The sequence below is a fragment of the Parabacteroides hominis genome (genome assembly GCF_014287585.1).
In the GTDB taxonomy this organism is placed as follows: Bacteria; Bacteroidota; Bacteroidia; order Bacteroidales; family Tannerellaceae; genus Parabacteroides; species Parabacteroides hominis.
Genome location: NZ_JACOOJ010000008.1, coordinates 1 through 115343 on the forward strand (window position 1 = coordinate 1; position 115343 = coordinate 115343).

The 115343-nt window shown below is 46.4% G+C and carries 91 protein-coding genes and 1 pseudogene (1 of these 92 running past the window's edge); 41 read left to right on the forward strand and 51 right to left on the reverse strand.

What is annotated here, in order from left to right:
* From H8S65_RS21385 to H8S65_RS06370, 4 genes and pseudogenes are all read left to right on the forward strand, one after another.
* Positions 1-172 (forward strand): annotated as a pseudogene (locus H8S65_RS21385) (IS5/IS1182 family transposase); the annotation flags it as partial.
* 148 nt (positions 173-320) lie between these two features.
* Entirely contained in the window at positions 321-653 is a 333-nt protein-coding gene (locus H8S65_RS06360; protein ID WP_186929162.1) for a helix-turn-helix domain-containing protein, read from the forward strand.
* Positions 654-937: 284 nt separating this feature from the next.
* The gene (locus H8S65_RS06365; protein ID WP_186929163.1) at positions 938-1522 is read left to right on the forward strand and encodes a BfmA/BtgA family mobilization protein; all 585 of its coding nucleotides are present in this window, start codon (positions 938-940) and stop codon (positions 1520-1522) included.
* A 4-nt stretch (positions 1523-1526) separates the two neighbouring features.
* The gene (locus tag H8S65_RS06370) at positions 1527-2447 is read left to right on the forward strand and encodes a DUF5712 family protein (RefSeq protein WP_186929164.1); all 921 of its coding nucleotides are present in this window, start codon (positions 1527-1529) and stop codon (positions 2445-2447) included.
* 116 nt (positions 2448-2563) lie between these two features.
* On the opposite strand, the gene H8S65_RS06375 is transcribed toward H8S65_RS06370, so the two are convergent.
* The 3 genes from H8S65_RS06375 to H8S65_RS06385 all read right to left on the reverse strand — a co-directional run bounded on the left by H8S65_RS06375 (position 2564) and on the right by H8S65_RS06385 (position 5272).
* A complete protein-coding gene (locus H8S65_RS06375) occupies positions 2564-3457 on the reverse strand; it encodes a hypothetical protein (RefSeq protein WP_186929165.1) in 894 nt (297 codons plus the stop codon).
* 3 nt (positions 3458-3460) lie between these two features.
* On the reverse strand, positions 3461-3682 hold the full coding sequence (locus tag H8S65_RS06380; protein ID WP_182114903.1) for a DUF2188 domain-containing protein: 222 nt from the start codon (positions 3680-3682) through the stop codon (positions 3461-3463).
* Between the two features lie 240 nt (positions 3683-3922).
* A complete protein-coding gene (locus H8S65_RS06385) occupies positions 3923-5272 on the reverse strand; it encodes an AAA family ATPase (protein WP_186929166.1) in 1350 nt (449 codons plus the stop codon).
* Positions 5273-5998: 726 nt separating this feature from the next.
* Here H8S65_RS06385 and H8S65_RS06390 point away from each other — a divergent pair.
* The gene (locus H8S65_RS06390; RefSeq protein WP_255489052.1) at positions 5999-6340 is read left to right on the forward strand and encodes a hypothetical protein; all 342 of its coding nucleotides are present in this window, start codon (positions 5999-6001) and stop codon (positions 6338-6340) included.
* Positions 6341-6467: 127 nt separating this feature from the next.
* Here the strand turns inward: H8S65_RS06390 and H8S65_RS06395 are convergent, their stop codons facing one another.
* Positions 6468-7757, reverse strand: coding sequence for an O-acetylhomoserine aminocarboxypropyltransferase/cysteine synthase family protein (locus H8S65_RS06395; protein WP_186929167.1), 1290 nt, complete (start codon positions 7755-7757; stop codon positions 6468-6470).
* A 175-nt stretch (positions 7758-7932) separates the two neighbouring features.
* On the opposite strand from H8S65_RS06395, the gene H8S65_RS06400 reads away from it, so the two are divergent.
* On the forward strand, positions 7933-8403 hold the full coding sequence (locus H8S65_RS06400; RefSeq protein ID WP_148479333.1) for an Lrp/AsnC family transcriptional regulator: 471 nt from the start codon (positions 7933-7935) through the stop codon (positions 8401-8403).
* Between the two features lie 26 nt (positions 8404-8429).
* Here H8S65_RS06400 and H8S65_RS06405 read toward each other — a convergent pair whose 3' ends face one another.
* The 15 genes from H8S65_RS06405 to H8S65_RS06475 all read right to left on the reverse strand — a co-directional run bounded on the left by H8S65_RS06405 (position 8430) and on the right by H8S65_RS06475 (position 32910).
* Entirely contained in the window at positions 8430-9449 is a 1020-nt protein-coding gene (locus tag H8S65_RS06405; protein WP_186929168.1) for a Gfo/Idh/MocA family protein, read from the reverse strand.
* 2 nt (positions 9450-9451) lie between these two features.
* Positions 9452-10582 (reverse strand): DegT/DnrJ/EryC1/StrS family aminotransferase, encoded by a 1131-nt coding sequence (locus H8S65_RS06410; RefSeq protein WP_186929169.1) that lies wholly within the window; start codon positions 10580-10582, stop codon positions 9452-9454.
* An 8-nt stretch (positions 10583-10590) separates the two neighbouring features.
* The gene (gene metG / locus H8S65_RS06415) at positions 10591-12630 is read right to left on the reverse strand and encodes a methionine--tRNA ligase (protein WP_186929170.1); all 2040 of its coding nucleotides are present in this window, start codon (positions 12628-12630) and stop codon (positions 10591-10593) included.
* Positions 12631-14137: 1507 nt separating this feature from the next.
* Complete coding sequence (locus tag H8S65_RS06420; protein WP_186929171.1) at positions 14138-15787, reverse strand: PCMD domain-containing protein; 1650 nt, start codon at positions 15785-15787, stop codon at positions 14138-14140.
* Between the two features lie 4 nt (positions 15788-15791).
* Positions 15792-16520 carry a hypothetical protein gene (locus H8S65_RS06425; protein ID WP_186929172.1) on the reverse strand — a complete coding sequence of 243 codons (729 nt, stop codon included), beginning with the start codon at positions 16518-16520 and terminating at the stop codon, positions 15792-15794.
* Positions 16521-16611: 91 nt separating this feature from the next.
* Positions 16612-18864 carry a DUF4493 domain-containing protein gene (locus tag H8S65_RS06430; protein ID WP_186929173.1) on the reverse strand — a complete coding sequence of 751 codons (2253 nt, stop codon included), beginning with the start codon at positions 18862-18864 and terminating at the stop codon, positions 16612-16614.
* A 4-nt stretch (positions 18865-18868) separates the two neighbouring features.
* Positions 18869-20179 (reverse strand): DUF4493 domain-containing protein, encoded by a 1311-nt coding sequence (locus tag H8S65_RS06435; RefSeq protein WP_186929174.1) that lies wholly within the window; start codon positions 20177-20179, stop codon positions 18869-18871.
* An 11-nt stretch (positions 20180-20190) separates the two neighbouring features.
* Positions 20191-20943, reverse strand: coding sequence for a DUF4493 domain-containing protein (locus H8S65_RS06440; RefSeq protein WP_186929175.1), 753 nt, complete (start codon positions 20941-20943; stop codon positions 20191-20193).
* A gap of 3 nt (positions 20944-20946) precedes the next feature.
* Positions 20947-23538 (reverse strand): DUF4493 domain-containing protein, encoded by a 2592-nt coding sequence (locus tag H8S65_RS06445; RefSeq protein ID WP_186929176.1) that lies wholly within the window; start codon positions 23536-23538, stop codon positions 20947-20949.
* Between the two features lie 256 nt (positions 23539-23794).
* Entirely contained in the window at positions 23795-25447 is a 1653-nt protein-coding gene (locus H8S65_RS06450; protein WP_255489053.1) for a PCMD domain-containing protein, read from the reverse strand.
* 6 nt (positions 25448-25453) lie between these two features.
* Entirely contained in the window at positions 25454-26188 is a 735-nt protein-coding gene (locus tag H8S65_RS06455; RefSeq protein ID WP_186929177.1) for a hypothetical protein, read from the reverse strand.
* Positions 26189-26195: 7 nt separating this feature from the next.
* The gene (locus tag H8S65_RS06460; protein WP_186929178.1) at positions 26196-28283 is read right to left on the reverse strand and encodes a DUF4493 domain-containing protein; all 2088 of its coding nucleotides are present in this window, start codon (positions 28281-28283) and stop codon (positions 26196-26198) included.
* An 8-nt stretch (positions 28284-28291) separates the two neighbouring features.
* Positions 28292-29479, reverse strand: coding sequence for a DUF4493 domain-containing protein (locus tag H8S65_RS06465; protein ID WP_186929179.1), 1188 nt, complete (start codon positions 29477-29479; stop codon positions 28292-28294).
* 62 nt (positions 29480-29541) lie between these two features.
* Positions 29542-30270: a DUF4493 domain-containing protein gene (locus H8S65_RS06470; protein ID WP_186929180.1), complete on the reverse strand. Its 729-nt coding sequence runs from the start codon at positions 30268-30270 to the stop codon at positions 29542-29544.
* 3 nt (positions 30271-30273) lie between these two features.
* Positions 30274-32910: a DUF4493 domain-containing protein gene (locus tag H8S65_RS06475; protein ID WP_186929181.1), complete on the reverse strand. Its 2637-nt coding sequence runs from the start codon at positions 32908-32910 to the stop codon at positions 30274-30276.
* A 248-nt stretch (positions 32911-33158) separates the two neighbouring features.
* Here H8S65_RS06475 and H8S65_RS06480 point away from each other — a divergent pair, with 248 nt between their 5' ends.
* A complete protein-coding gene (locus H8S65_RS06480) occupies positions 33159-34007 on the forward strand; it encodes an AraC family transcriptional regulator (protein WP_186929182.1) in 849 nt (282 codons plus the stop codon).
* A gap of 281 nt (positions 34008-34288) precedes the next feature.
* On the opposite strand, the gene H8S65_RS06485 is transcribed toward H8S65_RS06480, so the two are convergent.
* From H8S65_RS06485 to H8S65_RS06525, 9 genes are all read right to left on the reverse strand, one after another.
* On the reverse strand, positions 34289-35827 hold the full coding sequence (locus tag H8S65_RS06485) for a YifB family Mg chelatase-like AAA ATPase (RefSeq protein ID WP_186929183.1): 1539 nt from the start codon (positions 35825-35827) through the stop codon (positions 34289-34291).
* Between the two features lie 95 nt (positions 35828-35922).
* Positions 35923-37032 (reverse strand): TlpA disulfide reductase family protein, encoded by a 1110-nt coding sequence (locus H8S65_RS06490; protein WP_255489054.1) that lies wholly within the window; start codon positions 37030-37032, stop codon positions 35923-35925.
* Between the two features lie 153 nt (positions 37033-37185).
* Positions 37186-38793, reverse strand: coding sequence for a phosphoenolpyruvate carboxykinase (ATP) (pckA, locus tag H8S65_RS06495; RefSeq protein WP_186929185.1), 1608 nt, complete (start codon positions 38791-38793; stop codon positions 37186-37188).
* 245 nt (positions 38794-39038) lie between these two features.
* Entirely contained in the window at positions 39039-39443 is a 405-nt protein-coding gene (locus tag H8S65_RS06500) for a HepT-like ribonuclease domain-containing protein (protein WP_186929186.1), read from the reverse strand.
* A complete protein-coding gene (locus tag H8S65_RS06505; RefSeq protein ID WP_186929187.1) occupies positions 39427-39720 on the reverse strand; it encodes a nucleotidyltransferase family protein in 294 nt (97 codons plus the stop codon). The genes H8S65_RS06500 and H8S65_RS06505 overlap by 17 nt, the downstream gene beginning before the upstream one ends.
* Before the next feature lie 111 nt (positions 39721-39831).
* A complete protein-coding gene (locus H8S65_RS06510; protein WP_186929188.1) occupies positions 39832-40848 on the reverse strand; it encodes a 2-oxoacid:ferredoxin oxidoreductase subunit beta in 1017 nt (338 codons plus the stop codon).
* A 3-nt stretch (positions 40849-40851) separates the two neighbouring features.
* Entirely contained in the window at positions 40852-42708 is a 1857-nt protein-coding gene (locus H8S65_RS06515; RefSeq protein WP_186929189.1) for a 2-oxoacid:acceptor oxidoreductase subunit alpha, read from the reverse strand.
* Between the two features lie 89 nt (positions 42709-42797).
* Positions 42798-43997 (reverse strand): alanine dehydrogenase, encoded by a 1200-nt coding sequence (locus H8S65_RS06520; RefSeq protein WP_186929190.1) that lies wholly within the window; start codon positions 43995-43997, stop codon positions 42798-42800.
* Entirely contained in the window at positions 43952-44521 is a 570-nt protein-coding gene (locus H8S65_RS06525; RefSeq protein WP_186929191.1) for a shikimate kinase, read from the reverse strand. The genes H8S65_RS06520 and H8S65_RS06525 overlap by 46 nt, the downstream gene beginning before the upstream one ends.
* Before the next feature lie 323 nt (positions 44522-44844).
* Between H8S65_RS06525 and H8S65_RS06530 the strand changes: the two genes are divergently transcribed.
* Positions 44845-45480: a ribonuclease H1 domain-containing protein gene (locus H8S65_RS06530; protein WP_186929270.1), complete on the forward strand. Its 636-nt coding sequence runs from the start codon at positions 44845-44847 to the stop codon at positions 45478-45480.
* A 25-nt stretch (positions 45481-45505) separates the two neighbouring features.
* Here the strand turns inward: H8S65_RS06530 and H8S65_RS06535 are convergent, their stop codons facing one another.
* The 10 genes from H8S65_RS06535 to H8S65_RS06580 all read right to left on the reverse strand — a co-directional run bounded on the left by H8S65_RS06535 (position 45506) and on the right by H8S65_RS06580 (position 55645).
* The gene (locus tag H8S65_RS06535) at positions 45506-46795 is read right to left on the reverse strand and encodes a nucleotide sugar dehydrogenase (RefSeq protein ID WP_186929192.1); all 1290 of its coding nucleotides are present in this window, start codon (positions 46793-46795) and stop codon (positions 45506-45508) included.
* A 38-nt stretch (positions 46796-46833) separates the two neighbouring features.
* Positions 46834-47922: a glycosyltransferase family 4 protein gene (locus tag H8S65_RS06540; protein WP_186929193.1), complete on the reverse strand. Its 1089-nt coding sequence runs from the start codon at positions 47920-47922 to the stop codon at positions 46834-46836.
* Positions 47919-48749, reverse strand: a complete 831-nt coding sequence (locus H8S65_RS06545) for a glycosyltransferase family 2 protein (protein WP_186929194.1) — start codon at positions 48747-48749, stop codon at positions 47919-47921. The genes H8S65_RS06540 and H8S65_RS06545 overlap by 4 nt, the downstream gene beginning before the upstream one ends.
* A gap of 8 nt (positions 48750-48757) precedes the next feature.
* Positions 48758-50224 (reverse strand): glycosyltransferase, encoded by a 1467-nt coding sequence (locus H8S65_RS06550; RefSeq protein WP_186929195.1) that lies wholly within the window; start codon positions 50222-50224, stop codon positions 48758-48760.
* Positions 50225-50232: 8 nt separating this feature from the next.
* Positions 50233-50949, reverse strand: coding sequence for a glycosyltransferase family A protein (locus tag H8S65_RS06555; protein ID WP_186929196.1), 717 nt, complete (start codon positions 50947-50949; stop codon positions 50233-50235).
* Positions 50950-50986: 37 nt separating this feature from the next.
* On the reverse strand, positions 50987-52030 hold the full coding sequence (locus H8S65_RS06560; RefSeq protein WP_186929197.1) for a glycosyltransferase family 9 protein: 1044 nt from the start codon (positions 52028-52030) through the stop codon (positions 50987-50989).
* Positions 52031-52606, reverse strand: a complete 576-nt coding sequence (locus tag H8S65_RS06565; protein ID WP_186929198.1) for a DUF4254 domain-containing protein — start codon at positions 52604-52606, stop codon at positions 52031-52033.
* A gap of 50 nt (positions 52607-52656) precedes the next feature.
* On the reverse strand, positions 52657-53340 hold the full coding sequence (locus H8S65_RS06570) for a response regulator transcription factor (protein ID WP_186929199.1): 684 nt from the start codon (positions 53338-53340) through the stop codon (positions 52657-52659).
* Positions 53341-53346: 6 nt separating this feature from the next.
* Positions 53347-54720, reverse strand: coding sequence for a sensor histidine kinase (locus H8S65_RS06575; protein ID WP_255489055.1), 1374 nt, complete (start codon positions 54718-54720; stop codon positions 53347-53349).
* A gap of 325 nt (positions 54721-55045) precedes the next feature.
* Positions 55046-55645 carry a DUF3267 domain-containing protein gene (locus H8S65_RS06580; RefSeq protein ID WP_186929201.1) on the reverse strand — a complete coding sequence of 200 codons (600 nt, stop codon included), beginning with the start codon at positions 55643-55645 and terminating at the stop codon, positions 55046-55048.
* 151 nt (positions 55646-55796) lie between these two features.
* Between H8S65_RS06580 and H8S65_RS06585 the strand changes: the two genes are divergently transcribed.
* Complete coding sequence (locus tag H8S65_RS06585) at positions 55797-57005, forward strand: sensor histidine kinase (protein ID WP_186929202.1); 1209 nt, start codon at positions 55797-55799, stop codon at positions 57003-57005.
* Positions 57002-57697, forward strand: coding sequence for a response regulator transcription factor (locus H8S65_RS06590; protein ID WP_186929203.1), 696 nt, complete (start codon positions 57002-57004; stop codon positions 57695-57697). The genes H8S65_RS06585 and H8S65_RS06590 overlap by 4 nt, the downstream gene beginning before the upstream one ends.
* Positions 57698-57845: 148 nt before the next feature.
* On the opposite strand, the gene H8S65_RS06595 is transcribed toward H8S65_RS06590, so the two are convergent.
* Both H8S65_RS06595 and H8S65_RS06600 read right to left on the reverse strand, forming a co-directional pair.
* Positions 57846-61469, reverse strand: coding sequence for a glycosyl hydrolase 2 galactose-binding domain-containing protein (locus tag H8S65_RS06595; RefSeq protein WP_186929204.1), 3624 nt, complete (start codon positions 61467-61469; stop codon positions 57846-57848).
* Between the two features lie 206 nt (positions 61470-61675).
* The gene (locus H8S65_RS06600) at positions 61676-62488 is read right to left on the reverse strand and encodes a KilA-N domain-containing protein (RefSeq protein WP_186929205.1); all 813 of its coding nucleotides are present in this window, start codon (positions 62486-62488) and stop codon (positions 61676-61678) included.
* A 202-nt stretch (positions 62489-62690) separates the two neighbouring features.
* Here H8S65_RS06600 and H8S65_RS06605 point away from each other — a divergent pair, with 202 nt between their 5' ends.
* From H8S65_RS06605 to H8S65_RS06615, 3 genes are read left to right on the forward strand one after another with little or no spacing between them, the layout of a single operon-like run.
* The gene (locus H8S65_RS06605; RefSeq protein ID WP_005645382.1) at positions 62691-63548 is read left to right on the forward strand and encodes a GLPGLI family protein; all 858 of its coding nucleotides are present in this window, start codon (positions 62691-62693) and stop codon (positions 63546-63548) included.
* A gap of 19 nt (positions 63549-63567) precedes the next feature.
* Positions 63568-66060, forward strand: a complete 2493-nt coding sequence (locus tag H8S65_RS06610) for a carboxypeptidase regulatory-like domain-containing protein (protein ID WP_186929206.1) — start codon at positions 63568-63570, stop codon at positions 66058-66060.
* A gap of 45 nt (positions 66061-66105) precedes the next feature.
* Complete coding sequence (locus H8S65_RS06615) at positions 66106-67707, forward strand: MutS-related protein (RefSeq protein ID WP_186929207.1); 1602 nt, start codon at positions 66106-66108, stop codon at positions 67705-67707.
* Here H8S65_RS06615 and H8S65_RS06620 read toward each other — a convergent pair.
* Together H8S65_RS06620 and H8S65_RS06625 are read right to left on the reverse strand one after the other, a co-directional pair.
* Positions 67673-68368: a response regulator transcription factor gene (locus H8S65_RS06620; protein WP_186929208.1), complete on the reverse strand. Its 696-nt coding sequence runs from the start codon at positions 68366-68368 to the stop codon at positions 67673-67675. The genes H8S65_RS06615 and H8S65_RS06620 overlap by 35 nt on opposite strands.
* Positions 68365-69312, reverse strand: coding sequence for a sensor histidine kinase (locus H8S65_RS06625; RefSeq protein WP_229093388.1), 948 nt, complete (start codon positions 69310-69312; stop codon positions 68365-68367). The genes H8S65_RS06620 and H8S65_RS06625 overlap by 4 nt, the downstream gene beginning before the upstream one ends.
* 1213 nt (positions 69313-70525) lie before the next feature.
* Here H8S65_RS06625 and H8S65_RS06630 point away from each other — a divergent pair.
* Entirely contained in the window at positions 70526-70681 is a 156-nt protein-coding gene (locus H8S65_RS06630) for a hypothetical protein (RefSeq protein ID WP_186929209.1), read from the forward strand.
* Between the two features lie 649 nt (positions 70682-71330).
* Here the strand turns inward: H8S65_RS06630 and H8S65_RS06635 are convergent.
* A complete protein-coding gene (locus tag H8S65_RS06635) occupies positions 71331-71522 on the reverse strand; it encodes a hypothetical protein (RefSeq protein ID WP_186929277.1) in 192 nt (63 codons plus the stop codon).
* Between the two features lie 531 nt (positions 71523-72053).
* Here H8S65_RS06635 and H8S65_RS06640 point away from each other — a divergent pair.
* The 7 genes from H8S65_RS06640 (at position 72054) to H8S65_RS06670 (ending at position 76987) form a co-directional block, all read left to right on the forward strand.
* Complete coding sequence (locus H8S65_RS06640; RefSeq protein WP_186929210.1) at positions 72054-72548, forward strand: DUF3836 domain-containing protein; 495 nt, start codon at positions 72054-72056, stop codon at positions 72546-72548.
* Positions 72549-72569: 21 nt separating this feature from the next.
* Entirely contained in the window at positions 72570-72905 is a 336-nt protein-coding gene (locus tag H8S65_RS06645; protein ID WP_186929211.1) for an HTH domain-containing protein, read from the forward strand.
* Between the two features lie 118 nt (positions 72906-73023).
* Positions 73024-73218: a hypothetical protein gene (locus H8S65_RS06650; RefSeq protein WP_186929212.1), complete on the forward strand. Its 195-nt coding sequence runs from the start codon at positions 73024-73026 to the stop codon at positions 73216-73218.
* A 12-nt stretch (positions 73219-73230) separates the two neighbouring features.
* Positions 73231-73404, forward strand: coding sequence for a hypothetical protein (locus tag H8S65_RS06655; RefSeq protein ID WP_186929213.1), 174 nt, complete (start codon positions 73231-73233; stop codon positions 73402-73404).
* Between the two features lie 360 nt (positions 73405-73764).
* Positions 73765-74619, forward strand: coding sequence for an exodeoxyribonuclease X C-terminal domain-containing protein (locus H8S65_RS06660; protein ID WP_186929214.1), 855 nt, complete (start codon positions 73765-73767; stop codon positions 74617-74619).
* Between the two features lie 35 nt (positions 74620-74654).
* Positions 74655-75764, forward strand: coding sequence for a 4-phosphoerythronate dehydrogenase PdxB (gene pdxB / locus H8S65_RS06665; RefSeq protein WP_186929215.1), 1110 nt, complete (start codon positions 74655-74657; stop codon positions 75762-75764).
* Between the two features lie 23 nt (positions 75765-75787).
* The gene (locus tag H8S65_RS06670) at positions 75788-76987 is read left to right on the forward strand and encodes an MFS transporter (RefSeq protein ID WP_186929216.1); all 1200 of its coding nucleotides are present in this window, start codon (positions 75788-75790) and stop codon (positions 76985-76987) included.
* Positions 76988-76995: 8 nt separating this feature from the next.
* On the opposite strand, the gene H8S65_RS06675 is transcribed toward H8S65_RS06670, so the two are convergent.
* Complete coding sequence (locus tag H8S65_RS06675; RefSeq protein WP_186929217.1) at positions 76996-77847, reverse strand: helix-turn-helix domain-containing protein; 852 nt, start codon at positions 77845-77847, stop codon at positions 76996-76998.
* Positions 77848-78002: 155 nt separating this feature from the next.
* Here H8S65_RS06675 and H8S65_RS06680 point away from each other — a divergent pair, with 155 nt between their 5' ends.
* Both H8S65_RS06680 and H8S65_RS06685 read left to right on the forward strand, forming a co-directional pair.
* Positions 78003-79193, forward strand: a complete 1191-nt coding sequence (locus tag H8S65_RS06680; RefSeq protein ID WP_186929218.1) for a DUF4925 domain-containing protein — start codon at positions 78003-78005, stop codon at positions 79191-79193.
* An 11-nt stretch (positions 79194-79204) separates the two neighbouring features.
* A complete protein-coding gene (locus H8S65_RS06685) occupies positions 79205-81874 on the forward strand; it encodes a TonB-dependent receptor (RefSeq protein WP_186929219.1) in 2670 nt (889 codons plus the stop codon).
* A gap of 115 nt (positions 81875-81989) precedes the next feature.
* On the opposite strand, the gene purN is transcribed toward H8S65_RS06685, so the two are convergent.
* A complete protein-coding gene (gene purN, locus H8S65_RS06690; RefSeq protein ID WP_186929220.1) occupies positions 81990-82559 on the reverse strand; it encodes a phosphoribosylglycinamide formyltransferase in 570 nt (189 codons plus the stop codon).
* A 154-nt stretch (positions 82560-82713) separates the two neighbouring features.
* Here purN and H8S65_RS06695 point away from each other — a divergent pair, with 154 nt between their 5' ends.
* Genes H8S65_RS06695 through rnc form a run of 3 tightly spaced genes read left to right on the forward strand, consistent with a single transcriptional unit; the run spans position 82714 to position 85159 of the window.
* A complete protein-coding gene (locus H8S65_RS06695) occupies positions 82714-82950 on the forward strand; it encodes an acyl carrier protein (RefSeq protein ID WP_005639879.1) in 237 nt (78 codons plus the stop codon).
* Positions 82951-82971: 21 nt separating this feature from the next.
* Positions 82972-84237, forward strand: coding sequence for a beta-ketoacyl-ACP synthase II (gene fabF / locus H8S65_RS06700; RefSeq protein WP_186929221.1), 1266 nt, complete (start codon positions 82972-82974; stop codon positions 84235-84237).
* 1 nt (position 84238) lies between these two features.
* Positions 84239-85159 (forward strand): ribonuclease III, encoded by a 921-nt coding sequence (gene rnc, locus H8S65_RS06705; protein WP_186929222.1) that lies wholly within the window; start codon positions 84239-84241, stop codon positions 85157-85159.
* Positions 85160-85162: 3 nt separating this feature from the next.
* Here the strand turns inward: rnc and H8S65_RS06710 are convergent, their stop codons facing one another.
* Complete coding sequence (locus H8S65_RS06710; protein ID WP_186929223.1) at positions 85163-86176, reverse strand: ATP-dependent 6-phosphofructokinase; 1014 nt, start codon at positions 86174-86176, stop codon at positions 85163-85165.
* A 106-nt stretch (positions 86177-86282) separates the two neighbouring features.
* On the opposite strand from H8S65_RS06710, the gene H8S65_RS06715 reads away from it, so the two are divergent.
* On the forward strand, positions 86283-87179 hold the full coding sequence (locus tag H8S65_RS06715; RefSeq protein WP_186929224.1) for a sugar phosphate isomerase/epimerase family protein: 897 nt from the start codon (positions 86283-86285) through the stop codon (positions 87177-87179).
* A gap of 120 nt (positions 87180-87299) precedes the next feature.
* Positions 87300-88808: a GH3 auxin-responsive promoter family protein gene (locus tag H8S65_RS06720; protein ID WP_186929225.1), complete on the forward strand. Its 1509-nt coding sequence runs from the start codon at positions 87300-87302 to the stop codon at positions 88806-88808.
* Between the two features lie 67 nt (positions 88809-88875).
* On the opposite strand, the gene H8S65_RS06725 is transcribed toward H8S65_RS06720, so the two are convergent.
* The gene (locus tag H8S65_RS06725; protein ID WP_186929226.1) at positions 88876-89679 is read right to left on the reverse strand and encodes a phosphatase PAP2 family protein; all 804 of its coding nucleotides are present in this window, start codon (positions 89677-89679) and stop codon (positions 88876-88878) included.
* Positions 89680-89827: 148 nt separating this feature from the next.
* Positions 89828-92083: an inorganic phosphate transporter gene (locus H8S65_RS06730; RefSeq protein ID WP_186929227.1), complete on the reverse strand. Its 2256-nt coding sequence runs from the start codon at positions 92081-92083 to the stop codon at positions 89828-89830.
* Between the two features lie 219 nt (positions 92084-92302).
* On the opposite strand from H8S65_RS06730, the gene H8S65_RS06735 reads away from it, so the two are divergent.
* The 7 genes from H8S65_RS06735 to H8S65_RS06765 all read left to right on the forward strand — a co-directional run bounded on the left by H8S65_RS06735 (position 92303) and on the right by H8S65_RS06765 (position 106474).
* The gene (locus tag H8S65_RS06735; protein ID WP_186929272.1) at positions 92303-92842 is read left to right on the forward strand and encodes an RNA polymerase sigma-70 factor; all 540 of its coding nucleotides are present in this window, start codon (positions 92303-92305) and stop codon (positions 92840-92842) included.
* Positions 92843-93120: 278 nt separating this feature from the next.
* Entirely contained in the window at positions 93121-94134 is a 1014-nt protein-coding gene (locus H8S65_RS06740) for a FecR family protein (protein WP_186929228.1), read from the forward strand.
* Positions 94135-94221: 87 nt separating this feature from the next.
* Entirely contained in the window at positions 94222-97569 is a 3348-nt protein-coding gene (locus H8S65_RS06745; RefSeq protein WP_186929229.1) for a SusC/RagA family TonB-linked outer membrane protein, read from the forward strand.
* A 15-nt stretch (positions 97570-97584) separates the two neighbouring features.
* Positions 97585-99423, forward strand: coding sequence for a RagB/SusD family nutrient uptake outer membrane protein (locus tag H8S65_RS06750; protein ID WP_186929230.1), 1839 nt, complete (start codon positions 97585-97587; stop codon positions 99421-99423).
* A gap of 125 nt (positions 99424-99548) precedes the next feature.
* The gene (locus tag H8S65_RS06755) at positions 99549-101552 is read left to right on the forward strand and encodes an FAD-dependent oxidoreductase (protein ID WP_186929231.1); all 2004 of its coding nucleotides are present in this window, start codon (positions 99549-99551) and stop codon (positions 101550-101552) included.
* A gap of 50 nt (positions 101553-101602) precedes the next feature.
* The gene (locus H8S65_RS06760) at positions 101603-104605 is read left to right on the forward strand and encodes an FAD-dependent oxidoreductase (protein WP_186929232.1); all 3003 of its coding nucleotides are present in this window, start codon (positions 101603-101605) and stop codon (positions 104603-104605) included.
* 6 nt (positions 104606-104611) lie between these two features.
* Entirely contained in the window at positions 104612-106474 is a 1863-nt protein-coding gene (locus H8S65_RS06765) for an FAD-dependent oxidoreductase (protein ID WP_186929233.1), read from the forward strand.
* A gap of 88 nt (positions 106475-106562) precedes the next feature.
* Here the strand turns inward: H8S65_RS06765 and H8S65_RS06770 are convergent, their stop codons facing one another.
* A complete protein-coding gene (locus H8S65_RS06770; RefSeq protein ID WP_186929234.1) occupies positions 106563-108533 on the reverse strand; it encodes a beta-N-acetylhexosaminidase in 1971 nt (656 codons plus the stop codon).
* A gap of 144 nt (positions 108534-108677) precedes the next feature.
* Between H8S65_RS06770 and H8S65_RS06775 the strand changes: the two genes are divergently transcribed.
* From H8S65_RS06775 to H8S65_RS06800, 6 genes are all read left to right on the forward strand, one after another.
* Positions 108678-109403, forward strand: coding sequence for a tRNA threonylcarbamoyladenosine dehydratase (locus H8S65_RS06775; RefSeq protein ID WP_122115230.1), 726 nt, complete (start codon positions 108678-108680; stop codon positions 109401-109403).
* 63 nt (positions 109404-109466) lie between these two features.
* Positions 109467-110135: an ABC transporter ATP-binding protein gene (locus tag H8S65_RS06780; RefSeq protein WP_186929235.1), complete on the forward strand. Its 669-nt coding sequence runs from the start codon at positions 109467-109469 to the stop codon at positions 110133-110135.
* 56 nt (positions 110136-110191) lie between these two features.
* The gene (locus H8S65_RS06785; protein ID WP_186929236.1) at positions 110192-111559 is read left to right on the forward strand and encodes a sodium-dependent transporter; all 1368 of its coding nucleotides are present in this window, start codon (positions 110192-110194) and stop codon (positions 111557-111559) included.
* A gap of 80 nt (positions 111560-111639) precedes the next feature.
* Positions 111640-111903, forward strand: a complete 264-nt coding sequence (locus H8S65_RS06790; RefSeq protein WP_186929237.1) for a hypothetical protein — start codon at positions 111640-111642, stop codon at positions 111901-111903.
* The gene (locus H8S65_RS21305; RefSeq protein ID WP_186929238.1) at positions 111876-112211 is read left to right on the forward strand and encodes a type II toxin-antitoxin system RelE/ParE family toxin; all 336 of its coding nucleotides are present in this window, start codon (positions 111876-111878) and stop codon (positions 112209-112211) included. Before H8S65_RS06790 ends, H8S65_RS21305 begins: the two co-directional genes overlap by 28 nt.
* Positions 112212-112223: 12 nt before the next feature.
* Positions 112224-112994 carry a helix-hairpin-helix domain-containing protein gene (locus H8S65_RS06800; protein WP_186929239.1) on the forward strand — a complete coding sequence of 257 codons (771 nt, stop codon included), beginning with the start codon at positions 112224-112226 and terminating at the stop codon, positions 112992-112994.
* 3 nt (positions 112995-112997) lie between these two features.
* On the opposite strand, the gene H8S65_RS06805 is transcribed toward H8S65_RS06800, so the two are convergent.
* Both H8S65_RS06805 and H8S65_RS06810 read right to left on the reverse strand, forming a co-directional pair.
* Positions 112998-113876 carry an endonuclease/exonuclease/phosphatase family protein gene (locus H8S65_RS06805; RefSeq protein ID WP_186929240.1) on the reverse strand — a complete coding sequence of 293 codons (879 nt, stop codon included), beginning with the start codon at positions 113874-113876 and terminating at the stop codon, positions 112998-113000.
* Between the two features lie 26 nt (positions 113877-113902).
* Positions 113903-115343: the 3' portion of a RagB/SusD family nutrient uptake outer membrane protein gene (locus H8S65_RS06810; RefSeq protein ID WP_186929241.1), read on the reverse strand. It continues 314 nt past the right edge of the window; 1441 of the gene's 1755 nt are visible here — the last part of the coding sequence; its start codon lies beyond the right edge, outside the window; it ends in the stop codon at positions 113903-113905.

A 115343-nucleotide genomic window follows, 5' to 3' on the forward strand; every position in this document is an offset into this window, starting at 1 on the left:
CTTTGCCTTCTTCGCTATAGCCTTTAACATCAAGAAAATGTGTGCAAAACTCGCTAAAGAAGGTTATACAACCCTTTATAAGCTGATTTATACCCTATACAGCCGACGGAGAACCCATTGCAGAACGAAAATGGCAATTATTACTTATACAACTCGGAAAATTGCGGCATAGAAAAATACTATATCGGGAAAAGGAGGAAACGATATAAAAAGAGGATGTGTCGGTTTTGACACACCCTCAACGTATTTGCATTCATTTGCCGAACTTTGCTTCATCAATCGATTGAGAACAATAATGTTAAACTTAAAAATGAAGCAAAATGTATATAGACAACGAAAACTTCGACAAGTGGATGGAACGACTGTCGAAGAAACTAACTGAAATCGGGCAAGACCTCAAATCTCTTATCAATACTGACACAGTATTCGATAAAAATGAGAAACTGCTGGATAATCAAGACTTAGCCTTTCTGTTGAAAGCATCTTTCAGAACCTTGCAACGCTATCGGGCAAAAGGTGTACTTCCCTACTTTACCATTGGACGAAAAACGTACTATAGAGCCAGCGACATCCGGGCTTTTGTTCGTGAATATGCCGATTCTCAAACCTACAAACAGTTTGAAAAAGCCAATCAGTTGGCTAATCAGCCCTGATAGCAAAAAGTAGCAGAGGAAAGAAGCCTGTGTTCAGGCTATTCCTTTGTGCTACCACCCCGATTTAGCACAAACTGCTTCACCTATCGGTTCAGCCCGTTTCGCTAAATCGAGCAAGAGGGAACTGGACAAGTCCTGTTCTTCCCTCTTGCCCTGCGGGGCAAAGCCTTCGGCTTTAGCGTGTTACAAGAACACGCTGTAATGACACCTGTAATAAGCATTTTCTTTGTAATGCTTATTATCAGGTATTTATCTATTCATATTTCTATAAAAAAGTAATTATCATGCCAAATAGCAGTCGAAAAACGATATTCACTACCATTTCCATAGACAAGGAAACGGCAGCTTTGGTAGAGAAAATATGCAAACGCTATTCACTGAAAAAGAGTGAAGTTGTAAAGTTGGCGTTCGGGTATATTGATAAGGCACATATCAACCCATCCGAAGCGCCTGAATCTGCGAAATCAGAACTAGCGAAAATAAATAAGAGACAGGATGATATTATTCGCTTTATTCGTCACTACGAGGAAGAACAATTGAATCCCATGATACGGGCAACAAATTCTATCGCTTTGCGTTTCGACGCTATCGGCAAAACATTGGAAACTCTTATTCTCTCTCAACTGGAAGCCAGTCAGGAGAGACAAACAGCCGTGCTTAAAAAGTTAAGTGAACAGTTTGGTAATCATGCCGATGTTATAAACAATCAATCCAAACAGATTAATGCACTCTATCAGATACACCAGCGAGATTATAAGAAGCTACTTCACCTAATACAACTCTATTCGGAACTATCTGCTTGCGGTGTGATGGATAGCAAAAGGAAAGAGAATCTGAAAGCAGAAATCGGTAATCTGACAAATACATAGAGTTATGCACATAGATTTTGCCCCGCCATCAAATGGAACATATAATAATTCAGGAGGCTGCCGACAGTTAGCTAACTACATGGAGCATGAAGATTTAGAACGGATGGAGAAAGGTATCTATACCGAAGGTTTTTTCAATCTGACAGATGATAACATCTATAAATCAACCGTCATAAAAGATATAAATAGTAATATTGGACAACTGCTGAAAACGGATGCTAAGTTTTATGCTATTCATGTTAGCCCATCGGAAAAAGAACTCCGGGCTATGGGTAATACAGAGCAGGAACAAGCCGAAGCAATGAAAAGTTATATCCGGGAAGTGTTTATTCCTGCATATGCAAAGAACTTTAATAAAGAACTATCTGCATCGAATATAAAGTTCTATGGTAAAATTCATTTTAACCGTAGCCGTTCAGATAATGAATTGAATATGCATTGTCATTTGATTGTGAGCCGGAAAGACCAAACCAATAAGAAAAAGCTATCACCGCTTACCAATCATAAGAATACCAAGAAAGGGACGGTCATGGGCGGTTTTGACCGTGCAAATCTGTTCAAACAAGTGGAACAAGGCTTTGATAAACAGTTTGGCTACAACCGTCAACTAGTAGAATCATTTGACTATTGCAAAACTATGAAGAATGGTTCTATCTCCGAACAACTTGAATTACAGGAACAAGAAATCGCTGGCGAAAAGAAAAAAGAAACATTTCAATCCAGTGAAAAAGAAAACAAGATTTCTTGCAATCTTGATAGTAAGGGGGATAACAGTCACCCTTACTATCAACAAAATAGCAACGGTAGTGATTCTCTTTTGTCTATCTTTTCATTAGGAGATGGCAACAATTACAATACTACATTGGCAGAAGAATTACAAGCACAGAAACACAAGAAGAAAAAGAAAAAAGGGATAAGGCGATGATTGAATATGATGAAGTAAGACATGATATAGACTGCTACCTTATGGAGTAACCTTGAACCTCAATTATTAAATAAGTCCAAAGACTTTTTTTGCAATAAAGTCTTTGGACTCAATATTTAAGATAAAAGCCTTCTTATTTCAGCTTCCCATCCAGAACGATGTTCGATTCGTTTCTTAACAAGACTATTCTGAATTATCTCTGCTTTAGTTAGCTGAGAAAATTGTTCCCAATCATCCTCAAAAACATACGTCGCATTTCCATAAATTACATTCTCCATTATAAACAGATTTTTAGATGGAAACTTAAATACCAAATATCCTCTAAAGCCACCAGCTCCATAAACTAGCCCAGAAGGTCTAAACCGGAGAATCGTATCAATATTATGTTCTTGAACCTTTGCTTTTCCTGTTCTATTACTGGACAAGTCTCCAGCTAACTGAGCTAATCTAGTCCAAGGGTAGTCTCCTTCTGGAAGAATACGCCAATTAACCCTTGTGGTTGGAATTGACGATATCGCTGGAAGCAAATTTTCAGTAAGGATCTCACAAGAGCCAAATAATTCTAAAAACAAATTAATAACATGCTTAATTTTAGATACACTCAAATCATCTTTATGCAATAAAGGTGATGTAACATATAAGTCACCAGAAATATCTATGATTTTCAACTCTATTGAAGGGGCTGGAATATCTTCTCTCTGATACCTTTTATAAGGAACATCTACATAATGATAATCACCATGCCAGTCTTTTATACAAACTTCTCTATATTTAGTTTCCATAGGTAAGTCTCTCCTTTTTATGAAACTACCATTAGCATTTAGCCGAGAAACAGCACCTAAAGCACGAGGTAAAATCTGTTCTCCACTAATGAGAGGAATAGAAAATCCTAGAAGATTTAACTTATCGGCATTTATTTCACTTGCTTTTTTTGATACAAAAAAGTTATCATTGTCATGAATCCCAATCAGATAACTATCAATATTCCTAATACGTACTTTATCTATCATATTCTAACCTCTTGGAGGAAAAGGATCGTTACCATAACTATCTTTTTGTCTAATACGACCATCTTTTCCGTGAATTACTAACTCTGACTGCTCTTTCCGTGCAATCGTACGGGCAATTTCTATTGCTTCTTTTTGAGTTTGGGTAATTCTTGTCTTTTTACTATTACCCTCACCTCGCACGGCCCACTGATCACCAGAAGGCACGACATGTTGATTTTTATTCATAAAAATCAAATTAAAATTATTACTAAACAATAAATAAACGAGGGTTGTTATAGCATAAAAACATCAAAAGGACTTTGGATTTGCCGATTTTTGTTTTAGCTTTGCACGTGAAATAACGGGATTTCTTAAAAGTGACTACCTTCTAAGGAAGTTGCTACAACCCACAAAAACAATTTCTGAAATAGAGAGCAGCCGCCAAGTAGCTCTCTTTTCTTCTTTATAGTCGTTAACTACTATTTACTACACCATATTTTTATCTTTTAGTTTATTCCAGTTTAAAGTGTTCACATTAGCAAAGAAGGGTATTGCACCATATTTACCTTGCAAATAGCTCTTACGGATATCTACTCGCGGTTTAAAGTTTGCCAATGATGTTAGTTGAGTAGAGCCATCTCTTCCTTTTTCAACAAACCAAACCTCATCTGTACGAATCAAATCTATATCTAGTAAATGAGACTCATGTGTCGTACAAATTAGTTGAGTATTATTATCATTAGAAAGTTGTGAGAAATAATATTCAAATATTTTTTGAGACATTATTGGATGCATACTGCGATCTATTTCATCAATTAAATAGACTGCTGAATTGAATTGAAGGTCAATAAGCATTGGAATAAAATCTAACAATCGAATAGAGCCATCAGATTCTTCATCCATATCAAAAATGACATCCTCATCTTGACTATTTTTGTGTACAGTCATTTGCTTGTATATCTTAGTTTGTCCCTCTTTATCCGTTTCGAAAAAATATACAGATTGTTGATCAGAAGAAGCAACACAGCAGTTTTCATCCGGTTTAGCTTCTGATAGTATTTGTGATATTAGCTTTTTGGGTAAATCTGTTTCTTCCTTATTAGTTGCTACTTTTTTAAGGTCAGAAATGCCAGTATTAAAGAAACGCAATAATCTTTTGGTCACATTTGAAAACTCATCATCTTTTTCCAGTCGAAAGGACAAACCACGAAAACGAGTTTCTGGGAAAATAATCTTCAAATTATCATCAAACCAGTTATAAACGTTACTGATTGCAGTTACACCTTTCCCATTTCTTTTATGATATTCGGATAAAAAACTTTTATCTATCGGTGTTCCTTCTGATAGAAACTTCACAAATTGCTTAGATTCTTCGTTTCCTTCAATCTCTCCAAAGGAGTAATTAGCATAATCTACTTCTTGTATACGCTCAAATATTTTTTTCTTTGTCCTGCTACTAATTTGGTACAGCCATTCCTTCTTAATACCCTTAATGTTAAATATTACTCCATACGAGTAATACGAAGAATCTGCCTTAATCTCAATCTCCAATTTAGAATCCACTCTTTTTTCTGGTGCAAGCTTAAATACATCCCAGCTATTTTTAGGAAATCTTCCTAATGCAATATTCTTTAAAAGATTCACACAGCGAATCATGTTGGATTTACCAGAAGCATTAGCTCCATAAATAATAGATGATCTCAGAACCGATATATCATCTCTTTTTTCTGCTCTATATACATGTGCTGGAAGAGATGTACCTTTCCCTGCAATGAAACTAATTTCGGTTTCATTATTGAAAGATAGTATATTTTCAAATTTTGCTCTCAGTATCATAGCTGTCTTTATTTTCAATTTTAATGCAAACATACGACATTTTATGCAAATAAACAAGTATTTTCGTCTTTATTTAAAAAAAAACGCCAACAACTGATATTTAGCATAAAGTTTATTGAAAAAGTTGAAAAGATACAAGGAGGCTGTATAATACTTAAAAATATATGTTCTTTTCAATCTCTTGTTACAATAGTACTCAAATGGCAAGCAAAACTATGAGAAATTACTATAAAAAAATACCCTTATCAGCACTAAGAGTTATATAAAACAAGTTTATATCTTTGTAGATTCGAAAATAAAGAATTATCTTTGTATTCAGTATTCTCCATGAGCAAACTACCGCAAAAGCACGTAGAAAATTAGTGGGATAATTCATGGGATATGCTTGAAACTGAAAATATAAAGTTTTAAATATCAGCGTGATAACTCTCTTAGGAGAATCCCAGGCGGATCACTGAAAGACAAGTCAAAACAAGACTTTAAGAAGACAACTCCTACAATATCAAGGTATTGCAGGAGTTTTTTCTTTGTATAATGTCCGTGACTAAAGATACCAAAAGGTCACAAAAAGACATACTTTTATGACCAATTCGTGACCAATCCAATCTTTGGAAAAATAGGTCACGGGATGTCTGAAATTGGCTAAGTGTTGTCCCAATTTGTCCGTTCTGCAAATATCTCATTTTCAATCAATCAAAGTAATTTTGTAACTAAAAAAGTGAGATTATGAGAAGTACACGTAAAGTATTGTTCGACACAGGTTCAAGTCCTTTCCAGTTAATAACGACACAAGAAAGGGCTTGGAGCATATCGGACCTTACTATTACCGACTCTTTAAGTGGCCCTTTATGGTGGGGACAAGAAATAACATTTTATGGTTTTAATGTAAACAAGCCGATCAAGTTCGGAGGAAAAGCTCTAAACAATTCAAAAGTTTACTACGCCAAAGACGGGCTTTGGGATAGTATTTATAGTTCTTTTGATGTCTGGGGAATAACCGGAAATGCTTATTTCTTTGAGAATACCGTGATTATCGATTACAAGAACAAACTATTCAGGATAAAATAAAAAGACGCCCCATACTTCTTCATTTAGATGCAAGTGTAATTTGTTTCCAGCAATGTCGTATATATTCCCGACAATACAGAAAATAGATTACACTTGCATTTAAACAAAAACACATTGGCATCTCACATCAAACCTGTGCCAAAGCCTGATCCAGGTCATCAATGATATCATCGATGTATTCGGTTCCGACACTCAGGCGCACAGTGGAAGGAGTGATATGCTGTCCGGCCAACTCTTCCGGAGTCATTTGAGAATGGGTAGTCGTATACGGATGGATCACAAGACTCTTCACATCAGCCACATTGGCAAGAAGGGAGAATATTTCGAGCGAATCGATAAACTTCCAGGCCGCTTCCTGCCCGCCTTCGATCTCGAAAGTGAAAATACTTCCGGCGCCTTTCGGGAAATACTTTTTATAAAGTTCATGGTCCGGATGGTCCGGAAGAGCCGGATGGTTCACCTTGGTTACTTTCGGATGCTTGGATAAATAGTCGACGACTTTCAGAGCATTGGCAACATGACGCTCCACACGGAGAGACAACGTTTCCAGACCTTGCAACAGGATAAAAGCATTGAAAGGCGAGATCGCGGCCCCGGTATCACGCAGAATGACAGCCCGGATGCGAGTGACGAAAGCTGCCGGACCCGCCACGTCGGCAAAGACCGCCCCATGATAGCTTGGGTCCGGTTTGCCCAAAGTCGGGAACTTATCGGCATTTGCTTTCCAGTCGAAATTACCACTGTCAACAATCACCCCTCCCAAGCTCGATCCATGTCCGCCGATAAATTTGGTAGCCGAATGGACGACAATATCAGCTCCATGCTCGATCGGACGGATCAGGTACGGAGTACCGAACGTATTATCGACGATCAACGGGATATTATGACGGTGAGCCACCTCCGCCACAGCATCGATATTGGTAACATCAGAATTGGGATTGCCGAACGTTTCGACATACACCGCTTTCGTATTCTCCCGGATAGCAGCCTCCAACGCCTGCAAGTCATTGACATTTACAATCGTATGAGTAATGCCCTGAGCCGCTAACGTATGCGTAATCAGATTGAAAGAACCGCCATATAGATTGTCGGCAGCCACTATATGGTCGCCCACCCCAAATATATTTTGCAAGGCATACGTGACAGCCGCCGCACCGGAAGCCACCGCCAGACCAGCCACTCCCCCTTCGAGAGCGGCGACACGCGCTTCGAAAACACCCTGTGTCGAATTGGTAAGACGGCCATAAATATTCCCTGCATCACGAAGGCCAAAACGGTCTGCCGCATGTTGTGAATTATGAAATACATAAGATGTTGTCTGATAAATAGGGACGGCGCGTGCATCTGTTGCGGGATCGGCCTGTTCCTGCCCTACATGAACCTGTAATGTCTCGAAATGTAATTTCTTTGTTGCCATAGTCGTATTATTTTAAATTGTTCTTCTTGCTTATTTTCCAGCAAAACTATAACAGACAGAAATATCAAACAAGATATACGGAAAATACAGAAAATAACGCTATTTTTACAGCCAACAACAGAACGCATAAACTGTATTAAGATCAAAAAAAGGATTCCGATAGAATTTTATTCTTATGAACACACTTGAGAAATTAGACAAAGTAGACTTGCAGATCCTCCGTACCCTGCAAACGAATGCCCGGCTTACCACAAAAGAGCTCGCAGCAAGTGTCAACCTCTCGTCGACACCCGTATTCGAACGCCTGAAACGCCTCGAAAACGGAGGATATATAAAGAAGTATATTGCTGTGCTGGACGCCGAAAAGCTAAACCAGGGCTTCGTGGTCTTTTGCAGTGTCAAGTTGAGAAGATTGAACAAAGAGATTGCGGCGGAGTTCACAAGAATCATACAGGAGATTCCGCAAGTCACGGAATGCTACAACATATCGGGGAGTTACGACTACCTGCTGAAGATCCATGCACCAAATATGAAGTATTACCAGGAATTTATCCTGAACGTATTAGGCACGATCGACAGCCTCGGCTCGCTCGAAAGCACTTTTGTGATGGACGAGGTGAAGCATGAATACGGAATCCATATTTAACACGCCGCCCCGCCCATATCTTGCATTTATTTCTTCAAGGCATAAATCCGCTGGATGATGTCCACGACCTTCATGCCTTCCAGTACGTTGGTCGTGATACATTCCGAACTTGCACCGGAAAGGACACGAACCACATTACGGATCACGAAATTATGGTTCTGGGCGGACCCTTTATAAGGGCCGTAATCATTTCCCGGATTCGTCGGCGCCAGTTCCGGCATCTCATAATCTTTGATATGGCAGTATTCGACTTCGTTCATATACTGTCCGCCGATTTTCACGCTGCCGTTCTCCGCAACAATCAGCATACTGCTTTCCATGTTCTTGTTCCAGACAGAAGTGGAATAGCTCAGGCTCCCCATTCCCCCGTTCACGAAGTTGAAATTCACAAAACCCGAATCTTCAAAAGCCGTGAGTCCGGCATGGTTGAAATCGGCAAAGCGAGCCTGAATATTGCAGATATCCCCGAAGAGCCAGTACATAATGTCGATGAAATGGGAGAACTGGGTGAAAAGCGTCCCCCCATCCAAAGCAGCATCGCCATGCCAACCTCCGGGCTTATAATAACGCTCGTCACGGTTCCAATAGCAATTCAACTGGACCATATAGATTTTGCCTAACTTGCCGGAATCCACCATCTCCTTGATCCAGACGGAAGGAGGAGAATAACGGTTTTGCATGACGCAGAACACTTGTTTACGGTATTTCAGCGAAGCATAGACCACCTTCTCGGCATCGGCAAGCGTCAGTGCCATCGGTTTCTCGATAACGACGTTGCAACCGGCTTCGACAGCCTGGATGGCCATTGCCGCGTGCAAGCCGTTCGGAGTACAGACATTTACGACATCTATGGAAAGTCCGCTTCGCAATAATTCCGTAAAGGAAGAGAAAAACGGAACATCGTATGCCTCAATACCCAATTCTTCACGGGGACGAATATCACAAAGGGCCACCAATTCGGCTCCCGGATCGCGTGTCACCATCTCGGCATGACGTTTGCCGATATGACCACAACCGATTACTGCGAATTTTATCTTTTTATCCATAATCACTTTAGTTTAGTGAGGGTATCTGTTATATATTGCTGTTGTTCGGATGACATCTCCGTATGGATGGGTAGGGAAAGGACGGATTCGCACAACCGGGCGGAGATGTCCAAACAGCCGGATATACGGGAGATGTGCCGATAGGCTTCCTGATGATGTACCGGTAGAGGATAATAGATCATAGACGGGATCCCCTGTTCTTTCAACAGATGTTGAAGAGCATTCCGATAACCGTCTTTCACCTGAACCGTATATTGATGATACACATGAGTTGAGAAGGTAGATCTTACCGGAATAATCAACGAATCACAGGAAGACAAGGCTTCATCGTACCGAGAGGCAACCTGCCGGCGGACTTCCGTGAACTCCTCCAAATGCTTCAACTTCACATCCAGTACGGCAGCTTGCAAGGTATCCAGACGGGAGTTACATCCGATCCGCTTATGATGGTATTTGCATTCCTGGCCATGATTGGCAATCATGCGGATACGGGTAGCCAACACCTCGTCGGAAGTCATCAACGCACCTCCGTCGCCATAGCAGGCCAACGGCTTGGACGGGAAAAAGGAAGTCGTCCCGATATGTCCGATCGTTCCGGCCTTTCGTACCCTCCCGTCGGAAAACGTATAATCGGCGCCGATGGATTGGGCGTTATCTTCCACGACATACAGATGATAGGCATCTGCCAAAGCCATGATCGGCTCCATATCGCAGGATTGTCCGAACAGGTGGACGGCCACGATCGCCTTTGTCCGCCCCGAAACAGCCGCTTCTATTTTCCGGGGATCGATATTGAAGGTCCGGGGATCGACATCCACAAGCACGGGCGTCAGCCCTAACAAAGCGACAACCTCGGCTGCCGCTATATAAGTAAATGCCGGTAGGATCACCTCATCGCCGGGCTGAAGTTCCAGTGCCATCAGGGCGATCTGCAAAGCGTCCGTCCCGTTACCGCAAGGGATCACGTATGGAACCTGAAGATAGCCGGCCAGATGCCCGGCAAAGGTTTTCACCTGCGGACCATTGATAAAGGCACAACCGTCGATCACCGCCTGCATGGCCTCATCGATCTCCTCTTTGAAGCGGAGATATTGTCCATGCAAGTCGACCATCTGTATCTGTTCTTCAAACATTGTATTATCTATTTCACTTCGCTGCCCGGTTTCACCTCTTTTTCAGGAGTGATGACAGCCAGCTTGCCGTCGAAGTTTTCTGCGGAAAGGATCATCCCTTCGGAAACGATACCTTTCAGCTTGCGCGGAGCCAGATTAGCGATGAAGCAAACCTGCTTGCCCACAAGGTCTTCCGGCTTGTAATGCTGGGCGATACCGGAAACGATCGTACGTTTTTCCAGGCCGTCATCAATACGGAACTGCAACAGTTTGTCCGCCTTAGGCACTTTCGTACATTCCAAGATAGTTCCGACACGTATATCCAACTTTGTAAAATCATCGAAAGCGATATTTTCACGGATCGGTTTTGCCTTATAACTGGCCTCTTCGTTTGCTTTCTTGGTGTCAAGCAGCTTTTGCACCTGCGCTTCGATCACGGAGTCTTCGATCTTCTCGAACAAGAGTTCGGATTTGCCCAACTGGTGACCGGCTTCCAACAGGTCGGTCGCCCCCAAGCGGTTCCAGCCTAACGGTTCGACATTCAGCATCTTGTTCAATTTTTCCATGCTGAACGGCAGGAACGGTTCGAATGCAATAGCCAGGTTAGCCGTGATCTGCAAAGCTATGTTCATGATCGTGGCGACACGTGCCATGTCGGTCTTTGCCAACTTCCAGGGTTCGGTGTCAGCCAGATATTTGTTACCGATACGCGCCAGGTTCATCGCTTCTTTCTGGGCGTCACGGAAATGGTACGTATCTAACAGACGTTCCACGTCGGCCTTTACATTCGCGAAATCGGTCAATGTCTGACGATCATAATCGGTCAGCTCGCCAGCAGCCGGCACCTTGCCTTCGAAATACTTTTCGGTAAGCACCAAGGCGCGGTTGACGAAGTTACCCAGGATGGCAACCAGTTCATTGTTATTGCGTGCCTGGAAATCTTTCCAGGTGAAATCGTTGTCTTTTGTTTCCGGAGCATTGGCTGTCAAAACATAGCGTAGCACATCCTGCTTACCCGGCATATCCACCAGATATTCGTTCAACCAGACAGCCCAGTTGCGGGAAGTGGAGATCTTGTCGCCTTCCAGGTTCAGGAACTCATTGGCCGGTACATTTTCCGGCAGGTTGTAAGAACCTTCGGCTTTCAGCATGGCCGGGAACACGATACAGTGGAACACGATATTATCCTTACCGATGAAATGCACCATCTTGGTTTCAGGATCTTTCCACCATGTTTCCCAACTTTCGGGAAGTAGTTCTTTTGTATTGGAGATATATCCGATAGGAGCATCAAACCAGACATACAGCACCTTTCCTTCCGCACCTGCCACCGGCACAGGAATACCCCAGTCGAGGTCGCGGCTTACGGCGCGAGGTTGCAATCCCATATCCAGCCAGCTCTTGCACTGTCCGTATACGTTCGGTTTCCATTCCTTATGCCCTTCCAAAATCCACTGGCGCAGGAACGGTTCCCATTTGTCCAAAGGCAGATACCAGTGTTTGGTCTCTTTCATCACCGGCTGGCTGCCGCTGATAGCTGATTTCGGGTCGATCAGGTCCGTCGGGCTCAAAGATGTACCGCAGGCTTCGCACTGGTCGCCATAGGCTTTTTCATTGCCGCAATGAGGGCAAGTCCCGGTTATATAGCGGTCTGCAAGGAACTGCTTTGCTTCCTCGTCGTAATACTGTTCGCTTGTTTTCTCGATAAATTCACCTTTATCATATAAGGTACGGAAGAAATCCGACGCCACCTGGCGATGCGTAGCCGAAGTAGTGCGGGAATAAATATCAAAAGTGATACCGAAATCCTCAAAAGACTTCTTGATAATACCATGATAGCGGTCCACCACATCCTGCGGCGTAATCCCTTCTTTCTTCGCTCTCAACGTGATAGGCACCCCATGTTCATCCGATCCACCAATCATCAAAACCTCTTCCCCCTTCAGGCGAAGATAGCGTGCATAAATATCAGCAGGCACATACACCCCGGCCAAATGACCGATATGCACCGGCCCGTTCGCATACGGCAACGCCGTAGTTATCAGCGTTCTCTTAAACTGTTTTCCCATACCTTGTGTTCTCTTTTTGAGGCACAAAGGTAAGGAATAATTTGGTTAGATGGAAAAGATTAGTTCCCTTTTCAACCATCATTCAACTATCATAAATCACCTGTTTAACCATCATTTTAGCCGTTTCACGGCTAAAAAAGCGAATCATGATAGTATGACAGTTGTTTTCGCAATCAATAATATGTTTGCAGAATAATAGAACGATTGTAAGAAGATTTGAACCACAAATAATGATTTATATATGAGCTAACAGACAAAGCTGCGCCTTATGCCGTAGGCTCTCTTTTGCCGTCTGCTGAAGCAGACGGTTTAAAAGATTTAGAGGTAAAGCCTCTTCCTCTGTGGACTTCAGTCCCTTTTCATATTATTATATTTAAAGGGGTTAAAAACCCACAGAGGAACCGGCAAAGCCGGAATAATCATCTGTCCGTCTGCTGAAGCAGACGGCAAAAGAGAGCCTACGGCACACCATCCATATTATACACCGGTAAATCATCATTTGTGGTTCAAATCTTCCAGAATATGAGTCTGATAGACGCAAATATAATTTTGACGCGGATTTAGCGAATAACGCGAATTAAACACCTGATACATATTTCTTATCCGCGTTATCCGCGAAATCCGCGTCAAAAAATCCTGTTTATTTATTTTAATCTGCGTCTATCAGACTCAAACCTCGTATGTGAAGTTGTTCCAATAGATGCCTGTCGCTTCCCGAAAAGACAGGCATCGGTTGCCGGATAGATGCCGACCTTTTTCCTGCTACCCTATAGGCTTTTCCCGGACAGGCTAAAGGCTGTATTTTTTAGCCTATAGCCTATATTTTACGGGACAGGAACCAATCCGATCCCTTATATGACAAAACTAAAAAACAGGGTTCACGGCGGTAAAAGGCTAATGGCCAGCGATTTGTTGTGAAGGCTGTGAAACCGGTTTACAATCATCCAATCCTATCGATCGATCCCGTCTTTTTTTATCTTGCATTCACAGGGTTCACAGCAACATGCTGATCTATAGAGTCTCCCGAACAGTGTGAACCCTAATTAAATAAAATAACCAGAGGGTATTTAGAGGATAATCTAAGAATATTTGAACATTTATCTGTTACTTTTGGCTTGATCCAAAAGTAACCAAAAGATCAAGGCTTAACCGTCCGGTCTACTCCGGGCAAAGACTCCGCTTGACGCCCGTCCGCTTAGGCCTTTCTTAAAAAGCTCCGCTTTCTCTTGGGATTGCCGATACCCCCTGTTATATAAGTATAGCTATCAGTATCGGCATCCCCAAAGCACCATCCGCCTCTCTTTTGCCGTCTGCTTCAGCAGACGGTTTAAAAGGTCTGAAGGCTAAGCCTCTTCCTCTGTGGACTTCAGTTCCTTTCATCTATTGTATTTAAAGGGGTTAAAAACCCACAGAGGAACCGGCAAAGCCGGAACAATCATCTATCCGTCTGCTGAAGCAGACGGCAAAAGAATGCCTGACTTTTTACTAAAAGCCGCCGACTTCTTTTTTATTCATATATCAGCTCCAGATCATCCAGCCATAAGGTACTGCCGTCACCACCAGTGAAATAGTCGCCGTACTTGCTGGCACTGGCGACAACTACAATATGTGTCGGTTTACGCGTCAGAGAGCGGTAGTCCAGTTTTAGCTTGAACTCTGTCCAGCCACTGACTGTTTCGCCGACAATCATTTCCTGGTAAGCGATGATATGTTCATCATTTTTATTAAACAATTGACGTTTTGACTTCTTTGTCTGAATACGTACAGGAGAACTCCAATCTCCTAAAGCGATATAAATATGCGCTTTATCATTCATTCCTTTCTGTGCATCCTCAAACTGGTCTCCCGGATCATCAGCAACCTGAGTGATCGGTGTACAAGTATATTTGAACCATCCTTTCAAGGAGGTCGGACGTGCGGTGAACGGACGCCCGAAATCAAGGATACCATCTGTTCCATCCGTTTTCACATATTCGCCGGCAAACAGGTTTCCGGCAGCAAACTTGATAATCACATTTTCCGAAGCTAACTTAATAGATCGTTTACCACCATGAGGTTTAGACTCGTCATAAACCGTCACATTCTTATTGGCAAGTGCGGACCCCGTATTTCCGGTATCCCAGAACATTTCGCCCCCTTCAGCATACACGAACCATATCTTTTTGGTATTCATCCACCAATCCTCAAAACCGGAGTTCGGCAACTGAGCCGCTTCATCCGTCACAAAAGAGGTAACATCGTAAGTTTGCGTACCGATAGTAGCCTTGTATTCATACTCGGTAGCCGGCATCAAATGACGCATAGCAGCCGAGAAGGTTCCGTCTTCATTGAACGTTATCTCATCTTCGAATACCTGATCCCAAACCTCTTCACCTTTTTGTCGATATTGGATATCGATAGTCGTACCTGCTTTTGCCACCCCACTCAGATAAGCACGTTTCGCCCATACGGAAAGACTTGCTCCTGTCCCTTCGTAATGAACGACGCTGACAGACCATGTTTCAGTTTCATCAAAAGCAGCCACTTCGAATCTACGGGTACGACGGAAATCGGTTACCGTTGTCGGTTCGGGAATAGTGGAAGCAATAGAGCTTCCCAATGTCATTTCTTGCACCTTCAGATTACCCAAATCCGTATCTTTACTCACATAGATAATCACCTTATGGTTCTCTTCGTCAACAATAGGAGTCCCGACCTGTACATCACTACCGTCAGCCGCCTTGATCGAGAATTTCCGCTGGATATTCCGTTTAGCCGATATTTGCCAGGGATAATCCTGATAAATCCGCAAGACAAAAGTCGCAGGTGACAGCAGGTTTATCTGCGTGTTAACTGTTGCAGGCAAACTATCGACAGAGACAAATCCCGAATCCGGGAAATGGGTGGCATCTTCACATGCCAGCGAATCAGGAATAATCACTGTGCCGGATGTTACCAAAAACTTCGTAATACGAAGCGTTCGCAAATCGACTGTATCATCCACCAGAATAGTGACATTTCTTTCCGTCTTGTCTATCGTGGAAGAAACAAAGCCATTCGTCTCGATCTCCTGTATCTCCGCTTTTACGACCGGATAGGGAATATCATTCTCTATACATCCTGCCAAAGCGCAGATAAGCAACAAAAGACATCCTTTTATATAGACTCTATACTTCATTTTTTTATAAATAGAAGGTAATACCTAAATTGATAGACAACAGGTTGATCTTAAAGTTCGCACCACTACTGGTTCGTTTACCGGTTTCTACCTGATTTGTTTTCTGATCGTACCATTTGAAGTCCAACCCTAACACATCTATTGCAGCCTCAACCGCTACATAATCGTTGATAAAGCAAGTGATTCCGGGCGCGACACCGAAATTCAGATTCTGTTTGATCTGGTGTGTTCCTTTCAGTTCATCGCCTGTACCGTCTTCCACATTGCTCTGTCCGTATCCGTAGGTCACACGGGCTTCATTAAACAAGCCAAAACGCTTGCTATCGCCTAAGTTCAGATAGGTACGGATAAAAAACGAACCCGAAACCATGTGCGATTTATCTTTATAGTCGGACAAATCGAAGCTCAGATCATCCCCCAAGTTCAAAGACAGATTTCCCAAGTCCGTCAGACCACGAGAATAAGCAACACGTCCACCAATTGCGATATTGTCGCGGATAAAATAGCTGACAACCGGAGATACTTTAAAAGTATATCCTGTACTGGAAACATCATCCATCACCAGCCATTTAAAATTATCGTCCGTATGTTCGGAATAAGAGAAGGAAGCTCCCACCATCCATTGTCCTTTCGGGATGAATGTCTTTTGCTCTATTCCACGATCAAACTTATTCCCTCTCGCCATTGCCGGTATGCTGCATACGAGCAATAGCATTATTAATATATGCTTCATTGTTTATTATTTGTTCAATTTGAATAGTTGGCATCATCGTTATCACTTTTGTATTTCATAACGATGATGCCGGAAATAGATAACGATGCCATTATTCGGCCAAACCTTCTAAAGATGTACCGACGAAGGAGGCAGGGTTGTAATCGTATTGAAGTTCGAATTCATCAATATATAATGTACTACCTTCTCCACCGGTGAAGTAATCGCCGTATTTGCTGGCAGAAGCAACGATTAAGATATAAGTAGGCTTTCTTGTCAGATCACGATATTTAATATCAATTTCAAACTGTTTATAACCATTTTTATCAACTTTCGCTTCTTGATATTTCGCGTCATCTAACTCTCCATAAGCAATTATGCTTTTGTCATTGAAATCCACAAATTTTTGTTCTTTTGTATTCACTCTAAATGGAGCAGTCCAATCACATAATGCTATATAAACACTACACTTGTCCATGTCGCCATTATTCAATTCTTTATAGCTATTCCAATTAACTTTTACAGGCGAATACCTATAATATCCAATCAGTTTTGTAGGTCGTCCCCCTTCATAAGGTTGCCCAAAGTCTAATTCTGCACCAGACTTTGCCGCAGAAAGTCCAACAACAGCTTTCACGAAAGAGCCTGTATATATATTTCCCGCCGCAAAAACATCAAAAATAACAGCTCCAACCTTTTTAGATTCAAGTTTTGCCGCAGCTTTATTTTCTTCTACATCTGCTATTATAGAGGCCTCTTTTGATGTAGGATTAATTGATGTCATCGTATTAGCACCCTTATTTCCTGAATCCCAAAAACGAGAGCCAGAATTTACACCTAAAAACCATGCAGACTTAGGATCATCGGTATACCAATCATCAAAATCCAAATTAGGAACACATTCTTTTCCTTCTTTTATATTTGCATAATCCGTTTTAAACGAAATTATATTTCCTTCAATCTTACCATCATTATCCTGACCTACAGCTCGATATTCATATTCTGTATTTGAAGCCAAACCTTTGACAAAAGCACTGAACGTCTTTCCGTCCTTATTCTTAGAAGCAACAGTTACCGGAGTCCATTCACTATCAGAAACTTTCTTATATTCAAAGCCGAAACCTTCATCACTATCACTTTCACCGCTAAAGAAAGTAAACGTAGACCAGATATTCATGGTTGCAATCTCTTTGGTGATAACAGCGACATTCGGCTTCACTGAATAAGAAAATGATATACTTTGTTCCTGCGTTTTCGCATCTGTTATTGTAAAGGTAAAGTTATGCGTCTGGATGCTTTCGTCGAAAGATTTCAACGCATTACTCATCGCAGTCAAATCGAATGTCAATGTATCAGTTTCACTCTTAACCGACTGAACCGGGAAGTGAATACTTTCCAATTTTTCTCTTGTTGCAGCATCCAAACTTGCTAAATCAAAAGATTGAATCCCCACACGATTATTCAAAGAATCAGACTGTATCGTTACCAACAACTTTTCGATACCGCAAGAAGCAATAGCTTTCAAGATATTATCAGCAAACTCACCTTCTTTAGCTTCCAAACTATTATTCTCTCCAAATCCTTCCAACTTCAATTCCGGAGCCTTGATATTTTCCAGATCTTCCACTTTAATAGGGATAGAAACAATCACCGTATCAGCTCTCTCGTCAATCGTTATATCATCAAACTTACCTCCGGCTTCTCCGCTATCATCCGGTGTTTCCGGATCGCCACTCAATTTGAAATAAAGTTTATAGTGATAACGTTCCTGGATATCGGCATATTCACGTTTCAATTCAAACTGTTCGCCGTCCGTATTCGTCAGCTTCAATAAAGCCAATAATGTTTCCGGAGCGAAATAGCCGCCTCGTGTTTCACCTTTCACGAAAGTCAGAGAACCCGAAATATTACTTACCGTTGTACTGTAATCGGTAAAGTATTTCTTAAAATCGTCGCTATAATCGACTGTTACTTTTGTATTTGCGATCTTACAAGTTACTTTTGCCGAAGTAACCTGGTTCGTCTTAATGTCACATTCCGTCTTTCCGTAGAAATTCGGTAACTCCCAGGCAGCAGAGTCTTTCTTACCGGAAGCAACGACTACCTGATAGGAACCGGCATCCAATAGAATTCCTTCATCTGCTTTTTCAGCCTCAAAATCGGCAATATACTTAACCGTATCTTCTGCCGCATTCAGGATAGCGACACTCAAAACAGGATCGACAGCCTTCGTCTGCAATGTGACGTTCTTCTCTATACCCAAGTACAGATATCCTTGTCCATTGGTTGCCTTTTTCTCATCATCACATGACACAAAGCCAATTAATAATAAAACGGATATTATTGATAATATATATTTTGCCATTTTCTTACTTTACTATAACCGTTAATGTTTTTGTATCGGAAACACCGTTTTGATCTTTCACGTAAATCTTAAATTTATGAGTTCCAGCAAATAGCTCATTTGCTAATAAAGGCATAAAGCTACTTACATCAAACTTAACACTTTTCTTTCCTTTACTAACTTGATCCAACAATACTAATTGTTTTTCGGTCAAAGCCAACATATTGAAATGACTACCAATCAAATCTACAGCTTCTCCAAAATCCGGATTAGTCGTTGAAATGTCTACAGTCATAGCATCAACGCCTGTCGGCATTGAGATATTGACCACCACAGACGGTGTGCTACCACCATTACTACTCAAGATAATAGGACTACTAATATCTGTTCCTCCCCATTGGATTTTAGCAGTAGTAGAACCACCTCCATCACCGCCGGAATTACCACCTCCTCCATTATCATCACCTGAAACAAAATCAGACGGAATCGTTATCGTATATTCACGTTCCACCAACTGGATATCTACTTTAATTATGGGACGCTTCAAAGAATCAGGTACTTCTGTCGGCTCATCCGGGTTCACCGGCTCGTCCGGATCTATAGGCTCATCGGGATCAACAGGTTCGTCCGGTTCAGCGACGTCCAACCATACGACGATGTTATTATACTCTTTCACAGTCGGATCGTTATAGAGATCACAAAAATACTGTGTTTCCAGACCGGAGCGAGTGGTAGCATGAAGAACAAAATCCAATTGGTCGGTTGTTTTGAAGAAAGGCTTCTTTTCTTCATCAGATTTTAAAGTCAGAACACCATTACCATTCGTCATTACCACTTCATAATCTTCTTTAAAACGCTCCTGGAAATTTTCAGTATAAGCGATCGTTATTTTCTTATTACTCAGCACACAAGGGGTAATCAGCGAAGAGACCTCCTGTGAAGTAATCGTACAAGAATCTTTTCCTTCATAATAAGGAGTATCGTAAGCTGCATCTTTCAGCTCGCCTTTTGTTGCAACGACCTGATATTTTCCGGTTGCGAGTAGAACCTCGTCGATATCGGCATAAGAAGCATATTCTTCCACCACCTCACCATTCTCGTCAAGGATCTTCACCGAAAAATCCTTTACATTCAGACTTTCGTCGGTTGCTTTCGTTGAATTTCCCGTAATCGTTTTTTCCATCTGTGGATCCAACTTCAAATCCAACAAACCGACTTCTTTAGGCAGATCCTCCCGGGATGGCTTCTTTCCAAACAAATCGTCTTTCATTTCACAGGATGTAAATCCTGTCATCAGAAATACAAATAAATAAAGGATATGTATATTTCTTTTCATAATCATTCTTCTTAAAGTGCTTTTGTATCAGGGTTTTCACCAGTGAATTCCACTATATAATAATCGTTCGGGGCAGGAGCCTGACCTTTTTTCGTAAGCTCTTTTGTCCGGGTGGGATAAGCATTAGATAGATCTTTCGCCTTAACTGTATATTCCAGTTTTAAGCCGCCATCCACATCATCAAAATAGATAACCTGACCGTTATTCTCTTTCGTAAACGTACATTCTTTACCTTTTCCGTTAATCACTTTCATCAGATAGCTATCTTCAAAAAGCAGATTAAAACTGGTAGTCAGTTTAATATCTACTGCTACACTCTGGAATGTACAAGTAATAGCCGGAACAGTTGTGATCTTCTTTTCCAAAATCACAACATTATTGTTCTCACCGTAGAAATACGGACTATCGAAAACACCGCCTTCTACTTTATCACGCGAATAGGCTTTGACTGTATAAGTTCCTACCGGCAATACAATAAAATCTTTTTTTTGCATTTCAGCAAAAGAGTCGAATACAATGGTCGTATCTAACGGGTAATCATTTGTAGGATTACTCTTCAGTTCCACTTTGAAAGTACCGGCATCCATACCGAACGCTTTCGTTCCTATAACCTGTATCTCATCATCAATTCCAACCGACTGCAAAGAAAGCTGTCCATAGTTTTCAGGAACATCATTATTCCCAATCTCGTCCTTCTGACAAGAGACTGCCAGCATACTGAGTATGCTGAACAGTAAGATTGATATGTTATTTAATGTTTTCATCTTTTATTCGTAGATTAGTTCGACGTCGTCGATGTAAAGATTACTACCTTCATAATGCTTTGGAGCAGACGTTATCTTCTGTAAATACCAAGTATTCTTTATTGAATTACCAGTATTTCCACCTTTTAATTCCTTTGTTTCAGTTGCTTCATCATCACTACATTTGAAAGAAGAAGTAAATACTATTGTTAAATGTGTAGCCTTTAAAGAAGTATTAATATATTCAAATTTCATTTCTTGTTTAGTATAATCAGCGGCAGCTCCTCCTATTACTTCAGCCCGTGCTAAAACTGTAGTAATTCCATTAGCCCGATTTTCAACAATAGCCCAAACCTTATATTGATCATCTTTTACCGGAACATATTTATTCCAAAAAACAATCCCAGTTGGACGAGATGAAAAAGGCTTCCCATAATTATATTCATCAGGGCCATCTTTATGTTCATAATTATATGAACCTATAAATAGCCTTCCCGCAGCAACATGATAACATACGTCTGGAATAACTAGATACTCCTTAAACGAGTTACCAGCATTATTATCCCAACCTACAGTTCGTATCAAAGCTCCACTCCCAGAACGACCTACTGCTTTTAGAGTAGAAGGAACCAAATTAAATGTTGACCAAATATTAGGATCACTTCCAAACGTTTTCTGATTTACAGTAGCCCAATATAATTCAGAGTCACTCGGTTGATTCGCTGTTACATCAACTTTTGAAGCTAATACATTTGCTCCATTAAAAAGATTCAAAGTCCAATCCGTCCATTGTTCCATATTGCCATTTGGAACTTGTAATGCCTCCTCAGTCATAAACTCGGCAATTTCTGTTGGCCAGCCATTTACAAAGGCCCGAACCTTACATTTAGAACCAGAGGATAATCCTGTAGCCATATTTCCCTCTACATCCTGCCATTGTCCATCTTTAAACACTTGAAAAACTGGTGCAGCATATTTAGAGACATCCTCTTTAATATAAAAAGTAGCTCTTTTAGCCCAAATCTCACCTTCCGGCACAACAATCGTAAAGATAGGTGTTACTTCCAATTTTGAAGTCTTTACAACCATCTTATCCAAATTATCCGTTACCGATACTTCATAGGAGTAAGTAGAAGCCTCTGTTTCCTTCGACTCTAATTCACTTGAAAAGTCCTTCTTGAAAACAATCTTACGATTTTGTTTATCATAAGAGATACCTGCCGGCAAATTATCAGAAAGCACATTATACTGGTTCATACCCCCATCACTACTAATCTTCAGTGTTAATGCTTTTATCCCCGCTTCTGCCACAACCGCAATAGCCGTATCTTTTTCTAAAGCATGTTTAGAAGGAACTGCCAATTCAAACTGTCCGACAGTTGGCACTTTAGCTGCTTTCAAATTTACGGAAGCCGTTATCACATCCGATGTATGCATCACATTCAATGCATCATTAATATATACGCTAAAACCACATATTTTGTTTTCATCAGAAGCATATAACTGATTGAACGCTCCTTTTAAATCTAATTCAAGACCTTTTACTCCTGCAATCGGAGAAGAGACAGCTCTCAATCCCCAAACATCTTCGGCAGTCTTCAAACCTTCGGCTGTTGCAATATCAACACTATCGAGCTTTTCTCCACCATCCAAACGAACCACCCAACATTCCTTAATACGTCCCGGCACTTCCGCTTTGATAATACAGGAATCACCTGGATATCCATCCGTCACATTCATTTCTACAGGTACGTTGTTTTCAAACCCGCAAGCCCAGATACGCAAATCCGTAAACGGTTTCCACATAAAGTCAGGAATACCGAATTCAAGTTCCGCTTCCTCCATAGAATCATCCAATTCGATAGAAAGATCCAACCCGTCCCCCGTCTTTCCATCCGTAGCAAACTTCAATGTTACGGATTCTTTCGGATTCAGTGTTATAGAAGGATTTGTTACGGTATAGACTTTTGCTTCGTCCCAATTTTCACGCATCAAAGAGATGGCAATGCTCAGAGGCGTTCCTTCTTTTGCCACTTGCAGATAAGCACCACGTGTTTCGCCTTTCGCAACCGTAAAGACATCGTCCATATAAGACGTTTTCAATGACACGCTGTAATCGGAATAGGCTTTCAGGAAATCTTCCGAATATTCCGCATAAACACGCGCATTTGCCATCGTACACGTCACCTCCAACGGAGTTTTCATATCTTTCTTGATGACAAAATCGGTACTTCCCTCAAAATAAGGATTATCAAAAGCAGCAGGCAGAATTTCGCCTTTAGAAGCACGCAAAGTATAAGATCCCTCCTTGATTTCCATCTCTTGAGGAAAATCTTTATACAAAACGCTTGTAAGGGTGTCACTTTCCTGGAAGATCTGGACTCTATATCCATCCACATCTTCAAAATCCTCTAAAACATTTCCTGCTTTAGTAGACAAAGTGCCTCCCTTGATGTTTGCGGTATCGGCGGCGAGATTTAAACTCAACATCCCTATACTTCCGCCACCATTCAAACGGTCCGAATCGCAGGAAAAGAACCCTGCAACCGAAGCCCATAAACAAAAAGAAAATGCGATAGTCCTTCCCAGACTATGACGTAATTGATACTCTTTCATTTGTATAGTAAATAGTTACTCTTTTTACCTTAGTACATACAATCTGAAACAGCACAATCAATCGTGATATTACCCCTAATATCTTCTTAAATACATGACCCTTAAAATCGTTGCAAAATAACAACAACTCTTAAATCCTCACAAGGTCTATTTATCCGATTACGTGTTCTTTTTTTTAGAAATCACATAATCCCGTCAAAACAAACAGCCTGATTTAGCACTATATAGTGTTCTATTTAATAGAGTTTGTGTTCTATTATTCAAAAACCAATTCACATTCATCCAGCAACAAGACACTACTTGTACTACCGGTAAAATAATCGCCGTATTTACTTGCCGAAGCAACAATCAGAATATAAGTAGGCTTTGTCGAATAATCCCGATACTGCAAAGGGATTGTAAAAGAGGTATAGTCTTTTATCGTTTCCCCGGAAACAAGTTCACCGTAAGCGACCATCTTTTCATTATTCCATGTACGATCCACAAATACACCTTCATTTGTATTCACCGGGAAAGGTTTATCCCAGGTAAACAAACCGACATAAATATGGCATGAGTCCCGAAGACCTTTCAAACCTTCATAAGGCGTCTTTGCCTTATCTATCGTTCCGGCATTATATTTATAATATCCTTTCAAAGCGGAAGGACGCGAAGTGTACGGACGTCCGAAGTTAAGCGAAGCGCCACTCAAGCCTTCTACCTTTCCGAATGTTCCGGTATAAAGACTTCCTGCCGCAAACACCCCTGCAACCGTTTTACTTTCGAGGCGGGCAGCTTTTCCTTTTACTACATCGTTTGCCTCCGGAGAGGTTGGATTTGCCTCACCGACAGAGTTGGACCCTTTGTTTCCCGAATCCCAGAAATAATTAGCATCCGTCAAATCCTTATTGGCATACCAGCTTTTCCCCTCTTTATACCAATCATCGAATGAAAGATTCGGAACAAGTTCCACCGCCTCCGTTGTAAACGTTTGGATATCATCAGCCTTTCCATCTACTATCAACTCATATTCATAGGTACTACCCGGTTTTAAATGCGTAAAAGTCAACAGGAATGTACCATCCTCACGGATTTCGATTTCATTGGATAATACATTTTCCCACTCTCCATCCTCCGTTTTTGTCGGCGTTTCAATGATACGGTAACGCGCTGAAACCTGTCCTGTTTTAGTTGTTCCCTCAACATAAACTCGCTTCGACCAGACTGAAACCGTATTAGTCTGCACATCATCACCAGGATGCAGCACACTGACTGTCCAAGTCTCGGTTTCGTCAAATGCCGTAACAGTAAACACTTGAGGGCGACGAAAATCGTGTATCGTATCAGGCAATGGTTCCGTAATAGCGATCGAGCTGCCCAACTGCAACTTTTCTATTTCAATATTTGAAAATGCCGGTTGCTCAACTTCATCCACATAAATAACAATCTGTTTGTTATGTTCGTCGACAAGAGGTGTCCCCACCTGATTTTTCACTTTGATAACCCGATTAATATCATGCTCTACCGACACGTTCCACACATAGTCCTGGTAGATTCGAAGCAAGAAAGAAACCGGTTTCTTAAAATTCATTCGCGTATTTATGGTTTGCGGCAAACTGTCAACTGAAGAAAAGCCTGTATCCGGGAAATGGTTAAAATCGAGACAAGACAATGAATCCGGTATAACCGTAGCCCCGCTGGTTACTTCAAGTGTCTTGATCTGTACATTTCTCAAATCAAGCGTATCCGCAACCTTCACTGTCACCACACTCATTTCGCTATTGATCTTTGCAGAGACCATTCCTTCCACTTCGATTTTTTGTATTTCTGCCTTTATACGGGGATAAGGAATATCATTTTCAATACAGCTCTGGAAAAGAACCGACAAACAGACAAACAGACATATCCATATTTCTTTCCTATCCATCATACTCCGTCACAGATAAAAGACAATTCCTAAATCAATAGACAACAAGTTGATCTTGAAGTTGGCAGAACTCGCCCGGCGGGAACCTTTATAGACCTGATCTTTTGTTTGATCGTACCATTTGAAATCCAACCCTGCAACATTTACAGAAGCCTCTACCGCCGCAAAATCATTAATAAAGACGGTCAGTCCGGGAGCCACACCTATATTCAAGGAATGTTTTAACTGATGCATGCCACTCAGGTCAATGTCTGTACCCGTCGTAGACTTGCTTGTCGAGTATCCATACGTCACCCTTGCCTCATTAAATAATCCAAAGCGTTTGCTATCTCCTAAGTTCAAATAGGTGCGCAAAAAGACCGCTCCTGAAAAAGTATTAGAAACATCGTGATAGTCTTCTACCTGAAAACTCAGGTCATCCCCCAACGACAAATCGATATTATCTAACTTCGTATAAGAACGGGAATAAGCAAATCGGCCACCTATACTGATATTATCCCGGATCGCATAACTTACCAAAGGTGTAACCTTGAATGTATATCCTTCGCTGTTTATATCCTTTAATACCGACAGGAACTCAAAATTATCATCGACATGTTCGGAATAAGAAAAAGTCGTTCCCACCATCCACTGCCCTTTCGGGATAAAGGTCTTCATCACAATACCACGATCGTACTTAGTGTCTTTGGCAAGTCCTACAAAAGAGATCAAACAACAAAAAAAGGCTATGACTGCTTTCTTCATGCTTTCTTTACTTAAACGATTTTTCATTATATTCAAAAGAGAGTGTGAAGTTATCTACGAACAAAACACTTCCAATACCCATTTTACCAATGACTTTTGTACCACTAAATACACCTCCATATTTACTGGAAGTCGCTACAATCGCCATAGTTGCCGGAATAGATACTTTATCTGTATATTTTATATCGATCTCAAACTTTTTATATTCTTCGACCTTTTTCTTTTCATTAAATCGCCCATAACCGATTTGCTTTCCAGACGAATCCTTCAGCCAAATATAAATATCAGCAATATCTTTGGTCATATCCTTGTCTTCATCATCTGTATAAGAACCATACGTTGCATCAGCCGGATCATACTTATAATATCCAGTTAATTTTGTTGGACGCCCCTTGTAAGATTTTCCAAATGAAGGGCTACTGGCCGGATTAGACATATTGATATTAAAAGACCCAACAAACAAATTACCCGCCGCAGTCCCCGCAAGCATTACATCACCCAATGATTCCATCCTGACTGCTTTCGCCCCATGCTGACAATCGTCTACCTGAGTTGTATTCGGACTTTTACCTGCCGTTTTCACACCCTTATTACCTGTCGCCCAAAAACCACTTTCACCTTCCTTGTTTGGATAAATATCCTTCCAATCTTCAAAATCCAAATTTGGGACAAATGGTTCATCCGTTGTTTCAAAACTTCCTGTTGTCGGAGTTTCCACATCAACAATGACAGAATAAGTATAAGATGTATTCTTATCTAAATCAGGAATCAGGCATTCAACCTGATAATCCCCGTCTTCATTCACAAATACCGTACTTGGATCTATATTAATAGTCTGTTCACTTCCATCACCACTATATGTCACACTGATATTTTCCTTTGATCCTGCCGTTATAGTTAGGAATGCAAAGCGGGACCAAGGATTTGCCTCTACCAAAACAGCTACATTCGGACGAACTTCTATCGAAATCGTATCCTCCACTTGCTGTCCCAACAAATCACGAGCAAGGACAATTATAGAATGTGTTGTTTTCTTACCTTCTAATAATGGTATACTATTTAATAAATTGCTGAAATTTATTTCTTTATCCGTACCACCACTTATATCAGTAGGCATTGCAATCCCAATCTGTTCCAAGCTCGATCTGATAGCCGGATCCATATTCCCTAAGTCAATATATTCCGGTAATCCTTTCTCTTCATTGAAGTAATGAGATGAAAACTTCAATGCCAATAATTGTAATCCGACTTTAGAAGATATATTAACTGCCAACGTAGCATCTCCCGGATTTGATTGTTTTATGCTCAGAATCTTTTGGGGTTCTATTGCGATCTTCGGCACATTCCGTCCGTAATCATCCGTAAAGACCGGGACATTCAATGTGCACTCTATATCGTTAGTTTCTTCGTCGACTGTAATATCAAAATCTCCACCTGCTTCAGGATCATCGGGTTCTTCTCCGACTGAGAAAGTCAAACGATAATGTTCGCGGGCTTTTGTATCCGGTATCTCCTTTACTATTTTATAAGCAGTACCATCATTATTAATGAGATTAAGTGTCACATTCAATTTTCCGGGTGTAAAATAGCCCGCACGTTTTTCATCCTCTTCAAAGGTCAGTTCACCACTGGCATTACTGATCGTAGCTTGATATCCTGTAAAAAACTTTTTCAGCATATCCGAGTAATTGACTGTCACCTTGACATTTGCCAATGTACAGACTACTTCCGATTCCTTTATCGTATATTTCACTACATCTATCGTATCTATCCCGAAATAGAAAGGCTTGTCGAAAGCAGCCTTGCCCGAATGCGGCGAACCTGCTTTTACATGATATTTCCCCACAGCCAGAGTAATCTTTTCATTCCCCAGATCCGTTTTATAGTTTTCGAAATACTTTACAGTATCTCCGGTAGCCGCTTTACAAATAGCAATACTCATCTGCAAACTATCGCTTTCAACAGCTTTTGTCACCAATGAATAATCCATTGACGGATTTACGCATAGATAGCCCGTTTCAATCATGTTCTCTTTTTCTTCACAAGAAGCAAGAACTATCAACATCAAAAACAGATAATATATATATGATTTCATACTTACACTCACTTGATTATAACAGTCAATGTTTTAGACAAACTATTGCCCTCTCCTTCCGTAATGGTAACTTCAAACTTATATGTGCCCGGACCACCCATCATTCCCATAAACCCTGTTACGTCCAATGCATATTCGGTATCACCGGCTGCCGGGCGCACTAATCCCACACCATCCAATATCTCTTTAATCGCATCCGTAGGAGTTACCAGATCGAATGGATTCTCCTTGCCTAATATGGCTTCCAATTCAGGAGCAATAATTTTCACCAATACTTTTGACAATCCGGCTTTAGCCTTTATAACGACTTTAACAGGGACACTACCGTCAGAAGCTTCCGCCTCTGTCATTTCAACAGGAGAATCAAGTCCATTACCAGTAACCGTAATTGCGTTATCATCTCCCGGCTCTTCCTCTCCTTCATCCGGATCGGGAGGTAAAGCGGGAGCTTCGATATCGATAACGGTATCCCGGTCGTGCATGGTGATATCGACAGTAATACCCGGTTTCAAGATTTGGTCTATAACAGAATCTACACTCATATCAATGCCTAAAACAACATTATATAAGGCATTCGGTTGAGCTTTCTCTATTTTGTGTTTGGATATGACATCCAAACCTTTGACAGTTGTTGCATTAACGGTTAATCGAATATTATCATTGGAACGAAAATAAGCCACACGCTGTTCTTTTTTATCTAAGGTGAGAGCACCAAGCCCATTCGTAACGATTGCGGCATAGTCATCTTTGAATACTTTCAGAAAATCCTCCGTATAATCGATATTTACTTTTGCATTTTGAAGGCTGCAATCCGTCTTGATCGAACTGACAACTCCCGGCTCTATCCGGCAAACCGTATCACCTACAAAATAAGGAGCATCAAAAGCCGCTTCATATAGTTTTCCCCATGTAGCCCGGACCGTGTACAAACCTTCCTTCAATAATAGTTCATCTGCATTCTGATACTCACGATAGGAATCAAAACTACGGACAACCGTACCTGTCGAATCGATGATCTCGATGCTGAAATCGTTCACATCAACGGTTGCCGCTACATCAGCTTTCGCTTTTGTCTCCTGCGTATCTGTTTCCGGATTCAGATTCAATTTAAGATCCAAAACGCCGGTAACAGCAGGGTCAACCGGTTCCTCTCCCGGATTTACGGGTTTCAATCCTCCGGTAAGTTCCTTTTTCATTTCGCAAGAAGTAAATCCTGCTAAAAGTGAAAACAAAATAATGATTGTATATGCCGCTACTCTCATATTATTTGTACTGATTTTACTGTAGGCGTTTCTTTGTAGGCATCCAATGTCACAATTAAATGATCTCCTGCTTTTAGTTTCTGTTCTACCCCATTTTCCAGATGTTTCAGATCACCTGCAAAATCTATACGTGTTCCAAACTCTTTTGCAGTGCCCGTCACATGCACTGTAAATAATTGGCTAACGGCAAAAAAGCCGGAACGTGTTTCTTGCTTTGTAAAAAGCAGCTCCGCTTTACTATTAGTTACCGTCACTTTAAAATCCGGATTGATCATACTGAGAAAAGCATCCGTGTATTTCAATGATACTTTAATACTTTGATGCGTACAATGCAGTTTCACTTCGGTAACGGTGTTTTCTTCAATTACGAATTTCTTTTGCCCGCGGTAACAGGGGCTATCAAAAGCTGCCTCCGAAAGATCCCCGGAAAAGGCTTCAGCGGTATAGGTTCCGACAGGTAATAATAAGGGTAACCCTTCTTTTTTCAATTCGGCAAAAGTGTCAAAATTCTGCTTTATCGGCAGCCCACTGACATCTTTGATTACAATATGGAAGGTATCGACATCTACGGTAGATGTCGATTTCATTATGACAGGAATGTCAGTTCCGCTCTTGGTGTCCATGAGGAGGGAGAGGGAGCCACGGCCTTCGGATGACTCAAAATCTTTCTGACAAGAAGATAAAAATATTGTACTAAAAACAAATATATAATAAATGATATTCATATACTATTCGTAAATTAATGATACATTATCAATAAATAATCTATTTCCTACATGTTCTGAACTGCGAGATATAGATGCTGTATCAACTTCTTCTTTTGTATTATCACCAGATATAAAAATGATACTTATACTTGTTGCTTTAAGAAAAAAAGAATAGTCTATATACAGCTTCTTTGATATATAAGAACTTTGAGCATCTCCACTAAAAATCTTTTCTCCAATCAATGTTTCATTATTTTTTAATATTATTTTCGCTATAAATTGATGTGTACCCTTTGGAATATATTTATAGTCAAAAGAAATAGCAGTGGGACGAGAAAAAAATGTATATCCATATTGGTAATCCAATCCTGAAACCTTTCCTAAAAACAATTGTCCAGGTGTAATATTTTTGATTGTAGAAATTGGAGCAGCAGCTGTCGTACCTTCTCCCCAACCTAAAGTTCTAATCTCTGCGGCATATACACCTGAAGATGCCTCTGTAGATTGAATTGTTCCGGAATTTGATTCATAAGCACAATATACATTATCCTGACTCGTTATGTTATTCAAAGTACACCAACCTTCTGTAGCTTCATCTTTGTTATTACGAGGATACCAATGTTTCCAAAAAGGACCTTTACCTCCCAAAGCAGCAAGCCCAGTTGCTTTCGGACCATCCACATAACTCCACTCTTCAAGATCCAACATCTTTTCCGACAAATACACCTCTTTTTCCGTCGTAAACGTCACCTCCCCCGAAACATGATTCCCATACTTCGCCCGCACTCTATACTGGGTTTCCGGCTTTAGTCCGGTTACAACAGCAGATGCGACATCATCTTTTATCGAGACTTCACCATCCATCCTGTCTTTTGCAATATCTTTCCATTGTCCATCTTCATATAACTGGAATAACAATTTATCGGCACTACCCGTTTTGGTTGTAGCCCTTAACACAGCGCGTTTAGCAAAAGCATCTCCATTTACCTCCGTATCTCCGTTCATTGACATTTCAAACTTAGGAGGAACCAAGTCTACAATAAATGTTTTTACATCTTCATAAGTCGTCCCTTCAAATTCCGTACGGGCAGTAAGTTCATATTCATATCGTTTGACATTATCATCATCTAATGTCAGAGCAGAAATCGCCTCTTTAAAATTCACAAAAGGAATAGAAGCACTTAAATCATATTTCACTCCATCAATAGAAGTTCCAGTTGTCAAATCATATTCCCGCATCGTTCCGGTTGCATCCGTAATCTTTAACAGGCAGGCTGAAAGTTCCTTACTTGATTGGATTGTCGCATTAAATTCAGGATCATTCTTCACACCATCATTATAAACAATTCCACCTTCTGTCACACGAATAATATCCGAACTGATAAAACCATCCGACAATAAAATTTTCGGGGCTACATCCGGTATCATCTTCACACTCAATGTCAGAGGGTTACTCACATGGGGGTTAACCAATGAATCTGTTACAATAAGCTGATAATTATAGACCTTCACCTCCGTTTTACCTGCTTCTATACGGGGAAGTTTTTCTATAACAGGAACAAAATCTAACAGCACCTGCTTTTTATGCCAAATATCAGGGAGATTAAAACCTTTACCAGTTAAAACGCCTTTATCCACATCATTCAGATGGGCAAGATCGTATTCCATCGGTTTTCCGTCATCCTCCCAAATAGATAACTTACAGTTTTCGATCGTCCCCGGAACATACATCTTGACATTCGCTTCCGTCACCTTATCCTTATTTCCCAAAACGATCGGATCTTCGTGTGCAAAACCATGAGATTCAAGCAAGGCTGCATCAACAGGCAGCATGTAATCCGGGATATAAATGTAAACAGGTTTTTCTTCCGTCTCATCATTAATCGTAATCTTCACCGTCAACCCCTGATCCGGACGTGTGTTCGGTGTAGAATTGAATGTCAGCCTCACATTATCCTTCGGCTTCACGGAAGGGATATTAACTGAATACTGCTTTACTTCACCGGTATCGGGCTTTACAGTCAGAATACCTTTCAAGTCCTCCCCGCCTGCATCCACCTGGAACCATCCGGGACGGACTTCATCCTGCACAAACTCAAGAGGTTCAGTAGTATGGGAAGTCTTAATCGAAAGCGTATAAGTCGGATAAACGACTTTAAAACTATCCGTATAAGCAACCGTCACCCTCGCATTGGCCAACGAGCAGGTTACATCCAGCTTTGTCGTCATATTTTCCTTAATTATGAAATCGGAGACACCCTCGAAGCGGGGAGCTTCGAAAGCAGCCGGTTTCAACTCACCCATAGAAGCGCGAATTTTATAATTACCACGTTCCAACTCTACCTGGTCAGGCATATCTTCATAATGCTCGAACGATGAAACTACAGTTTCTTCTTCTCCTTGCAGTATTTCTATTTGATATAAATCAGTATTGAGAAAAGGCTCTAAATCGGGTAAGACAGCTTTTGTTATTTCCTGATTGCCCTGAATGCCTGTAGTATCAGCAGAAAGTCCAAACTGCAATAAACCCGGATGTTCGAAAGCACCGACTTTATCAGAATCACATGAAAATATTAATATTGACAGAACGAGTACACTCCACACCAGAAATATCATTTTCTTTGCGGAGTATATCTTATAAAGATTTTTATCCTCCATATGCAGTCATCAGACTTAATAATACACCCTATACTATAAAATCGGTGCAAATTAACGACAACTCACAAATCTTCACAAGGTCTATTCATTCGATTATGTGTCCTATTTTTTATACTTTAGAAGGAAATACAAAGTAAAACTAACTGATTAATCGCACTAACAATCAAATTCGTGTCCTATTTCTCAAAATTCAAATCGTTTTTTCATAAAATCCACCTATCTTTGTAAAAGAGATAAAAAGATACAATATGGAAAACGACATTCCCAAAATAGACCTTCCCGAAGATTGGATCATCGGGAGCCTTTCGGCGGAAGATATTGGTTTGTTGAGCCTGTATGCCAACTATCCGTGCAGGTTGAAGGCGGAGATATTCGTGCTTTGCATGCAAGGGGAAGTCGAGGCTTCCATAAATCTGACGCGCTATCAGGTGAAGCCGGGCAGTTTTATCACGATCCTGCCGGGCACGATTTTACAGATTCATAAGGTAGAGGGAGATTTACAGATCTACTTTATGGGGTTTTCGTCCGAGTTCACCAACCATGCCAATATAGGCAAGTCAGCGATGGACATGCTCTATGTCGTAAAAGACTGCCCGATCGTCGAGCTAAAAGAACAGCCCGCCCAACTGCTCGAAGACTATTTCTCGTTGCTTGTCAAGACATACGGGTTCTGCGGTCCGAAGCTGAACAAAGATATCCTGAACCACCTGCTTTCAGGTGTGCTTCTCGGAGTGGGGGCCATGTACAGAGACAAGACATTGAACAAAACGAATATTTCCAAAGCGGAACAAATAAGCAAGAACTTCGGGCAATTAGTTATGAAAAACTACACCACGCAACGTTCCGTTGCGTGGTATGCCAAGAAACTCGGCATAACTCCGGCGCATCTCAGCACGATCGTCAAGCAGACGACCGACAAGACTTGCGTCGAGATTATCACTTCGATGGTAATCATGGATGCCAAGACACAATTGAAATCGACAAATCTGAGCATCCACGATATCGCCTATTCCCTGAACTTCACGAATATGTCTTTCTTCGGCAAATATTTCAAACGGCATGTGGGGATGGGGCCATTGGAATACCGGAACAGCTAAAGAAAAAGTGACAGGCGGAAAAGGCGCTCCGGGCAGCCGAAGGTGAAGCTACTTGCCTCTTTTCTCTTCAACTTTGAAATAGATGAAGCCAACAAGGGCAATAACAAATATACAAAAGCAAACAAAAACCATATTACTCATATTCAATCCTCCTATTTCTTTTTATGTGACTTCTTTATCTGTTTAACAGATGAAACATCCCTCAGCCACTTTCCAAACTCTTTTCTCATAGCAAATATAGGTATTATTTTAATTGGCAATCAGATTCATCCGTTTTATTTTTACATCCCCCATGTCTCCCGATCCAGGTTCCGATAGTTGATCGCTTCGGCCAAATGGCGTGCTTCGATATTCGGGGATGCTTCCAGGTCGGCGATCGTACGGGAGACTTTCAGGATGCGGTCGTAGGCACGGGCGGAGAGGTTGAGCCGCTGCATGGCGACCTTCAGTAAAGACAGGCCGGCGGTATCGGGGACGGCATATTCGTGGAGCAGCTTGGAGGTCATCTGTGCATTGCTGTAAATGCCTTTATGGCCGGCAAAACGTTTTTCCTGGATGGCGCGGGCTTTCATCACGCGCTCACGTATCGCTTCGCTACATTCGGAAGGGCGCTGTTCGGATATCTTTTCGAAAGGGACAGGCACGACTTCCACCTGGATATCGATACGATCCAGCAATGGCCCGGAAACGCGGTTCATATATTTCTGGACGGCGCCCGGAGAACAGAGGCAGGGACGGTCAGGATGGTTGTAATATCCGCAGGGACAAGGATTCATGGAAGCGACCAGCATAAAGTTGGCCGGATAATCGACTGAGAAGCGGGCACGCGAAACCGTTATCGTCCGGTCTTCCAAAGGTTGGCGCATGACTTCGAGCACGCTCCGGTTGAATTCGGGCAATTCATCCAAGAACAAGATCCCGTTATGCGCCAGGCTGATCTCTCCCGGCTGCGGGAAAGCACCGCCTCCAACCATCGCCACATTCGAGATCGTATGGTGGGGCGAACGGAACGGGCGTTGTGTCATCAGGGAAGTGTTAAGCCCGATCTTGCCGGCGACCGAGTGTATTTTGGTTGTCTCTAATGACTCCTGCAAGGTAAAAGGCGGTAAGATGGAAGGAAGACGCTTGGCAAGCATCGACTTGCCGCTTCCCGGCGGACCGATCAGGATCAGGTTGTGGCTGCCGGCTGCTGCGACCTCCATCGCGCGCTTCACATTCTCCTGTCCGCGCACATCCGAAAAATCCGCTTCAAACTGAAGCTGCCGGGCATAAAACTCTTCGCGGGTATTGACAACCGTCGGTTCCAGGTCCCGTTTTCCCGCAATAAACTCGATCACCTCCTTGATGGTCGAAACGCCGTACACTTCCAGGTTATTGACAACAGCGGCCTCGCGGGCGTTCTGTTCGGGAACGATAAAACCTTTGAACCCCTCTTCACGCGCCTTGACCGCGATCGGGAGGATCCCCTTCACCGGTTTCAGGCTTCCGTCCAACGAAAGCTCTCCCATCATCATGTACTGGCTAAGCCGGGAAGCATCCAGTTCTTCGGCCGCCGCAAGGATACCGATCGCAAGCGGCAGGTCATACGACGAACCTTCTTTCCGGATATCGGCGGGCGCCATATTGATCACAATACGGTTGCGGGGAAACCTGTAGCCACTTACCTGAAGGGCGGAGATAATACGCTCATGGCTTTCACGGACAGCCACATCGGGCAATCCTACCAAAAAGAATTGAATACCTTTCGTGCAATTTACTTCGATCGTAACGACCGTTGCCGATATGCCCTGTACGGCGGCAGCATAAGATTTGACTAACATAGTTAAGAATTTATGATTTCAGATTAATGATTTATAAATTAAGATTTAATGATTTACAGAGCCGGATTTATCATGATAAGGTTTTATTCCATAAATCACAAATCAATTAAGTTTTCCAACGTCTGCTTTATCTCGACTCCATTGTCCGTTTTCAAGATGATCTTCCCTTCTTCATCGATCAGGAAACAGCGGGGCAAGGCGCTTACGTTATACAGATCGACCAGCATGGCCGCCTGTCCGGCGGAATCGGTAACCAAATTCCAGTCGATGCTATCCTTTGCAATAACTTTCCGCACTCCGGCCTGGTCGTCGTCCAGGCTGATCAGCAACATATCCACTTTCTCTTTCGGATATTTCATTGCCACTTCATCCAAATAGAGGTCTTCCGTCTGGCACATATCGCACCAGGGAGCCGTAAACGCAAGCAGCAAATATTTCTTAGGAAAAGAATCCAGGCTGACAGGAGCCCCGTAAATGTTCTTCACATTGAAACCGGGCGCTTCAGCACCCAAAGCCGTCCTTTTTGCCCGCGTACTGTATTCCTGCAACTTCCGTACCAGATAAAAGTCATTCAGTTTCGGACTCAGCACAGCCAACAGTTCGTCCATTTGCCGGGTATCGTCAGGATGGTTGAAATAATGTTGTATCAATACGACGGAGGCTTCTTCATCCGGATATTTCTTAATGGCGGCGGCGGCCTCCTCGCTCAACAGATGGTTTACATTCGCCAGGCGTGAAGCCATATCCGTTTCCTCTATCGAGCTGTTGAGGTTTTCCCTATTCTTCTTATTCAGTTGACGGATCAGGTCAGCCTGTTCCTTCAACAAAGGAGCCATTTCTTTCTTTATCGCGGAAAGACGGTCATTGACCGATCCACCTTTGACACGCAACATGGCGGGATAATCGGCATCTCCGGTGATCGTCACCTTCTCGCCCTTATCCAGATAAGCCGTAACCCAATGCGTCTTATCAGCAAAGAAAATCGTCACTTCCCGAAAATCACCCTGTTTCTTTTCAATCAAAAATTCGCCCGGCCTCTCGCAAGTCACCGTATCTACAACTTTTATATCTTCATTCTCAAAAACGGCATATAAGGTCTGATCTTCCAGATTGGTAAGTTTCCCTTCTATCCGGTAAGCAATATCCCCGCCACACGATGACAAAGACACAATAATTCCTACGACCAGTAATAAACGTCTAATCATGTTATACCTCACATCCCACATTAACAGATAATTCGGGGTAAAGATAGGAATAGATTTTAAAACATCCTAACATTTATGCTAAAATTAATGTATATATATAAAAAAAGCGCAGAACCGAAGTCCTGCGCTTTTATATAGCCGTTATGTATGTTATTACAATTTCGGACCGGCAGCAACCAACTTCTTACCAGCTTCGTTGCCTGTGAACTTAGCGAAGTTCTTGATGAAACGGCCAGCCAGATCTTTTGCTTTTTCGTCCCACTGTGCAGGATCAGCATATGTATCGCGCGGATCCAGGATCTTCGGATCAACACCCGGCAATTCTGTCGGTACAACGAAATCGAAGTACGGGATAACTTTTGTCGGAGCTTTGTCGATAGAGCCGTCCAGGATAGCATCGATGATACCTCTTGTATCTTTGATAGAGATACGTTTGCCAGTACCGTTCCAACCCGTGTTAACCAAATAAGCCTTAGCACCGGTCATTTCCATCTTCTTAACCAGTTCTTCGCCGTATTTCGTCGGGTGCAGTGACAAGAAAGCAGCACCGAAGCAAGCGGAGAATGTCGGAGTCGGTTCAGTGATACCACGTTCCGTACCAGCCAATTTAGCTGTGAAACCAGACAGGAAGTAATACTGAGTCTGTTCCGGGTTCAGGATAGATACCGGAGGCAATACGCCGAATGCATCAGCAGACAGGAAGATAACCTGTTTTGCGTGCGGGCCTTTGGAAACCGGTTTAACGATGTTTTCGATGTGATAGATCGGGTAAGAAACACGCGTGTTTTCCGTTACGCTCTTATCAGCGAAGTCGATCGTACCGTCAGCAGCAACTGTAACGTTTTCAAGAAGAGCGTCACGTTTGATAGCGTTGTAGATATCCGGTTCGCTTTCTTTGTCCAGGTTGATAACCTTAGCATAGCAACCACCTTCGTAGTTGAATACACCTTCGTTGTCCCATCCGTGTTCGTCATCACCGATCAACAGACGTTTCGGGTCGGTAGACAAAGTTGTCTTACCTGTTCCGGACAGACCGAAGAAGATAGCGGAGCTTGTACCTTCTTTATCCGTGTTAGCGGAGCAGTGCATAGAAGCGATGCCACGCAACGGGTTCAGATAGTTCATGATAGAGAAGATACCTTTCTTCATTTCACCACCGTACCAAGTATTCAGGATCACCTGTTCTTTAGTCTTCAGGTTGAAAACAGTAGCAGTTTCAGAGTTCAGGCCTAATTCCTTGAAGTTTTCAACTTTAGCCTTAGCAGCGTTGAAAGAAACGAAATCAGGTTCTCCGTAGTTAGCCAGTTCTTCAGCTGTCGGGCGGATGAACATGTTAGTTACGAAGTGTGCCTGCCATGCTACTTCCATGATGAAACGTACTTTCAGGCGAGTTGCTTCGTTAGCGCCGCAGAAAGTATCGACAACGAACAGACGTTTGCCTGACAATTCTTTTACAGCTTTAGCTTTCAGATCAGCCCAAGCTTCTTCAGAACAAGGCTTGTTATCGTTTTTATATTCTTCAGAAGTCCACCATACTGAATCTTCGCTGGCTTCGTTCTTTACGAAAAATTTATCTTTAGGAGAACGGCCTGTGTAAACACCGGTCATCACGTTTACAGCACCCAGTTCAGTTACCTGACCTTTTTCAAAGCCTTCCAAACCCGGTTTTGTTTCTTCTGCGAACAGAACATCGTAAGACGGATTGTGAACGATTTCTTTCACATCTTTAATTCCGTACTTGCTTAAATCTAATGTAGCCATCTTGAAATTAATTTAATTGATTGACTTTATATAACTTTTCTCTCTACTCGATGTTAATACACAAGGCAAATCATCTCTATTTTCACTTGCTGTTCCCTCGCCTTGTTAATCGCGGTACAAAAGTAATACAAATTTTCATAGTACATACTGAATTAAGGAAATTTTTCAGTAATAATTATACTTTTCCATGCTGTTAACACCAAACACTACCATTTTGTAACATAGAGTTTGCAAATCAGGTACTTTTATCCAAAAACAGCATCATGTTTACCGGCATTCAAGTCCTCCATGATACGATGGAGCACGACAAGCAATGGAGGTAAATTATGTTTAATGATATCGGTTATAATCTCCGGGTCCACAGATAAATATTCATGAGATATAATATTCCGCATGGCAAAAACCTTACGCCAAGGAATTTCCGGATAATTGATCAACAATTTCTCCTTTGTTTCAGAGTCGATTTGTTTTAAGGTTTCACCTATAGTCTGTATTCTCATACAAGTGGCATCGTACAAATCGACACCATCCGGGGAACGGAGCAAATCGTCACAATCCGCTACGCCGGCTGTACGATCCAAAGCCAACTCAACCCGTTGTATAACAAAAAGAAACTTGTCTGTAATTTGATCTTTAAAGATAGATTGCATCCTGTTCTATTTTACGCCGAAACAAAGCACGCATTGTTTCATGCAAGGTTATTAAATCTACTTTTTGCCTGAAGAGTTGTTCCAGGTCATCTTTTATATCCATCAATGTGTAATAACTCGTTTTCCTTAATTTAATAAACACATCGATGTCACTCTTCTCATTCTGTTCGCCACGAGCCACGCTGCCGAAAAGGCCCAATGTCTCGATTCCGTACTTTTCTGCGGAACGGACCTTATAATCCTTCAGGATTTCTATGATTTCGGCAGTTGTCTTCATTGCTATACCCTTTTGTTTCACAAAGATAATAAGATTAAATAAGAAAAGCTGCAAACCCTTGCATCTTTTTTCAGGGTTTACAGCTTTCTTATTGCGGACCGGCTTATCGCCTTATTTTACTTCCCAGATTTCTCCGCTCATCAGATAATCCTGCAGGTTACGGATCGGGTTCTTGGCCTGGACATCTTCGATCTGCTGGTGCACGGCTTCATCGTAGGTCGGAGCATCCACATCGCGGATCACGCCGAGTGCGATCGGCATGTCTTCGCCCATCATGGCAAGCATCATGTGCAGGGTGTTATCCTTTTCATGTGCGTCATGCACCAGGACATCATCCAATGTATAACCATCCTGGCCGATTGTCACGGCTTTCAGTTTCAGGCCTTCCAAGACGATACCCTTTTCGTTGTCCTTGCCGAACAGCATCTTTTCGCCGTGGCGCAGGAAGATCGTACGGTCGGCACGAAATTCCTTGTCGACAATCTTTTTATGGATACCGTCGTTAAAGATCACGCAGTTCACCAGCACTTCGGTTACGGAAGCGCCTTTGTGGCGAGCGGAAGCAGCCAGCACTTCAGTCGTGTTCTTCAGATCCACGTCGATCACGCGGGCAAAGAAATTGCCGCGCGCGCCCAAAGCCAGTTCAGCCGGGATAAACGGATCTTCGACCGTTCCGTAAGGAGAACTCTTGGAAACGAAACCACGATCGGAAGTCGGCGAATACTGTCCCTTCGTCAGACCGTAGATCTTGTTGTTGAACAACACGATATTCAGGTCCACGTTGCGGCGCACGGCATGGATAAAGTGGTTACCGCCGATCGCCAGGCAGTCGCCGTCGCCGGTAATCAACCAGACACTCAGGTCGGGACGAGCCGTCTTCACGCCGGTAGCGATAGCGGCTCCACGTCCGTGGATCGTATGGAAACCGTATGTGTTCATATAATAAGGTAAACGGGAAGAACACCCGATACCTGAGATAACAGCCATATTATGAGGAGCCACTCCTACTTCGGCCATTGCTTTGTGCAAGCAGTTCAACACGGCATGGTCTCCACAACCCGGACACCAGCGTACATACTGATCGCTCTTATAATCTTTCGGTTGAAATTTTACTTCTTCAGTTGCCATCTTTTAAGCCTCCAATATTTTCGTGAATTCCTCAACTAATCTCGCTACAATAAAAGGTTGTCCCTTTACGCGGTTGAAACGGTACGGATTGAATCCGGCTACCCTGCCGCGCAGGTAGTTGGCAAATTGCCCGTTGTTCTGTTCGGCAACGACCACCTTCTTGTATTTGCCTAATACTTCAGCCGTGTTCTTAGGCAGCGGGCTGATGAACTTGAAGTGGGCCAGGGCGACTTTCTTTCCCTGTTCCTGCATGGTTTCCATCGCTTCGTAGAGGTGTCCGTATGTTCCGCCCCATCCGACGATCAGCAAGTCGGCATCGGGATCTCCGATCACTTCCAGTTCGGGGATAAAGTCGGCAATCTTGTCTATCTTGGCCTGGCGGGTAATAACCATCTTCTGGTGGTTGACCGGGTCTGTCGAGATAGCACTCGTTTCGTAGTCTTTTTCGAGACCGCCTAAGCGGTGGGCAAAGCCTTCGGTTCCCGGAACAGCCCAATAGCGAACCAGGCTTTCCTTGTCGCGGCGATATGCTTTCCACACTTTTTCGCCCGCATCGTAGTTGGAAACATAATTCGGTTTGATTTCCGGATATTCAGACAGGTCCGGCAGCTTCCATGCAGAAGAGCCGTTGGCGATGAAGGCATCCGTCAGCAAGATAACCGGAGTCATGTGTTCGAGAGCCAGTTTACCGGCCCAGTAAGCGGCATCGAAGCAGTCTGTCGGAGTCGAAGCGGCAATCACGACAACCGGGCTTTCGCCGTTACGCCCGTAAAGCGCCTGCATCAGGTCGGTTTGTTCGCTCTTGGTCGGCATACCCGTAGAAGGGCCGCCACGCTGCACGTCGATAACGACCAGCGGCAGTTCGGCAATCACGGCCAGACCGATCGCTTCGCTCTTCAACGCCAGACCGGGTCCGGAAGTGGAAGTTGCCGCCAGGCAACCGGCGAAGCTGGCGCCGATGGAAGTACAGATACCGGCAATTTCATCTTCCGCCTGAACGGTGATGACGCCAAGTTCCTTATGTTTCGACAGTTCATGCAAAATATCGGTAGCCGGAGTGATCGGGTAGCTTCCGAGGAACAGCTGCAAGCCGGCCTTTTCGGCAGCGGCGATCAACCCGTAGGAAGTAGCCTTGTTCCCGTTCACGTCGGTATAAAAACCAGGTGCGGCCTTCTTACTCTCGATACGGTAAGTGGAGACCGAAGCATGGATATTGTGCCCGTAGTTGTAACCGTCCGTCAGCGCCTTGATATTGGCCTGCGCGATAGCCGGTTTTTTGGCGAACTTGTTCTGCAACATGTGCATCGCTTCTTCCAGCGGACGTTCGAACAGCCAGCAGACCAACCCCAGTGCGAACATATTCTTACAACGGAGAGCCGACTTGTTGTCCAGGCCGAATTCAGCCAGGCCGTCTTTCACCATTGTCGAGATAGGAGCCGCCACGACCTGCACGCCGCCGAGCCCGAGTTCCTGGAACGGATCGTCAGTCGTAAACTGCGCCTTCTCCAGATCGCTCTTCTGGAACGAATCCGTATCGATCAAGACGATTGCATTGGATTTCAGGTTTTTCACATTCACTTTCAAAGCAGCGGGGTTCATTGCGACCAACACGTCCGCCTTATCACCGGGAGTAAAGATTTTACGGGACCCCAGATGAACCTGGAAACCTGATACGCCACTAAGTGTTCCTTGAGGAGCACGCACTTCTGCCGGATAATCGGGGAATGTAGAGATCTCATTCCCAAAAATAGCCGACAGATTGGAAAAGATTGTCCCGGTCAGCTGCATACCGTCACCGGAGTCTCCCGAAAAACGGATGACAACCTTTTCCAGAGTTGTTACTTTTGTCTGTTCTGCCATAATATACTTATATTAGCTTAATCGCTTATTGATATTTAAGATCGTCGCAAAGTAAAGAATAAACTTCGCGAGTTCAAAACTTTTAAGGGTTAAAACGCAGAGAGGTATAGATCGATATTATTCGACGATAGACCGAATCTATTGGAAACGTAGTTGTTAACGGGCTTCCCGCAGTACATGTAGACTCCGTTCTTGAATCCCGGATCGCTCTTGATCATCCCTTGCACGGCACCGGCGTCGCCCAGCTGGAAAAGCATCGGGACGAAAATGTTGCTCAAGGCCATCGAAGTGGTACGCGCCACACGGTTGCTGATGTTCTGCCGGCAATAATGCAACACGCCGTACTGTTCGAAAACAGTCGGATCGGACGGACAGAGGCAACAGGTCGTCTCGAAGCAACCTCCCTGGTTGATCCTGAGATCGATGACCAGTGCGCCGCGCTTCATGGTACGGATCATATCTTCGGCGATGATATACCGGTGACGCGTATTGATATAACGCATCGCCCCGATCACCACGTCGGCACTGCGGAAAGCGTTTTGCAGCACATTCGGATGGAAAGTGGAAGTGAACAAGCCTTGCCCCAACACCTGCTGGATGGTCCGGAGCTTGTTTATATCGTCGTCGAACACTTTCACGGAAGCGCCCAGCGCCATAGCGGCACGGGTGGCGACGGTTCCGGCATTACCGGCCCCGATGATCACGACCTCGGTCGGTGAAACGCCCGGAATACCTCCCAACAAGATGCCTTTCCCGCCTTGCGTATTGCTCAGCAGCTCGGAAGCGATCGTGATGGAAGCGGTTCCTTCGATCTCGGAGATCACGTTCAGCACCGGACAGCGTTGCCTTTCATCCGCCAGCAACTCGTATGCGACGGCCGTAATCCGTTTAGCCATCATCAACTCGAAGGCTTCATGCGAGAAGGTATTGAACTGGACGGTCGAAAACAGCGTGGTGCGCGGCTTCATCATCATCACCTCGGCGGTAAGCGGCGGCAGGATCTTCAGGATGATGTCCGCCTGATACACTTCGGCCGCCGTCGCCACGATCTCGGCTCCCGCTTCCGAATAATGGTTATCGGAGTAATTGATCCCCAGGCCCGCACCGGCTTCCACCAGGACGCGATGCCCGCGGTCGGTCAGCATGTCGACCGCTTCGGGAGTCAGAGCCAGACGGCGCTCTCCTTCCACCCGTTCACAGGGAATACCTATCAGCTGGCGATTGCTCACCTTGCTGAGTTCTTTCAATAACTCCTGGGGGATATAAGCTCCCTGCCCTTGTCTGTCCATAAACTTAATCGTGTTGCCAGTTCTTGTGATATTTCATGTACATCCTGATCGGTCATCATCTCTTCCGCCTTGAACACAATCGCCGCCTTCGAATAGAAAGGCTCCCTTTTCTCCAGGCTTTCGGCGACGAAGGCTTTCAGTTCGTCGCCTGTACGGCCTTTCAACACCGGGCGGGTGGATTTGCAGAGTTCCAGGCGCTTCGCCAGTTCGTCTACCGAAACCTTGAGGTAAACGGTCTGCCCGGCCTCGTTCATAAACTCCATGTTATCGAAAAAACAGGGAGCGCCGCCTCCGGTCGAGACCAGGACATCTTCAAAAGTAGCGACTTCGCGGAGCATCCTCCGTTCGATATCCCGGAACGCCTCTTCCCCTCTCTCGGCAAAAAGCTGGCCGACGGTCCTATGGTAACGGCCTTCTATATAATGGTCCAGATCGATAAACGAGAGTCCCAACTGCCGGGACAGCACCTTTCCCACAGTGGTTTTTCCGGCTCCCATATATCCAATCAGAAATATACGCTTCATATCTATATGATTGTTTCCTGCAAATGTAAACTTTTTCCGTTAAGAAGTCCTGTTTTGTGCCGGATAAATTTTATCTTTGGCCGCATGCTTCTTCGATTACGTGCCCAACGATTTGCCTGTCGACAATTGTCGGCAAGCCTGCCGATGATTGTCGACAAGTCTGCTGACAACTGTCGACAGGTTTGCTGACAATTGTCGACAAGCGATTAGATGCGGGGAAAAACGAACTTATCCGGCAAGCCGGAAGCATTTTCCCGAAGGAGAAGATCGATTTCCTACAAGGGAAGGAGAAGTCGGACAAAGACTTATTTAAACAGAGAGCAATGGCAAGAAACAAATATTATGTAGTATGGAAAGGCATCACTCCGGGCGTATATGACAACTGGGACGAATGCAAGGCGCAGGTGGACAAGCAGGACGGGGCGAAATACAAGTCGTTCGAAACCGAAGAGGAGGCGGCAAAAGCTTTCGAGAAAGGATACGAGCATTATCTGAAAACCGTTTCTTCCGCCAAAGCGGCTGCGAGCCTGGCACCGAAAGCTCCGGTCGGGAAACCGATCTGGGAAAGCCTTTGCGTAGACGCTGCTTGTAGCGGGAATCCGGGAGACATGGAATACCGGGGCGTTTATCCGCCCACCATGCAAGAGATCTTCCGGATCGGGCCGTTAAAGAAAGGGACGAACAACATCGGCGAATTCCTGGCTTTGGTGCACGGACTCGCCCTGCTGAAGCAGAAAGGAAGCAGCCTGCCGATCTACTCGGACAGCCGGAACGCCATCGGCTGGGTAAAAAAGAAGAAATGCAAGACACTCTTGGAGCGCGTGCCGGAGAACGAGCCGGTCTTCGACCTGATCGAACGGGCGGAAAAATGGCTCAATACCAACACCTACACGACCCCTATCCTGAAATGGGAAACTTCGGAATGGGGAGAGATCCCGGCGGATTTCGGACGGAAATAAATTGGGCAGGAAAGTATTCTATCCCTTATAACCGGTCGTCTACCCAAGCCGGATCAAGGCAACCTTTCACATCATATACCACACTGTGCTCCTTCGCCAGCGCCGGAATGTCCAGTGACAGGAAATCGGCATGGGCGACCGCCAAGACGACAACGTCGAACTTCTTTTCCGGCAGGGCGGACAGGACTTCCAAGCCATATTCGCGCCGTACGTCTTCCGGACGCGCCCAGGGATCATAGATCGTCACGTTGATACCGTAATCACCGAGGTAACGGACGACATCGCCGACTTTGGAGTTGCGCACGTCGGGGCAGTTTTCCTTAAAGGTAAAGCCTAAAACCAACGCTTCGGCATTCCGTACCGGAACATCTTTCTTGATCATGCACTTCACGACGCGACCGGCAATATATTCGCCCATCGTATCGTTGATACGGCGTCCATACAGGATCAATCCCGGATGGAAACCATAATCCTGCGCCTTGCGGATCAGGTAATAAGGATCGACACCTATGCAATGTCCACCGACCAGGCCGGGCTTGAAAGGCAGGAAGTTCCATTTCGTTCCGGCCGCCGCCAGCACTTCGTTCGTATCGATACCGATCAGATGGAAAATCTTCGACAGTTCGTTCATAAAAGCGATGTTGATATCGCGCTGGGAGTTCTCGATCACTTTGGCAGCCTCCGCCACTTTGATACTGGAAACCGGGAATGTCCCGGCCTGGATGACCGATCGGTACAGGGCGTCGACCTTCTCAGCAGCTTCGGGCGTGGAGCCGGATGTCACTTTCATGATCTTCTCTACCGTATGTTCCTTGTCTCCCGGATTAATACGCTCCGGCGAATATCCGGCAAAGAAATCGCGGTTGAAAACCAACCCGGACGTTCTCTCTAAGATAGGAACGCATTCTTCTTCCGTGATTCCGGGACAGACGGTCGATTCATAGATAACAATATCGCCTTTGCCTAAAACCTTTCCCACCGTCTCACTCGCCGAATACAAGGGCGTCAGGTCAGGACTGTGATGCAAGTCGACCGGCGTAGGAACCGCCACTATATAATAATTGCACCCGCGGAGCTGTTCCGCATCGGACGTACAAAACAACCCCGTCTCGCCTCCTTCCGGCAGCCGTGGCAGCAGCACGGACTTCAACAATTCGTCCGATACCTCCTGCGTCGCATCCCGCCCTTCCATCAAGGCAGCCACCCGCTCCCGCTTCACATCATACCCGACCACCGGATAACGCGTCGCAAACAACCGCGCCAACGGCAAACCGACGTATCCGAGGCCGATAATGGCAAGTTTGATATTTTCCATAACCAATATTCCTGTACAAAGATGCACAAATGTAATGATTAATTGTTTTCTTCCATCACTTGGTGGTAAACTAACTCCGTCTGTTCGGCTGTTTTTTGCCAGGAATATCGCTTCAGGCGTTCTTTGCCGGCTTGAATCAAAGCAGTACGTTCACCGTCCGAATCCAATAAGCTTGAAATCGTTTCATAAATCGAATCGACCGACTCCGGTTCAAAATATGCACCAGCTTCACCCGCTATTTCCGGGAAACAGCTGGCATTGCTCAATGCAACCGGACAATGATTCGCATAAGCTTCCAATATCGGAATGCCAAAACCCTCATACAAGGATGGGTAAACAAAAAGCAAAGCTTGCCTGTAAAGTTGCCCCAGATCATCTGTGCCCGTTTGCATGACCTGTATCCGGTTTGCGACCTTCAACTCTTGACAATGCAGCCATTCTCTTTTTTTAAACGGTTTGCCGACGCAAATAAGATGCAGTGAATCGTCTTTCTCCGCCAATAATTTAAATGCAAGCAAGAAACGTTCGAAATTCTTATATCCGCTCCGTGCTCCCACATATAATAGATATCGCTCCGGAAGAATCAAATTATCCGTATTTTGCCGAAACTCCCCTACACCATGATAAATAACCGTTATATTTTGAGGTTCTATATCATAAAACCTTAAAATATCCCGACGCGTATTTTCGCTTATGGCGATAATGCGAGATGCACTTTCGATGGTTTTCTTTTTCCATGCAATCATAAGATCTGCATTGGGGAACAAATGCGGAAACAGTTCATGGTTCATGTCGTGTACCGTTAGGACAAAAGGTTTATGCCCTATTTCAGACAGGAAATAAGGATTATAATAAGTCGGATGAAACAAATCGTATTGACCAGCTCGTATCTCCCGGCAGCTAAACTTGCGATTCAATGATTTTATCGGTCCGTTAAACCACTTATAAGGAAGAGTGGCAACTTGGAAGCGGCATCTCTCTCCGACATAATAATTGTTTGACAGGAGCAAAGACAAGCGAATGTCCACATTGACCGATCGAATCAATTCATGGAAATAATTCGAGATTCCCCCAAAACGTTGCATTTCAAACGCTTGGTGATCATACAACACACATCCTTTTTTCATTTTAAACGCCTCCTTCTCAATCGTTCATAATTTTTTTCACGCAACTTCCTCACACACGAATCTGGCAAGGATGCATAGAAAGCCTCCTTGAGTTTGACTGACATATATTTACACACGTATTTCAGTTTCCATATCACAGTCTTGTCTATGCCCTTTATCTGAGCATATTCACGGTTGACCTTTAGCCGGTTTAAAGAAGAAGCACCTTCCTCGGATTCGAAGATAGCCACAGGAAAGGCCATGTATTCGAACTTCTTCTTTTTCAAATAGCAATAATAAAAGAAATCATAATCAGCAGCCAAGCGATAACGAGTATCAAAAGGGTGAAGTTGCATTTCTTTTGTCCTAACAAATGCCGACTGATGACAAAACGCCATCTTCTTTTGCAAATAATCCAACGGCTTAGGACGCATCTCAACATCACCGAAAGCCAAGTGCAGAACCGTATCGCCATACACGATGCTATAGGCTTCCGGAACAGGACTCCCGAAGATGCGGCTTAAGACATGGCAATCATAAAAACGATCTCCCGCATTCATAAAATTAATCCATTCTCCACTTGCCAGTCGGATTCCTTTATTCATGGCATCATAAATACCATGATCAGGCTCACTAACCAAATGAAAACGATAGCCTTTTTCTCTAAACAAAGGAGCCAGCCGTTCTATTTCTTCTGTTGTCCCATCCTTCGAGGCTCCGTCAATTACTATATACTCGACAAACGGATAATTTTGTTCGAGAACAGACCTCATGGTCTGTTCGATTACCTGCCGGCAGGTATAGCAAACGGTAATAACCGAAACCCAAATCTGGCCTTCTTTTCCCATAATTCACGCTACTCATTGTTATATGTCGCTTCATGTATGAACCGACAACAAACATCAATATCAAATCCACGTTCCCGAGCATATGCCTCTCCCATTATTTTACACCATCCATCTTTTACAGGTAAACGTTCAAAGTTTCGACATCCTTCTTCAATACCGACTTTCCGGAAACGAATCCGGTTTAAATCAATGATTTCGACTTTCACGCCTCCATCCGTTTCCTTAAACAGTATATTTCCACGAGAATAATCCTTATGCAAATAACCATGTTCATGCATGGCAGCTGTCGTACGGGCAATCGCACGAAGTATTTGTTCTTGACCAGAAAAATTGGTTTTCACCAAATCGTAATAAGTATACGGGCATTCGGATTTTAGGCTAACATAATAGCTACGTGTAAACAACAACCCGGACCGTTCAGTATAATAACCCACCGGCTGAGGCGTTCCGATTCCGGACTGCAACAACATCTCTGCATATTCATATGAACGCTGCGCCTTGGAGGGACGAAACAAACCATAAACGATCCGATTAATCAAATTCGGCTTACGAAAAGATTTTACTACTAAATCCACCCCTTTATATCTGAACTCACGCAATTCATTACGTCCTTTATAAATAACTCTTCCTTCACCATTCTTGAAATAGACAGGAAGAACTTTTACAAAAGAGGTAAAGTCTGCGTACGCTTCATTTACAAATACGACACGGGGATGAAATATTCGATATATTTTATTTATCAACTTCGACCAAGTCCTCCTATACCTTAGAGGGCCGCCCAATTCCCGCTCGAAAAACTCAGGATGACGTTTATTCAAGATGTCTATCACATGTTTTTTCAGTGAACGATCCGTTACACGTTTAGAACTGTTTCTTATCCGGTAGTGTAAAGATATGTCTGGAAGCTTTACCACCTTACCACCATCCTTCAATACCGATATCCAAAACTCCCAGTCCTCACGGGCAATAATTTCCTCACAATATCCATTTACCCGTTTCCAATCCGACTTCCTGTATAAAGCACAAGTATCCATGATATTCTTCCGTGCCAATAGGTTTAAGGAAAAAGGAGGTAAAACCCATTCTCCGGAACGATCACCAAAAAAGTCGGCACGCGGACTCACGACTTTTATATCTTCATCCTGTATAATTATTTCAACAGCCTTACGGATAAAATCCGGAGTAATAGTATTGTCCGCATCAATCGGAAGAATCAACTCCCCTTCCGCCAATGCTATTGCATGGTTGCGGGCAGCACAAGCTCCGGCGTTCGGTTGAGTGTGGACTTTTACCCGTGGATCTTTCCGAGCATACTCTTTTGCAATTTCCAACGAAGCATCTTTTGAGCCGTCGTCCATAACGACCACTTCAAAGGATGGATAGTCCGAAGCTAACACCGAGTCGAGCGTTTCATCCAGATATTGCTCCATGTTATACACGGGCACGATTACCGAAACCAATGGCAAATGTTCCATAAAGCCAATCAGATTTTATCGAGCCCTTTTGTAAACTTCAACCAGTAATACTTCAAGGGATTCTTATATTTAAGTTGTTTCCACGGACGGCTGCCATGCGGGCGATGCCACACGGTCAACGTTGTAAACAGGTAGTTTGTGAAACCTTTTTCCAGAGAACGATGCGAGATCGTCACATCGTGCCAGTTCTTTTCAGGATCCAGTTGATGGAAATCAAAAGCCTTCAAGAAAGACACGGTCAACAAGGAACAACAAAAGCTCAAATGCTTTTTCTCGGGAAAGACTTTGCCCTCCTTGCCTTTGGCATATAAATACGGATAATTGATATTCTCCCGTTCGTCGACCGTTACGGCGGCGGCAATTCCACAATCCGGACGCATCAAAGCGCCATCGAACAGCGACTGCAACGTATGCTTCTTTACGATCACGTCCGATTCGACGATCAAAAGCCCGGCATCGGCGGCAATCGCTTTTTGCTGTGCAGTCTGAAGGATCAGAAGATAGTTGGGAGAAGGATGATCGGTCAGGTCTGACAGGTTAATCAGTTCGAAGCCCATCTTCTCGGAGGCTTCACGAAGACGCGCCGTATTTTCATCCGTGCTGAAATCATTATATACATAATAATGATAAGGAATAGCAAAGTCGGATGAGAGGATCGACTCAATTGTCTGTAAAGTCAACTCTATCGAATCTTTCACCGGGGTAATGATATGTAATTGTTTCATTTTCCTTCTTTTTTAATTTCACTCTCTGAATCTATATTTACAGCCTGCATTGTTCTTCCAGGACGGCTTGCACACGGGACACGATCTTTTCTGCCGGTAACTGCGTCAAACAGGCCCAGTCTCCCCTGGAGCATTCTTTCTGTCCGAACTGCGAACAGGGACGACAAGGCAACGGCAACTCGATCACATCTTCCGGACGTTGCCGATAGCCATAGAAGCCGGTATAAATATGTGTCGCTCCCCAGACGGACAATACGCGAGTTCCAACTAACGAAGCGAAATGCATATTCGCCGAATCCATGCTAAGCAACAAGTCCAACTGACTAATTAACGCCAATTCATTATCAAGCGTATATTTACCCACCACATTCTTTACACGCGGATAGCGATAAGCCCAATCCTCCAGCACCGCCTCTTCATATCCTTTCGCTCCGAACAAGAATAAAGTCAGATCCTCCCTTTTAGAAAGAGTAGCCACGACCTGCTCCATTTCATCGATCGGATATACTTTGCCCTGATAACGGGCAAAAGGAGCAATACCCAACCATTTCCCGGTCTTGACTCCGGCAATAGCTTCCATTTTCGACAAATCCGCCGGTCGTGATTCATACAAAGAAGCAAAAGATTCGGTATAGGCCAATCCTGCTGCACGGAACACGTCGGCATACCGTTCGATAACGGTAGGCAGCGGTTCCAGCTTCTTATTTTCCCTGCGCATAAGCGGAGGATATCTTTTCCTGATTTTATCCAGAACGTAGATAGGTTTGCCTTTCAACCGAAAAGCGGCACAGATAATCCAAGTCCGGATCACATCCTGCAAATCCAGGACAATGTCGTAATCGAACTTCACCAAAGCGGAGGTAAACCGCAAGAGGCCGACCAGCGTTTTCTCCGCCCCTTTAGTACTGATGCCTATCACTTCCAGATTAGGCGGCCGGTTCATGAATACCGGCATCATAAACGCCTGCGTCAGCACCGTAAACGAATCTTGCGGATTAGCTTTGGCTGCGGAATAGATGACCGGAAGAGTCATCGCCACGTCGGCGATCGCAGCGAGTCGTATCACTAATATCTTTGCCATTTATTTTTTATCGTACATTTTCATTTGCTTATAGACCTTCATATGTTTACGTCCGGCTTTGATATCCGCCAACAATTGATCCAAAGCGATGGAAAGGTCTTTTTTTTGTTCTAACAGGATTTCCAGCTTCTTTTCGCATTTTGCTTTATGTTCGGAAGTAACATCCGATGCTTCTGTTTCCTGCCGCATATGATAGATTTTCAAAATCAGGATAGAAAGGCGATCTATTGCCCAGGCAGGGCTTTCCGTGTTAAAGGTGGCATCCGGCTGCACCTTCACGTTTTTGTATTGATCAAGAAAGAAACTGTCGATTAGTTCCACCAGGTCTGTACGATCCAAGTTTGATTTATCGATACGGCGGATGATCGCCAAAGCTTCGGTTGGTTCGACTGAAGTACTTCGAACGAGATCCTCCAGATGCCACTGCACCGCATCAATCCAGTTTTTCAGATAGAGATAAAACTCGATACTCTTCACCTCATAAGGATTATGTACCGTAGCATCTATATGGTTAGTGACATGATATGCATTCGTAGCCTGCTCAAAAACCAGGCAACACTTCTCGCTGAAACTCATACAGTTCAATTTACTTAGTAAATACAGACGTACAAAGATAGCAAGTTTTTTTATCCTTTCAGCATATAGCCTTTTTTTGTCAGGGAAACGATGCCTGTCGAGGGGTCGTTATGCAAGGCTTTGCGGAGGTAGGTGATCTGCACGTTTAATGCCAAGGAGTTGGCGTAAGAGGCATTTCCCCATACGGCAGAGAGGATTATTTCGCGATCTATCGCGACATTCGGATTACGGGCGAGGATGCGGAGTATTTCCGCCTGCCGGGAAGTGATCAGGGTTTTACTGTTCCCTGTCCGGATCTCGTTGGTAGAATAATCGAAGGCTGTATTTCCGAAGCGATAGATTTCTTCGGCTACTTCCACCTCGGTGTTTGCTTCGAAACGTTCCCGGATTCGTGCTAACAGTTCTTCCGGATAGAAGGGTTTGGCAAGATAGTCGTTCCCCTTGAGGCTGAAACCTTTCAGGCGGTCGGTTTTGTCCGAACGGTCGGACAGGAAAAAGATCAGGACATGACGGTCTGTTTCCCGTATCTTTTCAGCCACTTCAAAACCGTTCAAACCCGGCATATTGATATCCAAAAGGACCAGGTCGGGCAGGACGACCGGAAACTGTTCAAGAGCCATCGTCCCGTTTCCGGTATAAGTCACGTCGTAGCCTTCTTTCTCCAGGAAACGTTTCAGAAGAAGGGAATATTTCAGGTCGTCGTCAGCAAAAAGTATTTTTAAAGGTGTCGCCATATCGTTTTATATCGGTAATCCAACTGTCACTTCCGTTCCCTTTCCCACTTCACTGCGGAGCGAGACTTGCCCGTGATGGGCTTCGGCTATTTGTCGCACATAACTCAATCCCAGTCCCAGGCCGGGAATTTGCTTATCCGGCAAATGGGCGGAACGATAGAATTTCTCGAATACTTTCGTCTGTTCGTCGGCAGAAATGCCAACGCCATTATCCGTTACAGTCAGTTCTATCAGCCTGTCATTCCGGATCACGACCACGCGGATATTGACTTCGGGGCCGGAATATTTGATCGCATTCTCTATCAGGTTACTCAGGATATTGGCAATATGCACCGGATCAGCCGTAACCTGTGGAAGATCAGGCGGGAAAGCTGTAGAAAAAGCGACCTGTTTCCCGGATGGGATATGAACCAAACGGATCACCTTCTCAACCAATTCCTGTAAATTGAACGGGACGGGATGCAGCAACGTCGCACTACCGTCGGCGCTCACCATATTTTTCAGTTTTCCCAGATAAGCGGAAAGGTTATCCAGTTCGAACAGGGCGTCCTGAACGACGCCGTCGCAGGCAACCTCATCCGTGCGCATCTGCTTGTCGTCCAAGAAGGAAACACACATTTTCAAGGTTTGCACCGGACGTCTCAATTCGTGGATCATCGTATGGACAAAGCTTTCACGCAGTTCGCCGAGCTTATGCTGTTTAAGTATCGTATCGATTTGCAACCCCAGGCAGGAAAGCAGCAGCAAGATCAGGAACAGGCTTAAGGCCAGTTGCCCCACCATCCGCTTCAGGAGAGGGTTTACCGGAAAACCGACTTCTATCATCACCCCTTTCCGATCCAACGGGGCATACCGGTATTTGACTCCCAGGCAAGGCGGAAACAGATGTTCCGGCAAAATCTCCCAGGAATTGAAACGGCTCAACGTATCTCCTTCCGGCAAAAAAGCAACCCGGAAATCGTATTGCGGCAAACGTGCCCGGAGCACACTATCCAGCCGTTCCACCCGGAAAGGGATATAGTAATTAACGACATTTCGTTCTACACCATGAATAATGCTGTCTTCCGGTAAGGTAGCATCAAATGAGAGGTTTAATTTTGTCATATCTACCTGACCTTTAATTATTGAATCGATCAGGATATCCGTTTTAAAATCAAAACAAAGTTGCGTTTGCACATTCCGGACAATAGAGGATCCGGATTTAGTATGCGAACTGCGATCTATTATATAAGAAGTTTCATTCCCTATCGCCATCTTCCTGCGTTCGGCAAACTCTTCGTCTCCGGCGCGTAACACATCGGCGACAATTTCACCGGCATACCGCTCTACTTCATAACGATACTGATTATAGAGCCAATAGGCTTGCACGCTTATTGCCATCAAAGCCGAAAATAACGATAATATATAAATCAGTTTGATCCGCTTTTCCATCTGCTTCCGGTATTCTTTCCGGCAAAGGTAAAGAGCAGCCCGATAAGTTCCGTACGAAAACGGATCTTTTTGGGGCTGCGTAATATTTTAGTAATAATCAGGAAAAGAAATCAAGTTTCACGTAATAGATAAACTTGCCAACAACATAGCCTAAACGATAGATCATTGCCAGTGAGACTAAGCATAATAGAATATTTATGCAATTCCGATATCTCTTGTCCGCGCAATAACGCGTAATCAGTCGGTGTAATTTTGATTCCATACTATAATATGTTTAATAAGTTCCTTTGATAATGGTAGCGCTAAAAGATTCATTGCCGTCTATAATCTTATCATTGTCATTAAAAGAGCGGAGCTTCCAGAAATAGTAGCAATCGCCACTGCTACACAAAACACAATATATGCCAATAAAGTAGATCATACTATTTCCTGTACAAAAGCCATGTATCATCGGAAATAATCCCAATACAAAGAATGGCAATAGCAAAGCTATACGATAGTATTTCAAAGCCAGAGGCTTTGTCAGAAGAAAACCCCACGATTTCCAATCCATATTCCAACGTAACGCCCGGAAATTTCTTCCGGAAAAACAATATAACGCTATATATTGAAGTAATATATATCCTAAAAGGCAAAGAATCATATTCATTCCCCCCCTTAAAGTGAATGCTTCAAACCTTACGGCATGCCCCAATTCATACTCCGAGCGGTAGCTTGAAACTTCGCCCCAAATATAATTATATAATAAAGCACTCACAATCACGAGAATAAACATTGACAAAAAAATGATTCCCGTTATCCGCCCGGTACTAACTTTCACCTCCACCCCTTCCGGACGTGCATATTCTCCTACATTTCTTTCTTTTGTTTCCATATCGTATTTGTTTTTCGATTTCTACACTGCAAAGATATGGGTAACGAATGAGACGGAAGGTTATCCCAACGTTATCTTTAGGTTAAGATAGGAAACAAAGGATGCAGGAAATAGAGGAATACCTATATTTGCCGGCATAATTTAAGAAGTTATGACGAAATCATTCTATATCATTTTGACGGCAGTAGCCGTTTTTGTCGTCCTTTTCCTGATGGGGCAATGGATCGGGAGAAGCTATTCCCTGACAAAAGATCTGCTGGCACGGCAGGTATATGAAGCTTTTTGCCATGCAACGGAACGGTATGATGCAGACAAGACAAACGTATTTCCGGCCCTGTTCAGAGAGGAACTCAACAAGAAAGACCTCAATAAACTGATGTTCCGCATAGACACGGTTTCCCTCAGCGACCCGAAAACAGTTCTAAGAAAGGACATCCGGTACTTCTCCGACTACGAACGACTGCTCAACGAGCGTCATACATTTGTATATCCGATCGACGACACGCAAGGCATCCGGGCTCATATCATCAATCCACGCGCAGGCTCCATCGGCAGGCTGCTATATTACTTTTTCGGAACAGCCATCGCATTGGTCATCCTGATAATCGGAATCCAGAAACAAATCGATATTATCAAGCGGCAGGACGAGATCGCCCGAATGCGGGAAGATTTCTCCTATGCCATGATCCACGATATGAAAAACCCGCTCAGTACCATCCTGACGGGTACTCGCATCCTCCGGAGCGGGAAACTGGATAAAATGCCGGATAAAAAAGATAAATTCTTCGATATATTAGAAGAGGAAGCAGAGCACCTGATGGCATTGGCCAACAAAGTGCTGACCATTTCCAAGTTGGAGCACGGACAACTCCTGTTAGAAAAAGACTGGATTCCCATCCGCCCGATGATAGAAGAACTGACCCGGATGTTTTCCGCCAAAACAAACAAACCTGTGACGTTTAAGTTGAACCTGGAAAAGGAAGAGATATTTGCAGACGAAGAGTATCTGAAAGAAGCTGTCAGCAACCTGATAGACAATGCCATCAAATACTCGAAAGAGACAGTCGAAATACAAATCGCTTCCTGCACGTACAATAAATTCATACAAATCAAGGTAAGGGATAACGGAATCGGCATCTCACTTTCCGAACAAAACCATATCTTTGACAAGTTCGAACGCGCCTCCGCCAGCCGTCGCAGTGCGGCAAACGGTGTTACCGGTTTCGGACTGGGGCTGAACTATGTGATGAACGCCGCCCGCTCGCACGGCGGTTATGTCAGCGTCGAGAGCAAGGAAGGAAAATACAGCGAGTTCACAATCTCATTACCTTTACCAACAGAACACGAAACGACAACATGATCAGATTATTATTAGTAGAAGACGATGCAAACCTGAGTTATATGATTCAGGCTGCTTTGGAAGATATGATCGGCGATTACGAAGTGACTATCGCCAACAACGGGCAAGAAGGCTTGGAAGCATACCGGCAGGATAAACCGGATGTGATCGTTGCGGACATCGAAATGCCGGTCATGGACGGTTACGAAATGGTACGCCGCATCCGGGAGACAGACCGTGAGATTCCGATCCTCTTCTCTTCCGCCCGCGTATCTCCCAAAGACGTCGTGAAAGGTTACAAATTAGGAGTCAACAATTATGTCAAGAAACCGTTCCTGCCCGAAGAACTGGATGCGCACGTCCGTGCTTTGCTCCGCATGACACAGGGAATAACAGAAAAAAACACTCAACAGACTTTTACCGTAGGCGGTTACACCTTAGAGCCAGCGCAGGCAAGACTGCGTCATATTTCCGGCAGCGCCCAGTTGCTTACCCCACGTGAAGCGGGGATTCTGGAACTTCTGTTCCGCAAGCCGGGAGAAGTGATCCGCCGGGAAGTGATCCTCGACAAGTTCTGGAACACGGAAGACGATTATTTTGCTTCCCGCAGCCTGGATGTATTCGTCACCAAGTTGCGTAAGTTGATTTCCATAGATGAAACCGTCAGTATTAAAACGGTAAAAGGGATCGGTCTTATGATTACTACGGCCTGACAAGGCTCATCCTTTTAACATTTTTTCTGTGGCAGGGTCATATCAGAGGGGATATGACAGATATCATCCCCCCGGATATGAGGGGGCATATCAGGGAAGATATGACGCCCCATATCAGAAGGGATAGCACTGATCTGTTTGTAATCTGTTATTCTACATTATATCCGGAAATAACGACTCTGCCTTCATTGCCTCTGGTATCTTCGTCTTTCCAGTTCATACGGACTTCCTTCTTCTCGCCTGGGAGCAAAGAGAAGTAGTTATCGGAATAGAATACCGGCAGAAGTTGCTGGCCGTCTTTGTCGCCGACTACATTGAGGCGGATCATCAAAGCCGGTGTTGATGTCTTGTTCTCGATAACAGACACGGCGCTCCAGGTTCCGTCTGCATTTTTATCCACGGTTGTTGCGGACTGCAAGGCGACTTTCGGCAACTTCTGCAAATCCTGGTAGTTGTTCTCTTCGAGGCTTCTGTGGTAGAAGTTATCGGAAATGACTTTGCCGTTTTCAGCCAGCGTCATCTTGATAAAGTGAACTTTCGACAGGTTAGCCGGGAATTCCAACTTGATGCACTTGTTGGTCGTATCTTCGTTGCTGTCGACAGTCGTTTCCTTCTCCCAGGCCACGGATGCATCCATATTCAGGATCTGGACTTTTGCAGTCAAGCCTTTATGCGTGCCGGCGCTGTAATTGACCACTTCCACCTCGTCCGTTGCCGGATTCCACTGGATATGCAGTGGCTCGGAAGCCTTCTTGATAGCAAAATAGGCGGCAGTCGGTTCGAAATAATAATCATACGTCTGCCATACCATAGAAGGCCAGCAAGAATGGCTCATCCACATCAGCAGACCTTTACGGTTCTGGCTTCTGGACTCGAACAGGCTGCGGTGGCCGTCGTAGTTCACCCACTGTGCCAGTTCGGCAAACTCTTTCGCACTCTGCGGTTCGCCATACCCTTTCGCAATGATCTCGTTGAAAGAGGTGCAGCCCTGCGCCCCTTCGCGGGTATAGTCGTGCATGCCCCATTCGTTATCCTGCGGCCAGATTCCTTCCGGCGAGAAGGTACGGAGCATGCTTTCGTAGGTCATGACGTTCGGCATCCCTCGTTCGCTATGGAACTTGTCGTTGCCTGTCTTCAGCGTGAAATATTCCTTGGCGGGGAGCATGCGGTACGGGCCGTGACCGCTCACCACATCGTCGGCCGAGCTGGAGATATAATGGATATCCGGATGGTCTTCCTTGATGATACGGCGCAACGCCTTGTCGATCTGTTCGGGCGGGAAACCTTCGTTACGTCCGCAATAGAGACCGATGGAAGCATGGCTGCGGATGCGTTTCACATAATCTTCCGCATTGGCGATAAACATTTCAGGGTAATACGGATCGGGGCCGTCAGCCGGGTTTGCCAGCCAGAAGTCCTGCCAGATCATGATACCGTGGCGGTCGCAAGCCTCATAGAGTTCCTCGTCGCCGATCATGCCGACCCAGTTACGCATCATCGTAAAGTTCATGTCGGCATGGTAAGCCACGGCAACATCATATTCGCGGGCGCGATAGTTCAGGTTCGATTCGCCGAAGCCCCAGTTACCGCCCCGGCCGATAAAGCGACGGCCGTTGATAAAGAGGCTCAGGATATGGTTGTCTTCATTAAACGTCATCTGGCGGATACCGACTTTGAAGTCTTTCGCATCCGAAACCTTATCATCTATCTTGAAAGTGAAGTTGGCATCGTACAGGTTCGGCGCACCATAACCTTTAGGCCACCACAAGCGCGGATTTTCCATCTTCAGTTGCGGGAAGTCCTTGACATCGAAAACGACAGTCTTTTCCTCGCCGGCCGCCAGCGAGACAGGCTGCTGGAACGTAACATCTCCGACCTTGCCTTCCAACGTACCGTTCACTGCATTGGCATCATGGTTCTTCACGATCACCTCAGCCGTCAACGTTGCCGAAGTCGTATCGGGCAACGGCAGGACAGAGGTAACAAGCGGATCGGCAACCGTCACCTTTCCGGTAGAGGTCAGAAAGACATCGTTCCAGATACCGATATTGCGTCCGCGAACCGTCGGAATCCAGTCCCAACCGATCGTTGCGTGGAAGGTCGGGTTATCAGCCCCTAAGATTCCACCGTTGAAGTCCGTGCTCTGTTTGTTCTTTTCCTTGATCGCTCCGATATGATTATTCCGGATGATCTCCACTGCCACCACGTTCTTACCCGGAACGACCAGATCCGTCACATCGAACTTGCCCCGCATAAAGGCGCCTTCGATACGGCCTAATTTCTTTCCGTTCAGAAAGACATTCGCTTTCCAGTTGATCCCGTCGAAGTTCAGGAACAGGCGGTCCTGCTTGAATCCTTCCGGCACATCGAACTCGTCGCGATACCAGAAGTTAGACCAGAAGAAGGATTCGGATACCTGCAACTGGTTGTCAGCATAGTTCGGATCAGCGATTGCCCCGATATTCTTGTAACTGCTCAAGACCGTTCCCGGCACTGTCGCCACGATCCAGTTCTCCGGTTTAAAGCCCGGTTTCGATATTTCTTCACCCGAAGCGGTCACTTCAGAAGCGCGTTGCAGCTGCCAGTTGCCGCCGGACAGGTTCATTTCCCCTTTTGATGCGGCAGGAGCAGCCACAGGCTGAGCCACCAGGCCGCCTTTACCCATTACTTCCACTTCGCTCAGGATATAGCGGCTGTCGTTGGCCGGCTGTTGCATCAGGATGCGCACATAGCGGGCATTCTGCTTGCCGTTGAGGGTTATTTCGTCTTTCAGAGCGTCTCCGCCCGGAAGTTCGGCTGCATCTTTCCACTGTTTGGCATCGTCCGACACCTGCACTTTTCCTTTAACTGCTTTGTTGATCCAGTGCAACACGACCTTATCGAACTCCGATCTGCTGCCGAGGTCCACATACAACCATTCTTCACCCGCAGTAGCACTCATCCAGGCACTGTTGAAGAACTGCGACGGCTTCATTTCCACTAATCCGTCCTTATCCATGAAGTTCGCTTCCGTAAATATCCAATCGTGCGCGCCTGCCATCTTCAGCAGCACGCGGTAATCAGAATAGGCATCTTCGGAATTGAAAGTGATCGTTTCATTCAGTTTGCGGACCGGCATGGTTGTTTCTCCCGTCTGTTTGTTCGGGTCGGTCACCACCACCCGTCCGGAAAGCGCCTGACCGGGCAGGCCGCTACCGCTCAGTTTACCGATTTCGGTCCAGTTCTTCCCGTCATTGGAACCCTGGCAGATAATCTCGTAACCGCCTTTCGACACGTTATCGTCATACACGACCGTCCCTACCAGCGACAGTTTGCCGGCCGCTTTGCTATAGTTTGCCAGCGTAAACTGGAAATAAGTATCTCCGCCGGGAAAAGTATTCCGTGAATACGGCCCTTCGTCGATCATCCATTCGCGTTCGCGTCTCGGAACGTCTCCATCGGGAGTCGAGAGGTTCAGGTACTGTGGTTGCTTGTCCGTCACAATACCGTCTGTCGCCAACTGTGCCACTAAGTTATAGTCATGGCTGGAAGAGGCAAAAGCCGATCGCAACCGGGCAATGTTACGGTAAGTGGAATGATCCGGAGCCAGGGAAGGTGAAAAATCCTCCTTCGGGTCGCCCGGATACTGTCCGATACCACGCGTATAATAATCAGACCGTTCGAATGATTCGGCCGTAGGGTTTGTTCCGCCACATCCCCAAAGAAGCAACGATGCCATCGCCGCCCCGCAAAGGGTAAGGACGTTCTTTTTCTGTTTATCCAAAGTCTTCATTTATGAAAGTTTGCTTTATTATTTTGTGCTTTTTGATCACTTAACCCCTTACTTGAAAGAAGTTTGCACAAACTTACGGAAAAAACTACTATTTACATAGGAATCACCGTTTTTTATGTATCTTTGATCCCATATACAGGATTCTTCATGAAAGATTACAGATATTATATTACTTTGCTAAAACAATTCAAATCCAAATAACCAGCCTATTTCAGTAACTTCCTGTTTCCATCATCTTCCAATACTCGCATTTGCTGAATAGCAATCTGATTGAGCTTGACGAGCCGCTCTCCCTGTGGAATGCCTTGGTCGATAAAAACAGCATTGAGGTTTTCCATATTTGAGAGGCAAATGAGTTCGTTTACGGAAGCATAGTCGCGGATATTTCCTTTCAGTTCAGGATTCTGCTCCCGCCACATCTTTGCTGTCATTCCAAACATAGCCACATTCAAGACATCGGCTTCATTGGCATAGATAACGCTTGCCTGTTTAGCGGTTACTTCCGCAGGTATCAGGTGTTGCCGGATTGCGTCGGTATGGATGCGGTAGTTGATTTTAGACAGTTCACGTTTGGCAGTCCAACCGAGTTGTGCTTGCTCCTTTTCTTTCAGATGTTGAAATTCTTCAATTAAATAGAGTTTGAACGGAACACTGATTGCCGTACCAAACTCAAACGCAATATCTTTATAAGCATACGTTCCTCCATAACGTCCTTTCCTAACAACAAGGCCGATGGCATTAGTCCTTTCAATCCATTCCGACGCACTCAATACAAAGCTCGGCAACCCTGCCTGCATTTTAAAGTGGTCGAATTCGACCACTTTAAAATTAGGATTATGAATCATTTCCCACGTACCGAGAAACTCAATCGTATATCGGTTACGCATCCAATTCTTGATAATATCGGCAGCGCGGCTTTCACTATTCTTCGCATTTGCCATGTCTGTAAGCGAGATGTAGTCATTATCATTATATGCAACAACAGTAATCTCCGTATCCTGTACCGTAATTTTTGCCATGTCTTATTTGGTTTAATAGCTACAAAGCTATCTTAAAAACAGGAGAATACAACACTTCCACCCATCTTTTTCGGTTATTCTTCCCCAAAGGATAGTAAAGGAATAATCCCTCCGTAATATTTCAGTAATAACTTTAGTCGCTCCGGAGGTTTGCCGTCCGCTACATTTGCGATCAGACAAACACTCTAAAACGATTAAGGTTATGAAACGAATCCTTTTATCCGCAGTTCTTTTACTGGCGTGCGGGGCTGCACAGGCCCAGTTCAATATCCGTGTATACAACATGAACGAAGTTCTCAAGGCGAAACCCATCGACAAGGTATTGTTCACCGCCCAGTACGCCCTTTCCTTCGTCGGCGACACGGCCCATGAGGACAGGCATATCGACGAAACCATGATGCTGAAGGTTGGCGCTAAAAGTTCCCTGTTCTACAGCTATGCCCGTTTCCGCATGGACTCGCTTATCGAAATGGACAAAGCGACCGGAGCCTCGCAGGAAATCATCAATGAACACATGAAACAAGGCAACAGCCAGGTGAACTACCAGATATACAAAAACTACCCCGAAGGCAAACTGACACAACTCGAACCCATCGCCGCCAGCAATTTCCGTTCGGAAGAAAAGACAGAACTTCCCGTCTGGGAACTGCACCCCGACACGGCAACCCTCCTCGCCTACACCTGCTACAAAGCGACCTGCCGGTTCCGGGGACGGGACTACGAAGCCTGGTACACCCCGGAAATCCCCCGCAGCGAAGGCCCCTGGAAACTGCAAGGACTGCCCGGCCTGATCCTGAAAGCCTCTGACAACCGGCAGCACTACACGTTCGTCTGCACCGGCATCGAGAAAGCCCGCAAAGAGGAAGCCATCCTGTTCGCCGGAAGCGAGTACGAACCGATCTCCCGCAAAGACCTGCTCCGGGTACACGAACGCTTCGCCGCCGACCCGATCGGCTACCTGAAAGAAACCTCCCCCGGCATGCAAGTCATCGTCAAAGGAGAGGACGGACAACCGATACACCCGAAGAACACGCCTTACAACCCGATAGAAAAAGAGTAACAGAAACAAGTACAAAACGATGAAGAGCCTCCTGTATATACTCATTCTCCTGCTCACTGCCTGTAGCCTGTCTGCCCAACAAACCATCAAAGGGATTGTGACCGATGCCGAAAACGGCCAGCCGGTAGACGCCGCAACCGTGCAGATACGCAAAGCCGGACGGCAGGTCCCGCTGACCTACACCCTGACAAAGGCCGACGGCACATTCACCCTCCCACTCCGCCAGGCAGACGATTCGCTGTTCGTCCACGTCTCGCTGTTAGGATATAAAGCGATCCGGCAAAAGATCACCGCCGGGGCAACGCTCCGTATCCGCCTCGAACCGGAAGTTTTCACGCTGAAAGAGGTCGAGATACGTCCGGGACGCGTCTACGGGCGGCAGGACACGATCAACTACGACGTGTCGCAATTCATCAGCCCGAAAGACGAGGCGATCAAAGACGTGCTGAAGAAACTGCCGGGCGTGGATGTGGACGACGACGGGAAAATCTCGTACAACGGGAAAAACATCAGCAAGTTCTACGTGGAAGGAATGGACCTGACCGACGGGCGGTACAACCAACTGACCAACAACCTGCAGGCCAACGCCGTCAAGAGCGTGCAGGTAATGGAAAACCACCAGCCCATCCGTGTCCTGCAAAAGAAGCTGACAACCGAAGATATCGCCATCAACCTCAAACTGAAAGACGACTTCCGCGACCGCTGGATGGGCACGTTAGAAGGAGGCATGGGTGCTTCCCCCCTTTTGTGGGAAGGCATGGGCAATGCCATCCAGATCAGCCGTAAAAGCCAGTCCGCCTATATTTATAAAGGGAATAACCGGGGAGACGACGTGACAGACGAACAGAACGTACTTACACAAATAGGAGCCGAAGGGAAAACAGGCCCTTCGATCCCGTCATTCCTTTCCCAGCCCTCCTTCTCCGCACCGCTGAAAAAGGAACGGTTGCTCTTTAACAACGTGCATTCTCTTTCCGGCAACCGGGTGTACAAGCTGAACGAAACGACACAATTACGCCTCAACGCCAACTACCTGCATGATCTCACGCAACAGGAAAGAGGGAGTGTCACCAATTATTACCAGGCAGGAGATACGGCTACCTTGGCGGAACAAAGCAGCACACACATCCGCACCGACCGGGCGGATGTCGCGATGAGCCTGGAAAACAACGCCGAAAGCCATTACCTGACAAACGACTTCAACCTTTCCGGCAACTGGGAAAGAGGCACGTCCCGCATCTCCGGCGCCTCATCGGTCAACCAGCGCATCCAGACCCCGGACATGGGCGTACGCAACTACCTGCAAAACATCTGGACACGGGACAAATACACGCTCGAACTCCGTTCCCTGCTCCGCTATCACAATCTGCCGGCACGCATCCTGATAGACAGGGACAAGCAGGCGTTAAACTTGCAACAGCTATACCTGGACCATTCCCTCGCTTTCCTGCGCAAGAAGGGGAGCCTGACCCGGCAATATACGGCCGGCATAACGGGCGATCTCAATTCGATCCGGAACGGGACAAGCCTGTATTTCAAACCGAACTACCAGTGTAACCTGTACAAATGGAATCTGGCTTTCAATCTTCCGCTCGTATGGACCACCTTCCCGGCAGCCGGCTTTTCCCGCTTGGCGGTCAACCCGTTCCTGTACATCAATTATAAGTTCAATTATGCCTGGCGTTTCTCCTTCCACGCCAACTATCACGAAAACTACGGAAACATCACCGACTTGTACCCGGATGCCTACCGCACGGACTACCGCAATTACCGAATGAACAACGGAATCATGCCGGTGAACCGCACGCATAGCTATTCGCTGTACGGAGAATACAAAAATACGGTGCGCGAATTCTTCGCCACCCTGTCGCTCAACCATAACCGGGGATGCTCAGACCGCATCTTCGAACAGCAAATACGGGACGGGCAAGTCACCCTTGTCTCCCACCGCCTCTCCAACCATTCTTCCGGATGGACCGCGAAGGGGACACTCTCCAAAGGCTTTTACGATTACGGGCTGAAGACTTCGCTCACTTATCTTCTTGGCCGCAGCGAGGCGGAACAGTTGAGTGCCGGCGAACGGTTGCCTTACCGATACGATTTCATGCAATACGAACCGAAGATCACCTGGACACCTGCCCGCAGCTTCTCCGCCAGCTACCAGGCCACCATCCATCTCGGAAGATCGAAGATCGGAACCGGCACACGCCTCGATCCGCTCCTGGACGTCGTCCAGAAGCTCCAGCTCTCCTACGAACTTTTCCCCGTAGAAATCAATCTATCGGCAGACCATTACCACAACGACGTCAGCCGTGACAAGGCGGTCAACACTTTCTTCGCCGACCTTTCCTTCCGGTGGAAAACGGGGAGTTGGCAATTTGTAGCCGAAGCCACCAACCTGTTCAATAAGAAACAGTACAGCTACACGCAGTATTCCGCCACGGAAAGCTATACCTCCTGGATCGATATCCGCCCGCGGGAATTTATGGCTTCGGCACGGTACAAGTTCTGAATACTTATATTATATTTGCAACTATTACAGAGATAATTACGGCCAATGAAACGAAAAGCGAACAACTACACAGGAGAAATAAAGCCGGGGGACTTCAACCTGACGGATATCTCTGCTTACTTCCTCCACACGAAAAAGAAGGGAGGGGATAACCTGTTGTCCGGCCAGACTTACTCGGATTTGGGAGTGGAAGAGTTGTTTACTTTTGCGGATAGGACGACATCGGGGATCGGGCAACAATACCTGTATCATACGCTAAGAACCATCCCCCTGACAAAAGGGGAGATCGGGAAGAACGAAGATGTTATCAATCATCTGAAAACAGACGCAAACTTCCGGGGCAGGCTGGCGAAGGCTTTGTTCCGCCTGCGGGATACGGAGGTTTATAGCATCGTACGGTTGATGGCAGACGAACATCCGGTAGCATCCGGAAAGACTACGATCGCCTTTACAATCCTGAAGTTTCTGCCGGCCTTGTTCCTGCTTCTTTATCTGTTTGCACATATAACGGCCTGCGGAATGCTTTTCCTGGTCGCTATTATTCTGAATGCTGTTATCCATTACGCATTCAAACCCAAGAGTCTCGATTACATACATTCCGTACCCCAACTGATCAAACTCCTGGGGATAGCAGAAGAGTTGTGCAAATATCCGGAGTTAGGCAAGCTGACGAAAGAGATTCCGGATGCGTTGGCAACACTCAGGCCGATCCGGAAAACCGCTTTATTCCTTCGGATGGAGAGTAAACTACAAAGCGACATGGCTGTCTTTGTCTGGTTCTGTACCGAACTGGCTCATATTTTCTTTCTCACAGAACCGCTTTCTTTTCTGCAATCCGTATCTATTCTGAGGAATAAAAACCGGGAGATTGAAACCGTGTACCGGTTTGTCGGACTGGCGGACTGCCTGTTATCCGTCTACTACTTGCGGGAAGAGCTGCCTTATTACTGCTTGCCGGAAAAAGCGGACAATGGGTACAGACTGGAGGGTGAAGAGATATATCATCCTCTGATAGAGGACTGTGTGTCTAATTCCGTTATTATAAAAGAGAAGTCTGTGCTGCTGAATGGTTCGAACATGTCCGGTAAAACAACTTTTATCCGTATAATCGGGATTAATGTCTTACTGGCGCAAACGCTTCACACTGCCTTTGCCCGGACATTCGCACTGTCCGCCCCCATAAAGATCTATTCCGCCCTGATGCTCGCCGACGACCTGTCGGAAGGAAAAAGTTTCTATATGAAAGAGGTCGATACGATCAAAGAGATGATCAGCCGGAGTCAGGAAGGAACAGCCAACCTCTTCCTGTTCGACGAGATATTCAAAGGGACGAACACCACCGAACGTATTGCTGTCGCCAAAGCCGTCTTATCATACCTGAATACTACGGATAACATAATCGTCGCCTCCACACATGACGCGGAACTGGCAACATTGCTCGACACAGAATACGACCTATACCATTTCAGCGAAGTTATCCAAGATGAAACCTTCTCTTTCGACTACAAACTGAAGAGCGGTCCCCTTTACCAACGCAACGCCATCCGTTTATTGGAGATCAACGGTTTTCCGCCAACTGTCATCCGGGATGCTTACCGGACGATCGAAAAAATCAGTTATCCACCAACATCAACCCAACCCCTCTGACTGTCTGGATTTCGACAGAAGGATCATTTGTAAAGAGTTTGCGTAACTTCGAAACAAAAACATCCAGGCTGCGAGAAGCAAAATAATCATCCTCAGTCTCCCAAAAACGGCTTAGTATCGCTTCACGCCGGATCACTTCCCCTTTATTCTCACAGAGAAGTTCCAAAATGCCGGCTTCCCGCGGAGTCAATGTTTTCTTCTTCTCATCGGCGCTTTTCAGTAGACAATGCTCTGCATCCAACTGATAGCAGCCAATCGTATATATACGGGATTGATTCTTGGAACGCGCCCCTTCTTTCATACTCAACAGTCCACGGATATGCGCATCCATTTCTTCCGCGATAAAAGGCTTTTTGATATAATTATTGGCTCCGATCTGATATCCCTCTATCACATCTTTCGGGGTGACATGGCCGGAAGCGAATAAAAGAGGCGTATCGCCGTCTATCTCCCGTATTCTGGAAACCATCTCCCTTCCATCCATTACAGGCATCTCTATATCGGTCACGATAATGTCCGGATGATGCTCTTTCCAGGCATCCAGCCCTTCTTTTCCATTGTTAGCAATGATCACTTCATAGCCTCCGATCAAATCTTCAAGAGATGATTTCACCATGTAGCACAGGCTGGCATCATCTTCTACCAATAACAGCTTAATCATAATGTCTCAATTGTTTGGATTAGTATAGGTAAATAAATCGTAAACTCGCTGGATTGACCTTCGATACTGAACACACGGACTTCCCCGCCATGCGCTTCGGCCACCCGGTAGACATAGTTCAGCCCCAGGCCGAAACCGGCAGCTCCCCCCTTACGGTTCCGGTCGATAGCTGCCGCCCGCTCGAACTTCTCGAAAATCTTTTTCTGATCTTGGTGCGAGATACCGAATCCGTTATCTTTCACCCTGATCCATGTATAAGTATCATCCGAACCGACCGAAATATCGATCCGGACGGAATCTCCGGAATATTTGATGGCATTGTCGATCAGGTTGCTGATCGCTTCTTTCAGAAACTCTTCATCACCATATACCAGTTCCTGCCGTATATCGGTAGAAAACAGAGTCTCCTTACCCGCTTTCACCGAAAACTTCTCTATCAAATCATTGATAACCGGGGCAATCCGAAACTTCTTATTATCAAGCCTCAACTTCCCACTTTCCATCTTTGACAGAGTCAACACCTTATTTGTCAAAGCCAACAAATGAGCGACTTCATCCTCCACAATCTGAAAACTTTTTTCCCGTTTTTCCCCGGTCTGTTTATTACTATACAAAAGACGGAGTCCCAACTGAATCGAACTAAGAGGAGTCTTCATATCATGAACCATTGCATACGAAAAATCTTCCCGTAGCTTGGCGATTTTGTTTTGAAAAAAGATTACCTTGATCTGATAGACGATACAGGCAGCAACAAATACCATTATAAGGGCTGTGGCGATCAATATCAGCCCCATTCGTTCGAAGATTGTCACATAGGGATTCAATATTACAGCTTGGATGCCTTCGGAGCCGTCTTCCCGGATTGGGATAATCTCTGTTTTTATTGCACCCAAAGAAGAGACTCCAGAAGCTCCGGCAGATTGAATTACAGACTGATCCTTCATATTTATATGATTCAGAACTATATCTGTTTGTATATGCTGTTCTTTTAATTTAGAGGTATAAATACTATCTAATTGGGACATATCAATAGGGAAACCCCATTGGATCAAAGATTCATGCAAAGGGACAATCATTTTCGTTAGATTTCCTGCGTCTTCTATGGGACCAGATAATATTTCTCTCGGCTGATCAGCATCTGGCATGCTCTCTACTCTATATATTACCTCTAATTCTGCAGAAACCCAGAGTTGCTCTTCTGCTTTCTCCTTGATATCATTCCACAAAAGCATATACATATTATATAACCATATTATCTGCAACGATAATATCGCTAATAAGCCTAATGCCGTAATAAATTTTACTATATATACCCTTTTCATGATATTCATGCCACAAATATATAACATTTCGATAATATTAGATAACCTTTTGAAAGAACAAGTCACAATCAAGAATTCCGATCCAGGAGGCTGCATTCCTCCCGAACCGAATACTTGCTCTTGCTGTCCAAGCAACCCAAGCCCACTGGATGGGTTGAAAAAATTGGCACACATCCACTAAAATTTGGTAGAATCAATAATTATGTCTAATTTTAAATTTATAGAATGACGTAAACAAAATATTAGCATCTTTATCAAATTGGTTAGAAGCTCATCCTCGCATTATAACACTGTTAGCAATAATAGTAAGTATTAGAGGCACATATCTTTTTGGAAAAAAAATTGGAGCTTTTATATATTATATACAGATGAACTATTTTAATTGAATCACAAAGGAGGGTATGTCAAAACTGCCTGTATAAATATCTGATTAATAGGTGCTGTCCTTTTGCGGCCCCGCGTCAAGCGCGGGGACAAGTACATTTTGACATACCACCTTTTAATCAGCCACCAATAATCTCTGTTTGCTGTCAATCTGATTTGTTTTGAACGTTTTTTCTGACAGATAAATTCATATTTTCCCTCTTTTAGGCTTAAATACCTCTTATATCCATGCCTTTCCCCAAAAATCATCTAAATGATTTTTCAAATGATCTGAATAGTTTGGCAAAACCATTTGGATGTTTCGGACAAACCATACGGATGAATCCGGAAAATCATTCAGATGATTTTCCCAGACGAACTGAAACAAAGAAAAAGAGTATCGTAAAAAAGCGCCTGAAAGGCATTTGAAAACAATTTTAACACCTCACAAGCTCTATAGAGCAGGCCATTTATGATTGACACTTTGACAGGAATCCATCTTTCCAACCGACACGCTCATCCATTTCTTCTGTACCGTTCCAGTTCCTCCATGACAGAAAAGAAACTTTCCGATGATCCTGAAAACAAAACGGCAATAGCGAACTCTGTTTCCCGCTTCTATCCGTAGCCATTCCGGCAAATGAGCACATACAGACGAATCAGAGGAAGGCGAATACGACAGTTTGACAAATTGCTTGTTGGGGGATATAATACGACAAATAATAAAGGCGACTACCGCGTTACGTCCGCTGAACAATTTCCAAAATAGTCATATTGTTTTATGAAAAATGATTCTATCTGTTCTACCAAATTAGGATTTTCATCTAAGGAAATGTTGTTTATAAGCATATAAGCACTCTTATCGATATTTTCTTTATGATAAAAATATTCGTCACTGAAGTAGGTCGCAATGATTCTTGAATATACTCTGTATCGTTTTGTACAGCTAATATCTTCATCGAATCCGTTTGCTCCAACAAAACCAAAAGAGGCTTTTTTATTGCTTTGATATATCGTGAGCATTATATTGATGCAAGTATTTATTATTCGTCTTGGCTCATTGGTATTCGTCATTATCCTATACTTATTCTTGGACAAAGAATGGCTCTTCTGATAGAATTTTACGGCATAAATGTTATGCTCATATTCTTCTACCCGGACAATATACACTAACTTTGATTTTGCGGACTTGAATCTATACAATAAAATACGAAGAAGTCCCTCGGAGTCTCCTTTATCCTTTTGAATAAAATAAAATGGATATGCACTTTCAAGCATTACAGCAAATAAGAATATACAGGAATCCTTCTTCTCTTAAGTTCTTCTTTGGATACATCAGACAAAATGAATTTCTTACCTGTATTCGTTTGATTAGAATCAGGTTTATTCTTTTTAGAAGAATCAATTTGCTGTTTTAATCTAATATTACCCACGGCATCTGAAGTGCTATAAATTGAATATTTAATCATTTGATGAGGCAAATATACAATCAATCAATCAATCAAACAAACGAATAAAGCGATAAAACATCAATCAATCACATATTTAACTTTTACCAATATCATTATCACCCTTATTAAGGATAATCCGCGAACCTGGTTCTTTAGTGGTTCAAATCTTCTTAAACACGAACCTATTGCCATCTATTACTTATTGTACGGTTCATTAAAATACCCGTTGGTCCAAATCGAAACACATTGGCATGAAAATCGATTTTCATACCCGCGAAAATAGAATTTCCCGCAAGGGTAATATTTTTTAACAAACATACATTTATACAAATACCTAATATAGAACAGAATACAAAAACATGCCATTTTAATGGGGTTATTGTACGCTTTAACATATTTACAAAGACATCAAATCCGCGTTTTGCCACTTTCGGATGATGGAACCGTTAACCTAAAGATAACGTAACGATAACATACCGGCGGATATCGTCTGCCTACTTTTGCCATAGATAAAAGAAACAAAGTATTAATCTTAAAAAATAAACAACAATGGATGCAATTACAATCACAGCAGCAATGGTTCTCTCTTTATTCGATACTAACATCGGGGGCGGACAATTTATTTATAACACCGAGTTCAACAACCGGCAGGAAGTATGTGCAAAAACTGTTTTCAAGAAAAACGATGACGGCAATTTCCAAAAGAGACTTCGTTACCGATATGACTACGACTCGCAAAAGCGCCTGGTGGCCAAAGAAGTCCAGGCTTGGGATCCGGTGTCCGACAAATGGGAAAACGCATATCGCCTGGAATACAAGTACGATTTGACGGAAACAAGCGTCACCTGCATGAAATGGGACAGCCGCACGAACAGCTACTCCAATCAGGAAGACAAAATCATTTATTCGCAATTGGACGAACATGTACTTAGCGTATGCAACTATACCTGGAACAAAAAAGACGAGAACTGGAATCTTGTCAGCCGGATGGCAGCATACGATCCGACCCATGAACTTTTATATACGGATAACCGGATGAAATGAAAATTAATTATTTCCGTCATTATGCAACTGTTTGAAACAATCGATCGGGCACAACGGATACATCGCATGATCCAAAAATCGGCAACAGGAACTCCTGCCGAATTTGCAGAACGACTGCATATCAGTCGCCGGTCACTATACTATTTGTTAGATGAACTAAAAGATTTCGGAGCAGAAATTGCATACGACCGTACTAAATGCACGTTCTATTATGCAAATAACTTTGAACTGGAACTTATCATCAAAGTCAGTCCGCTTACTTCCAAAGAAAAAAGTTACATTTATGGCGGAAATATTGAACTTTATTTCGACCGTGCAAGGAGGTTGCACGGAACCGGTCTATCTTTGCTAATGTAAAAGAGACAGGAATACTTGCAAGGATTTTGGTTTATTTTATAGGTTACCCGGTTGCCAGAGAAAGCGGGAAGCGGAAATAAGGGTCGAAAAGCTTGGATAGAGTAGGCCGATAAATATCATGGAAAAAGATAATAACACACATTTGTTAGAACTTACAGAACAAGAATTACAAATTTCAGGAGGAAGTATATTCTCACCCCCGCCTCATCATGTTCTTATGATGTGCATGATTTATGAAGCAGGTGCAGCTATTATCAATAGTGTCAGAGGTGCTTATATGGCGGGATATGAGGATGCCATGAATAACGGATAAACTATACATATCATGAATAAAGAATCTTTGACAGGAATTTCTTTTCTTTCAATAAAAGAAGAAGAAGATATTACAGGAGGAGCTGGATTAGAACTGGCACTTGCCATTTATGCTACTACATTAGCAGCAGCATATGGTTTAGGCTACTACCATGGGGTTCAAGACCGAAAAGCAAATAAAAGATAAACTTGACAATAGTCTGAATGATTTTATTCAGACTATTGTTTTTACACATTTATAGATATATGAAAATATTACATTTTATAATTAGAGCATTTATAATATTTTTAATGCTATTCTTCACTTATCTAATGTATAGTTCTATTCAAAATGGAAATACGCATAAGAACATGTATCTATACCTTCTATTTATAGCCTTATTGTTTTCTATCCTTTCATTGTTAAAAAAGAAATGAACAATCAAAATTAGAAAGCATAACACTCCCATTGTTAAAATTTATCGTTATCTTCGCATAGCTCGTGCTATTGAGCAGAGTACATGACAAACCGATCATGTACCTAAATACATAAAACGGAGGTGACAATATGGCAAACCCCAGATTACCCAATATAACAGAGGCGGAACAGGAGCTCCTGTATGAGAAGTTGAATATTTATAACCAGGGGAAAGCCTCTTATAAGGAGGTGGGATGTTATCTTGTGGTTTTACCGAGGGAAGGGCATCCTAACTACAGCCTGTGGTTCTACACGCCTCTGCTCGACAGGCGGTGCATCCTCTTTATCGAAGACCTGAAACCGGACATTATCCAGTCGTTGCGCATCGTCACTTCCGAATTGTGGTATGCCAACCGCCGCATCCTGATCACGGACTACAACGAAAAGAGGATGTCGACACACGGGGACGACCTGATCGCTTTCGGCAAATACCGCGGACATTTCCTGTATGAGATCCTGCGGATAGATCCGGGTTACGTGAACTGGATCGCCTGCAAATACACGCCTACGATTCCCAAGCAGGAACGGTTTGTGAAAATGGCACAAGCCTACAACTGCGTCTACCTGGACAAGATGCTGAAAAAGAAATACCAGCCGCGCCCCACCAGCCGTTTCTTAGGGAAGAAAGGGGACAAATTGACCGATCTTACCCTAAAAATCACCAAAGTGCAGGTGGAAGACGATCCGTACAGGACGCATGTCGTCGGGACGACTCCGGTCTTCTTCGTCCGCCAACGCCTGACAGCCATCGATGCGGGCGGCAACCTGGTAAACCTGACCTTTACGTCAGGCAATCCCAGCCAGGTATCCGGGCAGTTGCCTTCCCTGGAACATGCCTACCGGCCGGGCGAGGTGCTGCACATATCTTCGGCACGGATCGCTGCGACGTTTGAGAGCTATGGCATACAGTACACGCGGCTGAATTATGTCAAGATTGGAAAATAATCGCTACCTTTGCCTTCTCGAAAAAGGACAGCAAGATGAAAATAGTCGCCGACAATACCGTTCCTTATCTGAAAGGAATCGCAGAACCGATCGCAGAGGTAAAGTATCTCACTTCTAAAGAGTTTACACCGGAAAACATAAAAGATGCAGACGCACTGATCGTGCGAAGCATAGACAAATGCACCCGCGAACTGCTCGAAGGAAGCCGGGTTAAGTTGATTACCAGCGCCACGATAGGCTTCGACCATATCGACATCCGGTATTGCGACGAGGCAGGCATCACGTGGAAAAACTCGCCGGGATGCAATGCCGTTTCGGTCGCCCAATATGTGCTTGCCGGATTGATCACGATCGCGCTCCGAAAGGGAGAAACCCTACAAGGGAAAACAATCGGGATCGTCGGAGTAGGCCATGTCGGGAAAGAGGTGGAGAAGCTATGCTCGGCCTACGGGATGAACGTGCTCCGCAACGACCCGCCGCGTGCGGAAACGGAAGGAGAAGACGGCTTTGTCTCGCTGGAGACGATTGCCGAACAGGCTGATATCGTCACTTTCCACACACCGCTGACGAAAGAAGGCCGTTTTGCCACCCGCCACTTGGCAGGGGAAGACTTTTGCGGCAAACTCCAACGGAAAACCTGGTTCATCAACACTTGCCGGGGAGCCATCCACGACACGGAAGCCCTGTTGCGCGCCCGTAAAGAAGGCAAGATCAGCGAACTGATCTTAGACTGCTGGGAAAACGAACCCGATATAAACAGGGAATTGCTGGCAATGGCCGCGATAGCGACCCCGCATATCGCCGGTTTCTCTGCAGACGGGAAAGCCAACGGTACGCGCACCTGCCTGGAAAACATCGAAAAGTTCTTCCATGTGAAGATCGATAAGATCGGCGAAGTGGTTCCGCCGGCCCCCGAAACTCCGGTTATCGACCTGGACCGTTTCACTGGGAACCGGATCGAGCAGGCGATCCTTGCCAGTTTTAATCCGCTTGTTGCAGACCGGGCATTGCGGGAAAATCCCGACAGGTTCGAATGGTTCCGTGCGAACTATCATCATCCGAGGGAATACCAGGCATACACGATCGTTCATGCGACCCCGGAAGAAGCCGTGCTGCTTCAAAGATTAGGTTTCAGGATTCGATAACACAACACCAACCAAACGGAACGATGGCAAAAGACAAACTCATTTCGCCCAGCTTCTGCTATATCTTAGCAGCCAACTTTTTGTTGTTCTTCGCATTTTATCTGATATTGCCGGTCCTGCCGTTTTACCTGCAAAACCAGTTCGATGCGGATAAATCGATGATCGGTTTTATCCTGTCGTGCTATACCATTGCCGCTCTTTGCATCCGTCCGTTCTCCGGGTATCTGCTGGACACATTCGCCAGACGACCGTTGTACCTGTTGGCTTACTCCGTCTTCATGGTCATCTTCGCCGGATATATGATCGCCAGCCTGCTGAGCATCTTTATCGCGCTCCGCATCTTGCACGGTTTCGCCTTCGGCATGGTGACGGTGTCGGGCAATACGATCGTGATCGACATCCTGCCCTCTTCCCGCCGCGGCGAGGGGATCGGCTATTACGGGCTGGCAAACAATACGGCTATGAGTTTCGGGCCGATGACAGGGCTGTTCATGCACACCAGCTTCTCCTACGAAACGATTTTCGCCTGCTCGCTCCTCTCCTGTTTTCTCGGATTCATCATGGCCTATTTAGTAAAAACGCCGCAGAAGCAGCCGATAAAGAAGGAACCGATCTCGCTGGACCGTTTCTTTTTGGTGAAAGGGACCTGGGCTGGCATCTCTTTGCTGCTGCTCTCCATCCCCTACGGCATGACGACCACATACGTGGCCATGTATGCCGATGAAATCGGGATTTCCGTCAATTCGGGATTATATTTCACCTTTATGGCGATCGGTCTGGCCGTCTCGCGCATGTTCTCCGGACGGCAGGTCGACAAAGGAAGGATTACGTTGGTCATCTCGTTGGGAATGTATCTTGCCGCCGCCAGCTTCTTCGGGCTGGCAGCCCTTGAAAGGCTGATGCGATGGAACCCGGCCTTCACCTCTTATCTGTATATCGGGATCGCCCTTTCACAAGGAGTCGCATTCGGCACGATGTTCCCGGCTTTCAACACCCTGTTCGTGAACTTGGCTCCCAACAGCCAGCGGGGAACAGCGACTTCCACCTACCTGACCAGTTGGGATGTGGGGATCGGTATCGGGCTGATGACAGGCGGAAGTATTGCGCAGGCTTTCGGAGGGTTCAACCATGCTTACCTGTTCGGGGCGTGCCTGACAATTCTTTCGACATTGTTCTTTTTATTGAAAGCCGGACCTCATTTCAACCGGAACAAACTGAGGTAAGGGGCGGCTTAGCTGTTGCGGTACTCCAGCGGCGACATTCCCACGTAGCGGCGGAAATACTTGTCGAAGAAAGCGACATTGCTGTACCCCAACCCGATAGAGATTTCCTTTATCGGGAGATTCGTTGATTTCAGTTGGGCTTTGGCGTCCATTATCACGACGTTGGCAATAATATCGAGGGCCGTCATCCCGGTCGTCTTTTTGATCACGTAGCAGAAATGCGGCAAGGTGATCCGCAGCTTGCCTGCATAGAAGGAGGCGCTCCGCTCTTTCGTATAATATTGCCAGACAAGCTGCACGAACTCGCGGGCGATTTCCTTGTCACGGCTCAGGACCGGTTCTTTCCAGGTATTGAACTTCCTGTACATATTGACCACTCCTTGGATCAGAAGGTCGAGGACCGGTTTCAGACTGTCGGTAAAGAGGATAGAGTCAGGATCGTTGTCCGCCCGTACCAGCAGGGAGAAAAAATCCTTATAGATAGCGGCGGCATTAGCGGACAAAGAGACTACCGGATTCTCGATGATCGTAACGATCAGGTTGGAGATCGTCCGGATAAAATTGATGCTTTGCAGGAAACGGGAAGAAAAAGCGACGAAACAGACCTCGGCATCTTCCGACACCTCATGGATCTGGATAAAGTTGTTAGGCAGCAAGGTGATGAAATCGTTCGCCCGCGCCGTATGTTCATCCAGGTTTATCGTCACACGGATCGTCCCCCGCGTACAAAAGGCAAACACGCCCGCTTTTATCTTGCAGGGAAAAAGCCCGTACATGTTCAGGATGTCGCCCGTAATACCATCGCCTACGATAAAATCCTTCGGGATATCGAATTTAGGCAAGTCAACGTCTATCTTCATAAAACATCGTTTTGTTGTTTCAAAAGTAGCAAAATATGCTTAGTCTGCCTAACAATCTTAAAAATAGAATATTTATTCCTAAACATGGAGATTGTTTGTTTCAAACTTAAGCCTGTTCTTTGTATCATCATATAGTATGACTAAAAACGAAATAGATGAACAGAAAATCAATATGCAGTTCCCTTTGCGCCATGATGCTGGCTATCCTCTTGATATCCTGCAATGACGATAATGACCATGACGGCCTTGCCCCGGCGGAACTGAGCGGGACCTATTCCAACAAACTAAGCGCCCCGGCCAACGGAGATTCCCTTATTTTGAGCTACAACGGGAATACATTCATCGGAAAAGATGCGGAATTTAAGACGGATGACGGGAAAACCGCACACATCATTCTTAAATATGTACTACCGCACGATAAAGAAACGACTATTGCCGGCGTCTCTCTGACGGCAAGTCCCGGCAGCTATTCCTTCAGTGGCGACGCGACTGCTTCAAACGGCACGGCGTTTCATTACCAGGGCAACATACAGGCCGGAAGGCTGGCGCTGGAACTGTCGGACATCACGATTCCGGAAAACCGGCTGACGGCGAACGGGACCTGGCATGTCGCACATGAAAACGCCTCTTATTATAATGTGGACAACGGCAGCATGCAGACGATGACCGGAATGCTGTATAACCTGGTGGGCGGCAGGCTGGTCAGCAACCTGATCAGTTCCGTGCTGGACGATCTGACCTTCCAGGCGGACGGAAACATCATCGCCCGCTATGCGCCCCTGCCCGACTCGATCCAGATAGGAAGCCTGATAAGCAGCTATGTCAAACATCCGGCAAACGACTGGACCGATTCGCCTCCCAACCTGGCGACTTATTATGTGGAGGACAATACATCGATATATGTAATCCCGCAGATCGACATGATCATCCGCCAGGTGATGACAAACAAGCAGACGAAAGCCGGCTCCGGCGAGAACTCCATGGAGAATGCGCTCTTAGCCGCCTACCGGAAGATCAACACCTGGTCTACAACCGGCATCAAAATGACGATCCGCGAGAGCGAAGACCCGGCAAAAGGCGATATCATCCTGCTCCTCGACAAATCGGAAATACAGGAATTGTTCGCCCTGCTGGACATCGTAAAGGTCTTTATTCCGGAAGAAACGCTTAACGCGCCTGTCATGGACCTGATCGGCGACCTGATCCCGCCCCAGTTCGCAAGTATCGCAGGCATACTCCTGAAAGGAAAGACGCTCGGCGCGATCCTGGACCAGTTGAGCCAGGAGCTGAACGCAATTCCCATCGAGATCGGCATCTATTTATACAAGGACAAACCTGTCAACTAAAAGCAATCCGCATGAAAAAGCTATATATCCTGATTTTCGCCCTGTCGCTCTTCACCGGAGCCGCATTCGGCCAAACGGTGAAAGGGCACGTCTATGACGCGGAAACCCATGAACCGCTACCGGGTGTCAACATCACCTACAAGAAAATAAACGGAGACACGAACGGAACCATATCGGATGCCGACGGAGCCTACGAAATCGTGCTGCCGGACGGCGGGATCGACCTCCTGTTCAGCTATATCGGATATGAAAACGAACAGCTCCCGCTGGTACTCCGCAAAGGGGATGTCAAGACAAAAGATGTCTATATGAACATCAAAGCGAACCTGCTGGGAGACGTGGTGGTCAGCGCCGGACGCTTCGAACAGAAACTAAGCGACGTCACCGTTTCGATGGATCTGCTGAAAGCGGGCGATATCGCCAAGCAGGCTCCTACCGACCTGAGTTCGACACTGAACACGATGCCGGGCGTGGATATCAACGACAAACAGCCCTCCATCCGCGGCGGAAACGGTTGGACATACGGGGTCGGTTCGCGCAGCCTTGTCTTAGTGGACGGCATGAGCGCTCTGAGTTCGGGCAACGGAGTGATCAACTGGAACATCGTCCCGCTCGAAAATATCGAGCAGGTAGAGGTGATGAAGGGGGCGTCTTCCGTGCTCTACGGTTCATCGGCCCTGAACGGGGTGATCAACATCCGCACGAAGCGTCCGGGACTCACGCCGACCACAAGCGCCCGTGCCTATGTCGGGATCTACGACCATCCGGCTCACGACGAATATGAAGGGGCGGACGTCTCGCATGCTCGGCGGATCGGGAATTTCGACGTGTCGGGAGGGCTCAACCTGTTTTCCGACGACGGATACCGCGAGCAGGGATACAACCGGCGCCTGCGGTTCGGAGGCAATATGACGTACCACCATCCGATGAAAGAAGGTAAGCTCCTGAACTACGGGTTCAACTTCAACTACCTGGCCGACAAATATGCCGACTTCTTCATTTGGCGTTCGCCGGTGGAAGTCTACCAGCCGTCGTCTATCGCCAATATGGGGCGCAAAGGGAACACCTTCTATATCGACCCGTTCTTCAACTTTACCAATCCGAACAACAACACCTCGCATAAGATCAAAACCCGTTTCTATTACCGGGGAGACAATATCATCGACGGAAGTTCCAGCCGCAAGTCGCTCGACGACATCTTAGGCGATATGGGAAGCGATGCCGCCACGGTCACCGCCTATATCGACAACATCAAGAACGGAGACTACAGCCCGTTCTTCCCGCTGATCCAGCCGATACTGCAAGGCGACCTGAACGGGATCGTGGACGGGGCCGTCAACATCCTGAACGGGGTATTCCCGACTGCCACGACAGCCGATTACTGCGACCTGATCTCCTGGGTGATGAACAACAACAAGGAGAATGTTCCCAAAGGGACGGACAAGAACTACACCTACTATGTAGACTACCAGTTCAATAAGAAATGGGACAGCGGGAGCCAGATCACCGCCGGGGCGACCTACGAACACATGAAAAGCGTTTCGAAAACGACCGGGACGCACGACAGCGACAACGCCGCCCTGTTCGTCCAGTACGACCAGCGTTTCTTCGACCGCCTGAGCGTATCGGCCGGCATGCGTGCCGAATACTACCGGGTGGACAACTACCTCAGGGAGGCGGATACCAAACTGTTCGGGACCCGGATTCCGGTCAAACCGATCTTCCGCGCCGGACTGAACTACCAGCTTGCCGACTACAGCTTTGTCCGCGCCAGTTTCGGACAGGGCTACCGCTATCCTTCGCTGACCGAAAAATATGCCCGCAAAGACATCGGCGGCGTCGGCGTGTACCCGAACAAGGAGGTGAATGCCGAAAAGGGCGTGAACGCCGAATTAGGCTTCAAACAGGGATATAAGTTCGGCAACCTGATGGGATTCTTCGACCTGGCGGGATTCTACACTCAATATACCGATATGATCGAGTTCCGCTTCGGGATCTTCAACAATACGACATACCAGTATATCAACGGCACGCGCGACCTGCTGAACATGGTCACCCAGGGCCAGTTGCCGGGATTCGGCGCACAGTTCTACAACGTTTCGAAAGCACGTATCTACGGGGCGGAAATCAGTACGAACGGTGTCTACACGTTCAACCCGAACGCCACGCTGAGCTACAACTTAGGATATGTATTCATCGAACCGGAAGACGCCGACTACAAGAAAAAGAACGAGGAAGAAGCTACCTACGACGATCCGATGCGCATGAAAGAGAAGTCCAACACATCCAAATATCTGAAATACCGTCCCAGACATACGGTCAAAGCCGTCCTCGACTTCCAGTGGAAGCGGCTGACGCTGGGGACTAATATCGCGTGGAAAAGCAAGACGCTGGCCGTCGACTACCTGATGGTGGACGAGCGGGAGAAGGAACAGCCGGAAATCATGGACTACGTGCGCGACATCCTCTTCGGCAACGTGAACGGGCAAACGCTTCACTCCTATTGGGCGAAGAACAACACGCCCTACTGCGTGGTCGACCTGCGTGCAGGCGTGAAGATCACGAAGGAACTATCCTTCCAATTTATGGTAAACAACTTGTTCAACAAGGAATACAGTACGCGCCCGATGCTGGTTTCAGCACCCCGCACCTATGTCATGCAGTTGAGCGCGAGCTTCTGATACAGGTTTTTCTCCGGGAGTTTCAAAAAGTTTCCCGCGCATGAAACAAAAGTTTCTCCGGCAGGAAACAAAAGTTTCACATGCAGGAAACAAAAGTTTCATCGAAGGGGAACTTTTACTGCTCACCTATCAGTTCTTCTATAATATGAGGATAATGGGCGTATTCCAGCGCGTGCACTTTGGTGGCGACCTCTTCCGGCGTATCGGACGGCAGGACGGGACATTTTGCCTGGAAGATAACCTTCCCTTCGTCGTAATGCTCGTCTATGTAATGGATGGTAATGCCGGTTTCCCTCTCGCCGGCGGCAACTACCGCCTCGTGCACGTGCATCCCGTACATGCCTTTGCCGCCGTATTTAGGCAGAAGGGCTGGATGAATATTGATGATTTTGCCCGGATAGGCATTCAACAGGGGATCGGAAATCTTATTCATGAAGCCGGCAAGGACAACCAGGTCCGTATCGTATTCAGCAAGTTTCGCCAGGACAGGTCCACCGTCTGCAAATTCCTCCCTCGAAAAGACAAAAGAAGGAACCCCCAACTTGTTCACACGGGCATGCACGCCTACGTTCCGGTTGTTAGACAAAACAACCGCCACTTTAATAGTTTCACTTTTAGAGAAATATCGGGCGATATTCTCTGCGTTCGTACCCGACCCGGAGGCAAAAATTGCTACGTTTTTCATGTTTTCCCCTGTTTTTGTGCACAAGAAAAGAAAAAATGTGCAGTTTTCCGCATTTTTAGCTCATTAAATTTGTTTTGTAACATAAAAAATTCTTTTCTTTGCACTGCAAATTTAAAAAGTATATTCGTATTTATTAATCTAAATTGAAAAAGTTATGTCTGAAGTTGCTGAAAGAGTAAAAGCTATCATCGTTGACAAATTAAGTGTTGAAGAAACAGAAGTTACAAACGAAGCAAGCTTTACTAACGATTTAGGAGCAGACTCTCTTGACACTGTAGAACTGATTATGGAATTCGAAAAAGAATTCGGTATTTCTATTCCTGATGATCAAGCAGAAAAGATTACAACTGTAGGCGACGCCATTGCTTACATCGAAGCTAACGCGAAGTAATCAATCCTTTTAATTAAAGGTATGGAATTAAAAAGAGTTGTGGTAACAGGTCTTGGAGCTATTACTCCTCTTGGTAATACTCTTCCGGAAACATGGGAAGGTATTATCAATGGGAAGAGTGGAGCCGGGCCTATTACTCAGTTTGATGCATCCAAATTCAAGACACAATTTGCATGCGAAGTAAAAGGCTTCGACCCGTTGACAGTAATGGATCGGAAGGAAGCCCGCAAGTGTGACCGTTATAGTTTATTCGCAATAAATGCCGCAAAACAAGCGATTGAAGACGCAGCTATGGACTTGGACAACGAGGACAAGAACCGTATCGGCGTTATCTTTGCCTCTGGTATCGGCGGTATCAAGACATTCGACGAAGAAGTTTTAGGATATGCAAAGACCAAAGACACGATCGGTCCTAAGTTCAATCCGTTCTTCATCCCGAAGATGATCTCCGATATCGCAGCCGGACATATCTCCATGCTTTACGGATTCCACGGCCCCAACTTTGCGACAGTATCAGCTTGTGCATCTTCTACCAACGCGATCAGTGACGCGTTCAACTATATCCGTCTGGGAAAAGCGAACGTGATTATAACCGGTGGCGCCGAAGCCGCTATTTCGGAATCAGGTGTCGGCGGGTTCAACTCGATGAACGCGCTGTCGACCCGCAACGATTCGCCCGAAACCGCTTCCCGCCCGTTCAGCGCAAGCCGTGACGGATTCGTAATGGGAGAAGGCGGAGCCTGTCTGGTCCTGGAAGAAATGGAACACGCTTTGGCTCGTGGAGCTAAAATATATTGCGAGATTGCCGGAACCGGCATGTCTGCCGATGCTTACCACCTGACTGCTTCCCATCCGGACGGATTAGGAGCGAAGTTGGTTATGCGTAACGCACTGGAAGATGCCGAAATGAATCCGGAAGACATCGATTACATCAATGTTCACGGAACCTCTACCCCGGTAGGAGATATCTCGGAAGCAAAAGCGATCAAGGAAGTTTTCGGAGATCACGCTTACAATCTGAATATCAGTTCGACGAAATCAATGACCGGACACCTTTTGGGTGCAGCCGGAGCGATCGAAGCAATACTCTGCATCAAGGCAATAAACGACGGTATCATTCCTCCGACGATCAACCATGCGGATGGCGATGATGATCCTGAAATAGATTATAAACTGAATTTCACATTCAATAAAGCTCAAAAAAGAGAAGTACGGGCAGCACTGTCCAACACCTTCGGGTTCGGCGGTCACAATGCGTGTGCTATTGTTAAAAAATTTGTGAAGTAACGTGTTTACAAAGCTATACAAAAGAATAAGGCTCCTCAAGAACATGGGTAAGGAGCCTTATTCTTCTTTATACAAGATACTCGGTTTTTATCCCGATAACATCCACCTTTATGAACAAGCCTTCCTCCATAAATCCTCTTCCGTAGAAAGCGGTGACGGCAGATGGCTGAACAACGAACGGTTGGAGTTTTTGGGCGATGCCATATTGGATGCAGTCGTAGGCGATATCGTTTACAAACACTTCCAGAACAAGCGGGAGGGATTCCTCACCAACACCCGCTCCAAAATCGTACAGCGCGAAACGATGAACCGCGTTGCCGTCGAACTGGGACTCGACAAGATGGTCGTGTACTCCGCCAAACTGAGCTCCCACAACAACCACATGTATGGAAATGCCCTCGAAGCATTGATCGGTGCGATCTACCTGGATCAGGGCTACGAGGTTTGCTATAACTTCATCCAGAATGTGCTCATCAAGAAATATGTCAACCTGGAAACGATCGCCCGCAAAGAGGTCAACTTCAAATCGAGCCTGATCGAATGGAGCCAGAAGAACAAGCTCGAAATATCGTTCGACCTGATCGAATCGTTTACCGATAACGACGGGAACCCGGTGTTCCAGACAGGCGTGACGCTTTCCGACACGCAGATAGGCGTAGGCATCGGCTATTCGAAAAAGGAATCCCAGCAGAGCGCAGCCAAGATGGCGATCAAGAAACTGCGGACCGACAAAACATTCCAGCAATTCATCTCGGAACTCAAGAAGAAGAAAACCGGCGAGAACACAGCCGATAACGAGTTCGAGGAACTCCCTGAAGAAGCCGTAGAAAACAATGGACAGGAAACGGCAGAAATGGAAATGAACGGCACGGAAAAAAGAAAAGCGGAAACAAGCATGGAAGCCGTTCCCGCCGAAAGCTAATTTTTAATTTCCAAACGATATTCCCATCCGTTTTCCCTGAATGATCAGATCATGTTCGGGGGTTACCAGTTTCAGTTTACCGGCCACTTCGGCCAGAGGGATCGACTCGACTTCATTCCCTTTCATACAGACCATACGCCCGAATTGTCTGTTCGCGATCAGCTCCGTAGCATGTCCTCCCAGGCGGGTAGCCAAGTTACGGTCGAAGGGGGAAGGATTACCTCCGCGCTGGATATATCCCAAAACGGTATCGCGGCTTTCGATCCCGGTAGCCTCCTCTATAACACGCGTCACATAGACGGAAGGACGCTCCTTGTCGGGCGTTTCGATCCCTTCGGCCACAACCACGATGGAATAAGGCTTGCCACGGCGGGCACGGTCCAGGATCACTTCGTTTATCTTGCCCATGTCAAAGCCCAGTTCAGGCAGCAGGATCACATCGGCGCCTCCGGCCATCCCGGCATACAGTGCGATCCAGCCGGCATGGTGTCCCATCACCTCGACCACCATCACCCGCTTGTGCGAACTGGCGGTCGAATGCAAGCGGTCGATCGCTTCGGTCGCGATGTTGACAGCCGTATCGAAACCGAACGTTATGTCCGTTCCCCAGATATCGTTATCGATTGTCTTCGGCACGCCGATCACGTTCAGCCCCATCGCCGAGAGCATGCCGGCGGTTTTCTGCGTCCCGTTGCCGCCGATGCAGACGAGGCAGTCCAGGCCGAGTTCTTCATAATTCTGCCTGATGAGCTGCGGCTTCTCGCTTTCGCCTGAAGCTAAGAGTTTACGGAAAGGTTTCTCGCGGGAAGTTCCCAGGATCGTACCGCCCAGGTTCAGGATACCGGAAAGGCTGCGTTCGTCGAAAGCCTGGATATCTTTATTCAGCAGGCCGACAAAGCCGCTGTGTATGCCGATGACTTCCATGCCATAGTGCATAATGGCCGTTTTACCGACACCGCGTATCGTGGCGTTTATTCCGGGACAGTCGCCGCCGGAGGAAAGGATACCTATTTTCATTGTTTTTTGGGATTAAGTACTTGTTGCACAAAGATAAGAAAATTATCGTATCTTTACCGGAAACTTATTATTCACGTGTGTTTTATTCATCTAATTCTATCATATCATGAAAAAGTATCATTTACCCGGAGTTTTGACTCTTATTGTGTTAATGGCTATTGCCTGTTGTTCGACTATCACCGCCCAGAAACCGGATTCCAAGTTCGGAGGCGTACAGATCGGAGCTATCTCCTACAGTTTCCGGAGCATGCCGGACCAATCGCTCGAAGCAACCCTCGATTACTATGTTCAATCGGGCGTCAGTTCTGCCGAACTGATGGGCTACACGGTTGAAAACTACTTAGGGATTCCCCAGACCAAAGACAAAGAGGCTTTGAAGAAATGGCGCCTGTCCGTTCCGATGAGCAAATACAAGGACGTGCGCAAGATGTTCGCCAAGAAAGGCGTCGGCATCCATATCCTGAAATTAGGCAGCCCGGACTGGTCGGACGAAGAGATCGACTATGCGTTCAACGCCTGCAAGGCGATCGGCGCCAAAGGCATCACGATGGAAATCTCCGAAAAGGCAGCCAAACGTATGGCTCCGTTTGCAGAGAAACATAACCTGTATGTGATCTTCCACAACCACGGACAGCCCGGCAACCCGAAATTCAGCTTCGACGATATCCTGGCATACGGCCCGAAGCTGATGCTGAACCTCGACGCCGGACACTATTTCGGCGCAAGCGGCCTGCATCCGAACGGCATTATCGAACGCCTGCACGACCGTATCGTCAGCATCCATATCAAAGACAAAACGGCTAAAACCGCTTCCGATCCCGACAAGAACCGTTCTTTCGGCGAAGGCGACACCCCGGTTTACGAGGTCCTTCAACTGATCCAAAAGAACAAATGGCCGATCTACTGCGATATCGAACTGGAATATGAGATTCCGCAAGGCTCCGATGCAGTCAAGGAAGTCAAGAAGTGCGTGGAATATTGTAAAAAAGGGCTTGAGAATTGACCTTTGATAATGGACAATTGACAATTGGGCTTTGCGACTGAAAATCAAAATAATTGTCTATTGTCAATTGTCTATTGTCCATTGTTTACTACATTTGCACCTGATTCAAACAACAGGAGCATGGATATTCTGACAAATACGATATCACTACTCTTCCGCCCCCGGCAAAAAGAGATCGCAAGGTTTGCGCAGGATGCAGACACCATTCAGCACAAGCAGTTGCAGTCCCTTCTGTCTGCCGCCCGGAATACAGAATGGGGTTTGAAATACGGCTACAAAAACATCAGGGGATATGCAGACTTTTGTGAGCGGATTCCCCTGCAAACGTATGACGACCTGAAGCCATACGTCACCCGTATGATAAACGGAGAAAAGAATATCCTCTGGCCTTCGGTCGTGCGGTGGTACGCAAAAAGCAGCGGCACCACGAACGACAAAAGCAAATTCCTTCCCGTCACGCCCGAAATCCTGAAAGGGTGTCATTACAAAGGCGGTTTCGACACCGTCTCCATCTATCTCCGGAATAATCCCGACAGCCATTTCTTTGCCAGCAAAGGGCTAATCTTAGGCGGAAGCCACAGCCCTTCCCCTTTGAACCGGAATGCGCACTGCGGAGACCTTTCGGCCGTCCTGTTGCAGAACCTGAACCCGCTCGTCAACCTGATCCGCGTCCCCGACAAAAAGATCATCCTGATGGATGAATGGGAAAGCAAGATCAAGGCGATCGTCGAAAGCACCTGGAAAGCCGACGTGAACAGCCTCTCCGGCGTCCCCTCGTGGATGTTGGTGCTGATCAAGGCGGTACTGCAAAAGGCGGGATGCGAATACCTGACGGACGTCTGGCCCAATATGGAAGTATTTTTCCACGGCGGGATCAGTTTCGAGCCGTACCGGGACCAGTACAAGGCGTTGATCCCTTCGGACCGGATGCATTATATGGAAACCTACAACGCGTCGGAAGGTTTCTTCGGCCTCCAGGACGATCCGTCGGAACACAGCCTGCTGATGATGATCGACTACGGCGTCTTCTATGAATTCATACCGATTAACGAGGTGGGCAGCGAACACCCGACCGTCCTTCCGTTAGAAGCCGTAGAGGTGGGGAAAAACTATGCGATGGTGATCACTACCTCCGGCGGATTGTGGCGTTACCAGATCGGCGACACGGTCCGTTTCACCTCCCTTTATCCGCACAAGTTCGTGATATCGGGACGTACCAAGAACTATATCAATGCCTTCGGGGAAGAGCTGATGGTTGACAATGCCGACAAGGCGATCAGCAGCGTCTGCCGCCTGACGGGGGCCAAAGTGAAAGAATACACCGCCGCTCCCCTCTTTATGCTCGACAAGGCTAAAGGCCGTCATCAGTGGATGATCGAGTTCGAGAAAATGCCGCCTTCGCTGGATGACTTTGCAGCTCTTCTGGATAAAACTTTGCAGCAGCTCAACTCCGACTACGAAGCCAAACGCTATAAAGAAATTTCTCTCCAACCTTTGGAGATACGAGTAGCCCGTGAAGGGACCTTCTACGAATGGCTCCGCCGGAAAGGTAAATTAGGAGGCCAGCACAAAATTCCCCGTCTCAGTAATGACCGGACGTTTATTGAGGAGTTGGAAGAGGTTTTATGAATTAAAAATTAAGAATTAAGAATTAAAAAATAGGGGTGTGTCGCTTGTTGCGTGCAGATGATATTTCTCAAAACTTCCAAGACAGATAAAGGCCGCCTCCATCGGGGCTAAGCGTCGGGGCGACGATCAGGCGGTCGCTTCCCTTCATATTGATTTTGCGGGCGATCGCGTTGCGGATAGGGAAATAGGTCAGGTAGGCGAGTTCGACGGAGAGGATACCGAAGCCGGCTCCTGCCACCACATCCGCCACCCAATGCCGGTTATTATACAGACGGGAACAGGCGACAAAGGTCGCCAACGCATAACCCGAATAAGCCAGTACGGGACTGCTATCCTTAAACTCCTTCCAGGCGATATGCGCACCCAGAAAGGCATTAGCCGTATGCCCGGAAGGGAAAGAATGAGGACCGCCGTCCGGGCGAATCTCGTTCACCGTATATTTCACCGTCCGTGTCATGGCGGCATTGAAGCCTTCGGCTATAACGACTAAGCAAAGCTGATCCACCCAATTATGCTTCTCCTTCCCCATCAGGTCGCATACGAATACCCAACCCAACATGCCCCATTCCATATAATCGTCGATCCGTATCTTCTTGACGGAATCCTTGCGGGAAAAGAGGTGGAAATCGTTCATCCCGTCTATGGCAGTGCCAATCGCCCCGACTGTTATCAGGGAAGCGGGAAGGATCAGGCTTTTCGGTTTGAATTTATATTCGACGACGGACATCCGGGATGTACTGTCCCGTGCCCCCGTATCGGACACGGAAAGGCATAAGACCGGTTCAGGCAAGGAAGGTTCGCGAACCGCCCCTACCGTTGTAAATATTGTAAACTGGAGTAATACCAGCAGGATGCAAATAAAAAATTTCACTAATTACCTTATTGATTTTCGCCCCCAAAGGAACAAAAATCTTCTTACATCACAACTATCGGTTTGCTATTTCTTAACGGCAAAAAGGAAGTGTGTCAAAATTCCGTTTTGTGATCCCGGACTTGATACGGGATCAGTAACACCCCGATTATTCTTTCTGGAACTTCCGGCTTACCTTCAACAAGTTTGCAGTAAAGGCCACCACATTCTGCGCCTCCTGCACCATATTGAGATAGACCATGCTGACCTTCGTGCTTCCGCTCTGTCCCTGGATTCGTTTCAGTTCCTCCTTCTTCAGAAGCGTCAGTTTCGCCAGCAGGTCGACCGATTCGGCGATCAGGTCGTCCATGCGATGGTAATCGTTGCTTTCGATCATGGCAGCACTGCGGTTCAGGAAAGAAACGATGCTGTCGGTCATTTTTCCGAAGTCCTCCTTCTGTACCTCGCAGAGCGGACTGAAATGGTTGTCGACATGCTCTTTGCCTGGTTCCGTCAGGCGGCGGATACTGAACACGATCTCGCTGGCAAAGTCATTTCCCTGATAATAGTACAAACCTTTATCGATCGCGATATCATGCTCCAGCTGGGTAACGCCCAACGTGCCGACACGTTTGACCTGTTTCAGGTAACTCTTCTTCTCTTCGATCGCGATCATCACCTTCCGAAGTTCCCGCAGGTTCTCGTCCATAAAGCCATGAACAGAGCGGTTGAAAGCGTCGGAAGCGAAGTTCAGGACATTACACAACTCCTCGCGGCTATGTTCGCGGAACAGAGAAAGAGCTTCGCGTTTGTCCTTTGTCTCGCGCAGTTTGGAAATCGTCGAATCGACTTCTTCCTGCATGGCTTCCTTCTTCATCTTTTTCCGGTAAGCCAGATGACTACGGATCAACATATAAACGGCAAGCCCGACCATTGCAGCCATTGCCGCCACACCTCCGACATGGATCAACAGAGCCACCAGGAAACAGATCGTAAAAGCGGCGCCAGCCGTAATGAACCAACCTCCGATCACGGAAAGCACACCGGTGATGCGGTAAACCGCACTCTCACGTCCCCACGCACGGTCGGCGAGCGAACTACCCATTGCCACCATGAAAGCCACATAAGTCGTAGACAGAGGCAACTTCAAAGAAGTACCCACGGCAATAAGCAAACCGGAAAGCACCACATTGACGGACGCACGTACCAAGTCGAAACTCGCTTTATCCTCAAGAATAATCTCGTTATTATTAAAACGGCTGTCGATCCAGTCTTTCGCCCGTGGAGGGACTACGCTCAGAAGTGTCGTGGAGATATTATTGCAAGTACGGACCAGCGTTCTCGCCACCGGCGAAGTCCCGAAGTTCTCATTACCTTCCGACTGGCGCGAAAGATCCAGAGAGGTCTTTACGACATTATGCGCTTTCTTTGAAGTTGCAAGCGCAATGACCATGACCAGTCCGGATCCTACCAGGAAATACCACGGCGTCTTGGCCGGTTCAAGCAACGACTCCATCAGGAAAGTGTCGGTAGTGGTCGTGCCACCCTGCGCCATCAGGTCCATATAAGAAGAATAGCCTGCCAACGGAACGCCGATAAAGTTCACCAGGTCGTTACCTGCAAAGGCCAATGCCAGGGCAAACGTACCCAACAAGATCACCACTTTAAAGACATTCACCTTCAACCAGTGAAGAATCTGCATCAATATGGTGAAAAAGATAAGCGCTCCCCACACGATCGTGTCCGTATTACTATAGATCATCGTTTTAAGGTCGCCTTCCATAAAGGAACTTTCCTTCAAACCTTTGATCAACATAAAGTAAAGGATGGAAGTAGCGGCCAATCCACCGAACAGCCCGATGAAATAAGTCGCATGCTTCTTATAATTAAAGGTAAAGATCAGACGGGAAATATATTGGACAATGGCCCCGAAGAAGAAAGCGATCGCCACCGAAAGGAAAATGGCAAGTATCACCGTAAAAGCCTTATCCGTGTTCAGCAGGTCGCCCAACTGGAGCGCGCCGTTGGAATTGGCAATCTTGATCAATGAAATCGCAACCGTACCGCCCAACAATTCGAAAACCAACGAAACGGTAGTCGAAGTAGGCATCCCCAGAGAGTTGAAGATGTCCAACAACACCACATCGGTGAGCATGACAGCCAGCAAAATGCACATAATCTCCGAAAAGAAGAAATGCTGCGGCTGGTAAATCCCGTGCCTGGCAATGTCCATCATGCCGTTGGAAAGCGAGGCTCCGACAAAGATGCCGATCGCGGCAATCACCATTATTACTTTAAAAGATGCAGCTTTCGACCCTATCGCCGAATTCAAGAAGTTTACCGCATCGTTGCTGACCCCGACTGACAGGTCGAATACCGCCAGCACAAAGAGGAAAATGATCAGAAAGAGATAGAATGTCTCCATAATTGCTTGTTATGAGTTTGGTTGCAAAGGTCTGAAACAAATATTACGCAAAAATGACATAGATGTTACAAACGTGTTACAAACCTGATTATACGCCTAAAAGAACAGTTGAATAAAAAATAATGTTACCGGACTAAGGGTTTTTCCTTATATTCGCGACTTTTATTATAAAGACATTGTTAATCTTGCTCACACTTGGGAGAGAATCAGGACAATATAATGCAGTGGGTTTGCGAAATGGCTTTGTCAGATTCACAAGTCGCTCTTAAATCGCTTTACATCGCCTACTTTGCGCGGTTGATGCGATTTACGGGCCTGTATGTCTCATCGCCGGCAGAAGCCGAAGAGATCGTTTCCGACACCTTCTTAGCTATCTGGAACAACCGCCAAGCACTCCCCGGAATCGGCAATTTCGATTCCTACATTTATACCATAGCCCGCCACAAAGCCATCAGTTACTACCGTAAACAACACATGGAGCAAGTATCGCTGGACGAAGTCTCCATCGACCTGTTTACCTCTACAGAAACAACTCCCGAAGAAGAACTTATCAGCCAGGAAGGGATCAAACGGCTGAATATGGCGATCGACTCCCTACCCGCCAAATGCAAGATGGCATTCAAACTCGTCCGCGAAGACAGGCTCAAATACAAAGAAGTAGCCGCCATCCTCGACATCTCCGTCAAAACGCTGGAGGCACATCTGGCCAATGCTGTCCGCAAGCTACGGGAAACATTGGCCGAGGATACTTCAATTTAGCCTTTTCCAGCCCTTCGCTATTCCATATCACAACAGTGCTCCTTTTGTTTCACAGCCGTATTCCGTCTATATCACAACCGTGCTTCTTTCATATCACAGTTGTGGTATGAATAATGGTCGGGATGAAAATAGATTCTACATGCCTATCCGTTCGCTCCTGCATGGGCATAAACGCCAACACAAACCGGCTTATCCCTCCGGCATCCCTCAATATTTTTTTTCAGAACGACTAAGGGTATTTTCCGGTTGATGCGACTATACATATAGAAACACATAGAATGGAAAACAGAATAAACCATATAATCGCACGTGTCCTGAGCGGGGAAAGTTCTTCTGACGACATCCTTTCGTTAAGCGAATGGCTGAACGAAAACGAAAAGAACCGGGATGAATTCCGGCGGCTCAAGAATTACTGGGATGCGGATGTCGCTTTCAAGCATTCCGTCGCCCCTGCTTTCTCGGCCGACAAGCTGCAACAAAAGATCAATGTACAAAGAAGGCAGACTGACCGGCGGCAATTATGGAGAAACGCCATTCCGCTAATTGCCGCAGCCTGTTTGCTTTTCATTCTCTCTACGGCCTTTTTCCTTTATAATACAAATGACCGTACATCCGAATACTATACCTTGCTGACAGGCGAACATACCTCCAACTTCACGATGGAAGACGGAACTGTCATCACATTGAACAAGAACAGCCGCCTCAGCTATTCCGACAAATACGGCAAAAGCAGCCGCGACGTCAAGTTAGAAGGTGAAGCCTATTTCGAAGTGGCAAAAGATTCAGGCAAGCCCTTCCAAGTAGAGATGAACGGCGCCTCTATTACCGTATTGGGCACGCACTTCAACATAAAAGCAGATGCGGAATCCGACGATATCACAGCAACCCTCGTGGAAGGCTCCATCCGTTTCGAGGGTGCGAAGCAAAATATCGTGATGACTCCGAACCAGCAACTTACTTTCAGCCGGTCTACGAATAAGGTGGATGTCAAAGAAATAGACACCGACACTTTCACAGCTTGGAAAGACGGCCTGTTGAAATACAAGTCCATCCCATTCACCAAATTGATTGAGAACTTGAAAGACATCTACCAGGTAGAAATCCAGATCGACGATGAAAGACTGGCTGATCCGTCCGTCACCGTCTCCGGTACATTTGGCCAAGAACAAAGCTTTGAACAGATCCTAAAAGTGATTTCATACAGCTTACCTGTGCAATGGACGAATAATAACGGAGTTTATCATATCCAGTATGCAACACTAAAAAAGACAATGCCTATGAGAGAACGCTAATATTTATAAAACAGCACTGATGCCCGCACAGAACGGGCCACACCATGAAACAACTAAATTATTAATCTCTTAAATCAATACATAAGCATGAAAAATGTTTCGTATTACAGGCCTTTTCATCCTAAAAGCCTGAAAAAATTAGTAGCAATCACAAAAATTACAGCGGCTTCGCTATTAACGGTTTTACCCTCCGCAATGCAAGCCGAATCATCTTACTCACAATCGGCTGTAATATCCGTCAAAGCTGAACGGATGCTCCTCACTGACTTGTTTTCACAGATAGAAAAACAGAGTGAATTCTTGTTTTTCTATGTAGACAAGGATGTCTCAAACATCAAAGTCAACGTAAAAGCCGATAGTAACCAAATTGATGAAGTCCTGACACAAGCATTGACTGGAACAGGACTGACATACACCATCAATGACCGGAATATTAACATTATGCGAAAAGCATACGCCCGGCAACAACAGGTTAAGCAGATCACAGGAAAAGTCCTTGACAGCAACGGTGACCCGATCATCGGAGCCAACGTGGTGGAAAAAGGAACGACTAACGGATCCATTACTGATGTTGAAGGACTCTTCAACATCAGTATAGCACCTGGTGCTATACTTTCGATTTCCTACATCGGATACAAACCTGTCGAAATAAAAGTCGGTTCATTAAACTCGTACAATATCACACTTGAAGAAGATTCGGAAGCCTTGGATGAAGTAGTCGTGATCGGCTACGGTACAGCACGCAAGATCGACCTGACAGGATCAACCTCTTCTCTGGGAGGTGATAAACTTCGGATGAAGAGCACACCGCAACTTTCCAGTCAATTGCAAGGGCAGATGGCCGGCGTACAGATTACACGTTCCAGTGGCGACCCGTCAGCCGGAGCAACCATCCGCGTACGTGGTGTCACGACCATGTCGACCAATGACCCATTGGTGATCGTCGATGGAGTGCCCGGTACTCTTACGGATATTGCCCCTGAAGATGTAAAAGACATTCAAGTCCTGAAAGACGCAGCTTCAGCCGCAATCTACGGCTCACGTGCGGCGGCAGGTGTCATATTGGTCACGACCAAACGTGCCAGAAACAAGGAATTCCATCTTTCTTATAATGGTGAATATGGCATCAACACACCGACCGCCAAACCGAAATTCGCCAATGCCGTACAATGGATGAGCGGCCTCAACGAATTAGCCTTCAACGATGGAGCTTCATCTCTTCATTCGCTTTACTCTGAGGATATAATCAACAATTACGCGCAATTGCGAGCCGAAGATCCGGATCGCTATGCAGATACCGACTTCATGGACTTGGGACTGAAGAGCAGCACACATCACCAACGACACTCCCTTTCGCTCAGCGGAGGTACGGAAAAACTGAAAACAAACTTCAGTCTCAATTACTACAATTCGGAAGCACTTATCAAGACAAAAGATTATGAGCGTTTCAACATCCGCACGAACAATGATTATCAGATTAACAATTGGATACATGCCAATGTTGACTTGAATTTACTCTATTCCAATGCAAATGAACCCCACGGATCAATCTTTACCTTGATGGAACGTGCGCCGATCTACAATGCTTACTGGTCCGACGGACGTTTTGCCGATGGCAAAGACGGTGACAACCCTATAGCAGAACACCAATTAGGCGGCTCCATGAAAAAACAAAACTATAGTGTCGGTGGTAAATTGCAATTAGATATCACACCTGTAAAAGGATTGACTTTGACAGCCATCGTAGCACCGAAATATTCTTTTTACAAGGGTAAAGACCACCGGAAAAGATACGAAGTCTACCGGATCACCGGAGATCCTGTCCCTGGAGTCGGCTATGCCTCAACGAGCCTCAGCGAAAATCGTAACGACAACCATAGCTTGACAAAACAGTTCTATGCCAACTACAAACTACAACTGAAACGTCACTCTATCGGATTGATGGCCGGTTATGAAGATTATTCTTACAAATGGGAAGAGGAAGGTGCTTCCCGAACTAATTTTAACCTGGTTAATTATCCGTACCTGAATTTAGGGCCTGAAGATTATCAATACAATAGCGGAAAAGCCGGACATAACGCTTACCGTTCGTTCTTCGGCCGTATCATGTATTCATGGGCAGACCGCTATATATTGCAAGCCAATATCCGGTCGGACGGTTCCTCACGTTTTGCCGATGGCCACCGTTGGGGCACATTCCCGTCCGTTAGTGCAGGTTGGGTTATTTCCGAAGAGCCTTGGTTCAACAAGAACGTGATAGATTATTTGAAGTTACGCGGCTCAATCGGGCAGTTAGGCAATGAACGTTTAGGTAAGGAATTTCCCTATCAGGCAATTCTTAGTTTCGGTACAGGCTTCATTCCAAATGCGACAACCGGCATGGCAGATGTCGTACAGACGGCCTATCAGACAGACTATGCTTTCAACAACCTGACATGGGAAACGACAACCACTTATGGTTTTGGAGCCGATATCACTTTGCTGAACAACAGACTTCGCGCATCGGCCGATTATTACTACAAAAAGACGACAGACATGTTAATGGAAGTCGGATTCCCCTCATATTTCGGTTATAACGCGCCGCAAAACAACGCTGCCGACATGAATACGAAAGGTTGGGATCTCGAACTTTCCTGGAGTGACCAGATCAACGACTTCCGCTACGGCGTAAGTTTCAACCTATCCGACTATCGTTCAAAAATGGGCTACATGGCAGACCGACAGAAAATCGACGACAACAAAATCACCGAAGAAGGTTCTTACTTTAATGAATGGTACGGTTATAAAAGTATGGGCATTATCTTAAACGATGCTGCCATGCTGGACGAGAACGGCAATAAAATCCCGGTCCTGACCAACAACGACAAGGCCGGCAATATCCGTTACCAGGATATCGACGGCGATGGCAAGATCACCGCCTCCGCCGACCGTGTACGCTTGGGCAATTCCCTGCCGGAAATGCAATACGGCGGATCTCTATGGGCTGAATGGAAAGGCATAGATTTCAACTTGTCATTTCAAGGAATCGGACACCAATTGACCTATTGGAACTGGCCGGGCACACCGTTCAATTACCAGGCATACGCCTGTCCGGTAAACCTGATCGAAAGTCACTGGAGCCCGACAGCGACAGACGCGGAGAATGCCAAAGCAAAATATCCGATGCTGACGACCAATAGTGCCAATATATATGCAAAAAGTGACTTCTACATTTTCAACGGAGCTTATATGCGTATCAAAAACATCACATTGGGATACACGCTCCCATCCGAACTCACGAAGAAGTTCTTTGTCAACAGACTAAGAGTCTATTTCAGCGCCAACGACCTGCCCGCCTTCTCCAAATATCCCGAAGGATTTGATCCGGAATGGGGCGACCGCGCAAAAGACCTCATCATGTCTTCTTATATTTTTGGTCTGAATGTTTCATTTTAATTTAAGAATCCTGTTATGAACAAAATAAACAAATATCTATTAACCGGAATGGTGGCACTCGGCATGACGGCCTGTGCCAACCTCGACCTGAATCCGCTTTCAGAAGGATCGAGCGAAAATTGGTATCATGATGAAACCGAAATAGAAATGGCTCTTAACGATCTGTGGAGACCAGACTTCTTCCCGATTGACGCGATCTATTGGGACGATGATTTGCTGAATCGAAACGGTTCCAACGAAGTCACACTCGGAACAGTCACCTCCCAATGGGGAACAGCATCAAGCCGCTGGACCTCATTATACAAATCCATCGCTCGCGCAACAAAAGTCATCAATGCGTTGGACAATGGGACAGCAGCAGGAATAAGCGAAAGCAAAATCAACCAATACAAAGGAGAAGCTTACTTCATGTTGGGGTTTGCTTATTGTGAACTGACTGCCTATTACGGAGATTGTGTGTTGAATAAAGGTATGACTTTGGATGAAGCATACGTGGCGACCCGCTCACCCAAAAGCGAAGTACTTGCATACGCTTTCGAGTGTTTGGATAAAGCTGCCGAATATCTGCCCAACTCCTATAAAGGTCAACAACGACCAACTAAAGGAGCTGCTCTCGGTTTCAAAGCCCGGTTTGCCCTCTTCCACGAAGACTGGCAAACTGCTGTCGATGCTGCACAAAAATGTATGGATCTCGGAGTCTACAAATTACACGACAATTATCGGGAAATGTTCCAAGCCTCCAGTTCTCCCGAATTCATGTTTTATTTCAAAGGCGACTTGACATTAAAGAAAGGATACGGTTTCATGGAAAATGTACGTGACTTCGTCATACGCAAAATCGGCGGTCACTGCAATCAAAGTCCGTCATTGGAACTGTTCTGTTCCTATACCTGTACGGACGGCTTGCCTATCGACAAGTCACCGCTCTATAACCCGAAAGATCCGTTTGCCAACCGTGACCCGCGCCTGGCGATGACGATCCAGCCTTTCAAGACCAAATACTCTGCCGATTATACAGAATATGAACAGTCAAAAAAAGACGGGACATTCCCTGAAAAATATCCGGACTATATCACATTAGGCTATGAATTCAATCCCAGTCCTTATGCGAATACAGTATACGAAGTGTCAACCGGCAAGATGGTAGTCAACACCGATTCCAAAGCCTCAAACCAACATTCGGCTTATAATGGCCTGATACTCCGAAAATTTGTAAAGGATGACTGGAAAGATTTCAACAATTATAATCTGAAAGCAGACAACTGTTACCCATACTTGCGTTATGCTGAAATACTGATGACTTACGTAGAAGCAAAAAACGAAATGGGACAATGTACGCAAGATGACTTGGACAAAACGATCAATCTGATCCGCGAACGTGCCTACCGTGAGACCGGCATCGCTTACCCGCACGTAGAAGCGCAATCGCAAGAGGCTCTGCGTAAAATCATCCGCATGGACCGCCGTTCGGAATTTGCATTCGAAGGGTTACGCTACCGCGATTTGCTGCGTTGGCGCATTGCCGAGAAATCACACAACAAGTCAATGTATTACCTGAATCGAGCCTGGTCTAATTCTGCCAACTGGAACGGTTTGACCGGCAGTGAATCGAACATCGAATTGTCTCAGGACTTCATGACTTTGTTGAAGAACTGGGACGAAGGCAACTACCCCATAGGCGGCGTACCGACGATCGATGAAGACGGGTTGCCAAACCTTTCACCGATGGAAACTGCCGGATATATCACCACGTTCTACAAGATGTCATTCGACTCGCAGAAAAACTATTTGTGGCCTATTCCAGCCAACGATATCTTGGTCAACGGCAACCTGACGCAAAACGACGGGTATTAATTCTCTGATAATCGAAGTCTCGATTTTGGTATTTCAACTTTGAAAACCAATAACCGAGGCTTCGAAAATACCATTTCAACGTTGAAAACTCATAATCGAGGCCTCGATTAACAAATATTGTTTTTATGAAGTATAAACTATTTCTCCTTATTCTTTGTATAACATTCTTTTCCTGCCACTTGGAAAAAAGAGAAAATACAGCTGCATCTGTCAAAGAAGTTGACATTTGTATCTACGGGGGAACATCCGCAGGCGTTGTAGCTGCTTACTCTGCAAAAAAAATGGGTAAATCCGTCCTCTTGGTAGAACCTGGTAAATATTTAGGAGGTATGACTACAGGTGGATTAGGTGCAACGGATATCGGGAACAAATATGCAGTTACCGGACTGGCACGTCTTTTCTATCGTCGCATAGGAGAGCATTATAATAAATTCGAACAATGGACCTTTCCGCCGAGTGTTGCGACTGCAACCATGAACCGCTTTGTGAAAGACGCGGATTTAGATGTCCTGTATTATCGCCGCATAACAGATGCTCAAGTTCAGAATAAAAGAATAAAAAGTATCACTTTGGAAGATTCCCGGCAACCGGATGAAAAGACCTTGATACGGGTCAAAGCCAAACAGTTCATCGATTGTTCGTATGAAGGAGATTTGATGGCAAAAGCCGGCGTCTCTTATTTTGTCGGACGTGAAGGAAACGAAGAACAGGACGAGACGCTTAACGGAGTCCAGATGTCTATCTGGCATCAATTCCCGGACGGAGTAGATCCGTACCTGAAAGAGGGAGATCCGAACAGCGGCTTATGTTGGGGAATCCAGCCCAATACACTGGAAGAAAGAGGAAGCGGGGATAAACTCGTACAAGCATACAATTTCCGCCTATGCCTCACCGACAATAAAGAAAATCAACGTCCGTTCGAGAAACCGGGAAACTATGATCCGGCCAAATACGAACTATTGGCACGTGCTATCCGTAAAATGGATTTACACATAGACAATTATCTCTTATTCAACTGGGGCATGATGCCGGATAATAAATATGATGTGAATAACCGAGGGCCGCTATCGACCGATATGATCGGTATGAACTATGAATATCCGGATGGCGACTACGCAACCCGCGAACGGATCTGGCAGGAACATGTAGACTACACAAAAGGGCTACTCTATTTCCTTACACACGATGAAAGAGTTCCCGCCGAACTTCGCGACCAGGTTTCCAGATTCGGATGGGCGAAAGATGAATTTGTAGACAATGATAACTTCCCGACCCAGCTATACGTGCGCGAAGCCCGCCGCCTGAACGGGGAATATATCATGACGCAAAAGAATTGCCAGGGAGAAGAGACTGTGGGAGATGCGATCGGAATGGCTGCCTACGGGATGGACTCCCATAATTGCCAACGTATCGTGACAAACGGTATGGTGAAAAATGAAGGGGATGTCCAATTTCACGGTTTCCCACCCTATCCAATCTCGTACAAGAGTATTACGCCCAAGCGTGAAGAATGTACCAACCTGCTGGTTCCAGTATGCGTTTCTTCCACCCATATCGCTTTCGGATCGATCCGGATGGAACCGGTCTTTATGGTGCTGGGACAGTCGGCAGCCGTAGCATCGGCATTAGCGATCGACGATAATACCGACGTCCAGACAATAGACGTAACCAAGCTAAGGAAAATCCTGAAAGAGAATCCTTATCTGGACGGTTCTACTCCCGAAATATTAGTCGATGACAGCGATATCGACAAAATAGAAAGAGCAGGACATTGGCAAAAAAGTTTCGGAGCACATTATAAGAACAGCTTCTTAAAGTCGGCAAACCAAAAGAACAATAGCTCTTTCACCTTTATGCCTGTTATTAAAAAGGCGGACACATACGAAGTTTTCTTTTACTGCACAGCTCTTCCCGACCAGGAAATGCCCGAAGTTATGGCTTTTGACATTATTAGCAAAGAGGGCGTCAAGCAAGTAGAAATATCACCCAGATCCCACAAAGGTTCATGGGTTAGCTTAGGCACATACGCGTTTGAGAAAGGCAACTGGACATCTTCTGTCAGGATTGACGGCAGTCGTTCGAAGGGAGCCTTATTTGCCGATGCCATTATATTAGTTCCTAAAAAATAAAATTCTTATCTTTATGGCTCCCATAAAGACCAGTATAAAAAGAGAATACCATGATTACACGACGTGATTTTTTAAAAGTAACGGCGGCAGGAGGCGCATTAGCCTCTTTAGGTAGCGTGACGGAAGCTAAGGCCGCGATGCAGTCAGCCGTTCCCGATGAAGGGTTCTGCCATGAAGGGGCGCGTAAGATTCCGGTGATTGCAGAAGTAGACCTTGTGGTCGCGGGCGGAAGTTCGCGCGCCATTGCCGCAGCTGTCGCCGCAGCGAAAGCGGGCAGCCGGGTTTATTTAGTTGGCTACATGCCTTATTTAGGTGAAGACATATGCGGCTCGCATCTCTACGAACGGGAGGAAGGGGAAAAACCGCAGACAGCACTTGCACGCAAGCTCTTTCCGGGGAAAAGTTTCCCGACTCCGCTTCATATAAAGAAAACATTGGAAGACGAGTTGATCGACAACGACGTCCGGTTCCTTTACAGCAGCTATGTGACGAATGTGCTGACGGACCCGTCCGGTAAACCTGCGGGAGTCGTGATTGCAAACCGTTCGGGCAGGCAGGCCATCCGTTGCAAAGCGATTATCGACGCGACTCACAATGCTTCCGTTGCAGGACTATCAGGAGCAGAACGTAAACCTTTTACCGCAGGTACGCAGGAATTCCGCTATACCGTAGTAGGAAATACCAGGAAGGAAGCGCCGGAAATCATCGAGGCCGAAGAATTGTCCCAATCCGTCAAGGTTGGCGGGAAAAGCTATCCGGTCACCCGCTATACATTCCGTTTACCGCTCAAAGACGACTCGTATGCGTCGCTGGCCGAGGCAGAACAGATCATCCGTAACCACACCTGGGATATAGAGCAGGTCGACAGTTCGGATCTGCTCTGGTATATTCCGAAACAAACGATTGACAGCGAGAAAGCATATAACGGGAATCCGGCTTCCCTGCGCAAGTTGCCGATGCAAGCCTTCAAATCAAAGAATATCGCGAACCTCTGGGTACTCGGTCCCTGTGCCGAAATACCCAGAGAACTGGCGGCCAAAGTGATGCGTCCCGTACCGGCCCTGTTCATTGGAGAGATGATGGGCGAGATGGTTGCCGGGCAGATAAAGGATATACCCGTACCGGCTCAGGCCGCTGTCCGCCAGCCTAAAGTAAATGCTTCGAACTACGGAGAAACAGGCGAACTGCTCTCCCCGCTCCGTCCGTCCCTGCTAAAGGGGTTCGTCGACTCTCCGGCAGGCGCACTTCCGGTTTTAGGCAGCTACGATGTAGTTGTGATGGGAGGCGGTACGGCAGGTGCTTCCGCCGGAATATCCGCAGCCAAACAGGGAGCCGATACATTGGTATTGGAATACCTGCACGGGCTTGGCGGATTGAGCACGTTAGGGATGATCGGAGTCTATTGGGACGGGTTCCGGGGCGGATATACCGCCCATATAGACAAGAGTGTCCTGGCAATGGCTCCCGAAGACCATCCGAGACAGCCCAAAGGGGAAGGACGTTTCCCCGCCGACTGGAAAATGGAATGGCATCGCAAAGAGCTGTTGCAGGCAGGAGGCAAACTCTGGTTCGGCGTGATGGGATGCGGGGCTTTGACAGAAGGAAACCAGGTAAAAGGAGTCGTAGTCGCCACTCCCTTCGGACGAGGCGTCATCCTGTCCAAAGTTTTGATAGACAGTACCGGGAGTGCAGACATCGCCATCGCCGCCGGCGCATCATTCGATTATACAGGTAAAAAGACAATCGCCGTACAAGGTGCGGGAACCGGCAAATGGGCTCCGGGTGACTATTACAACAATAACGACTGGTTGTTCGTTGACGACACGGATATCCTGGATGTCTCACGCGCTTTCGTCCAAGCCAAGACAAAGCTGCAAGGACAGTACGACCTGGTCAAAATCCCCCAGACACGCGAACGCCGGCGGGTGATCGGAGACTACATCATCTCGGTCTACGACGTGATTAACCATCGCCGCTATCCCGACACGATTTCTTATCACAAAAGTTCGTTCGATACACACGGCATGATCATCGACCCGCTCTTCATCCTGAACCCGCCGGAAAAACGGCATATGATCTACGACGCGGATGTTCCGCTGCGCAGTCTTCTGCCCAAGGGCTTGGAAGGTATTCTGACAACCGGCCTGGGAGCAAGTGCGCACCGGGACGCCATGCCGGTGATCCGTATGCAGCCTTGCCTGCAAAACCAGGGATATGCTGTCGGTTATCTTTCCGCCCTATGCGTCAAGGAAAACAAATCTCCCCGTAAAATAGACATCAAGAAGGTACAGCGACACTTGGTCAAGATCGGCAATCTGCCGGAACGGGTATTGACGGATAAGGAGTTCAAAGGATTCAGCAATTCCGAGATGAAGAAGGCACTCGCCAGCGTGACAGACAACTACAAAGGGCTCGAAATATTGCTGACCGATCCCGAACGTTGCATCCAGCTCGCCCACAAACAAATCGCCGGGGCAACCATGCCGGAAGAAAAAGTGATCCTCTCCAGCATCCTGTGCATTTTAGGCCAAGGGAAAACGGCACCGGTACTGGCAGAAGCCATCCGGCAATATAAGGATTGGGACGAAGGCTGGCACTATACCGGCATGGGACAGTTCGGCATGTGCCTCAGCCGCCTGGATGCCCTGATCACCGCATTGGGGAATGCCCACGACACTTCCGTCCTTCCCGTCGTACTGGAAAAGGCAAAGAAGTTGGAACCGGAAGACTATCTCTCCCATTTCCGTGCCATCGCTATGGCCACGGAAGCAATAGGCAGCCGCGAAGCCGTTCCCGTACTGCTGGCCATGCTGACGGCACCGGGCGTACGGGGCCATTCGATCCTTTCGTATGCCGAAGCCCGCAGCAGTGCCGTCCCCGATCTCAACGACACGTCTACCCGCAACCTCGCATTGAAGGAATTGCATTTAGCAAGGGCACTCTATCTCTGCGGCGACCAGGACGGTATCGGGGAAAAGGTGCTCCGACGGTATGCCGACGGCTTGCAAGGCCATTACGCCCGTTATGCAAATGAAATATTAAACAGTAAATAATACCTTATGAGAAAGAAAACACTTGTACTCTCCCTCCTTTTGGCCTGTGCGACCGCTTTCGGCCAGTCGTCCTACGACCTGGTGATCGTCGGCGGCAATCCCGGAGGGATCATGGCAGCCATCTCGGCCGCCCGGATGGGGAAAAAATCGGTGATACTCGAACGTACCCGCAATGTCGGCGGACTTCCCGCCAACGGACTCGGAGCAACCGACATCGCCACCCGTGCCGCAACGACCGGCCTGTTCCGTGAGTTTGTGGACGGAGTGAAACAATACTATATCGACACCTATGGCCCTGACTCCGAGCAGGTGAAAGTATGCAGCGACGGCTACCACTTCGAACCCTCCGTCGGGGCACGGGTTTTCCAGCAGATGATAGACGAACAGAAAGACAAGATCACCGTCCTCACCATGCGCCAGTTCGATGCGGAAGATGAAAACATCGTCATGCACGACAACCGCATCGAGAAGATCCGCATCCTGAACCGTGAAACCGGGCAAACAGAAGAATACACCGGTTCCGTCTTCTTAGATGCCACCTACGAAGGCGATCTCGGAGCCACTGCCGGAGTCCCCTTTCGCGTAGGCCGTGAAGGGAAAGACGAGTTTAACGAACCGGGCGCCGGACGCGTCTACAAATATTGGGGCGGTCCGGAAGGCGACGGCAGCACGTTCAAGAAAGACAATGCCGTGCAGTCCTACAATTACCGCCTCTGCCTGACCAACAATCCGGCGAACCGCGTGGCTTTCACCAAGCCGGCCCGTTACAACCGCGAAGACTATGCCTCCATCGTGGAGGACGTCTGGACCGGACGCAACACGGATGCCGCCATGCAACGCGTGACTTCCGAAATGATGGAAGAGAACCGGAAACATATCAAGGCCGGCAACCCGTCGAAACTTCCGGGCGACAAATGGGGGATCGCCAAGATCACCAACATCGTCCATGTCCCGAACATGAAGACGGACGCCAATAACCAGCACGGCGTGTTCGTCTCCACCGACCTGCCGGAGGAGAACTGGCCCTGGCCCACCTCTTCGTGGGAATGGCGCGACAAGTTCGCCCAACGCTTGCGCGAATATACCGAAGGTCTCTTCTGGTTCGCCCAGAACGATCCCGAACTGCCCGCCCACTTCCGCAAAGCGGCAAAAGAATGGGGACTTTCGAAAGACGAATACACGGATAACGGGCATTTCCCGCGCCAGGTCTACGTCCGCGAAGGCCGTCGTTTCGAAGGCGCATACTTCTTTACCGCCAACGATGCCATCCCGGTAACGATCGGTAGCCGCCCGCCCATCCACGAAAGCAGCATAACGGCCAGCCATTATGCGCTGGACTCGCATGCGGTACGGAAAAGAGAAGAAGGAAGGGTGCATTTGGACGGTTTCCTGAGCTATCCGTCGGCAGTTTACACAGTCCCTTATGGCGTGATGGTTCCGAAAGAGGTGGACAACCTGCTGTTGCCCGTCCCGGTGTCGGGTTCGCACATCGGATTTTCCACCCTGCGCATGGAGCCCTGCTGGATGGCGATGGGACAGGCCGCCGGTATTGCTTCAGCCCTTTCGATCGACGGGAAGGTGAAGGTGCAGAACATCGACCTCTCCCGCCTGCAGGACAAGCTGGTCGACCAGAAGGCGACGCTTATGTATTTCAAGGATGTGGATAATACCAGTCCTCACTTCCGCATGGTGCAATATTTAGGACTTCGCGGATATCTCCCCGAATGGACTGCCCGTTTGCAGGAACCGGTAGATGCAGCCACATTGGCCGCCTGGAAAAAGCTGAGTGGAACGGACCTCACAGGTATCGAAGCCGGAAAGACAACAAGACTTGCTGCGTTGGAAAAGATTTATCAGAAGATAAAATAAGTAGTCATTCATATATTAGGCCCGGATTAACACGGATATATATTATCCGCGAAATCCGGGCCTATTATTTGTAGGTGTTAATCACCATTTAATCCGGCTTGCAATAGTTCAACACCTCCACATTGCGGATCGAACTTTTGAAATCCCCCGCTTTTTCCAAGGGGAAGACCAATGTGCGGACATACCGCATCGAATCTTTTCCACCATTGAAGTAACGTTTCTGGATATCCAGGTCTTCTTTCAGTTTGCCGTCGATGTAAAGCCGCGTAGATTTCTCGTCCCCGGTGATGGTTACCGATGCGGTCTCTTCGGGATAAAACTGGTAGTTGAAGGTATTCAGATAGCCATCCCTGACAAATCCCAACTTCCCGGAAGCCGGATCAGACAGGTAAAAGACGGCATCAGGCGAACGGAACAATTCGGTTCCCTTTTCCTCCGCCTCCGCTTTGATATCGAAAGAGACGGTATAATGATAGCCGATCTCTTTCAATCCCGTTTCCATTCCCGGCTTCAAGGTTTCGAGGTTGTAGACGGCACGCGGCTTCGTACCGATACGCCCGGCCACGTTCACGCCCGGAGCTTCGCTGATCGCCATACGCGCACTGTTAAAGTCGGCATACGGAACCGTACAATCCTTGCCTGTCCACATCTTGACAGCTAACGTCTGCATGGCGGGAAACACGCGGTAGTGAATATCCTTCGTGCTGATGCCGTTGCCCGCATGGTCGTTCCAGACGGCAAACATACCGCCTTTGATCTGTTTATGCTTTTCAGGGAACACCTCTTTCCCGATGTGGGCGGGCGTCCATTCCTTATAAAGCATTTCCGTATTCAGGTAATCATAATAATAGCCTGCTGCGGGGACGATATACAGGTAGCCGTCGGGAATGCTGATCAGGTCATACCCTTGCTTGATCATCTCTTTCGGATCGGCATAGCCGTTATACCACGCGCTCATCAGCACGTTTTCAGACTTGACAGGCGTCTCGCCCTTCGCATGCGTCAAGGCTCCCCAGACACAAGCCTGCTTGCCGAAGCCTTCCACGAAACGGATATAGTGATCGGTGAAAGCACGGAATTTCTCCACCACATCCTGCTTCTTATTGGAATATTCGTCCGTACCGATATGGACACGTTTGCCGGCAAAGACAGGATTGCGTCCTTCCAGGTACTCGCGGAAAAGAGCGTCCACGAACTCATAAGTTTCAGGCTTGAACAAGTCGAGATGGTCCATGCCGTACTCTTCGCTGCCGATCTCCGGCTTGTATTGTGTAAGCGCAAGCGAATGGGCCGGGACATCTATCTCCGGGATAATCTCGACACCCAGGCTGTCGGCGAGTTGCTGGAGGGCGATAAACTCCTTTTTCGTATAATAGCCGTCGCGGGCGGTCAGTCCGGGGAAAGTTTCGCATTCGAGGCGGAAAGCCGAATAGGTCTTGTTCCAGTCATGATTGTAATACTGCTTGAAGGCATTATCGTTCAAATGGATCTGGAACGTGTTCATCTTGTAGTAAGCCATCATCTTCACATAATCGCGCAACATGCTCATCGGGATAAACTTACGCCCGCAATCCATCATAAAGCCACGGATCGCATAGTCGGGATAATCGCGGGCCGTCCCTTTCGGCAAAGCCTGGTCGGCCTGCTGTTCGGTCAGCTGCAGCAACGTGCGGGTAGCCCAATACAGCCCCTTGCTCTTGGGAGCGGTAACGGTGACACGGTCGGCGATCTTCATCGTGTAGCCTTCCTCCCCCAACCGGCTGTCGGACGAGAGTGACAAAACGAAATCGCCGGCAGCCGCACGGCCTTGCACGACCATCATCCGGCGGCCGAACATCAATGCATAGTCTTCGGCAAACTGATTGGCGACACGGGCTACGGACGGATCTTTTCCGGTGTACACGATCCGGGATGTCGCCGTAGGAGTGAACATTCCCTGACTACCTCTCCATTCCTGCAATTCAGGGATGACGAACGGTTTCTTGTTGTTTGCGGCGTCTGCCTTCGTAGGCAATAACAATAAAGCTGCCGAAAGCAGCCAATAGAGTTGTATCTTCATAGGTATTTGAATTTATTCGGAACAAAGATACGAATTATTCCTTACCTGCCACAACCGGAAGCACCGGCCCGCTTTCGTTAAAAGATGACTAAATAGCAGGGCGTTTCTGAATGATTTATTACTTTTGCATCTAAAATCATTTTAATGAGTTACAATTGGAACACACGGACGGAACTTTTGTTAGGGGCCGACCGGATGGAACAGCTTGCACATAGCCATGTGCTGATAGTAGGATTAGGAGGTGTGGGCGCTTATGCCGCCGAACAGATATGCCGGGCCGGGATCGGCCACATGACGATCGTCGACGCCGATACGGTAAACGAAAGCAATATCAACCGCCAACTGCCGGCGTTACATTCGACGTTGGGGATGCCGAAAGCCGAAGTCGTAGCCCGTCGCCTGTTGGATATCAATCCGAGACTGAAACTAAACGTCCTGAACGAGTTCCTGCGCGACGAGCGGACGGAAGAGGTGCTTTCCGCGACCCGGTATGATTTCGTCGTCGATGCGATCGATTCCCTCAGCCCGAAAGTGTTCCTCTTATATCACGCCCATAAGAAAAATATCCCTGTCGTTTCCTCGATGGGCGCCGGAGCCAAACTGGACCCGTCACTGGTCAGGATCGCGGATATCTCGAAGACCTGCAACTGCGCGTTGGCAAAAGCCGTACGCAAACGGCTGCGCGGGCTGGGCGTCAACAAAGGGATTCCGGTTGTCTTCTCTACCGAGATAGCCAATCCGGATGCCGTCGTAGAAGTGGAAGGCGAACAATGCAAACGGACAACGACCGGCACGGTATCTTATATGCCCGCCATATTCGGATGCTACTTAGCCTCCTATGTTATTAACCGGTTGAAAGCTGAAAGTTGAAAATGAAAAGTTATTCTTTTCCTTATCCAACTTTCAACTTTCAACTTTCAACTTTCAACTGATATGATAAAGACAGAAGGGATAACCAAGAGCTTCGGCTCCCTGCAAGTATTGAAAGGAATCGACCTGACGATAGGCGAGGGCGAGATCGTAGCGATTGTCGGTCCGAGCGGGGCAGGCAAGACGACCCTGCTCCAGATCATCGGGACGCTCGATGCGCCGGACAGCGGCAAACTGTATATAAACGGGACCGAAACCGTCCGCCTTTCCGAAGAAAAACTGGCGGCATTCCGCAACCGGAACATCGGCTTCGTCTTCCAGTTCCATCAGCTTCTCCCGGAGTTCACGGCTTTGGAGAACGTGATGATCCCGGCCCTGATCGCCCGCGAGAAACCGGCTGCGGCGGAGAAAAGGGCGAAGGAAATCCTGGACTTCATGAACCTGACGGACCGGATGTCTCACAAGCCCAACGAACTGTCGGGCGGAGAGAAACAGCGTGTAGCCGTCGCCCGCGCCCTCATCAACAACCCGTCCGTGATCCTTGCCGACGAACCGTCGGGCAGCCTGGACACCAAGAATAAGGAAGAACTGCACAAGCTCTTCTTCGACCTGCGCGACCAGATGCACCAAACCTTCGTGATCGTCACGCACGACGAGCAACTGGCAACCGATACGGACCGCGTGATCCATATCAAAGACGGAACGGTTCAACAGTTGAAAGGGGAAAGTTGAAAGTGAAAAGAGGGCTATTATTTCTTAATTTTTAATTCTTAATTATTCATTCAAACATGGTGGACAACAGAGTCACATTCGGTAGTAAGCTCGGAGTTATCCTGGCTACCGTAGGATGCGCCGTAGGACTGGGAAGTATCTGGCGTTTCCCCTATATGTTAGGGACGAACGGCGGCGCCGCATTCCTGCTTATTTATATTCTTTTCATGATATTCTTAGGTATTCCGGTGATGGTAACCGAATTCTTCATCGGCCGGTACTCCCGCAGCAATACGGTCGGTTCGTTCAAGAAGATGGCTCCCGGAACGAAATGGTGCTGGATCGGATACAACGGCATCTTAGCGGCTTTCCTGATCTTAGGCTTCTATGCGGTCGTTTCCGGCTGGACACTCGAATATGTCTGGCAGACGGTGAACGGCAGCCTTTACAGTACGCCGGGGGTGGACTTTACCGCCGACTTCGACAACTTCTCTTCCAATGCGCTCCGGCCGATCTTCTGGACAGCGGTGTTTATCGGGCTGACGCATTTCGTGATCGCTTCGGGCGTGGAGAAAGGGATCGAGCGGGCTTCCAAGATCATGATGCCGCTCCTGTTCCTGATCCTGGTCGTGATGTGCATACGCTCCGTCACACTGCCGAATGCAGAAGCCGGGCTGGTGTACCTGTTCAAACCGGATTTCAGCAAGCTGACCTCATCCGTCGTGTTAAGCGCCGTCGGGCAGGCGTTCTTCTCGCTGAGCCTCGGCATGGGTTGCCTTATCACCTACTCTTCTTATTTCGGGAAAGACACCAATATGTTGGCAACGGCCTGGCAGGTGACGATCATCAATACTTTTGTCGCGATACTGGCCGGTATCATGATCTTCCCGGCTGTCTTCAGTTTCGGGATTGCACCGTCGGCAGGCGCCCAACTGGTATTCATCACTTTGCCGAATGTCTTCGAGCAGTTGCCGTTCAGCAGCTTGTGGTCGCTTATTTTCTATATCCTGCTGGCGATGGCGGCGCTGACTTCCACCATTTCCCTGCATGAGGTGGTCACCGCTTATATCCATGAAGAATTTCATGTGACACGGAAGAAAGCGGCCTGGTTCGTCTCTGCCGGCGTTTTATTCTTAGGCATCCTCAGTTCGCTCTCGTACGGGTTATTGAAAGAGTTCACGATAGGCGGATTGATCTTTTTCGACATGCTGGATTACCTGACGGCCAAGATCATGCTGCCGTTAGGGGGAATGCTGACCTGCATCTTCGTCGGGACACGTGTCGACAAGAAGATCCTGAAAGCCGAGCTGACCAACGAGGGGACGATCAAGTTCCGCCTCTTCTCCATCTATGTCTTCTTCATGAAATACGTCTCTCCGATCGTCATCGGCATCGTATTCCTGAACGAGCTCGGCCTCCTCGACCAACTAAAGAAACTATTTTAAAATAAACCTGTAAGTTCCTTGCATATCGGCAGGGAACTTATACCTTTGTGAAATAGTATTCACTTAATAACAATTGCCTTATGGAAATCAAAACCATTGAAAAGAAGAGAGTGGCATCTTTCCTGGAAACAACAGGAAATCCATTTCCAACGTGGAAAGAAATGCAGCAGATAAGAAAAGAAAGAACTTCCCGCTACGGATTCGATCCCGCTACCGAAAGCGGAACGCTTTCCATCGGACAGCTCACGAATATGATTCGCGAAGCCGAACAGGGACCTTTCTATACACTTGAAGACGGCAAACGAATGATACGACAATGGAGGGAACAAAGGCAAAACCGGTAATCGCTTCTTTGCTTTTTTATTCATCAGTCGACCAAATCTTTACATATGGAAAAGAAAACTTCGGTGAAAGATCAGCAATCCAATACGAGAACCTTATATTTGAAAAAGTACGGCAATTAGCCACAGACTACTTGCTACATGCGGAATATCCTTATCTTCCGACAAAAGATAAACGATATAGAAGGATCGTCCTTCCGGCCCATCTGATCGTCTACCGTATAACGGCTAAACAAATCGAAGTATTAGACATTATACACCAGGCGCAGAGCATTTCTCATACAAAACGACTACGAAACATCAAACCATAAACAGATTCGACTATGAACTGGCGCGACCTTCTCTATTTCTCCAAAGGCGAACGGAGGGCACTGGCTTTGCTCCTTTGCCTCATCACCATTTCCTGGATTTTATTGCTTTGGACAGACGGGAAACGGATGCCTATCGCTTCGCAGACGGATGCCCATCGAACGGAAAACCGACAGGCATCGGGCGAAAAACGGATAATCACCGGAAAAAACACATCCGAAAAGGAAACCGATTCTATCCGGCAGGAATCCGTATCCCATCCGAACGGAAATAAAAATACCCTTAAAGGTAAAAATTCCGCCCTTGCAGGTAACAGTTCCTACCCTATAGGGAAGAAACGGAAAGAATATTCCCCTTACACCCGGACGGAAAAGTACACGCCAGGAACCCTCGTCGAGCTCAACACCGCCGACACCACGATCCTGAAAAAAGTCCCCGGCATCGGTAGCACCTTCGCCCGGCGGATCGTGAAATACAGGGAACTCTTAGGCGGCTTCTACGATGTCAGCCAATTAGCGGAAGTGTACGGCATCGACGAAGAACGCTACCAGGCCCTCGCCCCCTGGTTCATTGCCGACACGCTCCACATACGCCGGTTAGAGGTCAACGCCTTGCCTGCCGCCGTCCTCCGCAAGCACCCTTACCTCGACTACCGGCAGGCGAAAGCGATCGAACAGCTCCGAAAACAAAAAAGCAGGCTCTCCGGATGGGAGAACCTGCAACTGATAGAAGAATTTACAGATACGGACAAGAAGCGGCTCACACCGTACCTGTCATTTAAGTGAACTTCAAAACGCGACTTGTATCATCACGGGGAAATGATCCGACGGGAAACGCCCGTACTGCATATCGTTGAGAACAGCATACTTCTTCACCTTCGTCCCCTTCGTCACCCAGATATAATCGATGCGGTTCTTCATCTCGGAATCCGTCTTGAAGCTGTTGTAAGTGCCTTCCGTACCGTAGCGCGGCTGCTCGCTCAGGTTGTACGAGTCCAGCAGGAGGCCGTCGGACGCCAACGTCACCATCGGTTCGTCGGTCGGGACGGCATTGAAGTCTCCCGTCGCAAAGACCGTCGCATCCGTTCCGGCAATCTGCTTGATACGGGCGACCAGCAGCTTGGAGGATTCCCGGCGTGCCACCTTCCCTTGATGGTCGTAATGGGAATTGAAGAAATAGAACACTTTGCCGCTCACCTTATCCCGGAACTTGCCCCAGGAGCAGATACGGTTGCAGCAAGTAGCATCCCAGCCCTTTCCCGGAACATCCGGCGTCTCGGAAAACCAGAAGTTCCCCTTGTCTAACAAGTCGAAACGACCGGTCTTATAGAAGATGGCGGAGTGTTCGCCCGCATCCTCCCCGTCATCGCGCCCGGCACCGATATAGGCATACCCGTCCAGTTCGGCAATCCCGTCCAGCATATGCCTGAACCCTTCCTGTGTCCCGAAGATATCGAAATCGTGGAAGCGGATCAGCCCTTTCACCATCTCCTTGCGGTTCGGCCAGGCATTCACGCCATCCTTCTCCGTGTCCATACGGAGGTTGAAGGTCGCCACGTTCAGTTCGCCCTTCCCGCCTGTAGCCGGGCGGGATTCTTTCATGGCCCATGACTGGAGCAAAGCAGCCAGCAGGAGGACCGAAGCAAATACACTTATCGTCTTTTTCATATCCTTATCATTTATCGATTATACATTTACCAACCCGGATTCTGTTTCAGGTTTCCGTTCTTGATGATTGCCGACTGAGGGATCGGATAGTAATACTGGCGGCCATCGCCGTACCAGATGCGCGGATCATCGTCCGACCAGGTCAGGTTGCCCGAAGTCGCCCCGGTCAATCCCTGCTGCGTGCCCTCTCCTACCGGGACAGGCGTACAGGAAGCAGGCAGCCCGGTAGGTTTCTCTCCCTTATAGAAGATCACGTCCGGCGTACCGTCCTTGTCGAGGTCCATCTGGACATTCAGGGCGGGGACATAGATGCCGGTCCAACGCATCGTCATCAGCTCGCCCCGTTTCCAACGTTTCAGGTCGGTGAAACGGAAACCTTCCAACGCCAGTTCGATGGAACGCTCACGGCGCACTTCGAGGATGACCGGGTCGGAGATATTCGGGAAATAGTTCTGCTGGAAATAAGCGTCCACCTTGGTCGGCTTGGCAGAAAGGCCGCCGGTGATACCGGCACGTGCACGCAGCACACCGACCGTATTCGCCCAATCCGCATCCGTCAGCGTCCCCAACTCGGCTTTTGCCTCGGCATAGTTTAGCAGGACTTCGGCATAGCGAAACAACGGGATCGCATTCGTGTTCAAAGCGCCGGCATCGTATTTGGTATCATCCAACGTATATTTGATCGGTTGGTAGCCCGTATAGGAATAGCCGTTGAAGTTAGGAGCAGCAGGCGCCCCGTCGCGTTCATACCCCGGTGTGCGGATCGTCTGAGCGAGGCGTGCGTCGCGGTTCCGGCATTCGTCGTAGAACTCCATCGTCTCGTAGCCGGCACGGTCCGTAAACGGTGTCCCGTCCGTGTTCAGGAAGGTATTGACGAACGTACGGATCATGCTGAAGCGTGCCCCGTACGTGCCCGAAGTCCACCACCAGTTAGCCTCGCCCAACACGGCCAGCCCGGCATCGGCGCAACTCGCCAGCATCACTTCGCCGGTAACCGGCTTGTCACTGATGAACAGCGAACGGAAAGAAGCCTCCGTGCCCTCACCCGTATAAATGGAGTACCCGCTTTCTTTCATAACCGCTTCGGCTGCACGGACAGCCTCCTGATACCATTCGCCAGCCGAGTCGGTCAATCCCAACTCCGTATGATACTTGCGGAAAGAAGCCTCGAAGAGGCAGATACGGGATTTCAACGCATAAGCCACCCATTTCGTCACCAGCGATCCGGTTTCGTCCTTCGTCCGCGAGATATTCGCACAAGCGAAATCCAAATCTTCCAATACATGATCCATGACGACAGTCCTCGAATCGCGTGGAGCAAACAGCAACTCGTCGTCCACACCCAACGTGCGGTCTATCCAGGGCACATCGCCGAAACGCACCACCATCTTGTAGTAAAAATAAGCACGGAAGAAGCGGGCCAGGCCGATATAGTTGTTACGGACAGACTCATCGACCGCCTCGTTC

Coding starts and splice junctions, on each gene's coding strand:
- H8S65_RS06710 (WP_186929223.1), bottom strand. CDS start 86,176: ATGAAAATAGGTATCCTTTCCTCCGGCGGCGACTGTCCCGGAATAAAC.
- H8S65_RS06410 (WP_186929169.1), bottom strand. CDS start 10,582: ATGTTTGAAGAACAGATACAGATGGTCGACTTGCATGGACAATATCTC.
- H8S65_RS06550 (WP_186929195.1), bottom strand. CDS start 50,224: ATGGAACATTTGCCATTGGTTTCGGTAATCGTGCCCGTGTATAACATG.
- H8S65_RS06750 (WP_186929230.1), top strand. CDS start 97,585: ATGAACAAAATAAACAAATATCTATTAACCGGAATGGTGGCACTCGGC.
- H8S65_RS06805 (WP_186929240.1), bottom strand. CDS start 113,876: ATGAAAAAGACGATAAGTGTATTTGCTTCGGTCCTCCTGCTGGCTGCT.
- H8S65_RS06510 (WP_186929188.1), bottom strand. CDS start 40,848: ATGGCAACTGAAGAAGTAAAATTTCAACCGAAAGATTATAAGAGCGAT.
- H8S65_RS06670 (WP_186929216.1), top strand. CDS start 75,788: ATGGCAAAAGACAAACTCATTTCGCCCAGCTTCTGCTATATCTTAGCA.
- H8S65_RS06605 (WP_005645382.1), top strand. CDS start 62,691: ATGAAACGAATCCTTTTATCCGCAGTTCTTTTACTGGCGTGCGGGGCT.
- H8S65_RS06570 (WP_186929199.1), bottom strand. CDS start 53,340: ATGGCGACACCTTTAAAAATACTTTTTGCTGACGACGACCTGAAATAT.
- H8S65_RS06515 (WP_186929189.1), bottom strand. CDS start 42,708: ATGGCAGAACAGACAAAAGTAACAACTCTGGAAAAGGTTGTCATCCGT.
- H8S65_RS06590 (WP_186929203.1), top strand. CDS start 57,002: ATGATCAGATTATTATTAGTAGAAGACGATGCAAACCTGAGTTATATG.
- H8S65_RS06530 (WP_186929270.1), top strand. CDS start 44,845: ATGGCAAGAAACAAATATTATGTAGTATGGAAAGGCATCACTCCGGGC.
- H8S65_RS06545 (WP_186929194.1), bottom strand. CDS start 48,749: ATGGGAAAAGAAGGCCAGATTTGGGTTTCGGTTATTACCGTTTGCTAT.
- H8S65_RS06370 (WP_186929164.1), top strand. CDS start 1,527: ATGCACATAGATTTTGCCCCGCCATCAAATGGAACATATAATAATTCA.
- H8S65_RS06675 (WP_186929217.1), bottom strand. CDS start 77,847: ATGAAGATAGACGTTGACTTGCCTAAATTCGATATCCCGAAGGATTTT.
- H8S65_RS06715 (WP_186929224.1), top strand. CDS start 86,283: ATGAAAAAGTATCATTTACCCGGAGTTTTGACTCTTATTGTGTTAATG.
- H8S65_RS06480 (WP_186929182.1), top strand. CDS start 33,159: ATGGAAAACGACATTCCCAAAATAGACCTTCCCGAAGATTGGATCATC.
- H8S65_RS06780 (WP_186929235.1), top strand. CDS start 109,467: ATGATAAAGACAGAAGGGATAACCAAGAGCTTCGGCTCCCTGCAAGTA.
- H8S65_RS06455 (WP_186929177.1), bottom strand. CDS start 26,188: ATGAAGAAAGCAGTCATAGCCTTTTTTTGTTGTTTGATCTCTTTTGTA.
- H8S65_RS06460 (WP_186929178.1), bottom strand. CDS start 28,283: ATGAAATCATATATATATTATCTGTTTTTGATGTTGATAGTTCTTGCT.
- H8S65_RS06505 (WP_186929187.1), bottom strand. CDS start 39,720: ATGAAGACAACTGCCGAAATCATAGAAATCCTGAAGGATTATAAGGTC.
- H8S65_RS06440 (WP_186929175.1), bottom strand. CDS start 20,943: ATGAAAACATTAAATAACATATCAATCTTACTGTTCAGCATACTCAGT.
- fabF (WP_186929221.1), top strand. CDS start 82,972: ATGGAATTAAAAAGAGTTGTGGTAACAGGTCTTGGAGCTATTACTCCT.
- H8S65_RS06685 (WP_186929219.1), top strand. CDS start 79,205: ATGAAAAAGCTATATATCCTGATTTTCGCCCTGTCGCTCTTCACCGGA.
- H8S65_RS06615 (WP_186929207.1), top strand. CDS start 66,106: ATGAAACGAAAAGCGAACAACTACACAGGAGAAATAAAGCCGGGGGAC.
- H8S65_RS06540 (WP_186929193.1), bottom strand. CDS start 47,922: ATGAAAAAAGGATGTGTGTTGTATGATCACCAAGCGTTTGAAATGCAA.
- H8S65_RS06775 (WP_122115230.1), top strand. CDS start 108,678: ATGAGTTACAATTGGAACACACGGACGGAACTTTTGTTAGGGGCCGAC.
- H8S65_RS06655 (WP_186929213.1), top strand. CDS start 73,231: ATGAATAAAGAATCTTTGACAGGAATTTCTTTTCTTTCAATAAAAGAA.
- H8S65_RS06425 (WP_186929172.1), bottom strand. CDS start 16,520: ATGAAGCATATATTAATAATGCTATTGCTCGTATGCAGCATACCGGCA.
- H8S65_RS06635 (WP_186929277.1), bottom strand. CDS start 71,522: ATGATTAAATATTCAATTTATAGCACTTCAGATGCCGTGGGTAATATT.
- purN (WP_186929220.1), bottom strand. CDS start 82,559: ATGAAAAACGTAGCAATTTTTGCCTCCGGGTCGGGTACGAACGCAGAG.
- H8S65_RS06595 (WP_186929204.1), bottom strand. CDS start 61,469: ATGAAGACTTTGGATAAACAGAAAAAGAACGTCCTTACCCTTTGCGGG.
- H8S65_RS06560 (WP_186929197.1), bottom strand. CDS start 52,030: ATGGCAAAGATATTAGTGATACGACTCGCTGCGATCGCCGACGTGGCG.
- H8S65_RS06765 (WP_186929233.1), top strand. CDS start 104,612: ATGAGAAAGAAAACACTTGTACTCTCCCTCCTTTTGGCCTGTGCGACC.
- H8S65_RS06755 (WP_186929231.1), top strand. CDS start 99,549: ATGAAGTATAAACTATTTCTCCTTATTCTTTGTATAACATTCTTTTCC.
- H8S65_RS06450 (WP_255489053.1), bottom strand. CDS start 25,447: ATGATGGATAGGAAAGAAATATGGATATGTCTGTTTGTCTGTTTGTCG.
- H8S65_RS06475 (WP_186929181.1), bottom strand. CDS start 32,910: ATGGAGGATAAAAATCTTTATAAGATATACTCCGCAAAGAAAATGATA.
- H8S65_RS06680 (WP_186929218.1), top strand. CDS start 78,003: ATGAACAGAAAATCAATATGCAGTTCCCTTTGCGCCATGATGCTGGCT.
- H8S65_RS06555 (WP_186929196.1), bottom strand. CDS start 50,949: ATGAAACAATTACATATCATTACCCCGGTGAAAGATTCGATAGAGTTG.
- H8S65_RS06390 (WP_255489052.1), top strand. CDS start 5,999: ATGAGAAGTACACGTAAAGTATTGTTCGACACAGGTTCAAGTCCTTTC.
- H8S65_RS06500 (WP_186929186.1), bottom strand. CDS start 39,443: ATGCAATCTATCTTTAAAGATCAAATTACAGACAAGTTTCTTTTTGTT.
- pckA (WP_186929185.1), bottom strand. CDS start 38,793: ATGGCTACATTAGATTTAAGCAAGTACGGAATTAAAGATGTGAAAGAA.
- H8S65_RS06585 (WP_186929202.1), top strand. CDS start 55,797: ATGACGAAATCATTCTATATCATTTTGACGGCAGTAGCCGTTTTTGTC.
- metG (WP_186929170.1), bottom strand. CDS start 12,630: ATGGGAAAACAGTTTAAGAGAACGCTGATAACTACGGCGTTGCCGTAT.
- H8S65_RS06405 (WP_186929168.1), bottom strand. CDS start 9,449: ATGGATAAAAAGATAAAATTCGCAGTAATCGGTTGTGGTCATATCGGC.
- H8S65_RS06420 (WP_186929171.1), bottom strand. CDS start 15,787: ATGAAGTATAGAGTCTATATAAAAGGATGTCTTTTGTTGCTTATCTGC.
- H8S65_RS06735 (WP_186929272.1), top strand. CDS start 92,303: ATGCAGTGGGTTTGCGAAATGGCTTTGTCAGATTCACAAGTCGCTCTT.
- H8S65_RS06490 (WP_255489054.1), bottom strand. CDS start 37,032: ATGATTAGACGTTTATTACTGGTCGTAGGAATTATTGTGTCTTTGTCA.
- H8S65_RS06640 (WP_186929210.1), top strand. CDS start 72,054: ATGGATGCAATTACAATCACAGCAGCAATGGTTCTCTCTTTATTCGAT.
- H8S65_RS06445 (WP_186929176.1), bottom strand. CDS start 23,538: ATGAAAGAGTATCAATTACGTCATAGTCTGGGAAGGACTATCGCATTT.
- H8S65_RS06360 (WP_186929162.1), top strand. CDS start 321: ATGTATATAGACAACGAAAACTTCGACAAGTGGATGGAACGACTGTCG.
- H8S65_RS06730 (WP_186929227.1), bottom strand. CDS start 92,083: ATGGAGACATTCTATCTCTTTCTGATCATTTTCCTCTTTGTGCTGGCG.
- H8S65_RS06760 (WP_186929232.1), top strand. CDS start 101,603: ATGATTACACGACGTGATTTTTTAAAAGTAACGGCGGCAGGAGGCGCA.
- H8S65_RS06660 (WP_186929214.1), top strand. CDS start 73,765: ATGGCAAACCCCAGATTACCCAATATAACAGAGGCGGAACAGGAGCTC.
- H8S65_RS06600 (WP_186929205.1), bottom strand. CDS start 62,488: ATGGCAAAAATTACGGTACAGGATACGGAGATTACTGTTGTTGCATAT.
- H8S65_RS06400 (WP_148479333.1), top strand. CDS start 7,933: ATGAACACACTTGAGAAATTAGACAAAGTAGACTTGCAGATCCTCCGT.
- H8S65_RS06650 (WP_186929212.1), top strand. CDS start 73,024: ATGGAAAAAGATAATAACACACATTTGTTAGAACTTACAGAACAAGAA.
- H8S65_RS21305 (WP_186929238.1), top strand. CDS start 111,876: ATGGAGGGAACAAAGGCAAAACCGGTAATCGCTTCTTTGCTTTTTTAT.
- pdxB (WP_186929215.1), top strand. CDS start 74,655: ATGAAAATAGTCGCCGACAATACCGTTCCTTATCTGAAAGGAATCGCA.
- H8S65_RS06575 (WP_255489055.1), bottom strand. CDS start 54,720: ATGGCAATAAGCGTGCAAGCCTATTGGCTCTATAATCAGTATCGTTAT.
- H8S65_RS06435 (WP_186929174.1), bottom strand. CDS start 20,179: ATGAAAAGAAATATACATATCCTTTATTTATTTGTATTTCTGATGACA.
- H8S65_RS06630 (WP_186929209.1), top strand. CDS start 70,526: ATGATTGACACTTTGACAGGAATCCATCTTTCCAACCGACACGCTCAT.
- H8S65_RS06385 (WP_186929166.1), bottom strand. CDS start 5,272: ATGATACTGAGAGCAAAATTTGAAAATATACTATCTTTCAATAATGAA.
- H8S65_RS06565 (WP_186929198.1), bottom strand. CDS start 52,606: ATGAGTTTCAGCGAGAAGTGTTGCCTGGTTTTTGAGCAGGCTACGAAT.
- H8S65_RS06800 (WP_186929239.1), top strand. CDS start 112,224: ATGAACTGGCGCGACCTTCTCTATTTCTCCAAAGGCGAACGGAGGGCA.
- H8S65_RS06465 (WP_186929179.1), bottom strand. CDS start 29,479: ATGAAAAAGGAACTTACCGGAGGATTGAAACCCGTAAATCCGGGAGAG.
- H8S65_RS06645 (WP_186929211.1), top strand. CDS start 72,570: ATGCAACTGTTTGAAACAATCGATCGGGCACAACGGATACATCGCATG.
- H8S65_RS06430 (WP_186929173.1), bottom strand. CDS start 18,864: ATGGCAAAATATATATTATCAATAATATCCGTTTTATTATTAATTGGC.
- H8S65_RS06520 (WP_186929190.1), bottom strand. CDS start 43,997: ATGGACAGACAAGGGCAGGGAGCTTATATCCCCCAGGAGTTATTGAAA.
- H8S65_RS06720 (WP_186929225.1), top strand. CDS start 87,300: ATGGATATTCTGACAAATACGATATCACTACTCTTCCGCCCCCGGCAA.
- H8S65_RS06610 (WP_186929206.1), top strand. CDS start 63,568: ATGAAGAGCCTCCTGTATATACTCATTCTCCTGCTCACTGCCTGTAGC.
- H8S65_RS06525 (WP_186929191.1), bottom strand. CDS start 44,521: ATGAAGCGTATATTTCTGATTGGATATATGGGAGCCGGAAAAACCACT.
- H8S65_RS06535 (WP_186929192.1), bottom strand. CDS start 46,795: ATGGAAAATATCAAACTTGCCATTATCGGCCTCGGATACGTCGGTTTG.
- H8S65_RS06790 (WP_186929237.1), top strand. CDS start 111,640: ATGGAAATCAAAACCATTGAAAAGAAGAGAGTGGCATCTTTCCTGGAA.
- H8S65_RS06485 (WP_186929183.1), bottom strand. CDS start 35,827: ATGTTAGTCAAATCTTATGCTGCCGCCGTACAGGGCATATCGGCAACG.
- H8S65_RS06580 (WP_186929201.1), bottom strand. CDS start 55,645: ATGGAAACAAAAGAAAGAAATGTAGGAGAATATGCACGTCCGGAAGGG.
- H8S65_RS06740 (WP_186929228.1), top strand. CDS start 93,121: ATGGAAAACAGAATAAACCATATAATCGCACGTGTCCTGAGCGGGGAA.
- H8S65_RS06380 (WP_182114903.1), bottom strand. CDS start 3,682: ATGAATAAAAATCAACATGTCGTGCCTTCTGGTGATCAGTGGGCCGTG.
- H8S65_RS06620 (WP_186929208.1), bottom strand. CDS start 68,368: ATGATTAAGCTGTTATTGGTAGAAGATGATGCCAGCCTGTGCTACATG.
- H8S65_RS06785 (WP_186929236.1), top strand. CDS start 110,192: ATGGTGGACAACAGAGTCACATTCGGTAGTAAGCTCGGAGTTATCCTG.
- H8S65_RS06470 (WP_186929180.1), bottom strand. CDS start 30,270: ATGAATATCATTTATTATATATTTGTTTTTAGTACAATATTTTTATCT.
- H8S65_RS06770 (WP_186929234.1), bottom strand. CDS start 108,533: ATGAAGATACAACTCTATTGGCTGCTTTCGGCAGCTTTATTGTTATTG.
- H8S65_RS06375 (WP_186929165.1), bottom strand. CDS start 3,457: ATGATAGATAAAGTACGTATTAGGAATATTGATAGTTATCTGATTGGG.
- H8S65_RS06625 (WP_229093388.1), bottom strand. CDS start 69,312: ATGAAGGATCAGTCTGTAATTCAATCTGCCGGAGCTTCTGGAGTCTCT.
- H8S65_RS06745 (WP_186929229.1), top strand. CDS start 94,222: ATGAAAAATGTTTCGTATTACAGGCCTTTTCATCCTAAAAGCCTGAAA.
- H8S65_RS06695 (WP_005639879.1), top strand. CDS start 82,714: ATGTCTGAAGTTGCTGAAAGAGTAAAAGCTATCATCGTTGACAAATTA.
- H8S65_RS06395 (WP_186929167.1), bottom strand. CDS start 7,757: ATGGCAACAAAGAAATTACATTTCGAGACATTACAGGTTCATGTAGGG.
- H8S65_RS06365 (WP_186929163.1), top strand. CDS start 938: ATGCCAAATAGCAGTCGAAAAACGATATTCACTACCATTTCCATAGAC.